93 protein-coding genes, 3 tRNA genes and 1 other RNA gene (1 of these 97 only partly in view) are annotated in these 115,343 nt (G+C 50.6%); 45 read left to right on the top strand and 52 right to left on the bottom strand.

What is annotated here, in order from left to right; genetic code table 11:
• Positions 1 to 125: the 5' portion of a murein transglycosylase A gene (gene mltA / locus D9736_RS08060; RefSeq protein WP_130214565.1), read on the bottom strand. 973 nt of this gene lie to the left of the window's left edge; only the first 125 of its 1,098 coding nucleotides appear in the window; it begins with the start codon at positions 123 to 125; its stop codon lies off the left edge, out of view.
• 208 nt (positions 126 to 333) lie between these two features.
• Between mltA and D9736_RS08055 the strand changes: the two genes are divergently transcribed.
• Together D9736_RS08055 and D9736_RS08050 are read left to right on the top strand one after the other, a co-directional pair.
• Positions 334 to 410 (top strand) — tRNA-Met (locus tag D9736_RS08055).
• Positions 411 to 443: 33 nt separating this feature from the next.
• Positions 444 to 520, top strand: a tRNA-Met gene (locus tag D9736_RS08050).
• Between the two features lie 74 nt (positions 521 to 594).
• Here the strand turns inward: D9736_RS08050 and amiC are convergent.
• Positions 595 to 1,848, bottom strand: coding sequence for an N-acetylmuramoyl-L-alanine amidase AmiC (amiC, locus tag D9736_RS08045; protein WP_044189882.1), 1,254 nt, complete (start codon positions 1,846 to 1,848; stop codon positions 595 to 597).
• A gap of 231 nt (positions 1,849 to 2,079) precedes the next feature.
• Between amiC and argA the strand changes: the two genes are divergently transcribed.
• On the top strand, positions 2,080 to 3,411 hold the full coding sequence (gene argA / locus D9736_RS08040) for an amino-acid N-acetyltransferase (RefSeq protein ID WP_064529846.1): 1,332 nt from the start codon (positions 2,080 to 2,082) through the stop codon (positions 3,409 to 3,411).
• A gap of 391 nt (positions 3,412 to 3,802) precedes the next feature.
• Here the strand turns inward: argA and recD are convergent, their stop codons facing one another.
• The 13 genes from recD to D9736_RS23750 form a co-directional block, all read right to left on the bottom strand.
• Positions 3,803 to 5,629 carry an exodeoxyribonuclease V subunit alpha gene (recD, locus tag D9736_RS08035; protein ID WP_130258087.1) on the bottom strand — a complete coding sequence of 609 codons (1,827 nt, stop codon included), beginning with the start codon at positions 5,627 to 5,629 and terminating at the stop codon, positions 3,803 to 3,805.
• Positions 5,629 to 9,171, bottom strand: coding sequence for an exodeoxyribonuclease V subunit beta (recB, locus tag D9736_RS08030; protein ID WP_130258086.1), 3,543 nt, complete (start codon positions 9,169 to 9,171; stop codon positions 5,629 to 5,631). Before recB ends, recD begins: the two co-directional genes overlap by 1 nt.
• Positions 9,164 to 12,052: a pitrilysin gene (ptrA, locus tag D9736_RS08025; protein WP_130258085.1), complete on the bottom strand. Its 2,889-nt coding sequence runs from the start codon at positions 12,050 to 12,052 to the stop codon at positions 9,164 to 9,166. The genes recB and ptrA overlap by 8 nt, the downstream gene beginning before the upstream one ends.
• Before the next feature lie 175 nt (positions 12,053 to 12,227).
• Complete coding sequence (gene recC / locus D9736_RS08020; RefSeq protein WP_130258084.1) at positions 12,228 to 15,596, bottom strand: exodeoxyribonuclease V subunit gamma; 3,369 nt, start codon at positions 15,594 to 15,596, stop codon at positions 12,228 to 12,230.
• 12 nt (positions 15,597 to 15,608) lie between these two features.
• Entirely contained in the window at positions 15,609 to 15,932 is a 324-nt protein-coding gene (locus tag D9736_RS08015) for a prepilin-type N-terminal cleavage/methylation domain-containing protein (protein WP_130207726.1), read from the bottom strand.
• Positions 15,917 to 16,324, bottom strand: a complete 408-nt coding sequence (locus D9736_RS08010; RefSeq protein ID WP_130258083.1) for a DUF2509 family protein — start codon at positions 16,322 to 16,324, stop codon at positions 15,917 to 15,919. The genes D9736_RS08015 and D9736_RS08010 overlap by 16 nt, the downstream gene beginning before the upstream one ends.
• Complete coding sequence (locus tag D9736_RS08005) at positions 16,321 to 16,884, bottom strand: prepilin peptidase-dependent protein (protein WP_130258082.1); 564 nt, start codon at positions 16,882 to 16,884, stop codon at positions 16,321 to 16,323. Before D9736_RS08005 ends, D9736_RS08010 begins: the two co-directional genes overlap by 4 nt.
• Positions 16,875 to 17,345, bottom strand: a complete 471-nt coding sequence (locus D9736_RS08000) for a prepilin peptidase-dependent protein (RefSeq protein WP_130258081.1) — start codon at positions 17,343 to 17,345, stop codon at positions 16,875 to 16,877. The genes D9736_RS08005 and D9736_RS08000 overlap by 10 nt, the downstream gene beginning before the upstream one ends.
• A gap of 184 nt (positions 17,346 to 17,529) precedes the next feature.
• Positions 17,530 to 18,324: a thymidylate synthase gene (thyA, locus tag D9736_RS07995; protein ID WP_000816232.1), complete on the bottom strand. Its 795-nt coding sequence runs from the start codon at positions 18,322 to 18,324 to the stop codon at positions 17,530 to 17,532.
• 6 nt (positions 18,325 to 18,330) lie between these two features.
• Entirely contained in the window at positions 18,331 to 19,206 is an 876-nt protein-coding gene (gene lgt / locus D9736_RS07990; protein WP_032239304.1) for a prolipoprotein diacylglyceryl transferase, read from the bottom strand.
• 150 nt (positions 19,207 to 19,356) lie between these two features.
• Complete coding sequence (gene ptsP / locus D9736_RS07985; RefSeq protein ID WP_130258080.1) at positions 19,357 to 21,603, bottom strand: phosphoenolpyruvate--protein phosphotransferase; 2,247 nt, start codon at positions 21,601 to 21,603, stop codon at positions 19,357 to 19,359.
• Positions 21,604 to 21,615: 12 nt separating this feature from the next.
• Positions 21,616 to 22,146, bottom strand: a complete 531-nt coding sequence (gene rppH / locus D9736_RS07980; protein WP_130207736.1) for an RNA pyrophosphohydrolase — start codon at positions 22,144 to 22,146, stop codon at positions 21,616 to 21,618.
• A gap of 352 nt (positions 22,147 to 22,498) precedes the next feature.
• A complete protein-coding gene (locus D9736_RS23750; protein WP_276319965.1) occupies positions 22,499 to 22,645 on the bottom strand; it encodes a hypothetical protein in 147 nt (48 codons plus the stop codon).
• Positions 22,646 to 22,830: 185 nt separating this feature from the next.
• Here D9736_RS23750 and mutH point away from each other — a divergent pair, with 185 nt between their 5' ends.
• The 5 genes from mutH (at position 22,831) to D9736_RS07950 (ending at position 27,633) form a co-directional block, all read left to right on the top strand.
• Entirely contained in the window at positions 22,831 to 23,532 is a 702-nt protein-coding gene (mutH, locus tag D9736_RS07970) for a DNA mismatch repair endonuclease MutH (protein WP_130207740.1), read from the top strand.
• Between the two features lie 58 nt (positions 23,533 to 23,590).
• Positions 23,591 to 24,304, top strand: a complete 714-nt coding sequence (locus tag D9736_RS07965) for a TerC family protein (RefSeq protein ID WP_064529833.1) — start codon at positions 23,591 to 23,593, stop codon at positions 24,302 to 24,304.
• Positions 24,305 to 24,445: 141 nt separating this feature from the next.
• On the top strand, positions 24,446 to 24,664 hold the full coding sequence (ygdR, locus tag D9736_RS07960; protein ID WP_000758660.1) for a lipoprotein YgdR: 219 nt from the start codon (positions 24,446 to 24,448) through the stop codon (positions 24,662 to 24,664).
• A 107-nt stretch (positions 24,665 to 24,771) separates the two neighbouring features.
• On the top strand, positions 24,772 to 25,812 hold the full coding sequence (locus D9736_RS07955) for an NADP(H)-dependent aldo-keto reductase (RefSeq protein WP_130217886.1): 1,041 nt from the start codon (positions 24,772 to 24,774) through the stop codon (positions 25,810 to 25,812).
• Positions 25,813 to 25,968: 156 nt separating this feature from the next.
• Complete coding sequence (locus D9736_RS07950) at positions 25,969 to 27,633, top strand: DUF4139 domain-containing protein (RefSeq protein WP_130258079.1); 1,665 nt, start codon at positions 25,969 to 25,971, stop codon at positions 27,631 to 27,633.
• 38 nt (positions 27,634 to 27,671) lie between these two features.
• Here D9736_RS07950 and lplT read toward each other — a convergent pair whose 3' ends face one another.
• Positions 27,672 to 28,865, bottom strand: a complete 1,194-nt coding sequence (gene lplT / locus D9736_RS07945) for a lysophospholipid transporter LplT (protein WP_130221486.1) — start codon at positions 28,863 to 28,865, stop codon at positions 27,672 to 27,674.
• Positions 28,858 to 31,017, bottom strand: a complete 2,160-nt coding sequence (gene aas / locus D9736_RS07940; RefSeq protein ID WP_130258078.1) for a bifunctional acyl-ACP--phospholipid O-acyltransferase/long-chain-fatty-acid--ACP ligase — start codon at positions 31,015 to 31,017, stop codon at positions 28,858 to 28,860. Before aas ends, lplT begins: the two co-directional genes overlap by 8 nt.
• Before the next feature lie 585 nt (positions 31,018 to 31,602).
• Here aas and galR point away from each other — a divergent pair.
• Entirely contained in the window at positions 31,603 to 32,634 is a 1,032-nt protein-coding gene (galR, locus tag D9736_RS07930) for an HTH-type transcriptional regulator GalR (protein WP_130207752.1), read from the top strand.
• A gap of 6 nt (positions 32,635 to 32,640) precedes the next feature.
• On the opposite strand, the gene lysA is transcribed toward galR, so the two are convergent.
• Positions 32,641 to 33,903 (bottom strand): diaminopimelate decarboxylase, encoded by a 1,263-nt coding sequence (gene lysA, locus D9736_RS07925; RefSeq protein WP_130258077.1) that lies wholly within the window; start codon positions 33,901 to 33,903, stop codon positions 32,641 to 32,643.
• 121 nt (positions 33,904 to 34,024) lie between these two features.
• Here lysA and lysR point away from each other — a divergent pair, with 121 nt between their 5' ends.
• The gene (gene lysR / locus D9736_RS07920) at positions 34,025 to 34,942 is read left to right on the top strand and encodes a DNA-binding transcriptional regulator LysR (RefSeq protein ID WP_130221484.1); all 918 of its coding nucleotides are present in this window, start codon (positions 34,025 to 34,027) and stop codon (positions 34,940 to 34,942) included.
• 4 nt (positions 34,943 to 34,946) lie between these two features.
• Here the strand turns inward: lysR and ygeA are convergent, their stop codons facing one another.
• The 5 genes from ygeA to D9736_RS07890 form a co-directional block, all read right to left on the bottom strand.
• A complete protein-coding gene (ygeA, locus tag D9736_RS07915; RefSeq protein ID WP_130258076.1) occupies positions 34,947 to 35,639 on the bottom strand; it encodes an amino acid racemase in 693 nt (230 codons plus the stop codon).
• A 118-nt stretch (positions 35,640 to 35,757) separates the two neighbouring features.
• Complete coding sequence (gene araE / locus D9736_RS07910) at positions 35,758 to 37,176, bottom strand: arabinose-proton symporter AraE (RefSeq protein WP_130207760.1); 1,419 nt, start codon at positions 37,174 to 37,176, stop codon at positions 35,758 to 35,760.
• Between the two features lie 315 nt (positions 37,177 to 37,491).
• Positions 37,492 to 38,253, bottom strand: coding sequence for a 2-dehydro-3-deoxy-D-gluconate 5-dehydrogenase KduD (kduD, locus tag D9736_RS07905; RefSeq protein WP_130258075.1), 762 nt, complete (start codon positions 38,251 to 38,253; stop codon positions 37,492 to 37,494).
• A gap of 28 nt (positions 38,254 to 38,281) precedes the next feature.
• Entirely contained in the window at positions 38,282 to 39,118 is an 837-nt protein-coding gene (gene kduI, locus D9736_RS07900; RefSeq protein WP_130207764.1) for a 5-dehydro-4-deoxy-D-glucuronate isomerase, read from the bottom strand.
• A gap of 278 nt (positions 39,119 to 39,396) precedes the next feature.
• Entirely contained in the window at positions 39,397 to 40,584 is a 1,188-nt protein-coding gene (locus D9736_RS07890; protein ID WP_130207766.1) for an acetyl-CoA C-acetyltransferase, read from the bottom strand.
• A 254-nt stretch (positions 40,585 to 40,838) separates the two neighbouring features.
• Between D9736_RS07890 and D9736_RS07885 the strand changes: the two genes are divergently transcribed.
• From D9736_RS07885 to D9736_RS07865, 5 genes are all read left to right on the top strand, one after another.
• Positions 40,839 to 42,068 carry an amino acid permease gene (locus D9736_RS07885; protein WP_064529821.1) on the top strand — a complete coding sequence of 410 codons (1,230 nt, stop codon included), beginning with the start codon at positions 40,839 to 40,841 and terminating at the stop codon, positions 42,066 to 42,068.
• A gap of 460 nt (positions 42,069 to 42,528) precedes the next feature.
• The gene (locus D9736_RS07880) at positions 42,529 to 43,161 is read left to right on the top strand and encodes a helix-turn-helix transcriptional regulator (protein WP_130207770.1); all 633 of its coding nucleotides are present in this window, start codon (positions 42,529 to 42,531) and stop codon (positions 43,159 to 43,161) included.
• A gap of 342 nt (positions 43,162 to 43,503) precedes the next feature.
• Complete coding sequence (locus tag D9736_RS07875; RefSeq protein WP_130221482.1) at positions 43,504 to 44,319, top strand: transcriptional regulator; 816 nt, start codon at positions 43,504 to 43,506, stop codon at positions 44,317 to 44,319.
• Complete coding sequence (locus D9736_RS07870; protein ID WP_130217902.1) at positions 44,306 to 44,788, top strand: hypothetical protein; 483 nt, start codon at positions 44,306 to 44,308, stop codon at positions 44,786 to 44,788. Before D9736_RS07875 ends, D9736_RS07870 begins: the two co-directional genes overlap by 14 nt.
• 590 nt (positions 44,789 to 45,378) lie before the next feature.
• Complete coding sequence (locus D9736_RS07865) at positions 45,379 to 46,785, top strand: winged helix-turn-helix domain-containing protein (RefSeq protein ID WP_130217904.1); 1,407 nt, start codon at positions 45,379 to 45,381, stop codon at positions 46,783 to 46,785.
• A gap of 163 nt (positions 46,786 to 46,948) precedes the next feature.
• Here the strand turns inward: D9736_RS07865 and D9736_RS07860 are convergent.
• Positions 46,949 to 47,022 (bottom strand) — tRNA-Gly (locus D9736_RS07860).
• Positions 47,023 to 47,100: 78 nt separating this feature from the next.
• Positions 47,101 to 47,859, bottom strand: coding sequence for an amidase activator ActS (gene actS / locus D9736_RS07855; RefSeq protein WP_130217906.1), 759 nt, complete (start codon positions 47,857 to 47,859; stop codon positions 47,101 to 47,103).
• A gap of 367 nt (positions 47,860 to 48,226) precedes the next feature.
• On the opposite strand from actS, the gene xdhA reads away from it, so the two are divergent.
• Genes xdhA through xdhC form a run of 3 tightly spaced genes read left to right on the top strand, consistent with a single transcriptional unit; the run spans position 48,227 to position 51,889 of the window.
• Positions 48,227 to 50,524 carry a xanthine dehydrogenase molybdenum-binding subunit XdhA gene (gene xdhA / locus D9736_RS07850; protein WP_130258074.1) on the top strand — a complete coding sequence of 766 codons (2,298 nt, stop codon included), beginning with the start codon at positions 48,227 to 48,229 and terminating at the stop codon, positions 50,522 to 50,524.
• Between the two features lie 10 nt (positions 50,525 to 50,534).
• Complete coding sequence (xdhB, locus tag D9736_RS07845) at positions 50,535 to 51,413, top strand: xanthine dehydrogenase FAD-binding subunit XdhB (protein WP_130207782.1); 879 nt, start codon at positions 50,535 to 50,537, stop codon at positions 51,411 to 51,413.
• The gene (gene xdhC / locus D9736_RS07840; RefSeq protein WP_130207784.1) at positions 51,410 to 51,889 is read left to right on the top strand and encodes a xanthine dehydrogenase iron sulfur-binding subunit XdhC; all 480 of its coding nucleotides are present in this window, start codon (positions 51,410 to 51,412) and stop codon (positions 51,887 to 51,889) included. The genes xdhB and xdhC overlap by 4 nt, the downstream gene beginning before the upstream one ends.
• A 40-nt stretch (positions 51,890 to 51,929) precedes the next feature.
• Here xdhC and D9736_RS07835 read toward each other — a convergent pair whose 3' ends face one another.
• Positions 51,930 to 53,708 carry a sigma-54-dependent Fis family transcriptional regulator gene (locus D9736_RS07835; RefSeq protein ID WP_130258073.1) on the bottom strand — a complete coding sequence of 593 codons (1,779 nt, stop codon included), beginning with the start codon at positions 53,706 to 53,708 and terminating at the stop codon, positions 51,930 to 51,932.
• Between the two features lie 478 nt (positions 53,709 to 54,186).
• Here D9736_RS07835 and ygeW point away from each other — a divergent pair, with 478 nt between their 5' ends.
• The 5 genes from ygeW to arcC are packed head-to-tail and all read left to right on the top strand — an operon-like array spanning position 54,187 to position 60,317.
• A complete protein-coding gene (ygeW, locus tag D9736_RS07830; RefSeq protein WP_130258137.1) occupies positions 54,187 to 55,374 on the top strand; it encodes a knotted carbamoyltransferase YgeW in 1,188 nt (395 codons plus the stop codon).
• Positions 55,375 to 55,432: 58 nt separating this feature from the next.
• A complete protein-coding gene (dpaL, locus tag D9736_RS07825; RefSeq protein ID WP_130258072.1) occupies positions 55,433 to 56,629 on the top strand; it encodes a diaminopropionate ammonia-lyase in 1,197 nt (398 codons plus the stop codon).
• Between the two features lie 57 nt (positions 56,630 to 56,686).
• Positions 56,687 to 57,898, top strand: a complete 1,212-nt coding sequence (locus tag D9736_RS07820) for a YgeY family selenium metabolism-linked hydrolase (protein WP_130258071.1) — start codon at positions 56,687 to 56,689, stop codon at positions 57,896 to 57,898.
• Between the two features lie 53 nt (positions 57,899 to 57,951).
• Complete coding sequence (hyuA, locus tag D9736_RS07815) at positions 57,952 to 59,337, top strand: D-phenylhydantoinase (protein WP_130258070.1); 1,386 nt, start codon at positions 57,952 to 57,954, stop codon at positions 59,335 to 59,337.
• Positions 59,338 to 59,384: 47 nt separating this feature from the next.
• Positions 59,385 to 60,317, top strand: a complete 933-nt coding sequence (gene arcC / locus D9736_RS07810; RefSeq protein WP_130207792.1) for a carbamate kinase — start codon at positions 59,385 to 59,387, stop codon at positions 60,315 to 60,317.
• Between the two features lie 219 nt (positions 60,318 to 60,536).
• On the opposite strand, the gene yqeB is transcribed toward arcC, so the two are convergent.
• Both yqeB and yqeC read right to left on the bottom strand, forming a co-directional pair.
• Entirely contained in the window at positions 60,537 to 62,162 is a 1,626-nt protein-coding gene (yqeB, locus tag D9736_RS07805; protein ID WP_130258069.1) for a selenium-dependent molybdenum cofactor biosynthesis protein YqeB, read from the bottom strand.
• 47 nt (positions 62,163 to 62,209) lie between these two features.
• Positions 62,210 to 62,980, bottom strand: coding sequence for a selenium cofactor biosynthesis protein YqeC (gene yqeC / locus D9736_RS07800; RefSeq protein ID WP_130258068.1), 771 nt, complete (start codon positions 62,978 to 62,980; stop codon positions 62,210 to 62,212).
• A 92-nt stretch (positions 62,981 to 63,072) separates the two neighbouring features.
• On the opposite strand from yqeC, the gene mocA reads away from it, so the two are divergent.
• The 8 genes from mocA (at position 63,073) to ghxQ (ending at position 76,405) form a co-directional block, all read left to right on the top strand.
• Entirely contained in the window at positions 63,073 to 63,651 is a 579-nt protein-coding gene (gene mocA, locus D9736_RS07795; protein ID WP_130258067.1) for a molybdenum cofactor cytidylyltransferase, read from the top strand.
• 322 nt (positions 63,652 to 63,973) lie between these two features.
• The gene (ygfK, locus tag D9736_RS07790) at positions 63,974 to 67,072 is read left to right on the top strand and encodes a putative selenate reductase subunit YgfK (RefSeq protein ID WP_130258066.1); all 3,099 of its coding nucleotides are present in this window, start codon (positions 63,974 to 63,976) and stop codon (positions 67,070 to 67,072) included.
• Positions 67,073 to 67,074: 2 nt separating this feature from the next.
• The gene (gene ssnA / locus D9736_RS07785; protein WP_130258065.1) at positions 67,075 to 68,403 is read left to right on the top strand and encodes a putative aminohydrolase SsnA; all 1,329 of its coding nucleotides are present in this window, start codon (positions 67,075 to 67,077) and stop codon (positions 68,401 to 68,403) included.
• 50 nt (positions 68,404 to 68,453) lie between these two features.
• Positions 68,454 to 69,233 carry a molybdopterin-dependent oxidoreductase FAD-binding subunit gene (gene ygfM / locus D9736_RS07780; protein WP_130217928.1) on the top strand — a complete coding sequence of 260 codons (780 nt, stop codon included), beginning with the start codon at positions 68,454 to 68,456 and terminating at the stop codon, positions 69,231 to 69,233.
• A complete protein-coding gene (locus D9736_RS07775) occupies positions 69,230 to 72,100 on the top strand; it encodes a molybdopterin-dependent oxidoreductase Mo/Fe-S-binding subunit (RefSeq protein WP_130258064.1) in 2,871 nt (956 codons plus the stop codon). Before ygfM ends, D9736_RS07775 begins: the two co-directional genes overlap by 4 nt.
• Before the next feature lie 166 nt (positions 72,101 to 72,266).
• Positions 72,267 to 73,667: a xanthine/proton symporter XanQ gene (xanQ, locus tag D9736_RS07770; RefSeq protein WP_130217932.1), complete on the top strand. Its 1,401-nt coding sequence runs from the start codon at positions 72,267 to 72,269 to the stop codon at positions 73,665 to 73,667.
• A gap of 17 nt (positions 73,668 to 73,684) precedes the next feature.
• Complete coding sequence (guaD, locus tag D9736_RS07765; RefSeq protein ID WP_130208049.1) at positions 73,685 to 75,001, top strand: guanine deaminase; 1,317 nt, start codon at positions 73,685 to 73,687, stop codon at positions 74,999 to 75,001.
• Positions 75,002 to 75,037: 36 nt separating this feature from the next.
• Positions 75,038 to 76,405 (top strand): guanine/hypoxanthine transporter GhxQ, encoded by a 1,368-nt coding sequence (gene ghxQ / locus D9736_RS07760; RefSeq protein ID WP_130258063.1) that lies wholly within the window; start codon positions 75,038 to 75,040, stop codon positions 76,403 to 76,405.
• 33 nt (positions 76,406 to 76,438) lie between these two features.
• Here ghxQ and D9736_RS07755 read toward each other — a convergent pair whose 3' ends face one another.
• A complete protein-coding gene (locus tag D9736_RS07755) occupies positions 76,439 to 76,927 on the bottom strand; it encodes a 4Fe-4S dicluster domain-containing protein (protein WP_130217936.1) in 489 nt (162 codons plus the stop codon).
• Positions 76,927 to 78,846 (bottom strand): formate-dependent uric acid utilization protein YgfT, encoded by a 1,920-nt coding sequence (gene ygfT / locus D9736_RS07750; protein ID WP_130258062.1) that lies wholly within the window; start codon positions 78,844 to 78,846, stop codon positions 76,927 to 76,929. The genes D9736_RS07755 and ygfT overlap by 1 nt, the downstream gene beginning before the upstream one ends.
• A gap of 436 nt (positions 78,847 to 79,282) precedes the next feature.
• On the opposite strand from ygfT, the gene uacT reads away from it, so the two are divergent.
• Together uacT and D9736_RS07740 are read left to right on the top strand one after the other, a co-directional pair.
• Positions 79,283 to 80,731: a urate/proton symporter UacT gene (uacT, locus tag D9736_RS07745; RefSeq protein ID WP_130258061.1), complete on the top strand. Its 1,449-nt coding sequence runs from the start codon at positions 79,283 to 79,285 to the stop codon at positions 80,729 to 80,731.
• A gap of 1 nt (position 80,732) precedes the next feature.
• The gene (locus D9736_RS07740) at positions 80,733 to 80,858 is read left to right on the top strand and encodes a hypothetical protein (protein ID WP_130258060.1); all 126 of its coding nucleotides are present in this window, start codon (positions 80,733 to 80,735) and stop codon (positions 80,856 to 80,858) included.
• A 14-nt stretch (positions 80,859 to 80,872) separates the two neighbouring features.
• Here D9736_RS07740 and D9736_RS07735 read toward each other — a convergent pair whose 3' ends face one another.
• On the bottom strand, positions 80,873 to 80,926 hold the full coding sequence (locus D9736_RS07735) for a hypothetical protein (protein WP_123057966.1): 54 nt from the start codon (positions 80,924 to 80,926) through the stop codon (positions 80,873 to 80,875).
• Positions 80,927 to 80,980: 54 nt separating this feature from the next.
• On the opposite strand from D9736_RS07735, the gene idi reads away from it, so the two are divergent.
• The gene (gene idi, locus D9736_RS07730; RefSeq protein WP_130217942.1) at positions 80,981 to 81,529 is read left to right on the top strand and encodes an isopentenyl-diphosphate Delta-isomerase; all 549 of its coding nucleotides are present in this window, start codon (positions 80,981 to 80,983) and stop codon (positions 81,527 to 81,529) included.
• A 218-nt stretch (positions 81,530 to 81,747) separates the two neighbouring features.
• Here idi and lysS read toward each other — a convergent pair whose 3' ends face one another.
• The 5 genes from lysS to xerD all read right to left on the bottom strand — a co-directional run bounded on the left by lysS (position 81,748) and on the right by xerD (position 87,834).
• Positions 81,748 to 83,265, bottom strand: a complete 1,518-nt coding sequence (gene lysS / locus D9736_RS07720) for a lysine--tRNA ligase (RefSeq protein WP_000003334.1) — start codon at positions 83,263 to 83,265, stop codon at positions 81,748 to 81,750.
• A 9-nt stretch (positions 83,266 to 83,274) separates the two neighbouring features.
• Positions 83,275 to 84,373 (bottom strand): peptide chain release factor 2 gene (prfB, locus tag D9736_RS07715; protein ID WP_096179399.1). Its coding sequence is split into 2 segments (ribosomal slippage): positions 83,275 to 84,297 and positions 84,299 to 84,373, totalling 1,098 coding nucleotides; the frame shifts between segments, so codons are not numbered across the junction.
• A gap of 90 nt (positions 84,374 to 84,463) precedes the next feature.
• Entirely contained in the window at positions 84,464 to 86,197 is a 1,734-nt protein-coding gene (gene recJ / locus D9736_RS07710) for a single-stranded-DNA-specific exonuclease RecJ (RefSeq protein ID WP_130217944.1), read from the bottom strand.
• 5 nt (positions 86,198 to 86,202) lie between these two features.
• Positions 86,203 to 86,913: a bifunctional protein-disulfide isomerase/oxidoreductase DsbC gene (gene dsbC, locus D9736_RS07705; protein ID WP_130207826.1), complete on the bottom strand. Its 711-nt coding sequence runs from the start codon at positions 86,911 to 86,913 to the stop codon at positions 86,203 to 86,205.
• Between the two features lie 24 nt (positions 86,914 to 86,937).
• Entirely contained in the window at positions 86,938 to 87,834 is an 897-nt protein-coding gene (xerD, locus tag D9736_RS07700; RefSeq protein ID WP_064529792.1) for a site-specific tyrosine recombinase XerD, read from the bottom strand.
• A 111-nt stretch (positions 87,835 to 87,945) separates the two neighbouring features.
• On the opposite strand from xerD, the gene fldB reads away from it, so the two are divergent.
• Positions 87,946 to 88,467, top strand: a complete 522-nt coding sequence (gene fldB / locus D9736_RS07695; RefSeq protein ID WP_130217948.1) for a flavodoxin FldB — start codon at positions 87,946 to 87,948, stop codon at positions 88,465 to 88,467.
• A gap of 39 nt (positions 88,468 to 88,506) precedes the next feature.
• On the opposite strand, the gene D9736_RS07690 is transcribed toward fldB, so the two are convergent.
• Together D9736_RS07690 and sdhE are read right to left on the bottom strand one after the other, a co-directional pair.
• Positions 88,507 to 88,914, bottom strand: a complete 408-nt coding sequence (locus D9736_RS07690) for a protein YgfX (RefSeq protein ID WP_130258059.1) — start codon at positions 88,912 to 88,914, stop codon at positions 88,507 to 88,509.
• Positions 88,895 to 89,161: an FAD assembly factor SdhE gene (gene sdhE, locus D9736_RS07685; RefSeq protein ID WP_000354046.1), complete on the bottom strand. Its 267-nt coding sequence runs from the start codon at positions 89,159 to 89,161 to the stop codon at positions 88,895 to 88,897. Before sdhE ends, D9736_RS07690 begins: the two co-directional genes overlap by 20 nt.
• Before the next feature lie 251 nt (positions 89,162 to 89,412).
• Here sdhE and ygfZ point away from each other — a divergent pair, with 251 nt between their 5' ends.
• Positions 89,413 to 90,393 carry a tRNA-modifying protein YgfZ gene (gene ygfZ, locus D9736_RS07680; protein ID WP_130258058.1) on the top strand — a complete coding sequence of 327 codons (981 nt, stop codon included), beginning with the start codon at positions 89,413 to 89,415 and terminating at the stop codon, positions 90,391 to 90,393.
• A gap of 195 nt (positions 90,394 to 90,588) precedes the next feature.
• On the opposite strand, the gene D9736_RS07675 is transcribed toward ygfZ, so the two are convergent.
• Together D9736_RS07675 and yqfB are read right to left on the bottom strand one after the other, a co-directional pair.
• Positions 90,589 to 91,248, bottom strand: a complete 660-nt coding sequence (locus tag D9736_RS07675) for a hemolysin III family protein (RefSeq protein WP_130217956.1) — start codon at positions 91,246 to 91,248, stop codon at positions 90,589 to 90,591.
• 163 nt (positions 91,249 to 91,411) lie between these two features.
• Complete coding sequence (yqfB, locus tag D9736_RS07670; protein ID WP_130217958.1) at positions 91,412 to 91,723, bottom strand: N(4)-acetylcytidine aminohydrolase; 312 nt, start codon at positions 91,721 to 91,723, stop codon at positions 91,412 to 91,414.
• 44 nt (positions 91,724 to 91,767) lie between these two features.
• Between yqfB and bglA the strand changes: the two genes are divergently transcribed.
• Positions 91,768 to 93,201, top strand: coding sequence for a 6-phospho-beta-glucosidase BglA (bglA, locus tag D9736_RS07665; RefSeq protein ID WP_165383148.1), 1,434 nt, complete (start codon positions 91,768 to 91,770; stop codon positions 93,199 to 93,201).
• Between the two features lie 56 nt (positions 93,202 to 93,257).
• On the opposite strand, the gene D9736_RS07660 is transcribed toward bglA, so the two are convergent.
• The 8 genes from D9736_RS07660 to ygfB all read right to left on the bottom strand — a co-directional run bounded on the left by D9736_RS07660 (position 93,258) and on the right by ygfB (position 103,509).
• Complete coding sequence (locus D9736_RS07660; RefSeq protein WP_130217962.1) at positions 93,258 to 94,001, bottom strand: SDR family oxidoreductase; 744 nt, start codon at positions 93,999 to 94,001, stop codon at positions 93,258 to 93,260.
• A gap of 233 nt (positions 94,002 to 94,234) precedes the next feature.
• On the bottom strand, positions 94,235 to 97,108 hold the full coding sequence (gene gcvP, locus D9736_RS07655) for an aminomethyl-transferring glycine dehydrogenase (RefSeq protein ID WP_130258056.1): 2,874 nt from the start codon (positions 97,106 to 97,108) through the stop codon (positions 94,235 to 94,237).
• A 118-nt stretch (positions 97,109 to 97,226) separates the two neighbouring features.
• Positions 97,227 to 97,616 (bottom strand): glycine cleavage system protein GcvH, encoded by a 390-nt coding sequence (gene gcvH / locus D9736_RS07650; protein ID WP_001295377.1) that lies wholly within the window; start codon positions 97,614 to 97,616, stop codon positions 97,227 to 97,229.
• A gap of 23 nt (positions 97,617 to 97,639) precedes the next feature.
• Positions 97,640 to 98,734 (bottom strand): glycine cleavage system aminomethyltransferase GcvT, encoded by a 1,095-nt coding sequence (gcvT, locus tag D9736_RS07645; RefSeq protein WP_130258055.1) that lies wholly within the window; start codon positions 98,732 to 98,734, stop codon positions 97,640 to 97,642.
• Between the two features lie 445 nt (positions 98,735 to 99,179).
• Positions 99,180 to 100,382: an FAD-dependent 2-octaprenylphenol hydroxylase gene (gene ubiI / locus D9736_RS07635; protein ID WP_097714314.1), complete on the bottom strand. Its 1,203-nt coding sequence runs from the start codon at positions 100,380 to 100,382 to the stop codon at positions 99,180 to 99,182.
• A gap of 22 nt (positions 100,383 to 100,404) precedes the next feature.
• Positions 100,405 to 101,583, bottom strand: coding sequence for a 2-octaprenyl-6-methoxyphenyl hydroxylase (gene ubiH, locus D9736_RS07630; protein ID WP_130258054.1), 1,179 nt, complete (start codon positions 101,581 to 101,583; stop codon positions 100,405 to 100,407).
• The gene (gene pepP, locus D9736_RS07625) at positions 101,580 to 102,905 is read right to left on the bottom strand and encodes a Xaa-Pro aminopeptidase (protein ID WP_130258053.1); all 1,326 of its coding nucleotides are present in this window, start codon (positions 102,903 to 102,905) and stop codon (positions 101,580 to 101,582) included. Before pepP ends, ubiH begins: the two co-directional genes overlap by 4 nt.
• A 25-nt stretch (positions 102,906 to 102,930) precedes the next feature.
• Positions 102,931 to 103,509, bottom strand: a complete 579-nt coding sequence (ygfB, locus tag D9736_RS07620) for a UPF0149 family protein YgfB (RefSeq protein ID WP_001295378.1) — start codon at positions 103,507 to 103,509, stop codon at positions 102,931 to 102,933.
• A gap of 167 nt (positions 103,510 to 103,676) precedes the next feature.
• On the opposite strand from ygfB, the gene zapA reads away from it, so the two are divergent.
• The 3 genes from zapA to D9736_RS07605 all read left to right on the top strand — a co-directional run bounded on the left by zapA (position 103,677) and on the right by D9736_RS07605 (position 104,854).
• Entirely contained in the window at positions 103,677 to 104,006 is a 330-nt protein-coding gene (gene zapA, locus D9736_RS07615; protein WP_001276008.1) for a cell division protein ZapA, read from the top strand.
• Between the two features lie 41 nt (positions 104,007 to 104,047).
• Positions 104,048 to 104,231, top strand: a non-coding RNA gene (gene ssrS / locus D9736_RS07610) — 6S RNA.
• Between the two features lie 20 nt (positions 104,232 to 104,251).
• The gene (locus tag D9736_RS07605; RefSeq protein WP_130258052.1) at positions 104,252 to 104,854 is read left to right on the top strand and encodes a 5-formyltetrahydrofolate cyclo-ligase; all 603 of its coding nucleotides are present in this window, start codon (positions 104,252 to 104,254) and stop codon (positions 104,852 to 104,854) included.
• A gap of 100 nt (positions 104,855 to 104,954) precedes the next feature.
• On the opposite strand, the gene D9736_RS07600 is transcribed toward D9736_RS07605, so the two are convergent.
• From D9736_RS07600 to rpiA, 3 genes are all read right to left on the bottom strand, one after another.
• The gene (locus tag D9736_RS07600) at positions 104,955 to 105,014 is read right to left on the bottom strand and encodes a type I toxin-antitoxin system Ibs family toxin (RefSeq protein ID WP_100635201.1); all 60 of its coding nucleotides are present in this window, start codon (positions 105,012 to 105,014) and stop codon (positions 104,955 to 104,957) included.
• A 239-nt stretch (positions 105,015 to 105,253) separates the two neighbouring features.
• A complete protein-coding gene (gene serA, locus D9736_RS07595; protein ID WP_130258051.1) occupies positions 105,254 to 106,486 on the bottom strand; it encodes a phosphoglycerate dehydrogenase in 1,233 nt (410 codons plus the stop codon).
• Positions 106,487 to 106,740: 254 nt separating this feature from the next.
• On the bottom strand, positions 106,741 to 107,400 hold the full coding sequence (gene rpiA / locus D9736_RS07590; RefSeq protein ID WP_000189743.1) for a ribose-5-phosphate isomerase RpiA: 660 nt from the start codon (positions 107,398 to 107,400) through the stop codon (positions 106,741 to 106,743).
• A gap of 392 nt (positions 107,401 to 107,792) precedes the next feature.
• On the opposite strand from rpiA, the gene argP reads away from it, so the two are divergent.
• From argP to scpC, 5 genes are all read left to right on the top strand, one after another.
• Positions 107,793 to 108,686 (top strand): DNA-binding transcriptional regulator ArgP, encoded by an 894-nt coding sequence (argP, locus tag D9736_RS07585; protein WP_000828349.1) that lies wholly within the window; start codon positions 107,793 to 107,795, stop codon positions 108,684 to 108,686.
• Positions 108,687 to 108,889: 203 nt separating this feature from the next.
• Positions 108,890 to 111,034 (top strand): methylmalonyl-CoA mutase, encoded by a 2,145-nt coding sequence (gene scpA / locus D9736_RS07580; RefSeq protein ID WP_130258050.1) that lies wholly within the window; start codon positions 108,890 to 108,892, stop codon positions 111,032 to 111,034.
• Positions 111,027 to 112,022 carry a methylmalonyl Co-A mutase-associated GTPase MeaB gene (gene meaB / locus D9736_RS07575; RefSeq protein ID WP_130258049.1) on the top strand — a complete coding sequence of 332 codons (996 nt, stop codon included), beginning with the start codon at positions 111,027 to 111,029 and terminating at the stop codon, positions 112,020 to 112,022. Before scpA ends, meaB begins: the two co-directional genes overlap by 8 nt.
• Before the next feature lie 10 nt (positions 112,023 to 112,032).
• Positions 112,033 to 112,818, top strand: a complete 786-nt coding sequence (scpB, locus tag D9736_RS07570) for a methylmalonyl-CoA decarboxylase (RefSeq protein ID WP_130258048.1) — start codon at positions 112,033 to 112,035, stop codon at positions 112,816 to 112,818.
• A 25-nt stretch (positions 112,819 to 112,843) separates the two neighbouring features.
• Positions 112,844 to 114,322: a propionyl-CoA:succinate CoA transferase gene (scpC, locus tag D9736_RS07565; RefSeq protein WP_130217987.1), complete on the top strand. Its 1,479-nt coding sequence runs from the start codon at positions 112,844 to 112,846 to the stop codon at positions 114,320 to 114,322.
• Here scpC and D9736_RS07560 read toward each other — a convergent pair.
• Positions 114,319 to 115,215 carry a LysR family transcriptional regulator gene (locus tag D9736_RS07560; protein WP_130207863.1) on the bottom strand — a complete coding sequence of 299 codons (897 nt, stop codon included), beginning with the start codon at positions 115,213 to 115,215 and terminating at the stop codon, positions 114,319 to 114,321. The two genes, scpC and D9736_RS07560, sit on opposite strands and share 4 nt — an antisense overlap.
• Positions 115,216 to 115,343: the final 128 nt, after the last annotated feature.

Raw genomic sequence — 115,343 nt, 5'->3', positions numbered from 1 at the left:
GAGAAAGGCTGGGTAAATTTCCCGTCTTTATATTGCTGTCCGCGATCGGTTGGTTTGGAGGAGCAGGCGGCCAGTATCGTCACAACCGCGCCCATAAGAAGGTACTTTACCCAACGTCCTTTCATTGTTCTCTTCTTCAGGTTAAAAAATAAGGCGTTAATGAAGATAACAAACCGCCGCCTTTAATGAAATCCGTAGTGTTCCCCGATGCAAATTTCGTACAAAAAATAGACTTCAATGCTTTGTTTTTGTTCAAAATCATGCCAAATCCGTGATCAGAGTAAAAAAAAGGTTGCATGAAAACGCGAGCGGAGTATAGTGCGCATCCACGGACGCGGGGTGGAGCAGCCTGGTAGCTCGTCGGGCTCATAACCCGAAGGTCGTCGGTTCAAATCCGGCCCCCGCAACCAATTAAAATTTGATGAAGTAAAGCAGTACGGTGACGCGGGGTGGAGCAGCCTGGTAGCTCGTCGGGCTCATAACCCGAAGGTCGTCGGTTCAAATCCGGCCCCCGCAACCAATTATTGAACACCCTAACGGGTGTTTTTTTGTTTCTATTCTCCCATAAAAAAAGCGCCATTCAGCGCCTTTTTATCATCCCCTTCTCGCCAGCGTCGCCCCATCGGCAAAATACGCTTTAATTCCCGCAAGAATAGACTCCGCAACTTCCTGCTGGAAAGTCGCCGTTTTCAATTTGCGTTCTTCCTCAACGTTACTGATAAACGCCGTTTCGACCAGAATGGAAGGAATATCTGGCGCTTTCAGCACAGCAAACCCGGCCTGCTCAACCTGATTCTTATGCAGTTTGTTGATTTTCCCCAGCTTATTTAGCACGGCCTTACCAAACTTCAGGCTGTCGGCAATGGTCAACGACTGCACCATATCGAACATGGTGTGGTCGACATAGCGGTCGCCGCTTTTGCTCACGCCACCAATCAAGTCCGAGGCGTTCTGGGTTTGCGCCAGATATTTTGCCGCAGTACTGGTTGCGCCTTTGGTAGAGAGCGCAAACACCGAGGAACCGCTCGGCTGGCGACTGGTAAAGGCGTCGGCATGAATAGAGACAAACAAGTCAGCACGCTGTTTCTGTGCTTTTGCTACGCGCACTTGCAACGGAATGAAGATATCTTCATTACGCGTCATGTAAACCTTCATATTGCCCTCTTTCTCGATCAGAGAGCGCAGACGGCGAGCTATTTGCAATACCACGTCTTTTTCGCGCGTTTTGTATTTCCCCACCGCGCCGGAGTCTTCGCCGCCGTGGCCAGGGTCGAGCATAATGACAATCGGACGATCGCGCCCGGCCTTGCCTGGCTGTGGGCCACTCTGCGCAGGCGGCACCTGCTTTTCGAGGTCGCCTTTGTTGTAATCCTCCAGCAATGCCAGCAATGGGTCTTGCATGTCCTGAGCATTGGCCGGATAAAGGTCCATCACCAGACGTTCTTTAAACCCGGCGACCGGCGCGAGGGCAAACATCTGCGGTTTTACATTTTGCTTTAACTCAAAAACCATCCGCACGGTTTGCGGATCAAATTGGCCGACGCGTGCCGACTTGATGAACGGGTCGTCAGCGCGGATTTGCGCAGCCATCCCCTTGAGCACCGAGTTCAGGTTTACATCTTCGATATCCACCACCACGCGTTCAGGATTACTCAACGCGAACTGCTTATATTTCAGCTGACGATTTGATTCTACCGTCACGCGGGTGTAGCTGGACGCAGGCCAGACGCGCACCGCCACGACCTGGCTGACCGCAGCCAGACTCACCTGGCTTACGCTCAATAGCCACATGGCGCCCGCGCCTTGCAGTAAACGACGACGGCTGATTGCAGTGTTGGATCCTGACATGCCTCTCCCGAGCAAAAGAAATCTAAGCTGTGTAACAAGTAAACGACCAATTTGACCGGAAACTTTAGCGAAAGACGCATAATCTGTCATCTATAAAACGGTAAACATTCTATTTATATTCACGGTATTACTGATAAAAAAGTCGCACTCGCATAAAATTTGCACTTGCACACGGCGAAAAAACAGAATAAAAATACAATAATTTCGAATAATCATGCAAAGAGGTGTGCCGTGGTAAAGGAACGTAAAACCGAGCTGGTCGAGGGATTCCGCCATTCGGTTCCCTATATCAATACCCACCGGGGAAAAACGTTTGTCATCATGCTCGGCGGAGAAGCCATTGAGCATGAAAATTTCTCCAGTATTGTCAATGATATTGGGTTGTTGCACAGCCTCGGCATCCGTCTGGTGGTGGTTTATGGCGCACGTCCGCAGATCGACGCGAATCTGGCAGCGCATCACCACGAGCCGCTATATCACAAGAATACGCGCGTGACCGACGCCAAAACGCTGGAGCTGGTGAAGCAGGCTGCGGGTACGTTACAACTGGATATAACCGCTCGCTTGTCAATGAGCCTCAACAACACGCCGTTGCAGGGCGCGCATATCAACGTCGTCAGCGGCAATTTTATTATTGCCCAGCCGCTGGGCGTGGATGATGGTGTGGATTATTGCCATAGCGGGCGCATCCGGCGGATTGATGAAGAAGCGATTCATCGCCAACTGGACAGCGGTGCGATTGTGCTGATGGGGCCGGTGGCGGTTTCGGTCACTGGCGAGAGCTTTAACCTGACCTCGGAAGAGATTGCCACTCAACTGGCCATCAAACTGAAAGCTGAGAAGATGATTGGTTTTTGCTCTTCACAGGGCGTCACTAATGACGACGGTGATATTGTCTCAGAACTTTTCCCTAACGAAGCGCAAGCGCGGGTAGAAGCCCAGGAAGAGAAAGGCGATTACAACTCCGGTACGGTGCGCTTTTTGCGTGGCGCAGTGAAAGCCTGCCGCAGCGGCGTGCGTCGCTGTCATTTAATCAGTTATCAGGAAGATGGCGCGCTGTTGCAAGAGTTGTTCTCACGCGACGGTATCGGTACGCAGATTGTGATGGAAAGCGCCGAGCAGATTCGTCGCGCAACAATCAACGATATTGGCGGTATTCTGGAGTTGATTCGCCCACTGGAGCAGCAAGGTATTCTGGTGCGTCGTTCTCGCGAGCAACTGGAGATGGAAATCGACAAATTCACCATTATTCAGCGCGATAACACGACTATTGCCTGCGCCGCGCTCTATCCATTCCCGGAAGAGAAGATAGGTGAAATGGCATGCGTGGCTGTACATCCGGATTACCGCAGTTCATCAAGGGGCGAGGTTTTGCTGGAACGCATTGCAGCCCAGGCGAAGCAGAGCGGCTTAAGCAAATTGTTTGTACTGACTACGCGCAGTATTCACTGGTTCCAGGAACGCGGATTTACCCCGGTGGATATTGATTTGCTGCCGGAGAGCAAAAAGCAGTTGTACAACTACCAGCGTAAATCAAAGGTGTTGATGGCGGACTTAGGGTAAGCGATGGAAATCGCCGGATGCGATATGCGCAATGCCCCCAGGCATGACAAGACGCGCATGCGTCGCATCAGGCATCGGCACTCATCGTCGGATGCGGCGTGAACGCCTTATCCGACCGACGGAAAATCAAAGTGTTGATGGCGGATTTAGGGTAAGCGATGGAAATCGCCAGATGCGACATGCGTAACACTCGTAGGCATGATAAGACGCGCATGCGTCGCATCAGGCACCGGCACTCATCGTCGGATGCGGCGTGAACGCCTTATCCGACCTACGGAAAATCAAAGTGTTGATGGCGGAGTTAGGGTAAGCGATGAAAATCGCCGGATGCGATATGCGCAATGCCCCCAGGCATGATAAGACGCGCATGCGTCGCATCAGGCAATCACATTTATCCCCGCGAACTAAACAACGCTGCCAGCCCGCTACGCCGCTCGGTGCGCGTGGCGATTGCCGCACTTAAAATGCGTTCATCGGCATACAATGACAAACGCCTACGCGCACGGGTCACCGCGGTGTAAACCAGCTCTCGTGTTACTACCGGCGTGCGTTGGCTCGGTAAAATCAACGCCGCATGGTCGAACTCCGATCCCTGCGATTTATGTACTGTCATCGCCCACGTGGTTTCGTGCTCCGGCAGGCGACTCGGTTGCACCGACTTGATATTGCCATCCGGCATTGCAAACCAGACGCGCGTCCCCTGCCCGCGATCCAGAGCGACACCGATATCACCATTAAACAACCCAAGCGCACTGTCATTACGGGCAATCATCACCGGCCGGCCTTCGTACCAGCGCGAGTGCGGATGACGATGAATTTTGCGCTTCTGTTGCATAAACTGTTCAATTCGCTCATTCAGTCCAGCCACGCCAAACGGCCCTTCCCGCAGGGCGCACAAAAGCTGGTACTCATTGAACGCCTGAATGATTAAATCCGGCTCGGCACGTGCCTGAAGTAGATCCAGATAGCGTCCGTACCCCGCAAGAGCTTCCTCAAGCATCGCAATATAATCTTCGCCGCTCTGTAAAAGCCGTTTTTCGATATCAGTAAAATCCTGCTGAAAAACGGTTTTCACTGCCGTTTTATCACCACGGTTGATCGCCGCAGCTAACTGGCCAATGCCAGAATCGCTGCCGAAACGGTAACTCTTTTGCAGCAGGCAGAGACTGTCGCGCAAAGATGCCGCTTCTGTGCCAGTTCCTGCCGGAACATGGCTTCCCGTCAGGCGGCTCAACTGCCCGGCACGCTCTGCGGTAAAGCCCGCATTGGCATAAGCGCAGATATCGCCCAGCACAGCTCCAGCCTCAACGGAGGCCAGTTGATCGCGATCGCCGAGGAAGATCACTCGCGCATGATCGGGCAAGGCGTCGATCAGCCGAGACATCATCGGTAGATCGATCATTGACGCTTCATCCACCACCAGCACATCAAGATGCAGCGGGTTACCCGCATGATGGCGTAAGCGCTGGCTACCTGGCTGCGCGCCCAGGAGGCGGTGCAAGGTGCTGGCGTCTTCCGGTATGCGTTTCTTTTGTTCATCGGTCAGCGGTAACTGGCGCAGAGCCTTGCCGAGAGATTCGGTTAAGCGCGCGGCAGCTTTACCCGTTGGTGCAGCCAGACGGATACGACAGCGTTCACCGTCGGCCATCTGAATTAACGCAGCCAACAACTTCGCCACAGTCGTCGTTTTACCTGTGCCGGGGCCGCCGGAAATTACCGAAATGCGCCGCGTCAGTGCCACTGCTGCCGCCACTTTTTGCCAGTTAATTTCATCACCAGGCGGAAAGAGTTTATCCAGCGTTTGCGCCAGCAACGCATCATCCACCTCGATGGCATGATTCACCTCATTGAAGAAGCGCGCCACCGTACGCTCGTTACACCACATGCGATTCAGATAAAGGCGATCGCCACAGAGGATCATCGGCGTTGGTTCATCTCCCCGGCTGACCGCTTGTGAAGCCAGCAAGCATTCTTCCCAATTTTGTAGCTCACCGATTTCACTGACACAGGTCGCCAACAGCGGATGCGACGCCTCGTTATTTTCCAGTCGTGAAAGCGGCAAACAGACGTGTCCCTCTCCGGCATCATGACTTAGCAGTGCCGCCGCGAGGGTGACGGCAGGATGTTCATCTCCCGCCACGGTCAGGGCAAATTGCACATCCAGCGGGCGTAGCTGTTTGTGCTCCACAGCTTCCAGTAATTGCTTTTGCAATTTCATTACGCCTCCTCCAGGGTCATACCGGCAAACAACTCATCCATCAGGTCAATCAACTCGGCGTTGGGTCGGGTCGCGTAGATCCCTTGTTGCGGATGTTCTTTATCAACGCCACGCAGGAACAGATAGATAACGCCGCCAAAGTGACGATCATAGTCGTAATCAGCAATGCGATGGCGCAGATAACGATGCAGCGCCAGGGTATAAAGCTGATATTGCAGATCATAGCGGTGTGCCTGCATCGCCGCTGCCATAGCCTGTTGGGTGTAAGCCGAACTGTCTTCACCCAACCAGTTGGATTTATAGTCGAGCAGGTAATAACGCCCTTCGTGGCGAAACACCAGGTCAATAAAACCTTTTAACATGCCGCGCACCTGCATGAACTCCAGCGGCGGGCAGCCTGCGGATAGCGGGTCAAACTGGCGAATTAGTGCATCAAGCTGGCTGGCGATAAGCGGTTCACTAATCGGCAGGTAAAACTCCATCTCCACCTGTTTATTGCGGGCGGAAAGTTGACTCAGGCTTACGCCGGTTTCATTGAGCGGCGCCTGAAGAATAGCGGTGATCCACTCAGTTAACACAGGTTCCCAGTGCACTTCAAAACCGCCAAGCTCCAGTTTTTCCCGCACCCAGTTAGGGTCAACCGGCTGGGTAAAATCCAGGTCTTCAAACAAACTGTGCAAGAACGTCCCCGGTGACGCACCGCGCGGAAACTGATGTGGTGTTAACGTCGGTTCTTCAACGACGCTGGCAACGCCTGCAGCATCGACATCCAGCCGAGGCATCAAATCCTGGGCGATACCGTGACCACGCTGTTGCAAACCAGAGTAGCTGGTGACGCGCCAGTTATCGCCGGGCAATCGTTGTAACGTCCTCGCATTCAGCTCTGCTGTAGAAACATCATTAACCTGCCAGGATTGGTTATCACCAGTTTGTGCCGTTTGCCAGGCTATATCATCATCGCACAATGCTTCAATACAGGCGCGAAGCCCTGCCGCATCTTGCGGTTCTCCTTTTTGCAGCAAGCGCCCGAGCGCACTTTGATGAACGTCGGTGTCACCTTTTTTATCGCCACGACGGCGCACCAGCGGCGCAACACCGAGACTGCAATGCCAGACCGAACGCGTGAGCGCCACGTAAAGCAAACGCAGATCTTCAGCCAGACGTTCGGCTTCAGCAAGATCTACGCTTTCTGGCGCAGCGTTAAGATCCAGAACTGCTTCAAACGAGCCTCGATCGTGATAGAACGCCTGATCCTGTACACGGAAATTGGTGATAAACGGCAGCCAGACCAGCGGATATTCCAGCCCTTTCGATTTGTGGATCGTAACGATCTGCACCAAATGTTTGTCGCTTTCGAGGCGCATTTGTTGGCTGGAGGCATTACTGTCTGGCTCAAGGATATGTTGCGATAACCAACGCACCAAAGCATGTTCACTTTCCAGCTGCGTTCCCGCTTCTTGTAGCAGTTCGCTGATATGCAAGATGTCAGTAAGACGCCGCTCGCCACCTGCCGTTGCCAGCAAGTTTTCTGCAATGTTACGCGCCGACATCAGCGCCCGCAGCATTGGCATGACGCCGCGTTTGCGCCAGATTTGCCGATAACCATCGAACTCTTCGACTACCGCATCCCACGCATTTTCGTTATTGTTCAGCGTTTCGATATCCAGCGCGTTCAGCCCCATCATTGACGTTGCCAGCGCACTACGCAGGGTGTTCTCACGTTCGGGCGTCATCACCGCCTGCAACAACCAAAGCATTTCCTGCGCTTCCAGAGTTTCAAAAACACTGTCGCGGTTCGAAAGGTAAACGGAAGGGATTTCCAGCAACGTTAAGGCATCGCGCACCTGAGCGGCCTCCTGGCGGCTGCGCACCAGCACACTGATGTCCGAAGCACGCACCGGACGTGCATCATCGCCGTTCATCAGCAACGCTTCCCCACGCTGCCCGGCCTGTAACCAGTCGCGGATTTGCGCGGCACATACCTGCGCCATGGTACTTTGATAATCGCCAACACCGCAGCTTTCGCCTTCCATCAACCACATTTTCATCGCTGGCTGCGTTTCACCTTTAAATACAAAACGCAGTGCCTGATTTTTCCCGGCAGATTTCACAGGAATAAACGGTATTTCGCGAAACATGAAAGCGTCATCAGTCTGGCTGAAAAGCTTGTTTACGCTGTTCACCATTCCTGGTGCGGAACGCCAGTTGGTGTCTAAGGTGTAGTGCGCGTGAACTTCGCTACGCGCCTTCATGTAAGTGAAGATATCCGCACCACGGAACGCATAAATGGCCTGTTTCGGGTCACCAATCAGCAGCAATGCGGTTTCCGGCTGATGGTGCCAGATACGGCGAAAAATCCGGTACTGCTGCGGGTCCGTGTCCTGAAATTCGTCGATCATTGCCACCGGGAATCGCGTACGGATCGCCGCTGCCAACACCTCGCCGCTTTCGCTACGCAGCGCGGAATCGAGCCGACTTAACATATCGTCAAAACCCAGTTCGCCACGGCGACGTTTTTCACGCGCTACCGTTTCGCGGATCTCAGCCAATGCGCGGGGGATCACCAGATCGCGGATCGACAATGGTTCTGCAATCAGTTGTTCGATCGCTTCAAACAGCGGATGTCGAGGGGTTTCCCCCCCGGCTTTCGTGCGATCTTCTAAGAAACGCTGGGAGAATTTTTCCAGCGACTCTGGCAACTGATAACTGTTGGTCTCTTCTTCTGCCCAGGCACTGATTTTGTCTATCCATTTCGCCTGATTGCTACGGTTAAACTTGCGTCGATCAATGCCAGAAGATTCGATCAGCGCATCCAGTTCACCCACTGCGTCGCGCCACTGCTGTTTTACCGTATCAATACGCGCCACAATTTGCGCGTGGCGGGAAGCCAGCGTTTCATCATCGGGCGGCGGTGCTTTGATAACCGGCGCTTCGCCTTGCAAATAACGATTAATATCGCGCAGTAACGCCTGCGGCCCTTTCCAGGTTTCAAAGACGACCTGGGCAATTTCACGCGGTAACGGGTAGCAATGGCGACGCCAGAAATCGGCGCAGGCCTGGTAGCGCAGTAGCGATTCATCTTCAATCAGTTGCTGCTCAAATAACATGCCGGATTCAAAGGCATTCAGGTTGAGCATACGCTGGCAAAAACCGTGAATGGTAAAGACTGCCGCTTCATCCATCTGCCGCTCGGCTAACAGCAACCACTGCGCGGCCTGTGCTTTATCGTCGATCTCTTCCAGCAGGCGTTTGTACAGTGGATTGTCGGTGGTTTCACGCAAACAAGCGATGCGCAGCTCGTGGATATTGCTACGGATACGACCGCGCAATTCTGCCGTGGCAGCCTCGGTAAAGGTCACCACCAGCAGTTCTTCAACGGTCAGCGGGCGGGGAAAGGCGGCAGAACCGCCTAGTCCAAGTAACAGGCGCAAATAGAGCGCCGCAATCGTAAAGGTTTTGCCTGTGCCGGCAGAGGCTTCAATCAGGCGCTCGCCCTGTAAGGGCAAGCGCAAAGGATCTAGAGTCTCGGCGACATCACTCATTCTTTTCACTCATCAGGGGCATTGTTTGCTGCAACGCGCTGACGTTCTCCCACACTTTCCAGCCTTCAGGGTGTACATATTCTGCTTTCCCATTCTGGCTGCCGGAAATCTGCGACAGGATAGCCATGCCTTGCGGCTCGACTACCGCCTGATGGAAGAAATCGGCCAGTTTTTGCGGCGTCAGCAGTTTAATCTGGGCTACGATTTTATCACGCGAATCGAAGCGCATATTGCCGCGATCGAAATCTTTACTTAACTTCGATGCTTCTTCGCCGAGCGTTTGCGGTGCCTGCAGCATCTGAGTAATTACCGCCTGCTGGATTTGCGCAAACTCTTCTGGCTTCATCGCCCGCAATTTTGCCTCTGCGGTTGGGAAAAACGCCTTGTAACGCTCCCACAAGAATGAAGGCTGTTTATCATTGCTTTGCAAAAGGAAGCCCATGCCCCACTGACGCCCCACGCTCATTGGGAATGCAAACACGGCATAGCCCAACTGTTCTTCGGTGCGCAACTGGTTGTAGAACCACGGCTGTACTATCTGCCCCAGCAGAGAACTATACGCTGAGCTGGTGTATTCATCGTAGCCAGTCGGTACAAATAGCGCTGCCAGCGCAGAGTCGGTGCTATTACCGGCTTTTTCAAAGATGACGGATTGTTTTTTATCGACCAGTACATCTTTGTTACGACACCACTCTGAGCCATCAGCGCCCAACTGTTTTTGCACATTGCGCGCCAGCGTTGTTGCCTGGGCTTCGGTCATGTTGCCAATAACCATAAACTCTGGTCGAGCCCCTGATTTTAAGGCGTCGCGATAGGCCAGCACCTCTTTCAAGGTAATGGAAGGCAAAATTTTGCGCCGTTCATCACGCGAGAAGTAAGGCACCTGGGAGAGCATCTGCGCAGGCATAATCGCCTGCTCAAACGCTTTGCCCTTTTCTGCGGAATCCATCATCTGGTTATACCAGGATTTTGCCTGCTCAAGCTGATCTTCCGTAGCGGTATAGCTAAAGTACCCCTCGAGCAATGCCTGGAACAGCTGCGGCAGACGCTGGGTGTAACCATTAGCATTAACCATTAGGCCGTTGTTAGCATTGGTGGAAAAACTAATGCCGCCAACCGACGCCTGGTTGCTTAACTGATCAAGCGACAGCCCTGCGAGATAATCATTGAGCGCAAACATCACCTGATTGCGGGCGCTGTCCATGGCTTTCGGATTACGCAAAATCAGGCTGACATCGGCTTTTGGCTCGCTGGCAAAATAACGGCTCGGCGCATACACCACACGCAGGTTCGATTCATCCACAATCAACTCTGGATGGTCATATTTCTTCTCTGACTTAATCAGCGAGAAATCGTCAGGAATATAGGGGTTAAGCTCCGGTAAGGAGAGCGCAATATTGGCGGCTTTTTGCTGCCAGTCAGCGAAAGTTTGTTCGCTGATTTTATCCACCTGATACGGCGCATCGACAAAATAAGCCGTTTTATTGTGCGGCTCTTTCGGGCTGATATACCAGATACGCGCATTCTGCGGCGTCATCATCGCCAGACGTTCTTTTACCGCTTTAGCATCGTACCGATCGGCAATATTGACTGCATCCAGCGTATGCTCAACAGGAACGCGAATCATGGTATCCGCCAGCCATTCGACGTAATCCATATCACGGGTGATCGACGGATAACGGAAGTCGATATCCAGCACATTCGCCAGTTCATCGAAGTATTGTTTATCGATCCCTTTTTCACGTAACAAATTGAGGTAGCTAAAAATGGCCGCCACAACCTGATCGCGATTCGCCAGACCTTTATCGGTTAAAGAGGCTGAGATCGCTAAAACGCCGCTGTTGCCGTTGACGATAGGATCGGAGTTGGCGCTAATGCCCTCAACTAATCCCTGCTTTTGCAGCCAGTCAGAAAGTGTACCTGGGCTGCGATTACCAATCAGATAGGTAATCAATTCATCCGTTTTACTACGGAACTTCTCTGAGTTGTTATCGATGCGAAACTCAACGCGCAGAACTTTACGCGGCAGCGCCGGGACGTAATGAATGATAATGCCCTTTTGCGCGTCGGTGACTACCGGCACGGTGATTTCCGGTTTTTTGCTCTCTTTGTTCGGCACGCGACCAAAAGTGTCCGCCGCCATTTTTGCCAACTCCGGCAACGGTTTATTACTGTAAATAACCGCCTTCATCAGATTGGCGGAATAGTACTTCTCGTGGAAATCTTTCAGCGCCTGCTGCACCGGATTACCAGGTTTATCGCTTAAAGTTTCGAGGTTACCACCAGAAAACTTTGAACCGGGGTGTGCCGGGTTAATGGTTTCTGCACTGACCTGTGCCATGCGCATCCCGTCACGCGTACGCGCCATGGTTAATTCGGCATTCACCGCATTACGCTCACGTTCGGCATATTTCTTGTCGAGCAAGGGTTCAGCGATAGCATCGGCCAGGCGGTCTACCGCACCAGGCAAGGCGTCGTTCTCAACTTCCAGATAGAAAGCCGTGCGATACGGCGCAGTGCTGGCATTGTGACTGCCGCCGTGCATTTTGAGATATTCGGCCAGGCTATCAGCCTGAGGGTATTTTTTCGACCCCATCAGACTCATGTGTTCAAGGTAATGCGCCAGCCCCTGATAAGCCTCGGGATCTTCCAGCGACCCAACGGGCACCACCAGCGCCGAAAGCGATTTAACCGCCTGCGGATCTGAAACCAGCAATACCACCATACCGTTATCCAGACGCACAGCCTGATACTGGCGGTTATCTTTATCACTTTTACGGATGGTTTCCTGAATCGGCTGCCATCCCGTTTCTGCCTGACTTAAGGGTGCCCAGAAGGCGACAAACAACAATAATGCTTTGAACCAGGTGCTGCGGGGCATTCACGGACCTCATTATCAACTTTATTTTCCAACCAGATTCAACACGTTAACGTAAATCATCTGCCAGAATTTAATCTTGTGCTGAACGAGTCAGCCTATGTCTATATATCCATCAGTCCGTGACTGGTGCGCATCATAAAGTAAGCGAATGAATTGCGCAATTTTTATACAGCACTCATGACTGATTAAAGCGAAACAGCGGTAACAGGAAACGTTGCGACTGTTTAACGATGGCTTCCATTGTCTCTGGCGTTAATTGCCGCCATAGCCGTTGATACCAGATATCATCACCTTCGCCACGCACCATCATGTTGCCTTCGTAAGCCTGAAGGAATTTCGAACGAGCTTTTTGCAACGTGGATTCGTCGTCCAGCATGGCATCGTTTTCTGCGTCATAACAGGTTTTTAACCATGAACCGCCGCTTTCAGGTAATACCAGCAATGGCGCGGACATACCTTCACGATACCCTTCAATCAGCTGTGAGAGGTAATGTAAAGCCTGTTCGGCTGCAAGCGGCGGAAAACGCCACTCGCCGTCTTTGCGTAGAAAAAGGCGACTTTCACCATTACCACCGCTGGCACAGTAGACAAGGTGTTCCAGCCAAAGTTGCATTCCCTGCGCCACACTTAATAAAGAGGGACGCCAGCGCAACAGGCCATCCGACTGGACCTGCGGCAACCAGCCCGTTATTTGCACGCCGTTGCAGGCGAGATCAATTTCCATGCTCTGGCCCGGCTGACGACAGGCAATGACTCTGTCGGCAACCTGCTGCATCTCCTGACACTGCGTTTCCCAGAAAATTTCACCAAAGGCACCATACGGCAAATCACCTGCCGCCCGGAATCGGCGGAACAAGCGTTCGGCATCATCCTGCTCAACCAGTGCATTTAATAACTGCTGGTTGATTTGATAACGACTAAGCCCTTCAAGAATAAAAGGTTCGGTGTCGGGAATTTCGCTGTCTTCGGTACGGAAGTTCACCTGCAAACGCATCTGGAAAAACGCCCGCACCGGATGCGCCCAGAATCGTTGTAGCGTCTCCAGCGGCACAGTTTCCGGCAAGGTAAACGGTAGTGGCTGAACAAATTCAGAATGTGCTTTACCAGCCTGGCTGGCCGCGGGTAGCCACTCGCGCGCATAGCTTTGTAAGTTACCGGGCTGGTAGTTTTGCGGGTCAAACGGCATCCGGGTATGGTGGCAAGTAAGATGCGCTTTTACCCTTGCCTCGCTTTCATCACAGTTAAGCGCTTCATCGCCCGGTAGATAATGGCTTTGCCCGATATAGTCGATCAGTTCCTGCACCAGAACTGACGGGAATCGTTCGCTGTTATCCTGAATAGAGCGGCCGATATAGCTGATATAGAGTTTTTGTTGCGCGGATATTAACGCTTCCAGGAACAGATAGCGGTCGTCATCACGACGGCTACGGTCACCGCGCTTCGGTTTCTGGCTCATCAGGTCAAAGCCCAATGGCGCAAGCTGACGTGGATAAACGCCATCGTTCATTCCCAGCAGGCAAACCACTTTGAATGGGATAGAACGCATCGGCATCAGAGTACAAATGTTAACTGGCCCCGCGAGAAAACGCTGGCTGATACGTTCTTGATCCAGGCGTTGTGCCAGTTCATCACGCAATAGTGACAGCGGCACCGCATCGCCATACTGCGCACCTAAACCTTCAGCGATAATCGCCTGCCATTGTTGCTCAATAAGCGTCATCGCCGCTTCGGTTTCCGCATCCGGCAGGAAGAAGGCATTGAGCATATCGCGGCAAACCGGCAGCCACTCCTCAAGCGGGCGCTCCTGCGCCAGCCCGCGACGCCAGATGTTTAGCTGCATTAGCAGTGACGCCAGGTGTCCTACCAGCTCTGCAATCAGGCCGCTCGATTCATCGTAAGGTAGAACCGATTGCCATTCCCCCTGAGCACTTTCCATCGCGTAGCCTAGTAACATACGCGTCAGGCCAAATCGCCAGGTGTGTTGTCCGGTGGCGGGGAGTTCCAGCTCACGAACGTTATCGTCATCTATGCCCCAACGAATGCCGGATTCGTTGACCCACTGGCGCAAGTAACGCAGCCCTTCTTCGGTGATGTCAAACCGCGCCGCCAGCACCGGCACATCCAGTAATGCCAGCACATCCTCTGACACAAAGCGACTGTCAGGCAGTGATAACAGGCTGATAAACGCTTCCAGCACGGGATGCGACTGCCGCGCCCGACGGTCGGAAATGGCGTAAGGCAGATACCGATCCGCTGGCGCACTGCCAAACACGGCCTGAATAAACGGACTGTAGCTGTCGATGTCGGCCACCATCACGATGATATCGCGCGGAGTTAGTGTCGGATCTTCCTCCAGCATCGCCAGTAAGCGATCGTGCAAGACTTCAACTTCACGCTGCGGGCTATGGCAAACGTGGAAGGTGATACTGCTATCCTGCGGGTCAAGCGGGCGTTTGTTATCGCTACGGGAAAACTCTTCGAGGTTCACGCCCGCAACGGCGAGGTTTTCCAGTTCCAGAATGTCGGACTGTATGTTATGCAGCAGATTGTCTGGCGTGACATCGACAAAGGCGTCCAGCTCCTGACTGTTCTCCAGATCGGAAAGGAGATAGATATAGTCGCGCCCCAACTTGCCCCAGGAGGCCAGTAGCGGGTTGCCGACATCCTGTTCACCGTCGCTGTTAAAGAGCTGTCCGGCATTTTCGCTATCGCGAAATAGCGGCAATTCGCGATCTTCAAAACTGTGTCGACGCTGGCGGGTCAGTAGTTTCGCCAGATAAGCAGGATCTTTAATATCGCCCCAGTAATAACGGCAAGGGTTGGTAAACAGGAGATGGATTTCAATATGTTTACCCAGCGCCTGTAGCGCCTGTAGATAAACTGGCGGTAACGCGGAAATACCGCATATAAAGACGCGCGAAGGTAAGCCGGGTGGGCAGGTCGTCGCAGACTCCAGTGTTTCGATAAAGCGTTGATAGAGATTGGCACGGTGCCAGCGCGGTTGCCCGAGTTCATGGGTATATTCCACCAGCGCCTTCCACAACGGCGCTTGCCAGGCCTGCGCTTCTCCCAGCCCTTCAACCAGATGCCCGGCTTCCCACTGCGCCAGCCAGTCCGGGCGATAGACCAGATATTGGTCAAACAGGTCCGCCGCTTTTGAGGAAAGCTGAAACAGTTTTCGCTTGTCGCTATCGTCAGTCAGGTAATGACGCAATAGTGTAAAATCTTCGCGATCCAGCAGTTGCGGCAGCAGAGTCATCAGTTTCCAGCTCATACTCCGCTTGTTAAAGGCGCTCTCTTTGGGGATCTCTGGTAATACACGGACAAACATATCCCAGATAAAGCTTGCAGGCAGCGGAAAATCAATGTTTGCCGCAATGCCGAATTTCTGCGACAGAGTCATTTGCAGCCACTGCGCCATACCGGTACTTTGCACCAGAATCATTTCTGGCTCGAAAGGATCGTCCAGCCGTTCGCGTTCGACAATAAACTCCATCAACGCTTCCAGTACGTCCAGACGATTGGAATGGTAGACCCTTAACATAGCGGCTCCTGACTACTGACGATTCGGGCAATGCAGGCGGGTCATCTCGCCTTCTCTGCCCCCGGGTGAAAATAGCGTAACGCTGATGCTGACACATCCCGCCTGCGATGTCTGCATTCGGTTGACCTGCCAGTTTGCAGGTGGCGAAATCGCGCGCAGTTGTGCTTGCTGCCAGGCGTGGCGCCAGAGCTGCTGATACTGGTTTCTGCTGGCAAGACTGGTGCTTAATGTTCGCTGGTAACCAGATAACGCAGTGACAATCATCACCATCAGTACCATCGCCAACATCACCTCCGGCAGGCTAAAACCTTGCTGATTCTTCAGGGAAGCTGACATAACGCCTCCTCTTTCAGCGGACAAAAATCACTCCAGCCATGTGGCGAAAATACGATATTCCCATCGATGACTTCCCCCATTCGCCATAATGAAACGCCTTCATAACCGGCTATTAGCAAGATTTCATTATCTGCCAGTAAACGCAGACAAACTCGGGCACCGGTTGCAGCATACTGTGAGCACTGAACTGCGGGCTGCATCTGCCAGGAGTGTATTTTGCCCCATTCCAGCGCCGACTGTACGATAGCCTGTCGGCGTAATGACTGGCTTTCCATAGTCACGCGAGAGGCAAAACTGCGATCCTGCTGGCTCATTCCTTGTAACAGCAAGCTGCCCAAAACCAGCAGCATCAGGACCAGTGCCAGCGATGAAACACCCTTTTCGCGGTTCACAGGTTGAATCCTGTCACGCTATAGCTGGCATCCGCCACGGTTTGTGGATCAGCCTTGCTGGCAGCGTGCATATTTACCGTCAGCACCGGCGGGAAACCGCTGTTATCCTGTCGGGTAACCTGAAAAGTGTCGATAACGACGGCATCTGGGTTGGTCAATTTATCCCAGCCCTTACCTTCACAGGATGTCGTGCCGCGTAGCGTTTCCAGGACATTGTCTTTTAGCCGAAATCCAATCTGGTCGGATTCTTTTCCCGGCTCACGCTCCCAAATGCCGTTACTGTTCGCATCCCACTGCACAATGATACAGTCACCCTGCCCAACAATTTTCAGACCTTCACCAGGGCAGGTTCCATGACAATAACCTGCTCTCTGGAGATGCTTCGCGACTGTAAATACCCGCAGCCAGATTTCATCTTCCAGCGCCAGCTTGCGAGTAGTAATCAAACTTTCACGCTGTAATGCGGGCAGAAATCGCGCAGCTCCCAGCAGCAGTACGCTGCTGATTGCCATAGCAATCAGCACTTCCAGCAGAGAAAAACCTTGCTCTTTTACAGGCATCCTTCTGTTTCTCCTTGCTGACAAAGCCGGAGCCTTCCCCACGGAGAAACCACCAACCACCACTCGCCCGCTGAATTTTTGAAGCGAATATGTCCGGCCCATGCAGTATTGCGTAGGCCAAAGAAAGTGAGCGAAGGTGTCAGGTCGCTCATTTCGACTTCGGGCCAGCGAGGCACAAAGACCAGCGGTGAACTGCCATGACAGGTATTCGCCCCAGCGGCGGCACTCGCAAGACACCATGACGTTCCCTCCCTGATGACACCGATACTGTGGTCGCTGTTATGCCAGTTGGCATCCTCACGTAAATAGAGCAAATAGTCTCGCGCCTGGCTGGCGGTTTGCCATAACCGTTGCGACTGCTGCCAGTACTGCCAGCCATAGAGACCACTTGCACTTAGCATGACCAAAATCAGCATCGCGACCAGCGTTTCAATCAGCGTATAACCACGTTGTTTTTTCATGCCGGCAGTATGCGGCGCGGAGAAAAAAAGACGAGTGCCAGTTTCTATTTCTTCGGCACGTCTTCCGGACTATTTACCCTGTTGCAGGGCGTTGCAAAATTTCGGGAAGGCGTCTCGAAGAATTTAACAGAGGATAAAAAAAACCGACGCACACTGGCGTCGGCTCTGGCAGGATGTTTCGTTATTAGATAGCCACCGGTGCCTTAATGCCCGGATGCGGATCGTAGCCTTCAATCTCAAAGTCTTCGAAACGGTAGTCGAAGATGGATTCGGGTTTACGTTTAATAATCAGCTTCGGCAGCGGACGCGGTTCACGGCTTAATTGCAGATGGGTTTGATCCATATGGTTGCTGTACAGGTGCGTGTCGCCACCGGTCCAGACAAAATCACCCACTTCAAGATCGCACTGCTGCGCCATCATATGCACCAGTAACGCATAGCTGGCGATGTTAAACGGCAGCCCCAGGAAGACGTCACAGGAGCGTTGATAAAGCTGGCAAGAGAGTTTGCCGTCTGCGACATAGAACTGGAAGAAGGCATGGCATGGAGCCAGCGCCATTTTATCCAGTTCCCCCACGTTCCACGCCGAAACAATAATGCGGCGGGAATCCGGGTCGTTTTTCAGCTGGTTCAGCACTGTGGTTATCTGGTCAATATGACGTCCATCCGGCGTTGGCCAGGCGCGCCACTGTTTGCCATATACCGGGCCGAGGTCACCGTTTTCATCAGCCCATTCGTCCCAGATGGTGACATTGTTTTCGTGCAGATAAGCAATGTTGGTGTCGCCCTGCAGGAACCACAGTAGTTCGTGGATGATGGAACGCAGGTGGCAACGTTTGGTTGTCACCAGCGGGAATCCATCCTGCAGGTTAAAACGCATCTGATGACCAAAAATGGAAAGCGTTCCGGTTCCGGTACGGTCGTTTTTCTGTGTGCCTTCGTCGAGCACTTTTTGCATCAGTTCTAAATACTGTTTCATGGTTCCTCAGGAAACGTGTTGCTGTGGGCTGCGACGATATGCCCAGACCATCATGATCACACCCGCGACGATCATCGGGATGGAAAGAATTTGCCCCATGCTGATGTACTGCACCCAGGCACCGGTAAACTGCGCGTCGGGCTGGCGGAAAAACTCAACAATGATGCGAAACGCGCCGTAGCCAATCAGGAACAAGCCAGACACGGCCCCCATCGGGCGCGGTTTACGAATATACAGGTTGAGGATAATAAACAGCACCACACCTTCCAGCAGCAGTTCGTACAACTGTGACGGGTGGCGAGGCAGCACGCCGTAAGTATCAAAAATGGACTGCCACTGCGGATTGTTTTGCAGCAACAGAATATCTTCGGTACGGGAACCCGGGAACAGCATGGCAAACGGGAAGTTCGGGTCAACGCGGCCCCACAATTCACCGTTAATAAAGTTGCCCAGACGCCCGGCGCCAAGACCAAACGGAATAAGCGGTGCGATAAAATCAGAGACCTGGAAGAAGGAACGTTTGGTGCGGCGGGCGAAGATAATCATCACCACAATCACGCCAATCAGGCCGCCGTGGAAGGACATGCCGCCGTCCCAGACACGGAACAGATACAGCGGATCGGCCATAAACTGCGGGAAGTTGTAGAACAGAACATACCCAATACGTCCGCCAAGGAAAACGCCAAGGAAACCCGCATAGAGTAAGTTTTCAACTTCATTTTTGGTCCAGCCGCTCCCCGGACGGTTCGCCCGACGTGTTGCCAGCCACATCGCAAAAATGAAACCTACCAGATACATCAGGCCGTACCAGTGAAGCGCAACGGGTCCTATTGAGAAAATGACCGGATCGAATTCCGGAAAATGCAGATAGCTACTGGTCATCTGTCACCACAAGTTCTTGTTATTTCGCTGAAAGAGAACAGCGATTGAAATGCGCGCCGCAGGTTCCAGGCGCTCCAAAGGTGCGAATAATAGCACAAGGGGACCAGGCTGGTTGCCGGATACCGTTAAAAGATATGTATACGATCCGCGCTATAGCCCCCCGCGAATCAGCCCACCCATGCCGCGACGCTCCATAAATGCCGCAACCTGATGACGAACTTCAGTCGCCAGTTGTGCTTCCAGGCTGCGCCGCGCAAGGTTTTCCGCTTCGGCAAAATCAATGCGCCGCAGCAAATATTTTACGCGCGCGACAGAACGCCCGTTCATAGACAGATGGCGATACCCAAGCCCAATGAGGATTGCTACGCACATAGGATCTCCCGCCATTTCGCCACACAAACGGAGATCTATCCCTTGCGTTTCCGCTTCCCGGGCGATCATTGCCAACGCACGTAACATCGCAGGATGCAGGCTGTCATAAATGTTCGCAACTCGCGTGTTGTTACGATCAACAGCCAGGATGTATTGAGTCAGATCGTTGGTGCCAACAGAGATAAAATCGACCCGGTTTGCCAGATGCGGCAGCATAAACACCATCGATGGCACTTCCAGCATGATACCGATACGCGGTTTGGGGATCGCATAGCCGATCATCTCCTCGACTTCACGTCCGGCACGTTCAATCAGGCGGCGTGCTTCGTCAACTTCATCGAGGCTTGTAACCATCGGCAATAAGATGTTCAGGTTGCCCGTTGCTGCATTAGCACGCAGCATCGCCCGCACCTGGATCAAAAAGATCTCCGGCTGATCGAGCGTAATGCGGATCCCACGCCAACCCAGACATGGATTCTCTTCGCTGATAGGCATGTAAGGCAGTTGCTTATCAGCACCAACATCCAGCGTGCGCAGCGTGACAAGCTTATCATTGAACATTTGCAACATGCCCTGATATTGCGCCACCTGCTCTTCTTCCGACGGGAAACCGCTTTGCAACATGAAAGGAATTTCAGTGCGATAAAGGCCGATGCCATCAATACGGCTGCCCAGTTTTTCTTCATGTTCCGGGCTTAAACCCGCATTGAGCATGACTTTAATGCGCTCACCGCTTTTTAACTGTGCGGGTAAATTGACGTCATCTTCCGCCAGCCGGCTAAGCTCATTTTCTTCGCTAATTAGCCGTTGGTATTCTTGTAGCAGCACCGGTTCCGGGTCGACCAGTAATTCCCCGCGATAACCATCAACAATCAGCGTCCGATGATGCAGCACTGAAGGTTGAATATCCGCCCCCATCACGGTAGGAATACCCAGCGCGCGCACCATAATCGCCGCATGGGAGTTGGCCGCACCATCGCGTACGACGACGCCGACTAAGCGATCCTGGGGCAACTCCGCAAGGGTCGTCGCCGACAATTCATCTGCCACCAGAATGAAACGTTCCGGCCAGGCGTTCGACCCCTGATTTGCATCATCAAGGTGAAACAGCAACCGCTGGCCCAGCGCGCGTAAATCGCCAGCGCGCTCTTTGAGATAGTTATCACTTAGCGCGGCAAACTGTTCAGCAAATTTTTCAATGACCGTTTTCACAGCCCACTCTGCGACCGAGCCTTTATCCACCTCGGCAAACAGTTCGCGACGCAGTCGGGTGTCAGAAAGCAGGTGCGAGTAAAGATCGAAAATGGCCGCAGTTTCTTTCTGCGCCCCGGCAGCAAAGCGTTTGCTGTAACGACGAAATTCGTTAGCTGCCTCTTCCAGCGCTCCGGTCAGGCGCTCACGTTCCAGCGCTGGATCCAGCGTTGATGCCTGATACACCTGTTCCATTAAGGGTAAAGTGGCATCCTGCCAACCTTCGGCAATCGCCACGCCGGGTGCAGCCGGTAATGCGCGGATTCGCGTCTGGCGATATTGTCCGAATAAGGCAGTCAACTGCGACTGGGAAAGAATGGCCGCCATCTGGGTGGCGAGCGTCACCAGAAAGGATTCTTCGCTTTCATCGTACTGGCGTAGCTCTCGTTGCTGCACCACCAGCACGCCAAGCAATTGGCGACGCTGAATAATCGGAACGCCTAAGAAAGCACGGAAACGCTCTTCTTTTACGGAGGGGACATATTTGAAGCTGGGGTGTTTTTGCGCATCCGCAAGGTTTATCGGTTCCGCCAGCCTGCCAACCAGGCCGACGATCCCTTCATCAAACGCGAGCGTTACGGTGCGACCTCGCGGTTTTTTCAGCCCCCGAGTCGCCATCAGGTAGTAACAACGTCGGTCGTGATCGGCCAGGTAGACCGAACAGACTTCGGTATCCATCGCAAGACAGATGTCGGTAACCAGAATATTCAACGCCTCGTTAAGGCGGGGAGCACTGGCTACCTTTTCGACTATTTCGCGCAGGCGAGTGAGCATAATTGGCGTGACTTAACCTCTTTTACGTCGATAAGTAGATGCGTTTTGTGGTTTAGGCGTATTGTCCTGTAGCGCCATCACAACACTCGCAAACTCTTTCATTACCCTGCGGTAGACATCACGTTTAAATGACACCACCTGTCTGACCGGATACCAGTAACTTACCCAACGCCAGCCGTCAAACTCTGGTGTACTGCTGGTTTGCATATTGATTTCCGCATCGCCGCTCACCAGCTGCAAGAGAAACCATTTTTGTTTTTGGCCGATACACACCGGCTTCGTGTCCCAACGCACCAAACGTTTTGGTAATTTGTAGCGCAACCAGTTACGCGTTGAAGCAAGGATTCGAACGTCTTTGCGGCTTAATCCTACTTCTTCAAACAATTCACGGTACATCGCCTGTTCTGCGGATTCTCCGGGGTTAATTCCGCCTTGCGGAAATTGCCAGGAGTGCTGACCAAATCGACGGGCCCACATTACTTGCCCCTGACGATTACAAATCACGATACCTACGTTTGGGCGGTAGCCATCGTCATCAATCACCGGACTACCTCAAAATAAAACTTTATATGCGAATGATTGTTTCATACTCCTGGAAGGCGGTAAACCACTCTCTGCAAGGCATTACACACTAATAACAATTGAATAACTCACAGTTAAGTGCAGAGTTATAAACAGCAGAGGGGGAACATCACCGTTTTTATTCACCTTTTCTGTGGATAGAGTTGTGAAGAACTACGGAATTACTACGGGAAAACCCAGAGCATTCTGAACACCCCTGATTCAGGCATTACAAAATAATAATTACTAATCAATGAACTAGGTGCTTAAATCGCTACCAAACAGGTAAAATCGTGACCTGTATCACACTCGCTGTATACGAGGTGGTGAAAGATCAACCAATGTCGTATTTATCCACAGAATGTGCCAATAAGTTAAGCACCGCATCACTAAAAATTGGAGTTTCGTCGCACGTCAAGGCTGTAAATGGAAACAGTAGTGAGGGTTTTTCACAGTTATCCCAGCTTTCTGTGGATAACATGGTGTAAGATCCTGTTTATTTTCAGTGACCAGATTTGGAAAACCTCCCCATACGTTGCGCAACGTGGTTATCTGAAGCCTAAAAAGCAATATAAATCATGCAATTGAATAACACGCGTGGAAAAAGTTACACTTGGCATATCCGGTATAAAATTGTTGCTCAATTTTTAATCAAGGTATAACACCATGCTCCAGCCTCGCCCATTGCTCTCTCCACCAGAAACTGAAGCGCAGTTATTTGCGCAAGCACAGCAACTTTCCGGTTACACATTGGGTGAGCTGGCGGCACTTGCCGGGCTGGTTGCACCGGAGAATTTAAAGCGCGATAAAGGCTGGATAGGCGTGTTGCTGGAAATTTGGCTTGGCGCAAGCGCAGGCAGTAAACCTGAACAAGATTTTGCGGCCCTGGGCGTAGAGCTAAAAACGATTCCTGTGGATAGCCTTGGCCGTCCTCTGGAAACCACTTTCGTTTGCGTGGCGCCTTTAACCGGCAATAGCGGCGTCACCTGGGAAACCAGCCATGTACGTCACAAGTTAAAACGCGTGCTGTGGATACCTGTAGAAGGCGAGCGCAGTATTCCTTTGGCGCAGCGGCGCGTAGGGTCGCCATTACTGTGGAGTCCAAATGACGAAGAGGAACGGCAGTTACGCGAAGACTGGGAAGAATTAATGGATATGATTGTTCTTGGTCAGGTTGAAAGAATTACCGCTCGTCACGGGGAATATTTACAGATAAGACCTAAAGCGGCGAATGCGAAAGCGCTCACCGAAGCCATTGGCGCCCAGGGTGAACCGATTCTGACACTGCCACGCGGCTTTTATTTAAAGAAGAATTTCACCAGTGCACTATTGGCTCGTCATTTTTTGATCCAGCACCCATCGCTTTGACCTGCCGCATTCCGGGCATATAATTACCGCTTCATTTTTTTTGGCAGGGCTTTGTTTGATGTTATTTGCATGGGTAACCGATCCTAACGCCTGGCTTGCGCTCGGTACGCTGACGCTGCTGGAGATCGTTCTTGGGATCGATAATATTATTTTCCTCTCGCTGGTGGTGGCAAAACTACCTACAGCACAACGTGGCCACGCACGGCGTCTGGGTTTGGCAGCGGCTATGGTCATGCGTCTGGCGCTGCTGGCGTCTATTGCCTGGGTCACGCGTCTGACTAATCCGCTTTTTACAATTTTCAGTCAGGAAATTTCCGCTCGCGATTTAATTTTGTTACTCGGCGGTCTGTTCCTTATCTGGAAAGCCAGCAAGGAAATCCACGAATCCATCGAAGGTGAAGAAGAAGGATTGAAAACTCGCGTTTCATCATTCCTCGGCGCTATCGTGCAGATTATGCTGCTGGATATTATTTTCAGCCTCGACTCGGTGATTACCGCTGTGGGTCTGTCAGATCACTTATTCATAATGATGGCAGCAGTGGTGATTGCCGTAGGCGTGATGATGTTCGCCGCGCGCTCGATTGGTGATTTTGTCGAACGCCACCCTTCGGTAAAAATGCTGGCGCTCTCTTTCCTGATTCTGGTGGGCTTTACCCTGATTCTGGAAAGTTTCGATATCCACGTACCGAAAGGTTACATCTACTTCGCGATGTTCTTCTCTATTGCGGTTGAAAGCCTCAACCTGATTCGCAACAAAAAGAATCCGCTCTGATATTCCGTTCGCTCTCCTGCGGGAGAGCGTTCGGCCAGATCTCTTCCTCACAGTTTAAGATTTTCCTGCTTTCATGATGTATAACGTCAGATTATAAACAGTCTATTATCATTAATGGGCAAAATAGGTGAGGATGACCGGATGAAAAAATGGGCAGTATTAATTTCTGCAGTCGGACTGGCATTTGCCGTTTCCGGCTGTTCCAGTGATTACGTCATGGCGACCAAAGATGGCCGTATGATTTTGACAGATGGAAAACCGGAAATTGATGATGACACCGGGCTGGTGAGTTATCACGATCAGCAAGGTAACGCGATGCAAATAAACCGTGATGATGTTTCGCAAATTATTGAACGTTAAAAAATAAGGTCAGCATCCGGCTGACCTTAAGATTTTTCTCTTTCCCTTTTCCCTTCCCTCTGCCATTTTTATATTCCTTATGTCGTGATTATAAAAAGGAAACGGCTATGCAATATCACCGTATACCCCACAGCTCGCTGGAAGTCAGCACGCTGGGGCTTGGCACGATGACGTTTGGTGAACAGAACAGCGAAGCCGACGCCCACGCACAACTCGACTATGCCGTTGCTCAGGGCATTAACCTTATCGACGTTGCCGAGATGTACCCGGTACCGCCACGCCCCGAAACTCAGGGGTTAACCGAAACCTATGTCGGTAACTGGCTGGCAAAACATGGCAACCGCGAAAAGTTAATTATCGCCTCCAAAGTGAGCGGACCGTCGCGTAATAATGACAAGGGGATCCGCCCGGATCAGGCGCTGGACAGGAAGAATATTCGCGAAGCTCTGCATGACAGCCTCAAGCGTCTGCAGACTGATTATCTCGATCTCTATCAGGTGCATTGGCCACAGCGCCCCACCAACTGTTTCGGCAAGCTCGGTTATAGCTGGACAGATTCTGCGCCTGCAGTTTCGCTGCTGGATACGCTGGACGCACTGGCAGAGTACCAACGCGCGGGGAAAATTCGTTATATCGGTGTGTCGAATGAAACCGCATTTGGCGTAATGCGCTATTTACATCTCGCGGATAAACACGACCTGCCGCGTATTGTCACCATTCAAAACCCCTACAGCTTGTTAAATCGCAGCTTTGAAGTGGGTCTTGCTGAAGTCAGCCAGTATGAAGGCGTCGAGTTACTGGCTTATTCGTGTCTGGGTTTTGGCACGTTGAGCGGGAAATATCTCAACGGCGCAAAACCGGCTGGCGCGCGCAATACACTCTTTAGCCGCTTCACTCGCTACAGCGGTGAGCAAACGCAAAAAGCCGTCGCGGCGTATGTTGATATAGCCAAACGTCATGGTCTGGATCCAGCTCAGATGGCTCTGGCCTTTGTGCGTCGTCAACCGTTTGTTGCCAGCACTCTGCTGGGCGCAACAACGATGGAACAGCTGAAAACTAACGTCGAAAGTTTGCATCTGGAGTTAAGCGAAGACGTGTTGGCAGAAATTGAAGCGGTGCATCAGGTTTATACTTATCCGGCACCGTGATCCTCTCGCCTGGCGTTTTGCGCCAGGCGTCTTTTTTCCCACTTTTCAGAATATATTCACTACTTTTCGCCGCATCTTTCCTGACAAAGCGCAATAGACTCTTTCGGTCAACGCCAGCGCGCGTTTCAATGTCTGTGCCCATTGTTAAGGATAACCATGTTGATTTTCAAACCTCTTCCCCTCGCTATGTTGCTTACTGGGTGTATGTCCTCCGCCTGGGGGACGCAGTTAACCCAACCGCTAACACTTAAAGACGTCACTGTTTATCTGCATGGTGCCAGCCTGCAAGGTGAAGAGACACTCAACTTACCGGCAGGTGAAAGCGAAATCATCTTCACCCATATTGCCAATTCGGTAACCGACGACAGCATCGCTATCTCTATCGATAACGGAGTGACGGTGCTTTCCTCACGTATCGCGCTAATGGAAACACAGCCGAATGCGTTGCCGTCAGAGATTCAGCAACAGTTAAAAGCAGCAAAGGTGGAACAGGCAAAACTAACCGCCGAGAAAAACAATACTGCGGCTCAAATTAAGGTATTAGAGGCAAATAGCACATTAACCAATAAAAGTGCCGCCGAAGTTGGCAAGTATCTGCAAATGGTGAAAGAGAAAAATGGTGAGTTATTACGAGCCGACAATGAGTTGACGCAGAAACTTGCTGATAACCAGCTTGAAATTGAAAAGCTGGAGCAACGCGAGAGTATGAGTAACGGCGATTCAGAGGCTGCCGATGATCCACAGGTTATTATCGCTAAGGTCTATGCCCCCCAAGCCGTCACGGCGAAGGCAGTGGTGCGCTATATGACGCCAAATGCCGCATGGACGCCGCTCTATGATGTTCACGCGAGTGCCATCAACCAACCGCTTCGTCTGGTTTATAAGGCTAATATTCGCCAGTACACCGGGCTTGCATGGAAAAACGTTAATCTCGTGCTCTCGACCAATGAACCTGATACTCATCTCACCTTGCCGCAACTGGAAACACAGTATGTGGATGTGCCGGAGTATGGTGGCGGCTCGCTTTCAGCATCAACTTATAAGCGGGAACCCGTAATGGAACAGCGTTCGCGAGAGTCCTCTGACCAGGATGCCTCAGAATTGCAGAAAGCCCTGGAGACAAAGATGCAAAAAACAAGGGAGCAACGAGCCGGGCGCATGTATGCGGCATCAGCAGCGCCCGTTTCACCGCAACCAGAAAGTTTCACCGCGCAAAATGTTCGCTATGCACTTTCGCTGCCGTGGCAAATCGACAGCGATAATACCGCGCGCACGGTGGTCATTAAGGAAGAGTCGGTCAACGGTAAATATCGCTTCTTTGCTATTCCAAAGATCAGTAATGACGCCTGGCTCCAGGTGCAAATTAAAGAGTGGGAACAGTTAAATTTAATCCCCGGAGAAAGTCAGATCTTCTTTGGCAACAACCGTACCGGCGTGGGTTATTTGCAGCCGCCGGAAGATGGCAAGTCGCTGGATATTCAGCTTAACCGCGATCCTAAGTTGATTATTCAGCGTAAAGCCGCACTCAAAAAAGAGAATGCGTTATCTATCTTTAACGACAGCGCAATACGTAACTTCAGTTACACCCTTAATGTGAAGAACAGCTACGGCGAAGCGGTGGATATTACTCTGCTCGACCAGATCCCAGTCAGTGCTAATAGTGATATTACGGTAGAAAAAATGCAGTACGGGCAGGCGCAGTTTGATGCGAAAACGGGTGAACTGACCTGGACGCTGAAACTGTCAGGCAAAGAGAACGTGAGTCTGCCATTCTCTTACAGCGTGAAGTATCCGAAAGGTATGCACCCTTCGGGAATGTGACCTTCACCAGATGGCTGAATGTGCCATCTGGCAAAAGATTAATGACGGCGTTGCCAAATCCACAGCGCCGTTATTGCCAGCGCAAACAGCGCACCAAAGCCAATGCCTATGGGCACGACTGGGATGCCTACCATTACTGCCAGCGAGTAAATTCCCAACATCAGCAGCATGGCGCTGTTTTCGCCAAGGTTTTGTACGGCAATCGCATTCCCCGCCCCGACGCTTTTTTTGCCTCGCTCCTGTAATAATGCATTGAGCGGTACGACAAAAAAGCCCCCAAGTACGCCAATCAACATCAACAAGGCATAGGCTGGCAGAAGTTCGTGTTGCAGGGAGAAAATCAGCACCACCACGCCAATCAAAATGCCGGCTGGCATGCAGCGTGATACGGTTTCCAGGGTGACCAGTTTTGCTGCCGCCCCCGCACCAACCACGATGCCAATCGCCACCATCGCGTTGAGGTAGGTCGGGGTCGCGTTATCGGTAATGCCCAGCGCCACCGGCACCCACAGCACCAACAGGAAACGCAACGTAACCCCCGCGCCCCAGAATAAACTGGTTCCCACCAGCGAAAATCGTGTTTCACCGTTGTGCCATAATACGGCGCAAGCAGAGATAAAGCTGCGGGCCATGTTGATGAGATTCCACGACTGTCCCGGACGCGCCGCCGCCAGTTTCGGAATGTAGAGATTTGCGGCTACCGCGCCAGCATAAGCCAGCGCACAGGCCGCCAGCGCGGCAAGAACATGCCAGTCCGCCAGCACGCCACCGGCTACGGAACCGAGTAAAATCGCCGCAATGGTGGAGGCTTCCATCAAGCCGTTAGCTTTCACTAACTGATTACCGGTTGTTAACTCGCCAAGAATACCGTATTTCGCCGGAGAATAAGCCGCTGCACCGACGCCCACCAGCGTATAACCGAGAAACGGATTAATGCCAAAACAAATACTGGCAGCACCCAGCAACTTAAGGCCGTTGGCAAACATCATTACCCGGCCTTTCGCAAAGCTATCCGCCACCTGACCGACAAACGGCGCAAAAAGAATGTAAGCGCCCACAAACACCATTTGCAGGATTGGCTGACTCCAGTCCGGGTAGAACTGCGCTTTCAGTAGCGCCAGAGTGGCAAACAGCAACGCGTTATCGCCAAACGCAGAGAGAAACTGCGCGGCAATAACTGCTTTCATTCCCTTCGACCATAGCGAAGTGTTAGTGTGCACTGACTCACTCATCGTGTTTTTCCGCTTCGTCTACCCAACTTTTCAACGTGACAAAGTCAGGCTTGCCGCTGCCCAGTAATGGCATCTGTTTCAGATAGCGAATGTCACGCGGTACGGCAAGTTCCGGTACGCCGTGCTCGCGGGCGTATTGCTGTAGTTTATCGCGCGTCAGTTCGCTGTCTGTAGTGAACAGTACCAGCGCCTCGCCTTTACTGGCGTCGCTCTTAATCGCGGTGGCATGGACTTTATCTGGAGAAACACCAAGTGCCAGTTGTTCCACCATTTCCAGTGAAACCATCTCTCCGGCAATTTTGGCGAAGCGTTTTGCCCGCCCCTGAATCTGCACAAATCCCTGTTCATCAAAACGCACGATATCGCCAGTGTCATACCAGCCGCGCTCCATCTCACCGTGGATGTTCACAGCCGTTGGCACTTCCAGCACGCCTGGTTTCTCTACCCGCAGGTAGCCGTTCATTATGTTCGGCCCTTTTAGTTGCAGGCGACCACCTTCTTCAATACCCGGAACCGCCAGCAGACGTGCATCCATCCCCGGCAAAATGCGCCCGACGGTGCCGGGTTTCGCTGCCATCGGTACGTTGATGGACACGACTGGCGCGCATTCAGTCACGCCGTAGCCTTCAAGAATACGCAGGCCAAATTTATCCTGCCAAAGTCGTTTGGTGCTTTCTTGTAGTTTCTCCGCGCCAGCCACCACATAGCGTAGACGATAGAAGTCATACGGGTTGGCGAAGCGCGCGTAATGACCAAGGAAGGTCGAAGTGCCGAAAAGCACCGTACAACTGCGGTCGTACACCAGTTCAGGCACAATGCGGTAATGCAATGGACTGGGGTAAAGGAAGACTTCTGCGCCCGTCAGCAGGGGCGTAAACAAGCCAACAGTTAAACCAAAGGAGTGAAACAGCGGTAACGCCGACATAAAGCGATCGTTGGTGGTGAAATCGGCAATCGTTTTAATCTGCTCGACGTTCGCCAGAATGCTTTTATGGCTATGGACGACGCCTTTCGGATGGCCTTCAGAACCGGAGGTAAAGAGGATCAGCGCCTCTTCTTCTGGCTGCTGTTTTACCTGTGCCAGACGCGGCATCAACAGATGGGCGAAGATCCACACTTTGTCGGCAGTGGTGACATCCGCTTTTAAATCTTCCAGATACACCCAGCGTACCTGAGTCAGCTGCTCCGGCAGATGCCAGAGTTTGCCTTTGTCGAGGAACTGGCGGGAAGTGAAGATAGTTTTGATTTCAGCCGCCGTAATGGCGCTGGTCAGCCCTTTTACTCCGGCGGTGTAGTTCATCATTGCCGGAATACGGCGACGGGCGATGGCCCCAAAAATCACTGCCGCACTAATGCCCGCATTGGGCAGCATTAAGCCGATTCTTTCCCCTTCAACGCTATATTTTTCGAGGATGCGACCAACAAACAGTGTTTTAGTGAGCAACTTGCGATAGGTATCCGGGGTAAAGTTGACGTCTTCGACACACTTTTTCCTGGCCCCAAAACGGTACATTGCGCTCAGTAGTGATTCGTACAGCGTTTCACGTGGGCGTACCGCCATACGCGCTTCCATCATAATTTGGTGCAGCATTTCCCCCGCGATTTTACGGCGGTCACGGGCGCGCGGCGCATCTGGCATCGGCACCTGCGTGGGAGGCAAAATATGCAGATGAATTTGCGGGAACAAGCGCCGTTTAACCAGACCTTTCAGGCGACTGAAGTGCGTAAGCTCCGCCCCTTCAATTCGCACCGGAATAACCGTCGCGCCTGACTTCGCCGCCACAAAACCGGCGCCATCGTAAATTTTCATCAGCGAACCGGTGGTCGTGATGCGCCCCTCCGGGAAAATCACTACCGGACGGCCTTGTTCCACCAAACGAACCAGATGTTTGATTGCCATCGGCTGTGTCGGATCGAGAGGAACGAAGTCGATAAATGATTTCAACCAACGCATATACCACTGCTGGCTGATGGAGGTGTAAACAGCAAACACCGGGCGAACGGGTAAAAATAGCGCCAGCAGAATGCCATCAATAAAAGAGACGTGATTGGGCGTGATAAGAACGCGCTCGCCCTTCAGCGCCTGGGTGTCACCTGTCACGCGAACGCGGTACAGAGCAAGGCACAAATTTCGAAAAAAGCTAAAAAGCATTTCAACTCCCTTTGCTCATTATTCATTAAATGCGAATGCGGTGAGATTACACGAGATGAAGGGCTCGAGCGACAGTAAAGTCGGTGCGAAAAAAAACCTGCGCATCCGCGCAGGTTGGTGCAAGAGACAGGGTACGAAGAGCGTACCGAATAATCTCACCAATCAATACCTCTGGGATCTTGATTGTGGTCCGCACGACGACGCTTCGCCAGCGAGAAAAAGCAAAGGAATGAAGGGAAATGCAACGAGGTGTGTAAATTGTCGGTTACTGTTACAGATTTGCGACAGGCAAAAAAAACCTGCGCATCTGCGCAGGCTGGTGTAATTCATGTGCTCAACCCGAAGTTGACTTCACCTATCAATACCTCTGGGATCACCACTTTATCAACCTGTAGACAAATGCCACCAGCAGTCAATCGCAACAGCGTTTCGCAAAGTGTAACCAAAGGTTTGCAATCTCTTTTTTTCCTTACGTATTCTCGTTTCGCGCACACTTCCCACGCTGAAATCACAACGCCCCTTGAACCAACGGGCGTTTTCCGTAACACTGGCAGAATGTAAGCGTTTACCCACAAAGGTATTTTCATGGCGACCATTAAGGATGTAGCCCGACTGGCAGGCGTTTCAGTCGCCACCGTTTCCCGCGTCATTAATAACTCTCCAAAAGCCAGCGAAGCTTCTCGTCTGGCTGTGCATAGCGCAATGGAATCTCTGAGTTATCACCCGAACGCTAACGCCCGCGCGTTGGCTCAACAGACCACTGAAACGGTTGGCCTGGTCGTTGGTGATGTTTCCGATCCGTTTTTCGGTGCAATGGTGAAAGCGGTCGAACAGGTGGCTTACCATACCGGTAATTTCTTATTAATTGGCAACGGTTACCACAACGAACAAAAAGAGCGCCAGGCCATTGAGCAGTTGATTCGCCATCGCTGCGCCGCGCTGGTCGTCCATGCCAAAATGATCCCGGATGCCGATTTGTCCTCATTGATGAAGCAAATACCCGGCATGGTGTTAATCAACCGGATCCTTCCGGGTTTTGAGAGTCGTTGTATCGCTCTGGACGATCGCTACGGTGCCTGGCTGGCGACACGCCATTTAATTCAGCAGGGTCATACGCGCATTGGTTATCTCTGCTCTAACCACTCTATTTCTGATGCCGAAGATCGTCTGCGAGGGTATTACGATGCCCTTGCCGAAAGTGGTATTCCGGCTAATGATCGGCTGGTGACTTTCGGCGAACCGGACGAAAGCGGTGGCGAACAGGCGATGACTGAACTGTTGGGAAGAGGCAGAAATTTCACCGCCGTGGCTTGTTATAACGACTCAATGGCGGCAGGCGCGATGGGCGTGCTCAATGACAATGGGATTGATGTACCGGGTGAAATTTCGCTGATTGGTTTTGATGATGTGCTGGTGTCACGTTATGTACGCCCACGGCTGACCACGGTCCGTTACCCAATAGTGACAATGGCGACCCAGGCTGCAGAACTGGCATTGGCGCTGGCGGATAATCGCCCACTGCCAGAAATCACCAACGTCTTTAGTCCTACGCTGGTACGTCGCCATTCAGTTTCAACACCGTCGCTGGATGCAAGTCATAACGCAGCCAGCGACTAGCCGCGATTAAAGCAACTCGAGCGCCAGTAATTCCTCAATGGTCTGGCGACGGCGAATCAACCGCGCCTGACCATTATCAAACAGAACTTCTGGCAACAGTGGGCGACTATTGTAGTTAGATGACATTGACGCACCATATGCGCCGGTATCATGCAGCACCAGATAATCGCCCGCCTTCACTGCCGGTAAGGCACGGGTTTCGACATTCCCCCCTTCCTGCTGGGTAAAGACATCGCCCGATTCACATAATGGCCCTGCGACAACGGTTTCCACCGTTGGCGCATGTTCAAGAGAGCGACCATCAGCCGCCAGCGCGCTAATATGGTGATAACTGCCATACATTGCCGGGCGCATCAGATCGTTAAATCCAGCGTCAACCAGCACAAAGTGGCGACTCCCCATTTGTTTGACGCTCCGCACCTGGGTAATTAACACACCAGACTGCGCTACCAGGAAGCGACCCGGTTCGATTTCCAGTTTCACAGGGTGACCGAGATGGCGGGCGATTTGCTCACGCGCGGCATGCCACAGACCATAATAATGTTCAGTATCAACCGCCTCTTCTCCCTGCTGATACGGAACAGAAAGCCCGCCCCCCGCAGAAATAGCCTGTAAATCCTGACCGAATTCGATGACCTGATGCACCATCGCGCCACACACCTGCTCCAGATGCGCATAATCAACACCAGAACCGATGTGCATGTGAATGCCAACCAATTGCATATGATGACGTTGTATGACTTCCAGCGCGGCCGGAAGATCGGTATACCAGATGCCGTGCTTGCTGTTTTCGCCACCGGTATTGGTTTTTTGGCTGTGTCCGTGACCAAACCCCGGGTTAACGCGCAGCCATACCCGATGTCCTGGCGAAACCTGACCCAGTTGATCGAGCATATCAACAGACCCCGCATTCACCGGAATTTGCAATTCACTGACGCGCTCAAGCGTTGCCTGATCGATAACATCCGCGGTAAAGACGATGTCATCGGGATGCGTTTGCGGATTATATCCCGCCGCCAGCGCACGCTCGATTTCCCCCAATGAGACGGAATCTACTTTCACACCCTGCTCACGCATTAAGCGCAAAATATGAATATTGGAACAGGCTTTCTGCGCGAAGCGCACCACATCAAACTGTTTCAGCGCTGCAATCTGCCGACGGATAATTTGTGCATCGTAAACCCACACAGGGCAGCCAAATTCTGCTGGCAAGCGCAGCAGATTTTCGGCGGTGAGATCGGTATCGGGGCTGAACAGTGAATGTGGCATAACAAACTCCAGATAAGTACTTTTTTATGATTACGCCACATCATAAAAAGAATAAAAAATATCGATTTATGTCGAGTCTATGCAAAAATGATATGGATTACCGGATTGCGAGAGAACGCCAATGGCCGCCGTTAACTTACGTCATATTGAAATTTTTCATGCGGTTATGACCGCCGGCAGCCTGACTGAGGCGGCACAACTGCTGCATACTTCACAGCCAACCGTCAGCCGCGAACTGGCGCGCTTTGAAAAGGTAATCGGATTGAAACTGTTTGAACGCGTACGCGGTCGATTACACCCTACCGTTCAAGGGCTGCGTCTGTTTGAAGAGGTACAGCGCTCCTGGTATGGGCTGGATCGCATCGTCAGCGCCGCCGAAAGTCTGCGCGAGTTTCGTCAGGGAGAACTGTCTATTGCCTGCCTGCCGGTCTTTTCGCAGTCTTTTTTGCCGCCGCTGCTACAACCGTTTCTGGCCCGTTATCCTGAAGTCAGCTTAAACATTATCCCGCAGGAATCACCGCTACTTGAAGAGTGGCTTTCGGCACAACGTCATGATCTCGGACTCACCGAAACGCTGCATACGCCTGCGGGTACGGAACGCACCGAATTACTGTCTTTAGATGAAGTGTGTGTTTTACCGCCGGGTCATCCGCTGGCGGTAAAAAAGGTATTAACACCGGAAGATTTTCAGGGGGAGAACTACATCAGCCTTTCCCGTACAGACAGCTATCGCCAGCTGTTGGATCAGTTGTTTAGTGAGAATCAGGTTAAACGACGCATGATAGTAGAAACCCATAGCGCCGCGTCAGTTTGCGCGATGGTACGGGCGGGAGCGGGAGTTTCGGTAGTTAACCCACTCACCGCTCTGGATTATGCGGCAAGTGGGTTAGTGGTGCGGCGGTTCAGTATTGCGGTTCCCTTCACCGTCAGCCTGATTCGCCCCCTGCACCGCCCGTCATCAGCACTGGTGCAGGCATTCAGCAAGCATTTACAAACCGGTTTACCAAAACTGGTTGCCGCTCTTGAGGCTATTTTGTAGCGAATTACGACAGCATAAAGGCGACTGCATCCTCGGCATGAATAGCCGCAGTATCAAACACAGGCAGAACACTGCGCTCTTCTGGCACCAGTAAACCAATTTCCGTACAGCCAAAAATGACGCCCTGCGCGCCCTGTTCTGCGAGGCGAGCAATCACTTGCGCATAATAAGTGCGTGATGTTTCGCTAAAATGCCCCAGACACAGTTCTTCAAAAATAATCTGATTAATTTTCGCCCTTTCATCCGCTTCAGGGATCAGACAGTCGATGGAAAATTGCTCCGCCAGTCGCCCACGATAAAAATCCTGTTCCATGGTGTAGCGTGTCCCCAACAGCGCCACGCGAGTCATTCCGGCACGGGTAATTGCACGTCCGGTGGCATCCGCAATATGCAAGAAAGGCAGTGAACAACGGGATTCGATAGCATCCGCCACTTTGTGCATCGTATTAGTACATAACACAATGCCTTCAGCCCCCGCCCGCTGTAAGCCAAGTGCCGCTTCAGCCAGAATTTCTCCTGCTTTGTCCCACTCCCCGCGACGTTGACACTCTTCTATTTCATGAAAATCAACGCTATGTAGCAGCACTTGCGCAGAGTGAAGCCCACCAAGTCGCTGTTTAATGCCTTCATTTATCAGACGATAGTAAGGAATAGTGGATTCCCAGCTCATCCCCCCTAGCAGACCAATTGTTTTCATTCCTTTCTCCTGACTTGTGAGTTAATGCAGCAAGGCTGAATAAGGAACTCAACGGCCTGGCGCCCGATCTCTATTAGCGAAAAAAAGGCCGGATGTACAGCACATCCGGCCAGAGACATCAGATGCCAATATTTCTCAACTTCTCGCCTGCCATCAGTTTGCGTTCGATATGTTCCAGCGTGACATTCTTGGTTTCCGGAATGAGCCAGAAGGTAATACCCACAAACGCAATGTTCAGCGCGGTGTAGAGCCAGAACGTACCGGCAGCACCAATGCTGTCGAGCAGAGTCAGGAAGGTCGCGCCGATAATCATGTTCGACACCCAGTTCGTGGTGGTCGAACAGGTAATACCAAAATCGCGGCATTTCAGCGGCTGAATTTCAGAGCACAGGATCCACACCACTGGCGCGGCACTCATCGCATAACCGGCAATACACATCATCGTCATGCCAACAGAGAGCCAGGACAGGCCACTGGAAGCCGTGCCGTTATCAAACTGCATCAGGCAATAGCCCAGCACCAGAGTGCCTAACGCCATCACGCTGAAACCAATTTTCAGTGCCGGTTTACGCCCGGCTTTATCTACCGTAAACACCGCAATAAAAGTAGCAAACATAAAGGTTAGCCCCACGACCAGAGTCGCAATCATCTGCTGTTCAGTCGTCGTAAAGCCCGCCATTTTGAAGATGCGCGGCGCGTAGTACATGATGATGTTCATACCGGTAAATTGTTGCATCGCCTGCAACAACATACCGAGGAATACCGCACGACGGACGTTACGGTTGATTTTAAACAGCGCCCAACCGCCCTGTTTTAACTTCAGGCTTTCACGAATTTCGTTAAGTTCTTCTCGCGCTTTTTCTGATGTATCGCGCAGCATACGCAGCACTTCTTCCGCCTCGATATGACGCCCTTTCTCCGCCAGCCAGCGCGGGCTATTTGGCAGGAAAACGACCAGAATAATCAGCAGGACTGCCGGTAAGGCAAGAACACCTAACATTGCACGCCAGTTACCGCTATAGCTGAATGCCGTGTCGGATAAAAACGCCAGCACGATGCCCAGCGTTACCATCAACTGGTACATACTGATCATCTTGCCACGTACATTTTCACTTGCCATTTCAGATAGGTACAGTGGAGCGGTATAAGAGGCAATCCCCACGGCAATACCAAGCACCACACGAGCGGCGATTAACATTTCTACGCTGGTCGCAAAAGCCGACCCTATCGAACCGAGCACAAACAGGATAGCCCCTGCCATCAAACTGTATTTACGTCCCAGGCGGAACGACAGCCAACCATTGAACAGCGCACCAATTGCCGCGCCGAGCATCATGCTACTGACCACCCATTCCTGCAATCGACTGGTTAGCACAAAGTGATCGGTAATGAACGGCAACGCTCCGGCGATGACCCCGATATCAAGACCGAATAACAATCCTGCGACCGCAGCAGCTACCGAAACAAACATATTCATACGACGCGTATCTCGCAGAGGACGCGGCGTTAAAGCAGATTCCGTATTGATAGTCACCATTTTTTTCCTGCCAGCAGAGAATAAGACATAGTGAAAAAATACGTGAACAACTCATTCTGGTGTCAGGTCGGAATCAGTATAAATATGGATTAAATTGCTACGACATGTGGTTATGTGATGGACATTCCAATTTTCAAATTAAGTAAAATTATTAACATTATTATTAACTAACTAATTTTAAAGTAGATAAAACTCATAAAGTTTATTAATTGATAATTGATATGGATTATTTCATAACCGAGATATGGATTATGATGATCTGCAGGTATAAAAAACCCTGCCATACGGCAGGGTCATAAAAGTGAATTGAATAACTTAACGCGCCAGCCAGCCGCCATCTACAGCGATGGTATAACCATTCACATAGTCTGAAGCACTGGAGGCAAGGAACACTACTGGCCCCATCAGATCGCTCGGCAATCCCCAACGCCCTGCCGGGATGCGGTCAAGAATTTCCGCACTACGCTGTTCATCAGCCCGCAGTTGTTGGGTATTGTTGGTCGCCATATAGCCCGGAGCAATCGCATTAACGTTGATGTTATGTTTTGCCCATTCGTTCGCCATCAGACGGGTCACGCCCATCACGCCGCTTTTTGATGCGGTATACGAAGGTACGCGGATCCCGCCCTGGAATGAGAGCATGGACGCGATATTGATAATCTTGCCGCCGTTGCCCTGTGCAATGAAGTGTTTCGCCGCCGCCTGGGACATGAAGAATACACTTTTGATGTTCAGGTTCATCACATCGTCCCAGTCTTTTTCACTGAAATCGAGTGCATCTTCACGGCGAATCAATCCGGCGTTATTCACCAGGATATCAATATGGCCGAACTCTGCTACCGCACGATCCAGCAGTGCAGGAATGCCATCAATCTGACGTAGATCGGCGGTCAGGCTTAAAAAACGACGCCCCAGCGCCGTGACCTGTTCAATGGTTTCTGTCGGTTCAACGATATTAATGCCGACGATATCACAGCCCGCTTGCGCCAGTCCCAGCGCCATCCCCTGCCCCAGTCCAGTGTCACAGCCAGTGACTACCGCGACTTTACCATCAAGAGAAAATTCTTTTAAAATCATGACAATACCTTATTCATTTTGCCCGCAACTAGCGCAGGTCTTTAACGGCAACGTGGTCCATATCATCGAAGACCTGGTTTTCACCGACCATGCCCCAGATAAAGGTATAAGCTTTGGTCCCTACGCCGGAGTGGATAGACCAACTCGGGGAAATGACGGCCTGCTCGTTATGCATCACAATGTGACGCGTTTCTTGCGGTTGCCCCATCATGTGGAAAACGCAGGCGTCATCATCCATGTTGAAATAGAAGTAAACTTCCATCCGACGCTCGTGGGTGTGGCATGGCATGGTATTCCACAGGTTTCCCGGAGCCAGCTCCGTTAGCCCCATGCTCAACTGGCAGGTTTCCAGCACATCTGGCACAAAATATTTGTTAATTGTGCGACGATTACTGGTGATGTTATCGCCCAGCGTAACCGGAGCGACTTCAGCCGGGGTCACTTTTTTAGTGGGATACGTCGTATGAGCAGGTGCGCAGTTGTAATAAAACTTCGCCGGAGTGGCACTATCAATGCTGGCAAAGACCACTTCTTTTGCACCTTTGCCAACATAGAGAGCGTCGCGGTGACCGATTTCGTAGCATTGACCATCGACGGTAATCGTACCAGCGCCGCCAATATTAATAACGCCCAGCTCGCGACGCTCCAGAAAGTAGCTCACGCCCAGTTGTTTTCCAACTTCCCCGCCAACAGAAACCGTTTTTGCTACCGGCATAATGCCGCCAACAATAATGCGGTCAATGTGGCTGTAAACCATCGTGTACTCATCCGCGACGAATACCTTTTCAACCAAAAATTCATTGCGCAGCCCCTGTGTATCCAGCGTTTTTGCATGCGCACTGTGGATGCTCTGTCTTACGTCCACATCAACCTCCGATAATCATTGAACTGTAAAATTACAACGATTGTGAAACATCGTTTCGTTTTATTCTTTAAAGGATGATATGCCTGCACAGTGCGCTTTTCAATCAAAAATAAAACATTGTTTCATTTTTAGATAAGGGATTGAGAAAAGTGTCGCGTCGATCACGAATAAGTCAGGTGAAGGAAAAACTCAGCGTCTATGGGGTATGTGCGCAGACGTGCCAACCATCATCATGAAATGGCTTGATGGCGGCAGATGTTTAACGAATAGAAAGGAATTTAGATCGGGTCGTCACGTTCAATAGTTAACGCCACGCCCTGACCACCGCCAATACAAAGTGTAGCCAGCCCTTTACGCGCGTTGCGTTTTACCATTTCATGGACCAAAGAAACCAGAATACGGCAACCGGATGCGCCAATCGGGTGACCCAACGCAATTGCGCCACCGTTAACATTGACCCGACGTTCATCCCATTCGAGCATTTTGCCAACGGAAAGCGCCTGCGCGGCAAACGCTTCATTAGCCTCAATAAGATCGACATCAGAAAGCTGCCAGCCCACACGCTCAAGGCAACGGCGAGTCGCATATACCGGAGCAATCCCCATCAGCGCAGGATCAACACCAACACTGGCAAAAGCGCGAATACGTGCCAGCACGGGTAAATTCAATGCTCGCGCTTTGGCTTCGCTCATCATCATTACTGCAGCAGCACCATCATTAATAGATGAAGCATTACCCGCAGTAACAGAACCGTGGCTATCAAATGACGGATTTAAGCTCGCCAGCCCTTCTGCACTGGCATCAGTACGCGGCTGCTCATCGGTATCAACAATCAATAGTTGCCCATTGTTTTGCGTTCTTACCGGGACAATCTCATCGTTGAATCGTCCAGCGTCAATGGCCGCCCGCGCTTTTTGTTGTGAACTAAGCGCATAGGCATCTTGTAATTGACGGCTGATACCATATTCACGCGCCAGATTTTCGGCAGTGACACCAATATGGTAATCATTGAATGCATCCCATAAGCCATCATGCACCAGACTATCAACCAGTTGGCTATCGCCAAGCTGTGCTCCGGTACGGCTATCTGTCAGGACATGTGGTGCGCGACTCATGTTTTCCTGACCACCGGCGATGACAATATCAGCCTCGCCACACTGGATCGCTTGTGTGGCAAGATGCAGTGCTTTTAACCCGGAACCACAAACATCATTAATCGTAATTGCCGAAACACTGTTGGGTAGACCACCTTTAATGGCCGATTGCCGTGCTGGATTCTGCCCAGCCCCTGCGGTCAGAACCTGCCCCAGAATCACTTCATCCACCGCATGTGCAGCAACGCCAGTGCGTTCTAATAACGCTTTCACGACCAGGCTACCAAGTTCTACGGCAGAATGGCCAGCCAACGCCCCACGAAAGCAGCCGATAGGTGTTCGTAACGCACCGACAATCACAACGTCTTTCATCACAACCTCGCACAGATTAACAGCGCAATAGTAAATGATTGTTAATAAAAATTATTTTAAATGTTTAAAAATAGTGATTTTTATCACAAAGGAAATTCACCGGAATGAGGGATGGATACCCAACTGGCACGCAAGGTTTGCATCTGCTAACCCATGAATCCATGAGCTGATATAGCGTTAATCTCCCATGTTTGACCTGGTTTATGGTAAATTGCCCTCCATTTTTCTTAATTTGTAGATGATACGTTCAAATAATGTCTAAAATTTGGTCAAAAGAAGAAACTCTCTGGAGCTTCGCACTTTACGGCACAGCCGTTGGCGCAGGCACGCTCTTTCTCCCTATTCAGCTAGGTTCAGCGGGAGCGGTAGTCCTGTTTATTACAGCACTGGTCGCATGGCCTTTAACATATTGGCCACATAAAGCCCTGTGCCAGTTCATCCTTTCTTCAAAAACATCCGCAGGCGAAGGGATTACTGGCGCAGTAACTCATTACTATGGCAAGAAGATCGGCAATCTGATTACCACTCTTTACTTCATTGCTTTTTTTGTCGTCGTGTTGATATATGCAGTGGCGATCACCAATTCGCTGACAGAACAACTGGCAAAGCATATGGTCATCGACCTGCGCATTCGTATGCTGGTGAGTCTGGGTGTTGTGTTAATTCTGAATCTCATCTTTCTGATGGGGCGCCATGCCACAATTCGGGTAATGGGATTTTTGGTGTTTCCACTAATTGCCTATTTCTTATTTCTTTCTTTCTACCTCGTCGGTAGCTGGCAACCAGCTCTATTAACTACCCAGGTAGAGTTCAATCAGAATACCCTTCACCAGATATGGATATCGATTCCCGTGATGGTTTTCGCCTTTAGCCATACGCCCATTATTTCTACGTTTGCTATTGATAGACGTGAAAAATATGGCGAACACGCTATGGATAAATGCAAAAAAATTATGAAAGTCGCTTATCTCATCATCTGCGTGAGCGTACTTTTCTTCGTCTTTAGCTGCCTGTTATCAATACCACCTTCTTATATTGAAACAGCTAAAGAGGAGGGCGTTACCATTTTATCGGCACTTTCTATGCTGCCAAATGCCCCTGCATGGTTGTCGATTTCCGGAATAATTGTCGCGGTTGTAGCAATGTCTAAATCATTTTTAGGTACCTACTTTGGTGTTATTGAAGGTGCAACGGAATTAGTCAAAACAACGCTACAGCAGGCAGGGGTTAAAAAAAGCCGTGCATTTAACCGCGCGCTATCAATTATGTTAGTATCACTGATTACTTTCATCGTTTGCTGCATAAACCCTAATGCGATTTCGATGATTTATGCGATCAGTGGTCCACTTATTGCCATGATTCTTTTTATCATGCCAACGCTGTCAACATATCTCATCCCGGCACTTAAGCCCTGGCGCTCCATCGGAAATCTAATTACGTTGATCGTCGGTATCCTGTGCGTATCGGTAATGTTCTTTAGCTAATCACTGATGTGAATGGTTCAAAATAACCACTATTTTGAACCATTCCAATTCTTACAGTGCACATCTTGCATTGTTCACCCTCCCCAAACGCTCCATAACTTAAACGAACATTATCAAGCTGTTATCCTAAATAAAAATCTGAACATCTTAATTAAGACTATTTAAGATGCATCACTTAGATTTACAAGATATCTTCTGGTCATTCGAAAACAATTTGCAGTATAGATATTCTTAATACATTAGGCACTTGTCTGATTTGCAATAAGGTCAACATGATTAACTGAGTGAAATCCAATCACATTTAAAGCTTAATGATGCACGCTTAAATATGTCATTAAGAATAATATCAAATACGGATTAAACACAATTTTTCATAAAAAGCTTACTAAATCAGAGTGTATTGACATCATCAATAACCAATGAAATTATGCAATTATCTATGAATAGGGAGGTTATTAACATGAGGCTTTGTAGTCGCTATAAAAGTCTTACATGCAATAGTTGCTCAATGCATTGCCAAATAATGCCAGAAAAATCACCACGTTTGCAGTATTGTGCAAATGCATGTTTTTGTATGTGGCCCGAAGAGAGTTCGTATTTTAATCGTGGCGTGGTTGAAGGTATATTAAGTAAAAACCATAATGCTCGATTAAGTGGATATATTTTTGTAGATTTTTCAGTAAGCTTTTTACGCCTTTTTTTAGAGAGTGACTGGATCGACTATCTTACGAGTACTGAGATGGGAATAGTGTTAGTAAGCGATCGAAATATGCAATCTCTTGCTAATTACTGGAGAAAACACAATTCCGCGATATCAGCCATTATATATAATGATGACGGACTGGATATTGCCAACGAAAAGATCAGGCAACTATTCATTGGTCGTTATTTGTCATTTACCAGAGGCAATACGTTAACTCAAATGGAATTCACCATTATGGGACATATGGTTTCTGGTTATAATCCATATCAGATTGCAGAGGTTCTTGATATGGATATCCGTAGCATCTACGCCTACAAGCAAAGAATTGAAAAAAGGATGGGTGGTAAAATAAACGAATTATTTATCCGTTCACACTCCGTTCAGCACTGAAACGTAACTGTCGATAATAATAAGCATTGTATATACGGGCACTTATAAAGATGCCCGTATTTTATCACATGAACTTTTAATTCAGTTTATTTGAGCGCTTATTTAATTATGTCACCTTACGCGCTACCGCAAAAATGAAAAGATATTGCGAGAAGAAGGCATAAAGACAACGGTTAAGAGTGTTAAATTTGTTAATTCACATGGAGTTTTAAGTTGCATTGATATGCTATAATTATAGTTTGCATGATAAATATAAAATTAATATATATTTATTCCATGAATACTAATATACTTATCAAACTATATAATTTCAATTTACTTAATTTTATGTTTCATTGACGTATGTACTGGATTATTAACGATAATATTGAGTTCTGGCCAGAGCACAGAAAATTAATTTCGGTACATGACGCCGAGCTTAACGCCGTTCTGACAACGCCAGCAAGCAGGTGCTTATCGCTGCTACTTGAAGCCTTTCCTGATGTGGTTGCACAACAGGATTTTTTCTCCAGAGTCTGGGAAGAAGAAGGCATGCGAGTACCGGTCAACACGTTATATCAAAATATATCGATTATCAGACGCGGGTTTCGCACGGTTGGTGAAACCAACCATTCGCTTATTGCAACCGTACCGAGAAAAGGTTTTAAGCTCAGTAATGATGTAAACATAGAAAACCATGTAATAATCCCTTCTGCAGATGCACAAAAGACCATATCTCCCCAATGCTTGAACGTTAAAGATGAGTTTAAAGAGACAAGTGCTCATCCAGATAATTATCTCAGAAATATAGTCAGGCTATCTAAAAATTATTTACCCATGCTAAGTGCATTTTCCGTAGGTTTGCTTACCGCATTTTTTCTCTGGCACAATAGTCAGCCCAAATCATTCTTTAAAGATTACAAAACTGTTGCACAAATAAATGGTTGTCATTTCAATGTTACAGAAGATAGCATTGATGGGTTGAAAGATCTCGATCAATATAAGAACCGTATATTAGGATCTGGAATTGATTGTAAAAAGTACCCCTGGCTATATTTCCCTCTCGATAAATCATCTCCCGGATTGATTGTTATGGCATGCAAAAAAAACCATAGTAATAACACAGTTGCAGACTGTTTAACTCTATCGTATCGCGGAGTTAACCATGATTCGTTATAAAAAAACGCTGTTTATTATTTTATGCTTTCTCAGTGGCTTCATTTTTTTTATTGCCTATCATTATTCCAAAGAACAAATAGTATACAATGAGAAATGCACGGCCAATTGGATTATATTTAATGACCAGGGAAGGGCTAATCTCACTATTGACTTTATGTATAATAAAAATAAAAAGACAGGAACTGTTGCGCTTAGCGGCACCTGGAAACAAAACACGAACACTTATAAATCATTTCGCCGAGATATTGAATATACGTGGATCGAAAATTATGACACTTTGCATCTTACCTCTACCAAAATAAATAAATTTGATATTATCGATCAAATTTCAGATGATAATCTGGCACAACTCCTGCCTGATTTTTATATATTCCCGGGAAAAATGATAAGCTATAATGTTCAAAAACAGAACAATCATGATTTTCTTTTAAGCATTGGCAATAGAGCAATTATGTATTGCGCAAGGTAACAAAACAACTTGATGCTGCATCTGTAATTAAAAGTCAAAACAACAAATGTAACATTTCAGGCATTGGAATATAATCTTTATATATTCTTTTAGCCATCTTCATCTCTGACGGTTCATGCGGCAATCCCCTCCCCCATTCAAATTACATCCGTCATTAAAAAATCCTTCCGCACTCCACTATGACAATAATGGTGCAAAAATAAACGCTGATCCGCACAGAGATGTTTAATATGGCAAATCAACATAATAGTTTTTAATAAATAAAATTACTCTTGCAATAATTCTTTCACACCAGATTGTCAGTCGACGAATAACTATTCCTCACAGCCTATCATTTTATCTTAAATGAACAATTACATTAAATTAAGAAATGTGATAAGCAGAACTTTATCAATGATTTTCAATGGGTTATATACATACATGATTAACAAATCATTAATTAAGAATATTTCAGATTACAATCACATCAAGCTAATATAAATTAACTTAAACAATCATGATGAATTTCGTTAAATAAAATATATGAATATCAGTTATATCTGTTACTCATGCAGGATGCCAAAAACCACAAACTTAATAGAGGTGAGCTAATGGATTTAGAAAATAAGTTCTCATATCATTTCCCTGATGGAATCATACTTACAGAAGATGGCATTCTTACAAAAGGGAATGAGGAATTTTACATCCCGCCGAAAGAACTCGGTGTATTATTTGTATTGCTTGAATCGGCGGGAAATGTTGTATCCAAAGATGCGATCATCGAATCTGTATGGAAAAATGTAATTGTAAGTGACGAATCCCTTACACGATGCATCTATTCATTAAGATGTATTTTTGAAAGAATTGGCTACAACCGTTGCATTGAAACCATATATAGAAAAGGTTATCGATTCAGTGGGCAAGTATTCAAGATAAAAGAAAATCAAGATAATGCTCCAGGCAGCACTATTGCTTTATTTCCATTTACAATATCTCACAGTAGTCAGGATCCATTAGCGCTTAATCAGGAACTTGTACAACTAATCTCAAATAAAAAAACAGATGATCTCTATATATATCCAATGACTGCAACCCAGTATTGCATAGATAATAAATCTCAGACAGCCTTCCTGGCCAGGTTCAAACCCGATTATTTTGTCACAGGAAGAATCAGCAAATATGATGCTTCAAATAGTTTATATATTGAAGTAATCGATGCAAAAAGTTTTTATCTTATTGCCAGTACACATCTTCAGGCAGATGACATACAAAAAATCTCACACTTTATAATTAGCAACTTATATCTGGCAATGAAGAAACCTAAAGTAGAACCAGGTTTTATGTCCCGACACGTACCTTCTGATGAAAATATTTTATCAGCCGAAATGTCTGCCGGGAAAAATGAACTGAATGAATTCACGCCTGAAAGCATTGCCAATGCAATAACTATATTTGAAAGCGTTAAAAATAAATCTAATGCTCAGTCAATAACCAATGAATGCTATTGCCTGTTGGCTGAATGTCATATGTCTATGGCACTTCATGGTCTATACGAACTTAAACATGCAACTCAAAAAGCATTGGCCTTTATAGATAAGGTATCTGATAAAAATATTTTCGATGGGAATATTTTAGGAATTATGGGACTGATAACCGGTCTTTCCGGACAAACGACTGCATCACGCATTTTTTTTGACCATGCACAGACACAAGTATTAGATGTAGCCTCCTTGTATTACTATAAGACACTGGTAAATATATATAACGAAAGAATTGAAGATGCTATCGCTTGTATAGACCAGTCACTGCTACTTGAACCCAAAAGACATAAAGCCGCTATAATAAAAAAATGCATTGATGTATATGTTTCTACAACACACAATGAAAGAAATGCGTTCTCTTATCACGGAACAGAGAAAGAATATCATTTAGTTATTATCAATAACATTCAAAAATTGAAGCAATTGACAAAAGTTAACAGCATTATTGATTTTAATGCTCAATATGAGGTCGCTTGATCTGCAATAAATATCATAAGCAGAATAGTGCTCTATATTTTGAGCTATACACTCTATTTTTATAGGGGATATTGGATTTATCTACATCTGACGTGAACGTATCAACAATAACGGAAGAATTCGATGACTACGGAAAAAACTGAGAAAGAGAAAAGTAAGAAACTGGAGCGGGCGAAGGGAATCGAACCCTCGTATAGAGCTTGGGAAGCTCTCGTTCTACCATTGAACTACGCCCGCTTCGAGATGCGTAAGGCATTATAAACCTTACGCTCTCCTAAGCAAGTGCCTTGCTACTGACTGCTGATTAATTCGCCATCAGCACTTTGGCTTGCTACCCTGTGGCGGCAAGTAGCGCAAAGGATCTATTGCCGTAGCACGGTAGCGAATCTGGAAATGTAGCCGCACGGATTCCGCATCAGTACTTCCCATAGTTGCTATCTTTTGCCCAGCCTTAACACTTTGCCCATTGTTCACCAACATCGTGTCGTTATGGGCATAAGCAGTAATGTAATCTTCACTGTGTTTAATCATTATAAGATTACCGTAACCACGCAGCTGATTACCCACATATACCACTTTCCCGGCACCTGCAGCGTATATTGGCGTCCCGCGTGCCGCCGCAATATCAATCCCTTTATTGCCACCATCTGCCATTGAGTAAGGCATAATAACCTTTCCGCTCGTTGGCCATAACCAGCAACGTTGCCCAACCGGCGGCCATGAAGATTTCGAAACGGCCGAAGACGGTGTCACTGACGCTGTTTTTGTCGTCGATTTGCCGGTGGATTTGCGCGTGCCGTTACTACTTTTTTTCGCCCCACCCAGTTTCAGCTTTTGGCCGATTTCTATGGTATAGGGGGGGGAGATGTCGTTGAGTCGGGCTAGCTCTTTTACGCTGGTTCCCGTGGTGCGCGAAATACGATAAAGCGTATCCCCCCGTTTCACGGTGTAAACGGAGCCGGAATACGTTCCTGTATCTGATGATTTGCTACCCGAGCAGCCAGCCAGAAGCAGCCCTACCGATAACAGCATCACGATACCCAGAGTTTTTTTATTCAGGCGTCCTGCGCTCAAAATCTTTCCTCGCTAAAAAACAAGACGCTATATCATAGCAGCCCCCCGTCAGATCCCCAATCCATTGCGTGGGAACAGGCATGTACGAATCAATAACTGTTAAAGAATCAATTAGCACCGTTGGCAAACATCGGAACCATCCTGATTGACCTCTAATACTCATTTATCACAATGATTTTTATCACGCTCATATTGATAAACTGCACTCACTTTCTTTGCTGATAAAAATGCATCATCCGTAGCGTTTTTTTAACGACATCACACTTCCCCCCTCCCCTCGTGTTTATAGTCGTTTCTGGCGTAATTCTTGCCTGCAAAGACTTAATCATTGCCATAAGAACCAAATGTTCAAATCAAGGGGATTTCTATGGAAGCGCGGGAAGCAACCGCTACAGGTGAATCATGCATGCGCGTCGATGCCATTGCGAAGGTCACCGGGCGGGCACGATATACTGACGATTATGTTATGGCGGGCATGTGTTACGCGAAATATGTACGTAGCCCAATAGCACATGGTTATGCGGTGAGCATTAACGATGAACAAGCCAGAAGTTTACCAGGCGTACTGGCCGTATTTACCTGGGAAGATGTCCCTGATATTTCCTTTGCCACGGCGGGCCATGCCTGGACTCTGGATGAGAATAAACGCGATACTGCCGATCGCACTCTGTTAACACGCCACGTCCGCCATCATGGAGATGCGGTTGCTATTGTCGTTGCCCGTGATGAACTCACAGCGGAAAAAGCAGCGCAACTTGTTCACATCGAATGGCAGGAATTACCCGTCATTACCACGCCAGAAGCGGCACTGGCAGAAGACGCTGCGCCAATCCATAGCGGCGGCAATTTACTGAAACAAAGCACGATGTCGACAGGGAATGTCCAGCAAGCAATCGACGCCGCCGATTATCAGGTGCAGGGGCATTATCAGACGCCGGTCATTCAACATTGTCATATGGAAAGCGTGACCTCATTGGCGTGGATGGAAGACGATTCACGAATTACCATCGTTTCCAGCACCCAAATCCCGCATATTGTCCGCCGCGTTGTCGGTCAGGCGCTGGATATTCCCTGGTCGTGCGTGCGGGTTATCAAGCCCTTTGTCGGCGGTGGTTTTGGTAATAAACAAGATGTACTGGAAGAGCCGATGGCGGCATTTCTGACCAGTAAACTCGGCGGCATTCCGGTTAAAGTTTCCCTAAGCCGCGAAGAATGTTTTCTGGCGACCCGCACTCGCCACGCTTTTACCATTGACGGACAAATGGGCGTCAACCGCGATGGTACGCTAAAAGGCTATAGCCTGGATGTTCTGTCTAACACCGGCGCTTACGCTTCACACGGTCATTCCATCGCTTCTGCGGGCGGCAATAAAGTTGCTTATCTCTACCCGCGCTGTGCCTATTCTTATAGCTCAAAGACTTGCTATACCAATCTGCCCTCAGCGGGTGCGATGCGTGGTTATGGCGCACCGCAGGTGGTTTTTGCTGTTGAATCTATGCTGGATGATGCTGCCGAAGCGCTGGGTATCGACCCTATCGAAATTCGTTTACGCAACGCCGCTCGTGAAGGCGATGCAAATCCGCTCACAGGCAAACGCATTTACAGTGCCGGATTACCAGAGTGCCTGGAAAAAGGGCGGGAAATATTCGAATGGGAAAAGCGCAATGCGGAGTGCCAGAAGCAACAAGGTAATCTGCGCCGCGGCGTTGGCGTCGCCTGTTTTAGCTACACCTCTAACACCTGGCCTGTCGGTGTAGAAATCGCTGGCGCGCGCCTGTTGATGAATCAGGATGGAACCATCAACGTGCAGAGCGGCGCGACGGAAATCGGTCAGGGTGCCGACACGGTGTTCTCGCAAATGGTAGCTGAAACCGTGGGCGTTCCGGTCAGTGATGTACACGTAATTTCGACGCAAGATACCGATATTACGCCATTCGATCCCGGCGCATTTGCCTCACGTCAGAGCTATGTTGCCGCGCCTGCGCTGCGCAGTGCGGCACTGTTATTAAAAGAGAAAATCATCGCTCACGCCGCAGTAATGCTGCATCTGTCGGCGATGAATCTAACCCTGATAAAAGGCCATATCGTACTGGTTGAAAGGCCGAAAGAGGCGTTACTGTCGTTAAAAGACCTGGCAATGGATGCGTTTTATCATCCTGAACGTGGCGGGCAACTTTCTGCCGAAAGCTCGATCAAAACCACCACGAACCCACCTGCGTTTGGCTGTACCTTTGTTGATCTGACAGTCGATATCGCGCTGTGTAAGGTCACCATCAACCGCATCCTCAACGTTCATGATTCGGGCCATATTCTTAATCCGCTGCTGGCTGAAGGTCAGGTACACGGCGGGATGGGGATGGGCATCGGCTGGGCGCTTTTTGAAGAGATGATCATCGACGCGAAAAGTGGCGTGGTGCGTAACCCAAATTTACTGGATTACAAAATGCCGACCATGCCGGATCTGCCACAACTGGAAAGTGCGTTTGTCGAAATTAATGAACCACAATCTGCATACGGACATAAGTCACTGGGTGAGCCGCCAATTATTCCTGTTGCCGCTGCAATTCGTAATGCGGTGAAGATGGCTACCGGTGTCGCAATCAATACGCTGCCGCTGACACCAAAACGGTTATATGAAGAGTTCCATCTGGCAGGATTGATTTGAGGATAACATCATGTTTGATTTTGCTTCTTACCATCGCGCAACGACCGTTGCCGATGCAACCAACCTGCTGGCTCAAAATCCGCAGGCCAAACTGCTCGCCGGTGGCACTGACGTACTGATTCAACTCCACCACCACAATGATCGCTATCGCCATATTGTTGATATCCACAATCTGGCGGAGCTTCGGGGTATTACGCTGGCGGAAGATGGTGCACTACGCATCGGCTCTGCGACGACCTTTACTCAGTTAATAGAAAATCAGTTAACGCAACATCATCTCCCGGCATTATGCGCTGCGGCTTCGTCTATTGCCGGCCCGCAAATCCGTAACGTCGCGACCTACGGCGGAAATATTTGCAACGGCGCCACCAGCGCAGATTCAGCAACACCAACACTGATTTATGACGCGAAGCTGGAAATCCATTCACCGCGTGGGGTTCGTTTCGTCTCGATTAATGGTTTTCATACCGGACCAGGCAAGGTTTCCCTTGAGCATGATGAAATTCTGGTCGCGTTTCATTTTCCTCCGCAGCCAAAAGAACACGCAGGTAGCGCACATTATAAATATGCCATGCGCGATGCGATGGATATTTCAACAATCGGGTGTGCCGCTCACTGTCGATTGAACAACGGCTACTTCAGCGAGTTGCGTCTGGCATTTGGTGTTGCCGCACCAACGCCGATTCGCTGCCAACATGCCGAACAGGCTGCACAAAATGCGCCATTAAACCAGCAAACACTGGAGGCCATCTGCGAATCTGTCCTACAGGATGTCGCACCGCGTTCTTCATGGCGAGCAAGTAAAGAGTTCCGTCTGCATCTCATTCAGACGATGACCAAAAAAGTGATTAGCGAAGCCGTCGCTGCGGCGGGGGGAAAATTGCAATGAATCACAGCGAAAGTATTACTATTGAATGCATCATTAACGATATGCCTTTTCAGCTTCACGCCGCGCCAGGTATGCCGCTTTCGGAACTGCTCCGCGAACAAGGGCTGCTTAGTGTCAAACAAGGATGCTGCGTTGGTGAATGCGGTGCCTGTACGGTGCTGGTTGACGGAACCGCGATAGACAGCTGCTTATACCTGGCCGCATGGGCTGAAGGAAAACAGATCCGCACGCTGGAAGGCGAAGCGAAAGGCGGCAAACTTTCTCATGTACAACAGGCTTATGCGAAATCTGGCGCTGTACAGTGTGGTTTTTGTACGCCGGGGCTGATTATGGCCACTACGGCAATGCTGGCAAAACCTCGAGAGAAACCGTTAACCATTACGGAAATTCGCCGTGGCTTGGCCGGGAATCTGTGTCGCTGTACCGGATATCAAATGATTGTGAATACTGTTCTGGACTGTGAAGAAACGAAGTAAAACGCAATCCGGCCTGAATTCAGGCCGGATTTTTTGATGACTATGCGCTTAACAATTCATATTTCTTAATTTTACGATAAAGCGTGGCGATGCCAATACCAAGCTCATCAGCGACTTGCTTCTTACTGTTATGCCGTGAGAGCGCTTCGCGAATCATCTGCTTTTCCATCTCCTCCAGCGCTGTGCCGCCAGCATCATCAAGAGCCAAATGTGCCTCGCTGGCTTCTGGCATCTCACTTTGCTCCGCCGTACCGTTATTAACCAGATTTGGTGGTAGTAGCGTACTGTCGATGACTTCGCCCGAAGGAACGACGTTGACCAGATACTCCATCAAATTACTTAACTCTCGCAGGTTTCCTGGCCAACGATGCTTACGCAGTAACTCAACAACATCGGGAGCAATACCCGGGTAAACCGATCCCAGACGACGGGTATGGAGATGTAAAAAGTAATGCACCAGCAGTTCAATATCTTCCTGACGCTCACGTAGCGGTGGCAGAGTGATAGGAATAACGTTAAGTCGGTAGAAAAGATCTTCGCGGAATTTACCTTCGGCTATGAACTGAGCCAGATTCTGGTTTGTTGCAGAAATGATGCGGATGTCGACCTGTATTGGGCTACTGGCGCCAATAGGCAGGATCTCACGCGCTTCAATCGCCCGCAGCAGTTTTGCCTGAAGCATTAAAGGCATATCGCCAATTTCATCAAGAAACAGCGTTCCCGTGTTTGCTGCCTGAATCAGCCCTGTTTTACCGTTGGCAGAAGCGCCAGTAAATGCGCCTTTAACATAACCGAACAGCTCACTCTCCAGAAGCTGCTCCGGAATCGCCGCGCAGTTGATAGCGATAAAGGGTTTGTTCCGTCGCCCACTCAACTTATGAATAGCACGGGCCACCACTTCTTTTCCGGTCCCGCTTTCACCAACGACCATGACGCTGGAGGGGCTAGGTGCGATGCGGCTAATCAGCCGTTTTAATTGCCGCATAACACGGCACTCGCCAACCAATTGTTCAATATGCGGTTCATCAGATGCATTTGCCACGGAAAAACTGGTATGGGATTGGTGAAACGCCATTAAAAATAGCTGTCGTCCCTGAATGTTATGCAACTGACCAATTATCAATTCACTTTTATCATCCCACGAGACAATATGTTGCATATGTCCATGAGTAAAATTACTCTCAAATGTTAATGGCCTGAAACGGATAAGTTTCCCAACCATATTATTTTGCACAACGCCAAGTGTTTTTAATGCAGTCTGATTAACGAACTGAACACGATTTTCCTCATCAATAACTAATACACCTTGATCCATATTATCGATCATGGTAGCAAATATTTTACTGATGTTATCTCCCGGCCCCTGATCTTCCAGGAGTTTCGAGACAAAAATAGTCGATATATGGCGAACGTAATCTGAAAATTCGCGTAAATTATCACTGATATGTTCTTGTTGCTCATGAGTAACCGCAATCAAACTTATCACTCCGACACAACGATCCTGCAGAATAACGGGCGTCCCCAGGAACGCCTTCTCACGACAACTCTCTTTACTGTCGCAGCCTTCACAAAGGGGATCGAAGCGAGAATGTGTCACGACCTTTTCGGTTTTCGTTTCGAGGACATAGCGGAGCAAGCGTGAGTTGCCACTCAACTGGCGACCAAGAAATTTCCCGTATGCGCCGGTTCCAGCGACGCGACACAAGTTTTCATCAACGATCTCAACCTCAAGCTGCAAAACGCTGGCTAGCATTCTGGCAAAACGCTGAATTGTTGGTTGAATTTGCATCAAAACTGACTGCGTATTAGCAAGCTCCATAGCTTTACCTTCCAGAATCACTTAAAAGTCGATCATTGAAGACGTTGATGGTTCACAGATCATAACGATATTAACTCAGGCAAAAATCGCTTTGCTAAAAACATAAGATTTTTATCACTTTCTAATGAAATTATGGAAGTGATATCACATTTCTATATCAATATGAGAATTACGGGAGTGAGTTTATCAAACTGACGAGTTTTCACCTGTCCCTTTATCTTATTTCTGATACTTAGCAGCAAATAAATAACTGCGTTAAAAAAGCCAAACGTTTCCGTATATTTTTAACTTCCGTAGTGTGGCGATAATTTGTGATCAATCCCACATATCCCCTGTCAGATTAGCGTTTCGTGACCGCGTAGATAATTCTGGCATGTTTATTGTTAGTCCCTGGTATAGCTGTGAAAACACCAATCACTTTGGCAAGTCACAGTGAAATAAACCACTTTGCCTGTCATTCCACTACCGGGACTTTATGATGAAAACTGTTAATGAGCTGATTAAGGATATCAATTCGCTGACCTCTCACCTGCACGAGAAAGATTTTTTGTTAACGTGGGAACAGACGCCAGATGAACTGAAACAAGTACTGGACGTTGCCGCAGCATTAAAAGCACTGCGTGCTGAAAACATCTATACCAAAGTCTTTAATAGTGGATTAGGTATTTCCGTATTCCGCGACAACTCCACTCGTACCCGCTTCTCTTATGCTTCTGCGCTTAACCTGCTCGGCCTTGCACAGCAGGATCTTGATGAAGGTAAATCACAGATTGCGCACGGCGAAACTGTCCGTGAAACCGCTAATATGATCTCCTTCTGCGCTGACGCTATCGGTATTCGTGACGATATGTATCTGGGCGCGGGTAACGCCTATATGCGTGAAGTTGGCGCTGCCCTCGACGACGGCTATAAGCAAGGCGTACTGCCGCAGCGCCCGGCTTTAGTTAACCTGCAATGTGATATTGACCATCCGACTCAATCAATGGCTGACCTGGCATGGTTACGTGAACACTTTGGTTCACTGGAAAACCTGAAAGGTAAAAAAATCGCCATGACATGGGCATACTCCCCAAGCTATGGCAAACCGCTGTCTGTACCACAAGGCATCATCGGTCTGATGACCCGCTTCGGTATGGATGTCACCCTTGCCCATCCAGAAGGTTATGACCTGATCCCGGATGTCGTTGAAGTCGCTAAAAACAATGCTAAAGCATCCGGCGGCAGCTTCCGTCAGGTAACAAGCATGGAAGAAGCATTCAAAGACGCTGACATCGTTTATCCGAAGTCCTGGGCACCTTACAAAGTGATGGAAGAGCGTACTGAACTGCTGCGCGCTAACGATCACGAAGGACTGAAAGCGCTGGAAAAACAGTGTCTGGCACAGAACGCACAGCACAAAGACTGGCATTGTACTGAAGAGATGATGGAGCTGACCCGCGACGGCGAAGCCCTGTATATGCACTGCCTGCCAGCCGATATCAGCGGCGTATCCTGCAAAGAAGGAGAAGTCACTGAAGGCGTATTCGAAAAATACCGTATCGCGACCTACAAAGAAGCCAGCTGGAAGCCATACATCATCGCCGCGATGATCCTGTCCCGTAAATATTCCAAACCAGGCGCACTGCTCGAACAACTGCTTAAAGAAGCGCAAGAACGCGTGAAATAACCCCCTCGGGCCGATCGACAGGTCGGCTCTCTATTTCCAGAGGCCAAAAGGATAGGATATGTCCGTTTTCTCATTGAAGATTGATATCGCCGATAACAAATTTTTCAACGGCGAAACATCACCGCTCTTTTCGCAAAGCCAGGCAAAACTGGCGCGCCAGTTCCACCAGAAAATTGCTGGCTATCGCCCAACACCGCTTTGTGCGCTGGACGATCTCGCAAACCTTTTTGGTGTGAAGAAAATTCTCGTTAAGGACGAATCAAAACGATTCGGTCTGAACGCCTTCAAAATGCTCGGCGGTGCGTACGCCATCGCTCAATTATTGTGCGAAAAATATCATCTTGATATCGAAACGCTGTCATTCGAGCATCTGAAAAATGCCATCGGCGAAAAAATGACATTTGCTACAACGACCGACGGCAACCACGGGCGCGGTGTTGCCTGGGCAGCACAGCAACTCGGTCAGAACGCGGTAATTTACATGCCGAAAGGTTCCGCTCAAGAACGCGTTGACGCCATTCTGAACCTCGGAGCCGAGTGCATCGTCACTGATATGAACTATGACGATACCGTTCGCCTGACCATGCAACACGCGCAGCAACACGGCTGGGAAGTGGTGCAAGATACCGCCTGGGAAGGTTACACCAAAATTCCAACCTGGATCATGCAGGGCTACGCCACTCTGGCAGATGAAGCCGTCGAGCAAATGCGTGAAATGGGCGTAACACCAACTCACGTTCTGCTGCAAGCCGGTGTCGGCGCTATGGCCGGCGGCGTACTAGGTTATTTGGTGGATGTTTACACCCCGCAAAATCTGCACAGCATCATTGTTGAACCTGACAAAGCGGACTGTATTTATCGCTCCGGCGTCAAAGGTGACATCGTCAACGTTGGCGGCGATATGGCCACGATTATGGCGGGCCTGGCTTGCGGCGAACCTAACCCTCTGGGCTGGGAAATCTTACGTAACTGTGCAACCCAATTTATCTCCTGTCAGGACAGCGTTGCCGCATTAGGTATGCGCGTGCTGGGTAATCCGTACGGCAACGATCCACGCATCATTTCTGGTGAATCTGGCGCTGTCGGTTTGGGCGTTCTCGCGGCTGTTCATTATCACCCGCAACGTCAAAGCCTGATGGAAAAACTGGCTCTGAACAAAGATGCCGTCGTCCTGGTTATCAGCACCGAAGGCGACACCGACGTGAAGCACTACCGCGAAGTTGTCTGGGAAGGCAAACACTCTGTAGCACCTTAATCACCCTATTGGAACAACTCCCCGCCAAATGGGGAGTAAAAAATCTGGAGAAAAATAATGGCTAAGAATATTCCATTCAAACTGATTCTTGAAAAAGCAAAAGATTACCAGGCAGACATGACTCGCTTCCTGCGCGATATGGTTGCTATTCCCAGTGAAAGCTGCGACGAAAAACGTGTAGTACATCGTATTAAAGAAGAGATGGAAAAAGTCGGCTTCGATAAAGTTGAAATCGATCCGATGGGTAACGTTCTCGGCTATATCGGCCACGGTCCGCGTCTGGTTGCAATGGACGCTCACATCGACACCGTAGGCATTGGTAACATCAAAAACTGGGAATTCGACCCGTACGAAGGCATGGAAACCGACGAGCTGATCGGTGGCCGTGGTACTTCCGACCAGGAAGGCGGTATGGCATCAATGGTTTATGCCGGTAAGATCATTAAAGACCTCGGTCTGGAAGATGAATATACCCTGCTGGTCACCGGTACTGTGCAAGAAGAAGACTGCGACGGTCTGTGCTGGCAGTACATTATTGAACAATCCGGCATTCGCCCGGAATTTGTGGTCAGTACCGAACCAACCGACTGCCAGGTATATCGTGGTCAGCGCGGTCGTATGGAAATTCGCATTGATGTTCAGGGCGTTAGCTGCCATGGTTCAGCACCAGAACGCGGTGATAACGCCATTTTCAAAATGGGCCCGATTCTTGGCGAATTACAAGAACTGTCCCAACGTCTGGGCTATGACGAATTCCTCGGCAAAGGTACTCTGACTGTTTCCGAAATTTTCTTCACCTCACCAAGTCGTTGCGCAGTAGCAGACAGCTGTGCCGTTTCCATCGACCGTCGCCTGACCTGGGGCGAAACCTGGGAAGGCGCGCTGGATGAAATCCGCGCCCTGCCTGCGGTACAGAAAGCCAATGCTGTCGTTTCTATGTACAACTACGACCGTCCGTCCTGGACTGGCCTGGTTTACCCAACCGAATGCTACTTCCCGACCTGGAAAGTGGAAGAAGATCATTTCACCGTTAAAACGCTGGTGAATGCCTACGAAGGTCTGTTTGGCAAAGCACCGGTCGTTGATAAGTGGACGTTCTCAACTAACGGCGTATCCATCATGGGCCGTCACGGCATTCCGGTCATCGGCTTTGGACCGGGTAAAGAACCTGAAGCGCACGCGCCAAACGAAAAAACCTGGAAATCTCACCTGGTGACCTGTGCCGCTATGTACGCTGTAATCCCGTTAAGCTGGCTGGCAACAGAATAATTACTCTTCACCTATTTCCCTCCGGTTCGCCGGAGGTTTTTTTGGAGTTTGCTATGCGCGTATTGATCAAAAACGGCACTGTCGTTAACGCAGATGGACAAGCCAAACAGGACTTGCTGATTGAAAGCGGTATTGTCCGCCAGTTAGGCAAAGATATTTCGCCGCAACTCCCCTGTGAAGAAATTGATGCCACTGGCTGTTACGTTTTCCCTGGCGGCGTAGATGTCCATACACATTTCAATATTGATGTCGGCATCGCGCGCAGTTGTGATGATTTTTTTACCGGTACCCGCGCAGCCGCGTGTGGCGGTACAACAACCATTATTGATCATATGGGATTTGGCCCGAATGGCTGCCGATTACGCCATCAACTGGAAGTTTATCGTGGTTATGCCGCCCATAAAGCGGTCATCGACTACAGCTTTCACGGTGTTATCCAGCATATTAATCACGCCATACTCGACGAAATTCCGATGATGGTAGAAGAAGGGCTGAGCAGTTTTAAACTCTATTTAACCTATCAATACAAACTCAACGATGATGAAGTCCTACAGGCATTACGCCGCCTGCATGAATCCGGCGCGCTGACCACTGTACACCCAGAAAATGACGCCGCAATCGCCAGTAAGCGAGCGGAGTTTATCGCCGCCGGGTTAACCGCGCCGCGCTACCACGCCTTGAGCCGACCTCTGGAATGCGAAGCCGAAGCCATCGCCAGAATGATTAACCTGGCACAAATTGCCGGTAACGCCCCGCTCTATATCGTGCACTTGTCTAACGGCTTAGGTCTGGATTATCTGCGCCTTGCTCGCGCGAATCACCAGCCAGTCTGGGTTGAAACCTGCCCGCAATATCTCCTGCTGGACGAACGCAGTTACGATACAGAAGATGGCATGAAGTTCATTCTTAGCCCACCGCTGCGCAACGTTCGCGAGCAGGACAAGCTGTGGTGTGGCATCAGCGATGGTGCGATTGACGTGGTGGCGACCGATCACTGCACCTTCTCGATGGCCCAGCGCCAGCAAATTTCTAAAGGCGATTTCAGCCGCTGCCCAAATGGCTTGCCCGGTGTGGAAAATCGCATGCAGTTGCTGTTCTCCAGTGGCGTAATGACGGGACGTATCACACCGGAGCGTTTTGTTGAATTAACCAGTGCGATGCCCGCAAGGCTGTTTGGCCTGTGGCCACAAAAAGGATTATTAGCACCCGGTTCCGATGGCGACGTGGTGATTATCGACCCACGCCAGAGCCAACAAATTCAGCATCGCCATCTCCACGACAACGCCGACTACTCTCCCTGGGAGGGCTTTACCTGTCAGGGCGCGATTGTCAGAACCTTATCCCGTGGTGAAACGATTTTCTGTGACGGCACCTTTACAGGCAAAGCCGGACGAGGACGTTTCCTGCGACGCAAACCGTTTGTCCCTCCCGTGCTCTAACCACTGCCAGGGATCTATACACAATCAAGAATGATGAGTGAGGAAAAATGAGTAAGAAAATTGTTCTCGCCCTCGGCGGGAATGCGCTGGGCGACGATCTGGCCGGACAAATGAAAGCGGTAAAAATTACGTCTCAGGCAATTGTTGATTTAATTGCCCAGGGACATGAAGTTATCGTCACTCATGGTAATGGACCACAGGTAGGCATGATTAACCAGGCATTCGAAGCCGCTGCAAAAACTGAAGCGCATTCACCGATGCTGCCAATGTCTGTCTGTGTTGCGTTGAGTCAGGGATATATTGGTTACGATCTGCAAAACGCCTTAAGAGAAGAACTGCTTTCTCGTGGCATTAATAAACCCGTTGCAACGCTGGTTACCCAGGTCGAAGTCGACGCTAACGATCCGGCCTTCCTCAACCCAACCAAACCGATCGGTTCGTTCTTTACCGAGCAGGAAGCAGAGCAACTGACAAAACAGGGCTATACCCTGAAAGAAGATGCGGGTCGCGGCTATCGTCGTGTCGTTGCTTCGCCTAAGCCGGTAGATATTGTTGAAAAAGAGACAGTTAAAGCGCTGGTAGATGCAGGACAGGTTGTGATCACCGTTGGCGGTGGCGGTATTCCTGTGATTCGAGAAGGTAACCATCTGCGCGGTGCCAGTGCGGTTATCGATAAAGACTGGGCCAGCGCCCGTTTAGCAGAAATGATCGATGCCGATATGCTGATCATTCTGACTGCGGTAGAAAAAGTGGCGATTAACTTCGGTAAAGAGAATGAGCAGTGGCTCGATCGCCTGTCATTGGCCGATGCAGAACGCTTTATCGAAGAAGGGCATTTTGCAAAAGGTTCTATGCTGCCGAAAGTGGAAGCCGCCGCATCATTTGCCCGCTCTCGCGCAGGTCGCGAAGCACTGATTACCGTGTTGAGCAAAGCGAAAGAAGGGATTGAAGGAAAAACCGGAACGGTGATTTCTCAGTAATTTATTGGCCGGGTGGCGATGCCATTCGGCCAAAGATTGTTAACAAAGAGCGCGTTATTGATGCCGGATGCGGCGTCAACGCCTTACCAAGTCTACAAAACATCTAATATTCAATGGATTGAAAAGCACTTGTAGGCCTGATAAGCGCAGCGCATCAGGCAATTTAGCGTTTATCATCAGTCTCAAGGCCGGGCGGTAATACCATCCGGCCATTTTCATTTAAGCTACTTCCAGCACTTCTTTCGTCGCTTTAACGCCCTGATGCATCAACATCATTAACGCCTCAAGTACGCCACCACCAATCGCTCGGGCTTTGTCAGAAACGCTGGTGAAATCAGCCGTTTCACCACGAGGATCGATATCACCGATTTTAAAGCCACCGACCACCGCCAGCCCGTCATTAAGTAAACCACGCACCATTCCCGTCAGCGGCGCTTTTATTTCATGCTCGCCAATCCAGGCAATAACATCGCCCTCTTGCACCAGATCGCCTAACTTCACGTTGGAACGCATGATACCTGCCGCCGGAGCGCGAATAACTCGCCGGGTGGTATGCCCCATAATATTGCCAGGAACGCCAGTGTTCTCCTGTGCGCAACCTGAGTAAATAACCTGTCCCAACCAATGCCCACGATTTGTTTCAATCACTGCATGGCAATCTTTTCCTGCGGTAAAACCCGGCCCAAGCGCAATTGTCACCGGAGCCATATCCATACGCGTACCTAAATTCTGTTTCGCCAGAATAGCGTCCACCACACAAAGTGGTTTCAGCTCATCAAGCAGTAAACAGTCGGGGTCTACCATCACGGGAATAAACCCGCGTTCAGTCAGTTTCATCGCCTCTGCAGAGCTGGTTGCCAGTCGGGCGGTGACGCCTTCAACCGCCATTTCGTCATCGAACACGGCCTGGGCAAACGCCACGGTACAGCGAATCACCGTCGGTTTTTCCACTTCCAGCATGATCACTTTAAAACCAGCATGATACAGACGCAGCGCCACACCACTGGCGATATCCCCCGCGCCGCGAATCACCACCAGCTGGTGTCCGGAAGGATGAGAAGGTTTCATCATCAGCCCACCCGGCGCGTGATTTTTCACCTGTAATATTTCTGCCAGAACGCTGATAGCGATCTCCTGCGGCGTTTCCGCACCTATGTTGTAACCAACGGGCGCATGTAAACGAGCAATATGTTCTTCAGCCACGCCTTTCTCACGCAATTGACGCAAGAAAAGCTGAACCTTGCGGCGACTAGCCAGTAAACCCAGCCATGCAATGGGCTGTTCAATGAGTTTATCGAGGGCTTCACGATCCTGATTATTCGTGGCAATCAGGACAAAATTATCAGGGCGAATCTCCAGTGCTTCCACTGCCGCGCCAAACGACTCAGCATGAACAAGCGCAGTTGATGGCGGGAAAAGTTCAGGATTCAGGCTTTCGCGATAAATATCGGCAACAGCAATATCAAAACCCAGCAGTGCTGCGCTTTGGGCTATCGCCCGGTTAACATGCCCCGCGCCGATCAACACCAGCCGGGGTCGCATACCATGTACGCTGATAAACACTGACATTGCGCCTCCGCAATCTGACCCGACGGCATCCGCGCCGTTACGCGCCATGCGTCCATGGAATAATCGCGGCTTACGTTCCTGCAATGCCTGAAGCGACTCTTCAATCACCTTCCGCTCAACCATTCCGCCACCAATTGTACCGACGATAGAACCATCGGCGCGCACTAACATTTGTGCAGAATGGCGGGGAGTAGAGCCTCGGCTATCTACAATTTGCGCTATTGCAAAAGGACAATTTTGCTCTTCGAGTTTTGCAGCCTCTGTGAAAATATTCATACCAACCTCAATGGATATCCTTTCAGTAACCCGGAAAGCCCGGGCCGCTAATTCACAAATCTGCGCGCGATTGCAGGATGTTCTTGTATATCGCCCAGCCAGATTGCCTCTACGTCATGTTGTTGCAGCGGCTGAAGTAGCTCGCTTTGCGCAATCGCATTCTCACATTGAGAAAAACGGTTAATGAACCAGATTCGCCGACAGCCTTGCGGTACGTTTTTAAACGCGCCCTGCGGGTGACGAACCAGCGCAATGAGATCGCTCAGTTGCAAGGTCGTCCCTGACGTCAGCCCAGTAATATCGGCAAACTGCGACCAGCGATGGACATTTTCCGCACCAACTTTCGCGCCCAAAACATGCCCGCCCATCACAGCAATCACGCAGCAACTGCTTTTCGGTATGCAAGGTTCGTGCTCATCCGGCGCTTTTAACGGCATTCCACGTGAGCCATCTGCCTCAATGAGAATTACGTCACACTCTGGTCGTTGCACCAGTGCATCGATCGCTTCTGGCGTAAATCCCTGCACTTTTCCCTTGTTCGCTTTCCAGCGGTGAAAACAAAATGAAATGGGGGATGTAAGAGACGCATGAGGAAGCATGGCGGGATCACGGCAGAAAACCACGGGCCAGTGTGAATCTGGCATAAACATATGTGTAGTCGTAGTGATCAACACGCGCCTACCGATGGACTGAAATAACTGCGCCAGCCAAAAAAGCAGACTGGTTTTCCCCCCGGCGCCAACAACAGAAATCACAGTGGGGTGTTTCTGCGCGCCTAAATCAATGAATAACGCCGATAGGTCAATTATACTTTTCACGAGTCTTCATGGACCTCTCTGGGGTAAGTACGCATTAATCAGGGAGTAACACATTTTCAGGCGTTATTAGCCCATATAATAATGGAACCACTATGTCAGCCATCGACTGTATTATTACCGCGGCCGGATTATCATCAAGAATGGGGCAATGGAAAATGATGTTACCCTGGCAACAGGGAACAATTCTTGACGCGAGTATCAAAAATGCGTTGCAGTTTTGTAGCCGAATTATTTTAGTCACTGGTTATCGCGGTAATGAACTGCATAATCGCTACGCAAGCCATAGCAACATTACTATTATCTACAATCCAGATTATGCGCAGGGGTTACTGACTTCGGTAAAGGCCGCAGCGCCAGCGGTACAAACAGAACATTGTTTTCTCACTCATGGTGATATGCCAACCATCAATAGAGATATTTTCCTAAAAATCTGGAGTTTACGAAACAACGGAGCCATACTCCCGCTCCATAATGGTACACCTGGCCATCCGATTTTAGTGTCAAAATCCTGCCTGATGCAGGCGGTCAAACAACCCAATGTTACCCATATGCGCCAGGCATTACTCATGGGCGAACATTATTTCGTCGAAATGGAAAATGAAGAAATAATTTTAGATATTGATACTCCAAATGACTTTATTAATGCGCAAAAAAAGCATACTAAAATTTAGAAAAGCCAGTTAAACGATTGCGTTCAAATATTAAATCCACTCAGTACGTCTTTATCATAATGATACAGAATCACTGATTTTGAGAAATGAGAAAAAGTGATAAAACTCCTGACAACAATAATACCCAGGAGTGATTTTAATTCTCATTTGACACCTGTGAGATCATTCACAAAAGTCCCTTAAGTTTCGAGGCGCTTCACATTTTTTTATATTTCCTGGCGAACATGGCAAGAGTGGTGTGATTGTTGCTCTATCCCCCTAAACCACCGGATTTCTCAATACCGGTCACTCAATGATATCTGTGTAAGCTAAGGAGAGGGTTATGGGGGATATTATGCGTCCCATTCCGTTTGAGGAACTTTTGACGCGCATATTTGATGAATACCAACAACAACGCTCAATCTTTGGTATTCCCGAGCAACAGTTTTACTCACCCGCAAAAGGTAAATCTGTCGGTGTTTTCGGTGAAACCTGTGCGACACCAGTCGGCCCCGCCGCAGGTCCGCACACGCAACTCGCACAAAACATCGTCACTTCCTGGCTGACTGGCGGACGCTTCATCGAACTTAAAACAGTACAAATCCTCGATCGTCTGGAGCTGGAAAAGCCCTGTATCGACGCCGAAGACGAGTGTTTTAACACCGAATGGTCCACCGAATTTACCCTGCTTAAAGCGTGGGATGAATACCTCAAAGCCTGGTTCGCCCTGCATCTTCTCGAAGCTATGTTCCAGCCGTCCGAGTCCGGTAAATCATTCATCTTTAATATGAGCGTCGGTTACAACCTCGAAGGCATTAAACAACCACCCATGCAGCAGTTCATCGATAATATGATGGACGCGTCTGCACATCCGAAGTTTGCACAATACCGCGATACGCTTCATAAACTACTCCAGGATGACGCATTTTTAGCCCGCCACGGTTTGCAGGAAAAACGTGAAAGCTTGCTGGCCTTATCGGCACGTATCCCCACCAGCATGGTACAAGGCGTTACCCTCTCCACGATGCACGGCTGCCCTCCACATGAAATCGAAGCCATTTGCCGTTACATGCTGGAAGAAAAAGAGCTCAATACCTTCGTGAAACTCAACCCGACTTTATTGGGTTACGCGCGAGTGCGCGAGATTCTCGATAGCTGTGGTTTCGATTACATTGGCTTAAAAGAAGAGTCATTTGATCACGATCTCAAGCTAACCCAGGCGCTGGAAATGCTGGAACGCCTGATGGCGCTGGCGAAAGAAAAATCGCTCGGCTTTGGCGTCAAACTGACTAACACCCTCGGCACCATCAACAATAAAGGCGCACTGCCTGGCGAAGAGATGTATATGTCCGGGCGTGCGCTGTTCCCGCTCTCCATCAATGTCGCTGCAGTTCTTTCCCGCGCCTTTGACGGCAAACTGCCTATCTCTTATTCCGGTGGCGCCAGCCAGTTAACTATCCGCGATATTTTCGATACGGGTATTCGCCCGATAACCATGGCAACTGACCTGCTGAAACCTGGTGGCTATCTGCGCTTAAGCGCTTGCATGCGCGAACTGGAAGGGTCAGACGCCTGGGAGCTTAACCGTGTTGACGTCGAACGGTTGAACAGGCTGGCAGCAGATGCGCTAACTATGGAATACACCCAGAAACACTGGAAGCCAGAAGAGCGTATTGAAGTGGCAGAAGACCTGCCACTGACCGACTGCTACGTTGCCCCCTGTGTTACTGCTTGTGCCATCAAACAGGATATTCCGGAATATATTCGCCTGCTGGGCGAACATCGCTATGCCGACGCGCTGGAACTTATCTACCAACGCAACGCCCTGCCCGCGATTACCGGCCATATTTGCGATCACCAGTGCCAGTACAACTGTACTCGTCTGGATTACGACAGTGCGTTGAATATCCGCGAACTGAAAAAAGTCGCCCTGGAAAAAGGCTGGGATGAATATAAGCAACGCTGGCACAAACCAGCCGGTTCTGGTTCTCGTCATCCGGTTGCTGTAATTGGCGCCGGTCCGGCGGGTCTGGCTGCAGGTTACTTCCTTGCCAGAGCAGGCCATCCGGTCACGCTGTTTGAACGCGAAGCTAACGCGGGCGGCGTGGTGAAAAATATTATTCCTCAGTTCCGTATCCCGGCTGAGTTAATTCAGCACGATATCGATTTTGTTGCCGATCACGGCGTGAAATTTGAGTACGGTTGCTCGCCGGACCTGACCGTCGAACAATTAAAAAATCAGGGCTTCCACTACGTTCTGATTGCCACAGGTACTGATAAAAATAGCGGTGTGAAACTGGCGGGCGACAACCAGAATGTCTGGAAATCTCTCCCCTTCCTGCGCGAGTACAACAAGGGTACTGCGCTCAAGCTTGGCAAACATGTGGTGGTTGTCGGGGCGGGTAACACCGCAATGGACTGCGCCCGTGCGGCATTACGCGTGCCTGGCGTTGAAAAAGCAACCGTCGTTTACCGTCGTTCACTGCAAGAGATGCCAGCATGGCGCGAAGAGTATGAAGAAGCACTGCACGATGGCGTGGAGTTCCGTTTCCTGAACAATCCTGAACGTTTCGATGCTGATGGCACCTTAACGTTGCGCGTCATGTCACTTGGCGAACCTGATGAGAAAGGTCGCCGCCGCCCGGTAGAAACCAACGAAACGGTAACACTGCACGTAGACAGTTTGATTACCGCCATTGGCGAACAACAGGATACTGAAGCCCTGAATACGATGGGCGTGCCGCTGGACAACAACGGCTGGCCAGACGTCGACCATAACGGTGAAACCCGCCTGACTAATGTCTTTATGATCGGCGACGTACAGCGCGGACCTTCCTCCATTGTCGCGGCTGTCGGCACAGCTCGTCGGGCATCGGATGCCATTCTTAGCCGGGAAAATATCCGTTCACACCAAAGCGATAAATACTGGAACAACGTCAACCCGACGGAAATCTACCAACGTAAAGGCGATATCTCTGTCACCCTGGTGAACAGCGATGATCGTGACGCGTTTGTCGCTCAGGAAGCCGCACGTTGTCTTGAATGTAACTACGTTTGCAGCAAGTGTGTGGATGTCTGCCCGAACCGCGCCAACGTGTCAATTGCGGTCCCTGGATTCCAGAACCGTTTCCAGACACTGCACCTGGACGCCTACTGCAACGAATGCGGCAACTGCGCCCAGTTCTGTCCGTGGAACGGTAAACCGTACAAAGACAAAATCACCGTCTTTAGTCTGTCGCAAGACTTTGATAACAGCAGCAACCCAGGCTTCCTGGTGGAAGATTGCCGAGTACGCGTGCGTCTGAATAACCAAAGCTGGGTGTTAAACATCGACAGCGAAGGCCAGTTCAACAACGTACCGCCAGAGCTGAACGATATGTGCCGCATCATTAGCCATGTCCACCAGCATCATCATTATCTGCTGGGCCGCGTGGAGGTGTAATCATGTTGATTCTGAAGAATGTCACCGCAGTACAGCTACACCCGGCGAAAGTGCAGGAAGGCGTCGATATCGCCATCGAAAATGATGTGATTATCGCTATCGGCAACGCCCTGACACACCGCTACCCTGAAGCCAGCTACAAAGAGATGCATGGTCGGATTGTAATGCCGGGGATTGTCTGCTCGCACAACCATTTTTACTCGGGGCTTTCCCGCGGAATTATGGCAAACATCGCCCCCTGCCCGGACTTCATCTCGACGCTGAAAAACCTGTGGTGGCGGCTCGATCGCGCCCTTGATGAAGAATCTCTCTACTACAGCGGACTGATTTGTTCACTGGAAGCAATCAAGAGCGGATGTACATCGGTTATCGATCACCATGCTTCTCCGGCGTATATCGGCGGGTCGCTCTCAACGCTGCGCAACGTATTTTTAAAAGTTGGCCTGCGCGCGATGACCTGTTTTGAAACCACTGACCGTAACAACGGCATTAAAGAGTTACAGGAAGGGGTAGAAGAAAATATCCGCTTCGCCCGTCAGATTGATGATGCGAAGAAAGCGGAAACCGAGCCGTATCTGGTAGAAGCGCATATCGGCGCTCACGCTCCGTTTACCGTGCCAGATGCTGGGCTGGAAATGCTGCGCGAAGCAGTGAAAGCTACCGGGCGAGGTTTACACATTCACGCCGCTGAAGACCTTTACGACGTTTCTCACAGTCACCACTGGTACGGCAAAGACCTGCTGGTACGGTTGGCAGAATACGATCTCATCGACAGCAAAACGCTGGTTGCTCACGGACTTTATTTGTCGAAAGAAGATATTGCTCTGCTCAATCAGCGCGATGCGTTCCTGGTGCATAACGCCCGTTCAAACATGAACAACCATGTCGGCTACAACCATCACCTTAGCGACATCCGCAATCTGGCGTTGGGAACCGACGGCATTGGTTCAGACATGTTTGAAGAGATGAAATTTGCCTTCTTTAAACATCGCGATGCGGGTGGTCCGCTATGGCCTGACAGTTTTGCCAAAGCCCTGACTAACGGCAACGAACTGATAAGCCGCAACTTTGGCGCGAAATTTGGCCTCCTGGAAGCCGGTTATAAAGCAGATTTAACCATTTGCGATTACAACTCGCCGACGCCGCTGCTGGCAGAAAATATTGCCGGACATATCGCCTTTGGTATGGGGTCAGGCAGCGTTCACAGCGTGATGGTCAACGGCGTGATGGTCTATGAAGATCGTCAGTTTAACTTCGATTGCGATTCCATTTATGCGCAAGCCAGAAAAGCCGCTGCCAGTATGTGGCGTCGTATGGATGCATTGGCATAAATGACAAAAACCCTCTTCCTTCCGGGAAGAGGGTTAAATAAGGAAAGAAGATGATTGAACAATTTTTCAGGCCCGACTCTGTCGAACAGGCGCTGGAACTGAAGCGCCGCTACCAGGATGAAGCCGTCTGGTTTGCCGGCGGCAGCAAACTCAACGCCACGCCAACCCGCACCGATAAAAAGATTGCCATTTCCTTACAGGATCTGGAACTGGACTGGGTTGACTGGGATAACGGCGCACTGCGTATTGGTGCAATGTCTCGCTTACAGCCACTGCGTGATGCGCGCTTTATTCCTGCGGCACTGCGCGAAGCACTCGGTTTTGTTTACTCTCGCCATGTTCGTAATCAGTCGACTATTGGTGGCGAAATCGCCGCCCCGCAGGAAGAATCGGTGTTGCTTCCCGTTCTGCTGGCTCTGGATGCTGAACTGGTTTTTGGCAATGGTGAAACACTGTCCATCGAAGAGTACCTGGCCTGCCCATGCGATCGCCTGCTAACCGAAATCATCATTAAAGATCCGTACCGCACCTGTGCGACTCGCAAAATTAGCCGTTCCCAGGCTGGATTAACGGTAGTGACGGCAGCCGTAGCGTTAACCGACCACGACGGTATGCGAATTGCGCTGGATGGCGTCACCAGTAAAGCACTGCGTCTGCACGATGTCGAAAAACAAAATCTGGAAGGCTATGCACTTGAACAGGCTGTCGCCAACGCCATTTTCCCGCAGGAAGATTTGCGGGGCAGCGTAGCCTATAAACGCTATATCACGGGAGTTCTGGTAGCCGACCTGTATGCCGACTGCCAACAGGCTGGGGAGGAAGCCGTATGAATATCCACTTTACTTTAAATGGCGCGCCCCAGGAGCTAAAGGCCAATCCTGGTGAGAACGTGCAAAAGCTGTTGTTTGGCATGGGTATGCACTCTGTGCGCAACAGTGATGATGGCTTCGGTTTTGCCGGTTCTGACGCGATTCTTTTTAACGGTAATATCCTTAACGCCTCCCTGTTGATAGCAGCACAGTTAGAAAACGCAGACATTCTCACCACTGAATCCTTAGGCAAATGGAATGAATTAAGTCTGGTTCAACAGGCAATGGTTGATGTTGGCGTGGTGCAGTCCGGTTATAACGATCCGGCTGCGGCTCTGATTATCACCGATCTTCTCGATCGCATCGCCACACCAACCCGTGAAGAGATCGACGACGCGCTTTCTGGCCTGTTCAGCCGCGATGCTGGCTGGCAGCAATACTACCAGGTCATTGAACTGGCGGTTGCACGTAAAAATAACCCACAGGCTACGATTGATATCGCCCCGACTTTCCGCGATGACCTTGAAGTTATTGGTAAACATTACCCGAAAACCGACGCTGCCAAAATGGTGCAGGCGAAACCCTGCTATGTTGAAGACCGCGTAACCGCTGACGCCTGCGTCATAAAAATGTTACGTAGCCCACACGCTCACGCACTGATTACCCATCTGGATGTCAGTAAAGCCGAGGCTTTACCGGGCGTTGTTCACGTTATTACTCACCTGAATTGCCCGGATATCTACTACACACCTGGTGGTCAGAGCGCACCGGAACCGTCACCGCTTGACCGCCGTATGTTCGGCAAGAAAATGCGTCACGTCGGCGATCGCGTGGCTGCGGTCGTCGCTGAAAGTGAAGAAATTGCGCTCGAAGCACTGAAGCTCATCGACGTTGAATATGAGGTGCTTAAGCCAGTAATGTCGATTGACGAGGCAATGGCGGAAGATGCGCCTGTCGTACACGATGAACCGGTGGTGTATGTTGCTGGTGCGCCAGATACTCTGGAAGACGATAACAGCCATGCAGCCCAGCGCGGCGAGCATATGATCATCAACTTCCCTATCGGTTCTCGCCCTCGCAAAAATATCGCCGCCAGTATTCATGGTCATATTGGTGATATGGACAAAGGCTTTGCCGACGCCGATGTGATCATTGAACGAACCTATAATTCAACTCAGGCACAACAGTGCCCGACTGAAACACACATCTGCTTTACCCGCATGGACGGCGATCGTCTGGTTATCCACGCGTCCACTCAAGTACCGTGGCACCTGCGTCGCCAGGTTGCGCGTCTCGTGGGCATGAAACAGCATAAAGTTCATGTCATTAAAGAACGCGTAGGCGGCGGTTTTGGGTCTAAACAGGACATCCTGCTGGAAGAAGTGTGCGCCTGGGCAACCTGCGTGACCGGGCGTCCGGTACTGTTCCGCTACACCCGTGAAGAAGAGTTTATTGCTAACACCTCTCGTCACGTCGCGAAAGTTACCGTAAAACTGGGGGCCAAAAAAGATGGTCGCCTGACGGCAGTGAAGATGGATTTCCGCGCCAACACAGGTCCTTACGGCAACCACTCACTCACCGTACCGTGTAACGGACCGGCGCTGTCGCTGCCGTTATATCCGTGCGATAACGTCGATTTCCAGGTCACCACCTACTACAGCAACATCTGCCCAAATGGTGCTTATCAGGGTTATGGCGCACCGAAAGGTAACTTCGCTATCACTATGGCATTAGCAGAACTGGCTGAACAGTTGCAGATCGACCAGCTGGAAATTATCGAACGTAACCGGGTACACGAAGGGCAAGAGCTGAAGATTCTCGGCGCAATTGGCGAAGGTAAAGCGCCGACCTCCGTTCCTTCTGCTGCCAGCTGCGCACTGGAAGAGATCCTGCGTCAGGGGCGTGAGATGATCCAATGGTCTTCACCTAAAGCGCAGGAAGGTGACTGGTGCGTGGGTCGTGGCGTCGCCATTATTATGCAGAAATCAGGTATCCCTGATATCGATCAGGCTAACTGCATGATCAAACTGGAATCAGACGGTACATTTATCGTCCATTCTGGTGGTGCCGACATCGGTACGGGTCTGGATACTGTAGTCACTAAACTGGCGGCCGAAGTGCTGCATTGTCCACCGCAGGACGTGTATGTTATCTCCGGTGATACCGATCATGCGTTGTTTGATAAAGGCGCGTATGCCTCGTCCGGCACTTGCTTCTCAGGCAACGCCGCACGTATGGCAGCGGAAAATTTACGCGACAAAATCCTTTTCCACGGCGCGCAAATGTTGGGTGAGCCACTGGAAGATGTTCAACTGGCAACGCCGGGTGTCGTTCGCGGCAAGAAAGGCGAAGTCAGTTTCGGGGATATTGCCCATAAAGGCGAAACCGGTACTGGCTTTGGTTCACTGGTGGGAACAGCCAGTTACATCACGCCTGATTTCGCCTTCCCGTATGGGGCAAACTTCGCTGAAGTGGCCGTCAATACACGTACCGGTGAAATCCGCCTGGATAAATTCTACGCCTTGCTGGACTGCGGTACACCGGTCAATCCAGAGTTAGCGTTGGGACAAATCTACGGTGCCACCCTGCGTGCTATCGGCCACAGCATGAGCGAAGAAATCATTTATGACGCCGAAGGTCACCCGTTAACGCGTGATTTACGCAGTTACGGCGCACCGAAAATTGGTGACATTCCGCGTGATTTCCGTGCCGTGCTGGTACCGAGCGACGATAAAGTTGGTCCATTCGGGGCGAAATCGATATCGGAGATCGGCGTGAACGGTGCAGCACCGGCAATTGCTACCGCCATTCACGATGCTTGCGGCATTTGGTTACGCGAATGGCATTTCACACCGGAGAAAATACTCACCGCACTGAAAAAAATATAAATAATAAATGGCCGCTTCGGCGGCCAGTTTCCCTTGTATTAAAGATAACTAATTAGTAACTGCGAAAATGAGATAAGCCGTTCTCAAGGCGTCCTGCGCCCCAAATTCGTGGGAATTTATTTTACTGATTCAGATGATCAAATTTACTTTATAAAGGAGTGAAGGGATGTCTGATATAAACCATGCAGGCTCTGACCTTATATTTGAACTGGAGGATCGCCCTCCTTTTCATCAGGCTATCGTTGGTGCCATTACTCATCTATTGGCAATTTTCGTCCCAATGGTAACACCCGCGCTAATTGTGGGGGCGGCCTTACAACTTTCCGCAGAAACCACTGCCTACCTGGTTTCTATGGCGATGATCGCTTCTGGTATTGGTACCTGGTTGCAGGTAAATCGCTATGGAATTATAGGTTCAGGTTTACTCTCTATTCAGTCAGTCAATTTTTCATTTGTGACAGTCATGATTGCGCTGGGTAGCAGCATGAAAAGCGACGGTTTTCATGAAGAGTTAATCATGTCGTCACTCCTCGGCGTCTCCTTCGTTGGTGCCTTTCTGGTGGTCGGAGCCTCTTTTATTCTTCCTTATTTACGCAGAGTAATTACTCCCACTGTCAGTGGTATTGTTGTACTGATGATCGGCTTAAGCCTGATTAAAGTTGGCATTATTGATTTTGGCGGTGGTTTTGCCGCCAAGAGCAGTGGCACGTTCGGCAACTACGAGCACCTTGGCGTTGGTTTACTGGTGCTGATTGTGGTTATTGGCTTTAACTGTTGTCGCAGTCCGCTACTACGTATGGGCGGAATCGCCATTGGTTTGTGCGTGGGTTATGCGGTTTCATTATGCCTTGGCATGGTGGACTTCAGCAGTTTACGCAATCTCCCCCTCATTACTATTCCCCACCCTTTCAAATACGGATTTAATTTCAACCTCCATCAGTTCCTGGTGGTCGGCACCATTTATCTGCTTAGTGTACTGGAAGCAGTAGGGGATATCACCGCCACAGCAATGGTTTCCCGCCGCCCTATCCAGGGAGAAGAATATCAGTCACGCCTGAAAGGCGGCGTGCTGGCAGATGGTCTGGTTTCGGTTATCGCCTCCGCCGTCGGTTCACTACCATTAACCACGTTTGCACAAAATAACGGTGTTATTCAGATGACCGGTGTCGCCTCTCGTTATGTCGGGCGAACCATCGCGGTAATGCTGGTTATCCTCGGATTATTTCCGGTGATCGGTGGCTTCTTCACCACTATACCCTCGGCAGTTCTGGGTGGTGCAATGACGTTGATGTTTTCCATGATTGCCATTGCGGGTATCCGCATCATTATTACCAACGGATTAAAGCGCCGTGAAACACTTATTGTCGCCACTTCTTTAGGTTTAGGACTTGGTGTTTCTTATGACCCCGAAATTTTTAAAATATTACCCGCCTCAATATATGTATTAGTTGAAAATCCTATTTGTGCCGGAGGCCTAACTGCGATTTTATTAAATATTATCCTCCCTGGTGGCTACCGACAGGAAAACGTTCTGCCGGGTATTACCTCAGTGGAAGAAATGGATTAACAGTAAAGGAGTCAATGATGTCAGGGGAACACACGTTAAAAGCAGTACGAGGCAGTTTTATTGATGTCATCCGTACGGTCGATAATCCAGAAGAGATCGCTTCTGCGCTGCGATTTATTGAGGATGGTTTATTACTCATTAAACAGGGGAAAGTGGAATGGTTTGGTGAATGGGAACAGGGCAAGCATCAAATCCCGGACACCATTCGCGTCCGTGATTATCGCGGCAAACTGATTGTACCGGGCTTTGTCGATACGCATATCCATTATCCGCAGAGTGAAATGGTCGGTGCCTATGGCGAGCAGTTACTGGAATGGCTGAATAAACACACCTTCCCTACTGAGCGCCGTTATGAGGATTTAGAGTACGCCCGCGAAATGTCGGCGTTCTTCATCAAGCAGCTTTTACGTAACGGAACCACCACAGCGCTGGTGTTTGGTACCGTCCATCCGCAATCCGTTGATGCGCTTTTTGAAGCCGCCAGTCATATCAATATGCGCATGATTGCCGGTAAGGTGATGATGGACCGCAACGCACCGGATTATCTGCTCGATACTGCCGAAAGCAGCTATCACCAAAGCAAAGAACTGATCGAACGCTGGCACAAAAATGGTCGTCTGTTATATGCCATTACGCCACGCTTCGCACCAACATCTTCACCTGAACAGATGGCGATGGCACAACGCCTGAAAGAAGAGTATCCAGACACGTGGGTACATACCCATCTCTGTGAAAACAAAGATGAAATTGCCTGGGTGAAATCACTCTATCCTGAACATGATGGTTATCTGGATGTTTACCATCAGTACGGGCTGACAGGGAAAAACTGCGTCTTTGCTCACTGCGTCCATCTCGAAGAAAAAGAGTGGGATCGTCTCAGCGAAACCAAATCCAGCATCGCTTTCTGCCCAACTTCAAACCTCTACCTGGGCAGTGGTCTATTCAACCTACAAAAAGCCTGGAAGAAAAAAGTCAAAGTGGGCATGGGAACTGACATTGGTGCCGGAACCACCTTCAACATGCTGCAAACGTTGAATGAAGCCTACAAAGTATTGCAGTTACAGGGATACCGCCTCTCCGCGTATGAAGCGTTTTACCTTGCCACCCTTGGTGGCGCGAAATCTCTGGGCCTTGATGACCTTATCGGCAACTTTTTACCCGGCAAAGAGGCTGATTTTGTGGTGATGGAACCCACGGCCACACCACTACAGCAGCTGCGCTATGACAACTCTGTTTCTTTAGTCGACAAATTGTTCGTGATGATGACGTTGGGCGATGACCGTTCGATCTACCGCACCTACGTTGATGGTCGTCTGGTGTACGAACGCAACTAATAATAAAACCTTAAACATCCTCGTGAGGACATCATTATGTCTGGAGACATCCTACAAACACCGGACGCACCAAAGCCACAGGGCGCGCTGGATAGCTATTTTAAGATTACCGCTCGTGGCAGTACCGTTCGCCAGGAAGTTCTGGCAGGCTTAACCACATTTCTGGCGATGGTTTACTCCGTTATTGTCGTACCGGGAATGCTGGGTAAAGCAGGCTTTCCTCCCGCCGCGGTGTTTGTCGCCACCTGTCTGGTTGCGGGCTTCGGTTCCTTGCTGATGGGATTGTGGGCCAATTTGCCAATGGCGATCGGCTGCGCCATCTCCTTGACGGCATTTACCGCATTCAGTCTGGTTCTCGGACAACAAATTAGCGTTCCTGTCGCACTGGGCGCGGTCTTCCTGATGGGCCTCATCTTCACCGCCATCTCCGTAACCGGTATACGAACCTGGATCTTACGCAATTTACCAATGGGTATCGCCCACGGAACAGGCATCGGTATCGGCCTGTTCCTGCTGCTGATTGCAGCTAACGGCGTTGGTATGGTTATCAAAAACCCGATTGAAGGTTTACCGGTAGCGCTCGGGGCATTTACCTCTTTCCCTGTGATGATGAGCTTGCTGGGATTAGCGGTAATTTTTGGTCTGGAGAAGTGCCGCGTACCTGGAGGGATCTTACTGGTAATTATCGCCATCTCGATAATCGGCTTAATCTTTGATCCCGCGGTGAAATACCACGGTCTGGTGGCGATGCCGAGCCTGACTGGAGAAGATGGTAAGTCGCTAATTTTCAGCCTCGACATTATGGGTGCACTCCAACCAACAGTTCTCCCGAGTGTACTGGCACTGGTGATGACCGCCGTATTTGATGCCACCGGCACCATCCGCGCAGTAGCCGGTCAGGCGAATCTCCTGGATAAAGACAACCAGATAATCAACGGTGGTAAAGCCCTGACCAGCGATTCCGTCAGCTCGATATTTTCTGGGCTGGTGGGTGCTGCGCCTGCGGCGGTCTATATCGAATCTGCTGCAGGAACCGCAGCGGGTGGCAAAACAGGTCTGACAGCGACTATTGTTGGCTTACTGTTCCTGTTGATTCTGTTTTTATCACCGTTATCGTTTCTGATCCCCGGTTATGCCACAGCTCCCGCACTGATGTACGTGGGCCTGCTGATGCTAAGTAACGTCTCAAAACTGGACTTCAATGACTTTATTGATGCGATGGCGGGCCTGGTTTGCGCTGTCTTTATCGTCCTGACCTGTAATATCGTCACCGGCATTATGCTGGGCTTTGTAACTCTCGTAGTGGGTCGTGTTTTTGCTCGCGAATGGAACAAACTCAATATTGGTACTGTCATCATAACTGTCGCCCTGGTCGCGTTTTACGCGGGTGGTTGGGCTATCTAGAAGAACCTCCGCGCCATACAGCGCGGAGTTTTGTCAGAGTGGATTATTGCCGCTGGCAGCAATACGCTGCTGGCGGACTCGCCTGAGTTCTCCTTCGGTTAACAACTGCAACGCCTGCGTCGGGCAAGATGCAACGCAAGCCGGCCCCTCTTCCCGCTGTTCGCAAAGGTCACATTTCACGATTTCTGGCCGAACATTTCCCGGCCACATTTGAATTGTGATCATCCCAAACGGACACGCGCTGACGCAACTCTGGCAGCCGATACAACGGGCAGAATTTGCCTGCACCACCTGCTCACCCATCGTCAGCGCCTGCACGGGGCAGGCCCCAACGCAAGGCGCGTTTTCGCACTGGTGACACATCACCGGAGCACTAATTCGATCCAAACGCTGCACCTTTAAGCGAGGCAAAAAGAAGCTGGCATTTAAAGTCTGCTCTGACGGATGGGCTACAACACAGGCTACTTCACAAGTGCGGCAGCCAATACAGTCAGCCGGATTAACGATAATTAACGATTTCATCACGATGCCTTCGTATCAAACATAGTTAACATATCGCGCGCCGCCTGCCGTCCTACCGCCATTGCAGTGACAACAAGATCCGCACCATGAACCGCATCCCCCCCGGCAAAGACCTTTTTCAGATGCGTCTGAGTAGCGAAATATCCCGCGTCACCGGTTTTAATCCGTCCCCATTTATCGAGTTTTATTCCACTCCCCTGTAACCACGGCATTGCATGTGCCTGAAAACCAAACGCCATAATCAGAACATCGGCGGGCAGTTCAAACTCAGAGCCCGCCACCGGACGTGGACGACGGCGCCCATCTGGTCCCGGCTCGCCCATTGCGGTACGAATCAGGCCCACCGCAGTTAAACGCCCATCATCGTCACAAGCAATATATTGCGGCTGAACATTGAACTGAAACTCAACGCCTTCCTCGCGCGCGTTGACTACCTCTTTACGCGAACCGGGCATACTGACTTCATCACGGCGATACGCGCAGGTCACGCTGGCAGCATTGAGGCGGATGGAAGTGCGCAAACAATCCATTGTCGTATCGCCGCCACCTAAAACCACGACGCGTTTACCTTCAACATCCGTCAGCGGATACTCTTCAGACTCCGGCAGTCCCATAAGCTGGCGGGTATGGGCAGTCAGGAACGGTAGCGCCTGAATGACGCCCGGCGCATCTTCATGCGGCAGATCTGCACGCATCATGCCGTAAGTCCCCACGCCGAGGAAAACAGCATCATATTCCGCCGTTAATTCGTTGAAAGAGATATCGCGGCCAATTTCACAATTGAGATGAAAGTCGATTCCCATTGCGGTGAATATCTCCCGCCGCTGGCTTAATACCATTTTATCGAGCTTGAACGGAGGAATGCCAAATGTCAGCATACCGCCAATTTCTGGATGGCGATCAAAGACATCAACATGAACACCCGCCCTCGCCAGAATGTCGGCACATCCCAGTCCCGCGGGTCCTGCGCCAATCACCGCCACTTTTTCTATGCGGGGAACAACCTGGCTGACATCAGGACGCCAGCCCATCGCCAGCGCAGTATCAGTAATATAGCGTTCCAGATTACCGATAGAGACTGCGCCAGAGTGATCTTTTAAAGTACATGCGCCTTCACAAAGCCGGTCCTGCGGACATACCCTACCGCAAATTTCCGGTAATGAACTGGTCTGGTGGCAGAGTTCTGCCGCTTCAATAATCTTCCCTTCCTGCACCAGGCGGACGTAATCAGGGATAGCGTTATGCAGCGGGCAATGCCAGTTACAGTTGGCTTTTTCGGCGCAATAGACACAACGGTCGCTTTCATACGCCGCTTGTTTTTGATCAAGGCCGCAATAAATTTCGCCAAAGTGGGTCTTCCGCTCGCTTGCTGTAACTTTATCCGCCCCTTTGCGTGGAGTGACAGGGAGCAATGCCTCGCGACGCGATGATTGTGGTTTTTCCGATGCTTTTCCCTCCGCCGTTCTGCGCTGTCGCAGCGTTTTCATCTGCTGCAAGCCGTTCTCATCCATCAGCCGCAACGCCTGGGTTGGGCAGACTTCAATACAGGCTTGCACGCCGGAATTGCGCTGGTTACAAAGGTCACATTTCTGCGCAATAGCATCGACCATCTCAATTACCCCAAAGGGGCAAGCGATTGCGCATCTTTTACAACCAATGCATTTTTGTTCATCCAGTTGCACGCTATCGGGCTGAAAAGTCAGGGCATTTACCGGGCAAGCCGTAACGCAGGGGGCATTGTTGCAATGATGGCAAGCCACTGGATTTGCAGCCAGACCTTTCCCAACAACGTGGATACGGGGTCGAAAATCACCATGACTCTGCGGCCAGTTTTCTTGATTATGAGCCACCGCACAGGCAATTTCACAGGCATGACAGCCTATACATTCCGCAGCATCAGCAGCAATAAACTTGTTCATTTGCATCCCTTTCATTTGATGAGTTATGTCTTCTCAAATGTCGCAATGCAATAAACGGGCGTATATGAGGAAACGAGTCAGTTTTAATTATAATTTTGTGAGAGATATCAAATTATCGCCCCTCAATCTGTGCCGTTTTCAAGATTTAAACATCGCCGTTCAAAAAAATGCCATTCGGATAAAAAGTATTAAATACGAGAGTGCGACATGCCAGAATGATTAATGAAATATCAATATGAGAAAATTAAAGATAATTTCATTGTCTATTTTTATTCTCATTTTCTCGGTTTAATCCCGATTATGTGATTGCCCCCGCATTTCCATCTTGTAACGTCCCCTCCTTGTGAAAACTGGCATCCCACGAGCATGTCATTAAAGAGTTTTAGTGAACGTAAACGGTTGCTTTTTACTCTGGCGAGCGAAAGGAGAAAGACTGATGAGCGCCATAGATTCTCAAATTCCCTCATCTTCAGGGCAAGACCGCCCAACGGATGAGGTGGACCGCATATTATCACCAGGAAAGCTGATCATACTCGGTCTGCAACACGTCCTTGTTATGTACGCGGGCGCAGTCGCCGTCCCACTGATGATTGGTGACAGACTCGGACTCTCGAAAGAAGCTATCGCAATGCTGATTAGCTCCGATCTCTTTTGCTGCGGTATCGTCACATTATTGCAATGTATCGGCATTGGTCGCTTTATGGGGATTCGCCTGCCGGTGATTATGTCGGTGACTTTTGCGGCTGTAACGCCAATGATTGCCATTGGGATGAACCCGGATATCGGCCTGCTGGGGATTTTTGGTGCCACTATCGCCGCGGGTTTTATCACCACATTATTAGCGCCACTTATCGGTCGCTTGATGCCTTTATTTCCGCCACTGGTTACCGGTGTGGTTATTACTTCTATCGGGCTTAGCATCATTCAGGTGGGTATTGACTGGGCCGCCGGAGGTAAAGGGAATCCGCAATATGGTAATCCCGTTTATTTAGGTATCTCCTTTGCCGTCTTAATTTTTATCTTGCTCATTACTCGCTATGCGAAAGGATTTATGTCCAACGTCGCCGTATTACTGGGGATTGTATTTGGCTTTTTACTTTCGTGGATGATGAATGAAGTCAATTTATCCGGGCTACATGATGCTTCATGGTTTGCGATTGTTACGCCGATGTCGTTTGGTATGCCGATTTTCGATCCCGTTTCCATTCTGACCATGACCGCAGTGTTAATCATCGTATTTATTGAGTCGATGGGGATGTTCCTGGCATTGGGGGAAATTGTCGGTAGAAAACTTTCTTCGCAAGACATTATTCGCGGGCTACGCGTAGATGGCATAGGGACAATGATTGGCGGCACGTTTAACAGCTTCCCGCATACTTCCTTTTCGCAAAACGTTGGCCTGGTCAGCGTGACGCGCGTTCACAGTCGCTGGGTGTGTATCTCTTCCGGGATTATATTAATCATGTTCGGGATGGTGCCCAAAATGGCGGTGCTGGTGGCTTCCATTCCGCAATTTGTACTAGGCGGTGCAGGATTAGTAATGTTCGGTATGGTGCTGGCGACGGGGATCCGCATTCTGTCGCGCTGTAACTACACCACCAACCGCTACAACCTGTATATCGTGGCTATTAGCCTTGGCGTGGGTATGACCCCGACGCTTTCTCATGATTTCTTTTCTAAGTTACCGGCCGTACTGCAACCGTTGCTGCATAGCGGCATTATGCTCGCAACCCTTAGCGCCGTTGTGCTGAACGTCTTTTTCAATGGTTATCAGCATCATGCCGATCTGGTGAAGGAATCTGTCTCTGATAAAGATTTAAAAGTCAGAACAGTGCGTATGTGGCTTTTGATGCGCAAGCTAAAGAAAAATGAGCATGGTGAATGATATGAACCTATTAATACGCACTATATTCAGTCTGTTATTACTCTTAATGATCTCCATTCCTGTCATTTCTGACTGCGTGGCAATGGCTATTGAAAGTCGCTTCAAATATATGATGCTGATTTTTTAAATGACCTTTCTCTGTCAGCATCCGCTCAAAACGGGCGGATGCCGATAAACACTCACTTGGTTAATCATTTGACTCTTCAGTTATCTATAATGACGAGTGATTAGAATTACATGTGAGAAATTATGCAAACGGAACACGTCATTTTACTGAATGCACAGGGAGTCCCCTCGGGTACGCTGGAAAAATATGCCGCACACACGGCAGACACCCCCTTACATCTCGCGTTCTCCTGCTGGCTATTTAATGCTAAGGGACAACTGCTGGTTACCCGCCGCGCACTAAGCAAAAAAGCGTGGCCAGGCGTGTGGACTAACTCGGTGTGCGGTCATCCGCAACTGGGCGAAAGCAATGAAGAGGCGGTAATCCGCCGTTGCCGCTATGAACTGGGCGTGGAAATAACGTCACCCGAATCGGTTTATCCAGACTTCCACTATCGCGCCACTGACCCGAATGGCATTGTCGAAAATGAAATGTGTCCAGTCTTTGCCGCACGAATTACCAGCGCGTTACAGCCCAACGGTGATGAAGTGATGGATTATCAATGGTGTGATTTATCAGATGTTTTACGCGCTATTGATGCTACGCCGTGGGCATTTAGTCCGTGGATGGTGATGCAGGCGGCAAATCACGAAGCCAGAAAACGATTATCTGTATTTACCCAGATTAAATAAAAAACTCCGACGGTTGCCGAGGTAACAGATTGCTGACAATGTGCTCGCTGTTTTATGCCTGATGCAGCGTGAACGCCTTATCTGGCCTACAAAATCGTGAAAATGCAATATATTGCAGAGGCGATGTAGGCCTGATAAGCGTAGCGCATCAGGCAATTTTGCATTTGCCAAAAGTCATAACCCCGACATTTGCCGGGGTTGTGAGCATAACGTAATGCTTATTTTACCGGACGCATCGCCGGGAACAGAATAACGTCGCGGATGGTATGGCTGTTGGTGAACAGCATAACCATACGGTCGATACCAATACCCAGACCTGCTGTCGGCGGCAAACCATGTTCCAGTGCGGTGACGTAATCTTCGTCGTAGAACATTGCTTCGTCGTCGCCTGCATCTTTCGCGGCAACCTGATCCAGGAAGCGCTGCGCCTGATCTTCTGCATCGTTCAGCTCGCTAAAGCCGTTACCGATTTCACGACCACCGATAAAGAACTCAAAGCGGTCAGTGATTTCCGGGTTAACGTCGTTACGACGCGCCAGCGGAGAAACTTCTGCCGGATATTCAGTAATGAAGGTCGGCTGAATCAGATGTGCTTCTGCCACTTCTTCGAAGATCTCGGTAACGATACGGCCCAGACCCCAGCTCTTCTCAACATGGATGCCGATAGATTCAGCAATCGCTTTTGCAGAGTCGAAGTTGTCCAGATCCGCCATGTCGGTTTCCGGGCGATATTTCTTGATCGCTTCACGCATGGTCAGTTTTTCGAACGGTTTACCGAAGTCCAGCGTCACGTCGCCGTAGGTCACTTCCGTCTTACCGAGAATATCCTGTGCCAGAGTACGGAACAGCGATTCGGTCAGCTCGATCAGATCTTTGTAATCCGCGTAAGCCATGTAGAGTTCCATCATGGTGAACTCTGGGTTATGACGTACGGAAATACCTTCGTTACGGAAGTTACGGTTGATTTCGAATACACGCTCGAAGCCACCGACCACCAGACGCTTGAGGTACAGTTCCGGCGCGATACGCAGGTACATGTCGAGATCCAGCGCGTTATGGTGGGTGATGAACGGACGCGCAGCGGCACCGCCAGGGATCACCTGCATCATCGGCGTTTCAACTTCCATAAAGCCGCGGTTCACCATGAACTGGCGAATACCGGACAGAATTTGCGAACGCACTTTAAAGGTGTTACGGGATTCATCGTTAGAGATGAGATCCAAATAACGCTGACGATAGCGCGCTTCCTGATCCTGCAAGCCGTGGAATTTATCCGGCAGCGGACGCAGTGCTTTGGTCAGCAGACGCAGCTCGGTACAGTGGATAGACAGTTCGCCGGTTTTGGTTTTGAACAGCTTACCTTTCGCGCCGAGGATGTCGCCGAGGTCCCATTTTTTGAACTGCTCGTTGTAAACGCCTTCCGGCAGATCGTCACGGGCAACGTACAGCTGAATGCGACCGCCAACGTCCTGCAGGGTAACGAAAGACGCTTTACCCATAATACGGCGGGTCATCATGCGGCCAGCAACGGCAACTTCGATGTTCAGCGCTTCCAGTTCTTCGTTCTCTTTACCGTCGAATTCTGCGTGCAATTGGTCAGAGGTATGATCGCGACGGAAATCGTTCGGGAAGGCAATCCCCTGCTCGCGCAGGTTCGCCAGCTTCTCACGACGCGTTTTCAGTTCATTGTTAAGATCGACTACCGCGTCAGCGCCCTGTGCGTTTTGTTCAGACATGTTGGTTCCTCATAACCCTGCTTTCAAACTTGCTTCGATAAATTGATCCAGACTGCCGTCCAGCACGGCCTGCGTGTTGCGGGTTTCTACCCCAGTGCGCAGATCTTTAATGCGGGAGTCATCAAGGACATAAGAACGAATCTGGCTGCCCCAGCCGATGTCGGACTTGGTGTCTTCCATCGCCTGTTTCTCGGCATTCTTCTTCTGCATCTCCAGTTCATAAAGCTTCGCTTTCATCTGCTTCATGGCCTGGTCTTTGTTCTTGTGCTGGGAACGGTCGTTCTGGCACTGGGTCACGATCCCGGTCGGGATGTGAGTAATACGCACCGCAGATTCGGTACGGTTAACGTGCTGGCCACCCGCGCCGGACGCGCGATAAACGTCAATGCGCAGATCCGCCGGGTTGATTTCGATATCAATATCATCATCAACTTCCGGGTAAACAAACGCGGAGCTGAACGACGTGTGGCGACGACCGCCGGAGTCAAACGGGCTCTTACGCACCAGGCGGTGAACGCCGGTTTCTGTACGCAGCCAGCCGTAAGCGTAATCGCCGGAGATTTTGATAGTCACGGATTTAATACCCGCCACTTCACCTTCCGACTCTTCGATGATTTCAGTTTTGAAACCGCGCGATTCCGCCCAGCGCAGATACATACGCTCAAGCATGCTCGCCCAGTCTTGCGCTTCCGTACCGCCAGACCCCGCCTGAATATCGAGGTAGCAGTCGGCGCTGTCATATTCGCCAGAGAACATACGGCGGAACTCAAGCTGCGCCAGTTTTTCTTCCAGGGCGTCGAGTTCAGCAACGGCTTCGTTAAAGGTTTCTTCGTCGTCAGCTTCTACAGCCAGTTCCAGCAGACCAGAAACATCTTCCAGCCCCTGTTTCATTTGGTCGAGGGTGTCGACAACGGCTTCGAGGGAGGAACGCTCTTTACCCAGCGCCTGTGCGCGTTCGGGTTCGTTCCAGACATCCGGCTGTTCCAGCTCGGCGTTTACTTCTTCCAGACGCTCTTTCTTGGCGTCATAGTCAAAGATACCCCCTAAGAACGTCGGAGCGTTCCGTGAGGTCCTGAATGCGATTATTTACCGGATTAATTTCAAACATGGTCTGATTTCTTTTATTGAGCTAGTCAAAATGCGGTGATAAGAGCGGGATTGTACCGAATCCACGCTCTTTTTTATAGAGAAGATGACGCTAAATTGGCCAGATATTGTCGATGATAATTTGCAGGCTGCGGTTGCCGCGAAACTCGTTAATATCGAGCTTGTAAGCCAGTTGCACTTCGCGCACGCCGTTATCCGGCCAGAGGGCGGTATCGACATTAAAAGCAATACCATCCAGCAGTGGACCGCCGCCGACCGGTTCGACCATCACCTTCAAATGACGCTCGCCTACCAACCGCTGTTGCAGCAGGCGGAAATGGCCATCAAACAGTGGTTCCGGGAACATCTGCCCCCACGGGCCAGCATCACGTAGCAGCTGCGCCACTTCCATGGTCATCTCTTCAGCGCTTAACGGGCCGTCGGAGACGACTTCACCCTGTAATAATGCGGGGTCCAGCCACTCAGTAACCAGTTCGCCAAACCGTTGTTGAAAGAGTTCGAATTTATCCTCTTCCAGCGACAGGCCTGCCGCCATCGCATGGCCGCCAAACTTGAGCATCATGCCCGGATAGAGCGTGTCTAAGCGCTCCAGCGCATCGCGCATATGCAGCCCCTGAATGGAGCGTCCAGAACCTTTCAGCGTACCATCACCCGCAGGCGCAAAGGCGATAACCGGACGGTGAAAACGCTCTTTGATGCGCGAAGCCAGAATACCGACAACGCCCTGATGCCATTCAGGATGATACATTGCCAGCCCGCCGGGCAGCGTGTCGCGACTTCGCTCCAGTTTCTCGCACAGAGTCAGCGCCTCAACCTGCATTCCCTGTTCAATCTCTTTGCGCGTCTGGTTTAGCGCATCGAGTTCATTTGCCAGCACACGTGCTTCGCCGATGTTATCGCACAGCAACAGCGCCACACCGACGGACATATCATCCAGTCGCCCGGCAGCATTGAGACGTGGCCCCAGCGCAAAACCTAAATCGCTGGCGGCGAGTTTTTGCGGATCGCGGTTTGCCACTTCCAGCAGCGCTTTAATCCCTGGGCGGCACTTCCCGGCGCGGATTCGGCTCATGCCCTGCCAGGTCAGGATACGGTTATTCGCATCCAGCGGCACCACGTCCGCCACCGTCCCGAGCGCCACCAGATCCAGCAATTCCGCCAGATTAGGGATTGCAATGCCACGGTCATCAAACCAGCCCTGATCGCGCAAAAAGGTGCGCAGCGCCAGCATCAGATAAAATGCGACGCCTACGCCTGCCAGTGACTTCGATGGAAAGCCGCAGTCACGCAAGTTAGGGTTAATAATGGCTTCCGCCGCGGGTAACGTATCGCCCGGCAAATGGTGATCGGTAACAATAACCGGAATGCCCAGCGTGCGAGCGTGTTCAACGCCCGCGTGAGAGGAAATGCCGTTATCCACCGTCACAATCAACTGCGCGCCACGGGCATGCGCTTGCTCAACCACTTCCGGACTTAAGCCATAACCGTCTTCAAAACGGTTCGGCACCAGGAAGTCGATGTTGGCGCAGCCAAGCGAACGCATCGCCAGCACGCTAAGGGCGGTACTGGTGGCGCCATCGGCGTCGAAATCTCCGACCACAATTATCCGCGTTCCTTCGCGAAAAGCGTTGTAAAGGATCTCAACGGCCTTTTCGACGCCGCTCAGTTGCTGCCAGGGCAGCATCCCTTTAACACCGCGTTCCAGTTCCTGCGCGCTACGCACGCCCCGGCTGGCGTATAAACGACGCAGCAAGGGCGGCAGATCAGCAGGCAGGTCTGCCGTTTCATCGATTTCACGGCGACGAAGTTTTATCTGTTGTTTCACGCGAATTATTTACCGCTGGTCATTTTCTGGTGTTCGTCGAGGAATTCTTTCATGTCTTTCGGCGGCTGGTAGCCCGGCACCAGAGTACCGTTGCTCAGCACAATTGCCGGAGTACCACTGACGCCAAGCTGGACGCCAAGCGCGTAATGGTTGGCAATATCCACGTCGCAACTGGCTGGCGCGACGCTTTTACCCGCCATCACATCATCAAACGCTTTGTTTTTATCTTTCGCACACCAGATGGCTTTCATTTGTTGCTCAGCCTGGCTCTCCAACCCCTGGCGCGGGAAAGCGAGATAACGCACGGTGATCCCCAGCGCGTTGTAGTCTGCCATCTGCTCATGCAGCTTGTGGCAGTAGCCACAAGTAATATCGGTGAACACGGTGATGACGTGTTTTTCCTGCGGCGCTTTATAAACAATCATATCTTTTTCAAGCGCGTTCAGTTGCTTTAACAGCATCTTATTGGTGACATTGACCGGAGCCGTGCCACTAACGTCATACATTGGCCCCTGAATGATATGTTTACCATCATCGGTGATGTACAGCACACCGCTGTTAGTCAGAACTGTCTTCATACCAGCCACGGGCGCGGGCTGAATATCGCTGCTTTTGATGCCCATTTTGGCTAACGTTTGTTGAATTGCCGCGTCATCCGCCTGAACAAAGCCTGAAAACGCCGCCAACAAAGTAAACAACATAAAACCTTTCTTCATAAATCTTCCCGTTCTTTTCAGACATCACGCCCGTGGGTGATGCTGTTGATGAAGTTGCCGCAGACGCTCGGTAGCGACATGCGTATAAATTTGCGTGGTGGAGAGATCGCTATGGCCCAACAACATCTGCACCACGCGTAGGTCCGCACCATGATTTAACAAATGAGTGGCAAAGGCATGACGCAACACATGCGGTGACAGCTTTTCGCTATCGATACCCGCCAGCACGGCATAATGTTTAATGCGGTGCCAAAAGGTCTGGCGCGTCATCTGCTGAGCGCGCTGGCTGGGAAACAGCACGTCAATCGACACACCGTTCAATAGCCATGGTCGCCCGTGTTCCAGATAGTTTTCCAGCCAGTAGACCGCCTCTTCACCTAACGGCACAAGACGCTCTTTGTTGCCTTTACCAATGACCCGTACCACGCCCTGGCGCAGACTAATGTCGCTCATTGTCAGCCCAACCAGTTCCGAGACACGCAGCCCGGTAGCATACAGCACTTCGAGCATGGCTTTATCGCGAAGCTCCAGAGGCTGATCGACTAAAGGTGCCTGTAATAATCTTTCAACCTGCGCTTCGCTTAAATCTTTCGGCAAACGCTGGGGCAATTTCGGCGAAGCCAGATGCGCACTGGGATCGTCTTCACGAAATTTTTCGCGATAAAGATACTGGAACAATCGGCGCACTGCACTCAGCAAACGCGCTGAACTGGTGGCTTTATACCCGCCCTCCAGCCGTTCTGCCAGTAATGCCTGCAAATCGTCACTTTGTGCCGTTGCCAGCGTCAGCCCACGATGATGCAACCACTCCACCATCATTGACAGATCGCGACGGTATGCGTTCAACGTATTTTCGGCGAGATTTTTTTCCAGCCACAGGGCATCCAGAAACTGCTCGATGCGTGCCAGATCTTGTTTCACTTGCGCCCCTTATCGTTACTCGTTTGATCCATTATGCCTTATTGTGCCGTGACTAAAGCGATTCTGATACACTAGCCGCAAAAGCCACAGCAGAATCGAGAAGCTTACGTTATGAATATGGGTCTTTTTTACGGTTCCAGCACCTGTTACACCGAAATGGCGGCGGAAAAAATCCGCGATATTATCGGCCCAGAACTGGTGACCTTACATAACCTCAAGGACGACTCCCCGAAATTAATGGAGCAGTACGATGTGCTCATTCTGGGTATCCCGACCTGGGATTTTGGCGAAATCCAGGAAGACTGGGAAGCCGTCTGGGATCAGCTCGACGACCTGAATCTCGACGGTAAAATTGTTGCGTTATATGGGCTTGGCGATCAGCTGGGATACGGCGAGTGGTTCCTTGATGCGCTCGGCATGCTGCATGACAAACTCTCGACCAAAGGCGTGAAGTTCGTCGGCTACTGGCCAACGGAAGGATATGAATTTACCAGCCCGAAACCGGTGATTGCTGACGGACAGCTGTTCGTGGGTCTGGCGCTGGATGAAACTAACCAGTATGACCTTAGCGACGAGCGTATTCAGAGCTGGTGTGAGCAAATCCTTAACGAAATGGCAGAGTATTACGCCTGATGTGACTGACGGCTTTGCGCATTAGCGTTGCCATCATGTTTACCTTTGCGTCTCTTGTTGCAACAAAATTCGCCGTAAATCCCGCCATTCGGCTTCGTCCATGCTGTCAGCTGCCAGCCATAAATGCTGCCGTTTACCGCTGTCAGAACGTAAACGCAGCATCATGCCGCTTTTAACCATCCACGGCGCTTTGACGATGCTCCACTCCTGCCCTTGCCAACGCAAACGCCCGTCCATCAACAGGCGAATCTCCCCCTGACGAGCATTAATACGCCGCTGGCTGCGAACGCAATCAAACACCACCAGCGAAAGCAACACCATCCATAACGGGGTGTAACTGAGCGGCCAGGGCATGAGTAAAATAACAGCGGCAACCAGCCCATGAATCAGCAAGGAAAGCCACTGTGCGCGCCAGGAGACGCGTAAATCAGATTGCCACAGGACCACGTTCCCGGTTCCGTGTCTGGATGAGTCGGACCATCATTTCCAGTTCTGCATCGGCCGGTTTACCGTGATTCATCAGCCAGTTGAACAGGTCCGGATCGTCACATTCCAGCAGACGAATAAAGATGCGTTTTTCGTCATCACTTAAGCTGTCGTACTCATGTTCGAAAAACGGCATGATTGAAATATCGAGTTCGCGCATACCACGGCGGCATGCCCAATGAATGCGGGCTTTGTTGTTAATGTCCATCTTCTTCCTGTCTCACGAAAATCCAGTACCAGGTTATTGTAACGTGTTTTTCGACTTCTTTTGCGGGAATATCGGTAAACACAATCGCGATCGCGAAATTAATCCGCAACAATTCAATGGCTTCATTTTTTTGGATGTCGCCTCGCAAAGCATATCAGAAGGCACAGATCGCGTAGTGAAAGCACTTGCATTGCCTCATAGCTCTTTTACCATTAGTCATTAATACGCCGTTTGTTACACAGGACTCCATTATGGCTTTTACACCTTTTCCTCCCCGTCAGCCTACGGCTTCTGCCCGTTTACCACTGACGCTGATGACGCTTGATGACTGGGCGCTTGCCACCATTACTGGCGCGGACAGCGAAAAATATATGCAGGGTCAGGTGACAGCAGACGTCAGCCAGATGACAGAAGACCAGCATTTGCTCGCCGCGCATTGCGACGCCAAAGGTAAAATGTGGAGCAATTTGCGTCTGTTCCGCGATGGCGACGGCTTTGCATGGATTGAACGCCGCAGCGTGCGTGATTCGCAGCTGACTGAACTGAAAAAATATGCGGTGTTTTCTAAAGTGACCATCGTGCCGGACGATGAACGCGTGCTGCTCGGTGTTGCCGGTTTTCAGGCACGCGCCGCGCTGGAAAATCTCTTCAGAGAAATGCCTTCGAAGGAAAAACAAGTAGTCAGAGAAGGTGCGACCACACTGCTATGGTTTGAACATCCGGCAGAACGTTTTCTGATCGTAACCGATGAAGCTACTGCCAATATGCTGACCGATAAACTGCGCGGTGAAGCGGAACTGAACAATAGCCAACAGTGGCTGGCATTAAACATTGAAGCGGGTTTCCCGGTTATTGACGCTGCTAACAGCGGGCAGTTTATCCCGCAGGCAACTAACCTTCAGGCGCTGGGCGGTATCAGCTTTAAGAAAGGCTGCTATACCGGGCAAGAGATGGTGGCACGAGCTAAGTTCCGCGGAGCCAACAAACGCGCGCTCTGGTTGCTGGCGGGTAGCGCCAGCCGTTTGCCGGCAGCTGGTGAAGACTTAGAGCTGAAAATGGGCGAAAACTGGCGTCGTACCGGTACAGTGCTGGCTGCGGTAAAACTGGAAGATGGTCAGGTAGTGGTTCAGGTCGTCATGAATAACGATATGGAACCGGACAGCATCTTCCGCGTGCGTGACGATGCGAATACACTGCATATCGAGCCGCTGCCGTATTCGCTGGAAGAGTAAATCGCTGTATCGCTTCGGGCATCTATTGCCTGATGCGACGCTGGCGCGTCTTATCAGGCCTTCAACTTGGTGCCTTTTTCACAAGTGGGAAGCGGCCCGTAGGCTGGATAAGGCGTTCACGCCGCATCCGGCAGTTGCGCTCCAATGCCTGAAGCGACACTTGTGTGTCTTTTCAGGCCGACAAAGGCACAGTCATTACGGCTGTCCAATATACAAATAGATCGCCAGGAAATGGCACACACTGCCGCCGAGCACAAAGCCGTGCCAGATGGCGTGGTTATAGGGGATGCGTTTGCAGACGTAGAAAATCACCCCAAGCGAGTAAACCACTCCGCCTACCGCCAGTAAGGTAACGCTGCCCGCCGCGAGCTTAACTGCCATTTCATAAATTACCACCAGCGACAGCCAGCCCATCGCCAGATATGTCACCAGAGATAAAATTTTGAATCGGTGCGCGATGGTCAGTTTGAACAGAATCCCCAGCAAAGCCAGGCTCCAGATAACAATCATCAACCCACGCGCTAACGGAGAATCCAGCCCCACCAGCAAAAACGGCGTGTAGGTTCCGGCAATCAACAGGTAAATTGCGCAATGGTCAAATTTCTTCAGCCACATTTTTGCCCGTTGATGGGGAATTGCGTGATAGAGCGTCGAAGCGAGGAACAGCAGGATCATACTGCCGCCATAAAGGCTGTAACTGGTTATCGCCGTGGCGCTGGCATTAAGATCCACCGCCTGAACCAGTAGCAACACCAGCCCAACGATACCAAACACCAACCCAATGCCGTGACTGATGCTGTTGGCAATTTCCTCTGCCAGCGAATATCCCTGCTTAATGAGAGGCTTCTGAACCATAACTTACTCCGGAGAAACGTACACGCACGTGAACACTTCTCCAGCGTAACTGAGAATAGTTCCAGTGAACACCTGTTAGCTAAAATAAATTCTGATTTGAGAGTAATCTCCGAAAAATCATGAAATTAAATGTCAAATTTCAACTAACAGGCGTGAGTTCAACTTAAAGGCATTTAAATTCAATTACATAAAACTGTGTCTGACCGGGATAGATATCGGTAATGACCGTTTTCAGTTCAGCCAGAGTCATATTTTCCTGTTGTGCATGTTTTTCTGTGAGAGTATCCAGCGTTACGGTTGAAGTTGCGATAACTTCAATGGTGCAAAAATAGCCGTTATCTTCAAAGCGCCCGACGCGAAGCACATCGCCCGTTTTAAAGTGCGATTCAGACTCGTCGCGGATGGTGATGGTTTTACGCCCAGCCAGAATGTCATCCTGGAAACGTTGAAAAAAAGTGATGTCGTTTGGCTGCATGGTACTATTTCCTGTAAGTATTGACTCATTTGGAGCCTATGATAGTGAAAAAACTCACCTTACCGAAAGATTTCTTATGGGGCGGCGCAGTAGCCGCTCATCAGGTCGAAGGCGGCTGGAACAAAGGCGGCAAAGGGCCGAGTATTTGTGACGTACTGACTGGTGGCGCACACGGCGTGCCGCGCGAAATCACCAAAGAAGTCTTGCCGGGCAAATACTATCCGAACCATGAAGCCGTTGATTTTTATGGTCACTACAAGGAAGACATCAAACTATTTGCCGAAATGGGCTTCAAATGTTTTCGGACTTCCATCGCCTGGACACGCATTTTTCCAAAAGGCGATGAAGCTCAGCCAAACGAAGAAGGGCTGAAGTTCTACGATGATATGTTCGATGAACTGCTGAAATACAACATCGAACCGGTGATCACCCTCTCCCACTTTGAAATGCCGCTGCATCTGGTGCAGCAATACGGTAGCTGGACCAACCGTAAAGTGGTTGATTTCTTTGTCCGTTTCGCGGAAGTGGTATTTGAACGCTATAAGCATAAAGTCAAATACTGGATGACCTTCAACGAAATTAACAACCAGCGTAACTGGCGTGCGCCGCTGTTCGGTTACTGCTGCTCCGGCGTGGTTTATACCGAGCATGAAAACCCGGAAGAGACGATGTATCAGGTGCTGCATCACCAGTTTGTCGCCAGCGCCCTGGCGGTGAAAGCCGCGCGTCGCATTAACCCGGAGATGAAAGTCGGCTGTATGCTGGCGATGGTGCCGCTCTATCCTTACTCCTGTAACCCGGACGATGTGATGTTTGCCCAGGAGTCGATGCGCGAACGCTACGTCTTTACCGATGTGCAGCTGCGTGGCTATTACCCGTCCTATGTGTTGAACGAGTGGGAGCGTCGCGGATTTAACATCAAGATGGAAGATGGCGATCTGGATGTGCTGCGCGAAGGCACCTGCGATTATCTTGGCTTCAGTTATTACATGACCAACGCGGTGAAGGCCGAAGGCGGCACCGGCGATGCGATCTCTGGTTTTGAAGGCAGTGTACCGAACCCATTTGTTAAAGCGTCGGACTGGGGATGGCAGATTGATCCGGTGGGTCTGCGCTATGCACTATGCGAATTGTATGAGCGTTATCAGAAGCCGCTGTTTATTGTCGAAAACGGTTTTGGCGCTTACGACAAAGTGGAAGAAGACGGCAGCATCAACGACGACTACCGCATTGATTACCTGCGCGCCCATATCGAAGAGATGAAAAAAGCGGTGACTTACGATGGCGTAGATCTGATGGGCTACACCCCGTGGGGCTGCATCGACTGTGTGTCGTTCACCACCGGACAGTACAGCAAACGCTACGGCTTTATCTATGTGAATAAACATGACGACGGTACTGGCGATATGTCGCGTTCACGTAAGAAGAGCTTTAACTGGTACAAAGAGGTAATTGCCAGCAACGGCGAGAAGCTTTAAGTCGATGAAGTACCGGATGCAATACTCGTTGCATCCGGTCAGATAACTTTCCTGTTTTATTTTCCACCCGCCAAATCGATAAAACTTCCCGTGACATAAGAGGCTTTATCACTTAACAGCCAGACGATGGCCTGCGCGACCTCCTCCGCCTGTCCACCGCGTTGCATGGGGATGTTCGACTTGACGCGATCTACGCGTCCGGGTTCACCGCCGCTGGCGTGCATTTCGGTATAAATAAACCCTGGCCGCACGCCGTTAACGCGGATCCCCTGCGCGGCAACTTCCAGCGATAGTCCGGTGGTTAACGTATCAATCGCCCCTTTCGATGCCGCGTAATCAACATATTCCCCCGGCGAACCCAACCGTGAGGCTACCGAAGAGACATTGACGATAGCGCCGCCACTGCCACCATTTTTAAACGCCATGCGTTTTACCGCCTCGCGGCAGCAGAGAAAATATCCCGTTACGTTGGTAGAAAGTACCCGGTTGATTCGCTCTGCGGTAAGGTTTTCTACGGTGCACTGGGTAAACAAGATCCCGGCGTTATTGACCAGCGCGGCTAGCGGTTCATCGTGCTGATCGATTGCTGTAAACATCGCGACGACCTGGTTTTCGTCGCTGATATCCGCCTGGAGTGCAAATGCCTTGCCACCGGCTTGCGTGATTAAGTTCACCACTTCCTGCGCCGCGTGGAGGTTTTGTTGATAATTAACCGCCACCGTATACCCTTCTTGCGCCAACAGTAATGCAGTTGCCCGCCCGATGCCGCGACTGCCACCGGTCACAAGTGCTGTAGCCATTTGTTTTTCCCAAAAAATAAAGGCGCCAAAGCGCCTTTCAAATTATTGATGACAAAGTACTTTTATTATGCCGGATGCGGCGTGAACGCCTTATCCTGCCTACAAGATCGTGCAAATTCAATACATTGCACAGACTATGTAGGCCTGATAAACGAAGTGCATCAGGCAATGTTGAGTTTGACATCAGTGTCAAAGGCGCCGAAGCGCCTTTAGAAGATAGTCGAATCAGTGAATTACTGGTATTCGCTAATCGGTACGCAGGAGCAGAACAGGTTACGGTCGCCGTAAACATCATCCAGACGTTTCACCGTCGGCCAGTATTTGTCTGCCACGCCTGCCGGGAATACTGCAACTTCACGGCTGTACGGATGCGCCCACTCGGCGACCAGTTCGCTCTGAATGTGCGGCGCGTTCACCAGCGGGTTATCTTCCAGCGGCCAGACACCGGCTTTCACCTGGTCGATTTCCGCGCGGATAGCCAGCATCGCGTCGATAAAGCGATCCAGTTCCACTTTGCTTTCAGATTCAGTCGGTTCAACCATCAGCGTCCCCGCCACCGGGAACGACATGGTCGGCGCGTGGAAACCGTAGTCGATCAGGCGCTTGGCAATATCCAGCTCGCTGATGCCGGTTTCGTCTTTCAACGGACGAATATCGAGAATACATTCGTGCGCCACGCGACCGTCGCGACCGGTATACAGCACCGGGAAGGCATCCTGCAGGCGGCTGGCAATATAGTTGGCGTTAAGAATTGCCACCTGGCTTGCTTTTTTCAGCCCTTCTGCGCCCATCATGCGGATGTACATCCAGCTGATTGGCAGGATAGAGGCGCTACCGAACGGTGCCGCAGAAACCGCGCCCTGACGGGTTAACATGCCTTCGATTTGCACCACGCTATGACCCGGTACAAACGGTGCCAGATGCGCTTTCACGCCGATCGGTCCCATACCAGGGCCGCCACCGCCGTGCGGAATGCAGAAGGTTTTATGCAGGTTAAGGTGCGAAACGTCCGCGCCAATAAAGCCCGGCGAGGTGATGCCAACCTGGGCGTTCATGTTCGCGCCATCAAGGTAAACCTGACCGCCGAACTGATGCACGACTTCACACACTTCACGGATCGTTTCTTCATACACGCCGTGGGTGGAAGGATAGGTCACCATGATACAGGAGAGGTTATCGCCCGCCTGTTCCGCTTTCGCGCGCAGATCAGTCAGATCGATGTTGCCGTTTTTATCACACGCCACAACCACCACCTGCATTCCTGCCATATGTGCAGAAGCGGGGTTAGTTCCGTGCGCAGAAGCCGGGATCAGGCAGATATCGCGATGCCCTTCGTTGCGGCTTTCATGATAATGACGAATCGCCAGCAGGCCCGCGTATTCGCCCTGTGCGCCAGAGTTCGGCTGCATACAGACGGCGTCGTAACCGGTCAGTTTCACCAGCCAGTCAGCCAGCTGCGCAATCATCTGCTGATAACCTTCGGCCTGTTCCGGCGGGCAGAACGGGTGCAGTTCTGCAAATTCCGGCCAGGTGATTGGGATCATCTCGGCGGCGGCGTTCAGTTTCATGGTGCAGGAACCCAGCGGGATCATCGCCTGATTCAGCGCCAGATCTTTACGCTCCAGCGAGTGCATATAGCGCATCATTTCGGTTTCGCTGTGGTAGCGATTAAACACCGGATGGGTGAGGATTTCGTCGTCGCGCAGCATCGCAGGCTGAATAGAGCGGCTGTCGTGAGCCACGTCTTTGTCCAGCGTGTCGATCTCCAGCCCGTGGTTATCGCCCAGCAGCACGCTGAAAAGCTGCATTACGTTTTCGCGCGTGGTTGTTTCATCAAGGGTGATCCCCACCGCGTTCAGAATATCGCTACGCAGGTTGATTTCAGCCGCTTCGGCACGCGCCAGGACGCCCGCTTTGTCGGCCACTTCCACACACAAAGTGTCGAAATAGTGCGCATGGCGCAGCTTCAGACCTTTTTGTTGCAGGCCCGCCGCCAGGATATCGGTCAGACGGTGAATGCGGTTAGCGATACGTTTCAGGCCAACCGGACCGTGATAAACGGCATACAGGCTGGCGATGTTTGCCAGCAGCACCTGGGAAGTACAAATGTTGGAGTTCGCTTTCTCACGACGAATATGTTGCTCGCGAGTCTGCATCGCCATGCGCAGCGCGGTATTGCCAGCTGCATCTTTCGATACACCGATAATACGGCCTGGCATTGAGCGTTTGTATTCGTCTTTCGCCGCAAAGAATGCCGCGTGTGGGCCACCGTAACCCATCGGTACGCCAAAGCGTTGCGCCGAACCAAAAACAATATCCGCGCCCTGTTTACCCGGCGCAGTTAACAGCACCAGCGCCATAATATCAGCGGCAACGCTGACCACAATTTTGCGTGATTTCAGTTCGCTGATAAGCGCAGTGTAGTCGTGAATTTCACCGGTAGTGCCAACCTGCTGTAACAGCACGCCGAAGACGTCCTGATGGTCGAGCACTTTTTGCGCATCATCGACAATCACTTCAAAACCAAAGGTTTCGGCACGAGTACGGACCACATCCAGCGTTTGCGGATGCACATCGGAAGCCACGAAGAAGCGGTTGGCATTTTTCAGTTTGCTGACGCGTTTCGCCATCGCCATTGCTTCGGCGGCAGCGGTGGCTTCGTCAAGAAGAGAAGCAGAGGCCATATCCAGCCCGGTTAAATCCAGCGTTACCTGCTGGAAATTGAGCAGTGCCTCAAGGCGGCCCTGCGAGACTTCAGGTTGATACGGAGTATACGCGGTATACCAGCCCGGATTTTCCAGCATGTTACGCAGGATAACCGGCGGTAACTGCACGGCGGTGTAACCCATGCCGATGTAAGACGTGAAGCGTTTATTGCGACTGGCAATAGCCTTGAGTTCCGCCAGCGCGGCGTATTCGGTCGCCGGTGCGCCAACCTGCGGCGGGGTCGCAAGCTGAATATCTTTCGGTACAATCTGGCCGGTCAGCGCGTTTAACGATTGTGCGCCAACGGCATTCAGCATTTCTTGCTGTTGCGCGGCGTCCGGTCCGATATGGCGTTCAATAAAAGCGCCGCTATTTTCAAGCTGGCTTAACGTCTGTGTCATGAGCGATGGTTCCTGAAACGTGCAGTGAATTGTGAACCTCTCTCCTTGCGAAGAGAGTGAGGGTGAGGCGTAAATTTCCCTCACCCTGATCCTCTCCCGCAGAAGAGGATTAAAGCCGTTACTCGTCTTCTAACAGTGCTTCGTATGCGGTCGCATCCAGCAGTGATTCCAGTTCGCTTTCATCGCTGGCTTTGATTTTAAAGATCCAGCCGCCTGCATACGGTTCGCTGTTCACCAGTTCCGGGGAATCGCTCAGTGCGTCGTTTACCGCCACGATTTCACCGCTTACTGGCGCATAAATGTCTGACGCCGCTTTTACTGATTCGGCAACCGCGCAGTCATCGCCCGCGCTAACCGTTGCGCCGACTTCCGGCAGGTCAACAAACACCATATCGCCTAACAGCTCCTGCGCGTGCTCGGTGATGCCAACGGTGTAAGTGCCGTCGGCTTCTTTACGCAGCCATTCGTGTTCTTTGCTGTATTTCAGTTCTGCTGGTACGTTGCTCATCAATCAATCTCCAAAAAAGTAAATCACGCGACGGCTTTGCCGTTACGCACAAAAACAGGTTTCGTCACTTTAACCGGCATTTCACGGTTGCGAATTTGCACAATCGCTGTTTCACCAATACCTTCCGGCACGCGTGCCAGCGCAATGCTGTAACCCAGCGTCGGGGAGAAAGTACCGCTGGTGATAATGCCTTCATGCTGGTTGCCCTGCGCATCGGTAAAACGTACCGGCAGTTCATTACGCAGCACGCCTTTTTCGGTCATCACCAGACCAACCAGTTTTTCTGTGCCATGTTCACGCTGCGCTTCCAGAGCTTCACGACCGATAAAGTCACGATCTGCCGGTTCCCAGGCGATAGTCCAGCCCATGTTGGCGGCTAAAGGAGAAATGGTTTCGTCCATCTCCTGACCATAAAGATTCATGCCCGCTTCCAGACGCAGCGTGTCACGCGCGCCCAGGCCGCATGGCTTAACGCCCGCTTCCACCAGCGCGCGCCAGAAATCGGCCGCTTTTTCATTGGGCAGCGCAATTTCATAACCCGCTTCACCGGTATAACCGGTGGTGGCAATAAACAGATCGCCCGCCTGCACGCCAAAGAACGGTTTCATCCCTTCCACTGCCTGACGCTGGGCATCATTAAACAGTGTGGCAGCTTTTGCCTGCGCATTCGGCCCTTGTACGGCAATCATGGAAAGGTCATCACGAACGGTAATTTCGATGCCGAAAGGTTCAGCGTGTTGGGTAATCCAGGAGAGGTCTTTTTCGCGGGTGGCGGAGTTAACAACGAGGCGGAAGAAATCTTCAGTGAAGTAGTAGACGATGAGGTCATCTATCACACCGCCAGAGGCATTCAACATCCCCGAGTAAAGGGCTTTGCCGCTTTTGGTGAGCTTCGCCACATCGTTCGCCAGCAGATAACGCAGAAACTCCCGGGTGCGGCTGCCGCGGAGATCGACGATGGTCATATGCGACACATCAAACATTCCGGCATCGGTACGTACCCCATGATGTTCGTCGATTTGCGAACCGTAATGCAGCGGCATCATCCAGCCGTGGAAATCCACCATGCGAGCGCCGCAAAGCGTGTGTTGTTCGTACAAAGGAGTCTGTTGTGCCATCTTGTCCTCATTGAATAAGCGGGGCTGACAACTTTTCGTGGTGAAATTGTCACCACGAAACCCAGCACTGGAGCCACTCCCGGTCCCCAACGCAATCGTTCTCTTTTCCCTGAACTTACCACCGAAACAGACGGTTAACCATAAGGAAAAATTGATCATCACATTAGCTTATGGTTAAAAACCGCAAAAATGACAACAGGACAAAAAACCAAATAACACGATACCAACAAACAAACATAACGAATTAATAAAACCGTTTTGAATAAAACGATATTAAGAACTAAAAAATTGTCAAAAATCACTAAAACAAAAATTAACGACATTAGAAAATATAATGCGAAATTGCGGGTGAAATTAGTTTATTTCAAATGAGGAAAACCTCCCGGCGAAAAAACCGGGAGATGAAAGTGTGATGGGTATCAAATAAACAACAGAGGAGAAATTTTTAACGCAGCCATTCAGGCAAATCGTTTAATCCCATTGCCTGGCGGATAAGTTGTGGTTTAACGCCAGGAAGCGTGTCGGCCAGTTTCAGACCAATATCACGCAGCAGTTTTTTCGCCGGATTGGTACCGGAAAACAGATCGCGAAAGCCCTGCATACCTGCCAGCATCAGCGCCGCGCTGTGCTTGCGACTACGCTCATAGCGGCGCAGGTAAATGTACTGCCCGATATCTTTACCCTGACGATGCAACCGTTTCAGTTCAGCAATCAGCTCTGCAGCATCCATAAAGCCGAGATTTACCCCCTGCCCCGCCAGCGGGTGGATGGTATGCGCGGCGTCGCCCACCAGCGCCAGACGGTGCGCGGCAAACTGGCGCGCATAACGCCCCGTCAGTGGGAACACCTGACGCGCGCTCTCAACCTTGCATAAGCCCAGGCGATTATCAAAAGCGATATTTAACGCGCGATTAAATTCGTCTTCCCCTGCCTGCTGCATCCGCTGCGCTTCCTCTGGCGACAGTGACCAGACAATCGAGCAAAGATGCGGATCGCTAAGCGGTAAAAAGGCCAGAATGCCTTCGCCATGGAAAACCTGCCGCGCCACCGCATCATGCGGTTCTTCCGTGCGAATGGTCGCCACCAGCGCGTGATGCTGATAATCCCAGAAAGTCAGCGGAATATCGGCCTTGTTGCGCAACCAGGAATTAGCGCCGTCCGCACCAATTACCAGACGCGCCGTTAACATGCTGCCATCTTTCAGCGTCAGGAAGGTTTCGTTTTCCCCCCAGGCGACCTGCTGTAATTCTGCGGGGGCCAGCAGGGTGATATCTGACGACTGCTGTGCTTTGTTCCACAGCGCGTAATGAATCACTGAGTTTTCAACGATATGCCCAAGATGGCTATAGCCCATGCTTTGATCGTCAAACGAGATGTGACCAAAACTGTCTTTATCCCACACTTCCATACCGTGATAACAGCTGGCTCGGCGAGAGAGAATGTCCTGCCAGACGCCAAGACGGGTGAGTAATTTTTCGCTGGCGGCATTGATAGCCGAAACGCGCAGTTGTGGTGGTGCATCTGCCGCCAGAGGTTCCGGTACGCGCTGCTCCAGTACGGCAACGCGTAAGCCGCTCCCCTGTAAGCCGCAGGCAACCGCCAGCCCCACCATGCCGCCGCCAACAATGGCTACATCAACACTTTGCATTGTTTATTCCTTAAAACCGCCTTCAACGCGCCACCCAACCGAGGGTGCGCTGCGCCAGCACATCGCGTGCCGGGGTGAATAATTCCATCGTCATCAGTCCGATGTTGCGCCCGACAACCAGCGGCGCCCAACGGTTGGCAAAAAGATGTACCAGACTGTCCGTGACGCCGATGGTTGCTTCGCGATCGCTCTGTCGACGCTGCTGATAACGGCATAATACGCCGTAATCACCAATGTCTTCTGCGCGCTCCTGCGCCTGGGTCAGGGTTTCCGCAAGGCTCATCACATCACGCATACCGAGGTTAAATCCTTGCCCGGCAATCGGGTGCAGGGTTTGCGCCGCATTGCCCACCAGCACGGTGCGATGGGTAATCGGTCTGGCGGCGCGGGTTAACGCCAGCGGATAAGCACTGCGTTTACCGGCGTGGGTAATTTGCCCCAGTCGCCAGCCAAAGGCAGACTGGAGTTCATGGCAAAACTTCTCGTCGCTCCACGCCAACACTTCTTCGCGCCGTTCCAGTGGATGACACCAGACCAGCGAACAGCGTCCTTCAGACATCGGCAACATCGCCAGTGGACCATGTTGCGTAAAGCGTTCAAAAGCGCGGCCTTCGTGCGCAACGGAAGTCGCAACGTTCGCAATCACAGCCAGTTGTTCGTAGGGCTCCTGCTGCCAGTCAACGCCGCACACAGTGGCTAACGCTGAATGGGTGCCATCAGCGGCTATCAGCACGCGGCCCGTCAGCGTCTCGCCACTCTCCAGCGTCACTTCAACGTTAGCTGGGGTACGAACAACATTAGCAATGCGATCCGGGCAATGCAGCGTTACGCCAGGTGCTTTGCGCAACAGCGCAAACAGCCGCTGCCCGACATTATGCAATTCGACAACCTGCCCCAGCGCCGCCAGTTGGTAATCTTCTGCGGCGAGGGTGACGAATCCGGCATGACCGCGATCGCTGACATGCACGGTGGTGATGGCGGTTGCGCAATCAGCCAGAGATTGCCAGACGCCAATGCGCGCCAGTTGCTGGCAGGTACCCGCCGCCAGCGCAATCGCTCGCCCATCAAAGCCCGGATGAGCATGTGACTCTGGCGCGGTCGCTTCAATCAAATGTACCGGCAGCGCCCCGTGACTTAACCGGGAAATAGCCAGCGCCAGCGTCGCGCCCGCCATGCCGCCACCGACGATGATTACGCTCATTGCTTTCTCGCAGCTGCCATCAACGCTTCAATTTCTTCCGGCTTTTTCACCACGCTGGCGGTGAGGTTTTCGTTGCCGTTTTCGGTAATCACAATGTCGTCTTCAATACGAATGCCGATCCCACGATATTGTTCTGGTACATCCGCATCCGGCGCAATATACAGACCAGGCTCTACGGTCAGCACCATACCCGGTTCAAGAATGCGCGAGCGCTCCTGGCCATAAACGCCCACATCATGGACATCCAGTCCTAACCAGTGGCTAAGGCCATGCATAAAGAAAGGACGATGTGCGTTCTGAGCGATCAGTTCATCGACTTCACCTTTGAGGATGCCGAGTTTTACCAGGCCGCTAACCATGATACGCACAACTTCCCCGGTGACTTCCTGAATGGAGGTTCCCGGACGATACAGACGCAAGCTGGTTTCGAGAGATTCCAGCACAATGTCGTAGATTTCGCGCTGGGCCTGGGTGAATTTGCCGTTGACCGGGAAGGTACGGGTGATATCGCCCGCGTAACCTTTATATTCACAACCAGCATCAATCAACACCAGGTCGCCGTCGCGCAGTTCACACTCGTTTTCGGTGTAATGCAGAATGCAGCCGTTTTCACCGCTGCCGACAATGGTGTTATAGGAAGGATAGCGCGCACCGTGGCGGTTGAATTCGTGGTGAATTTCGCCTTCCAGATGGTACTCGAACATCCCCGGACGGCATTTTTCCATCGCCCGGGTATGCGCCAGGGCGGTGATTTCACCCGCGCGGCGAAGTACGGCAATCTCTTCCGGCGATTTGAACAGGCGCATTTCATGAACAATGGGACGCCAGTCGATCATCGTTGCTGGCGCGGTGAGATTTTGCCGCGAGCCTTTACGCAGTTTTTCCAGCGCACTATTCACGATTTCATCAGCATATGCATATTCGCCCTGGGCGTGGTAAACCACATCCAGACCATTAAGTAGTTGATAAAGTTGCTGATTGATTTCGCTGAACGCCAGAGCGCGATCAACGCCCAGTTTCTCTGGCGCGGCATCCTGACCTAAACGACGGCCAAACCAGATCTCCGCTGTCAGGTCACGCACGCGGTTAAACAAAACGCTGTGGTTATGAGTGTCATCGCTTTTAATCAACACCAGCACCGCTTCCGGTTCATTAAAGCCGGTGAAGTACCAGAAGTCGCTGTTCTGACGATAGGGGTATTCGCTGTCGGCGCTACGGGTCACTTCTGGTGCCGCAAAAATCAGCGCGGCGCTGCCGGGTTGCATTTGCTCCACCAGGGCCTGACGGCGGCGCTGAAATTCCTGCTGAGATATCTCACTCATAACACTCTCCTTACGTTTTTTGTTTTTAGTGTAGAGTTGGTTTTTGTACTTCTGGTGCGGTCGGTTGCGGATGAGTAAAGGTGTCGTGGCATAACAGCGCGGCAACACGGACGTACTCGATGATCTCTTCAAGCGACATTTCCAGCTCTTCTTGATCTTCGTCTTCGTCGTAGCCCAGTTGCGCGATGTTACGCAGATCGTCAATGGCTTCGCCAGTTTCACCGGTCACTTTATCCAGCTTCGGCTGAGTGACGCCAAGACCGAGCAGGAAGTGATTTACCCAGCCTGCCAACGCATCAGCGCGATCGAAAACGCTAACGTCATCGCCATCAGGCAGATAAAGCTGAAAAAGGAAGCCGTCATCTTGCAAGGCATCACTGGTGGCAGAGTGCATTTTGCGCAATGCCTGGGCAAGTTCATGCCCGAAAGCCATACCTTCGTTCGTCAGGTCGTGAAGCAGCGGCAGCCAGGAGCTGTCATCATTACCGCCACATATCATCCCACTGATTAAACCATGCATCTCAGCAGGGGTCAGACCTGTCCCTTGTTGGTTCAGATACTGGTTCATTTCATTGTAACCAGGCATTTCGTTCTGTATTGACATAAGCATTCGGCATCAAAGGGAGGAAGATTCATGATATGCTATCACTTTGGACCCTGGTGGACCAGAAAAGGGCTTGTCTCATTGCACCAGGGTAGCTATAGTTTCGCCCCTTCGCAGACCAAAGGTCTGAAGGCGAAGGCAGCGCAGTCAATCAGCAGGAAGGTGGCATGTCTGCACAACCCGTCGATATCCAAATTTTTGGCCGTTCACTGCGTGTGAACTGCCCGCCTGACCAAAGGGATGCGTTGAATCAGGCTGCGGACGATCTGAACCAACGGTTGCAAGATCTGAAAGAACGCACTAGAGTCACAAATACTGAACAGTTGGTTTTCATTGCCGCATTGAATATCAGCTACGAGTTAGCGCAAGAAAAAGCGAAGACTCGTGACTACGCGGCAAGTATGGAACAGCGTATTCGGATGCTGCAACAGACCATAGAACAAGCGTTACTTGAACAAGGTCGCATCACCGAAAAAACGAACCAAAACTTTGAATGACACTTTCCGGTTTACTGTGGTAGAGTAACCGTGAAGACAAAATTTCTCTGAGATGTTCGCAAGCGGGCCAGTCCCCTGAGCCGATATTTCATACCACAAGAATGTGGCGCTCCGTGGTTGGTGAGCATGCTCGGTCCGTCCGAGAAGCCTTAAAACTGCGACGACACATTCACCTTGAACCAAGGGTTCAAGGGTTACAGCCTGCGGCGGCATCTCGGAGATTCCCTTCTTATCTGGCACCAGCCATGACGCAACTACCAGAACTCCCACTGACATTATCCCGACAAGAAATCCGTAAAATGATTCGGCAGCGTCGTCGTGCGTTAACGCCGGAGCAACAACGTGAAATGGGCCAGCTGGCTGCCATGCGGATGATGAGTTATCCCCCTGTTGTGATGGCGCATACGGTCGCTGTATTTCTCTCTTTTGATGGCGAACTCGACACCCAGCCGCTCATAGAGCAACTCTGGCGCGCAGGTAAGCGCGTGTATCTTCCAGTATTACATCCCTTTAGTGCCGGTAATTTACTGTTCCTGAATTACCATCCTAAGAGTGAACTGGTGATGAACAGGTTGAAGATCCACGAGCCAAAACTGGACGTGCGTGACGTGCTACCCCTTTCCCGATTAGACGTCCTGATAACGCCGCTGGTCGCCTTTGATGAGTTCGGTCAACGCCTCGGAATGGGCGGTGGATTTTATGATCGGACATTGCAAAACTGGCAGCACTACAACATGCAGCCAGTAGGTTATGCCCATGATTGCCAGTTGGTGGAAAAACTCCCCGTAGAAGAATGGGACGTCCCGCTGCCTGCGGTGGTTACGCCATCGAAAATCTGGGAGTGGTGAGGGCGACACACCTGCATCGCCCTGATTGACATCGTTGATTCTTTGACCTAATTTAGTGAGTAAGGGTAAGGGAGGATTGCTCCTCCCCTGAGACTGACTGTTAATAAGCTGGCAAACTTATCAGTAACAGTACAATCAGTATGATGACAAGTCGCATCATAACCCTTCTCCTTTAAGCCCTCGCTTCGGTGAGGGCTTTACCGTTACAGCCCTGTGCTGCCCCGTCATCGTAAATCCTCTTTGAATAAACACAACGCATTGATCTGGCTTTAATTTATTTCTTCGAGCAGGCTCGCAAAGGCGATTACACAGCGATGCAAATGCCGTAATTAGCGCGGTAAAAGGGATAAAAAAACGGGCAAGTCAGTGACCTGCCCGTTGATTGTCAGAGAAGGAAAATTAGTACAGCAGACGGGCGCGAACAGTACCCGGAATAGCTTTCATGGCCTGTAACGCTTTTTCAGCAACGTCTTCGTCAGCTTCAATATCAATAACGACGTAACCCATCTGGGCAGAAGTTTGCAGATATTGCGCGGCAATGTTGACGCCCTGCTCGGCAAATATTTTGTTCAGCGCAGTCAGCACGCCCGGGCGGTTTTCGTGAATGTGCATCAGACGGCGTCCACCATGCAGCGGCAGCGAGACTTCCGGGAAGTTCACCGCAGAGAGTGTGGAGCCATTGTCAGAGTACTTGATTAATTTGCCCGCAACTTCCAGGCCGATATTCTCCTGCGCTTCCTGAGTCGAACCGCCAATGTGTGGCGTCAGAAGGACGTTGTCGAATTCGCACAGCGGAGAGGTAAACGGATCGCTGTTAGTCGCCGGTTCCGTCGGGAACACGTCGATTGCGGCCCCTGCCAGATGTTTGCTCGCCAGCGCGTCACACAGCGCCGGAATATCGACCACCGTTCCGCGCGAAGCGTTAATCAGTAGCGAGCCGGGCTTCATCAGCGCGATCTCTTTCGCGCCCATCATATTTTTAGTAGACGCATTCTCTGGCACATGCAGACTCACTACATCGCTCATATTCAGCAGGTCGGAAAGATGTTGCACCTGAGTGGCGTTGCCCAACGGCAGTTTGTTTTCAATATCATAGAAGTAAACATACATCCCCAGCGATTCCGCCAGAATGCCCAGTTGTGTACCAATATGACCATAACCAATAATGCCCAGCTTTTTGCCGCGCGCTTCAAAAGAGCCTGCGGCCAGCTTGTTCCATACGCCACGGTGCGCTTTGGCGTTGGCTTCCGGCACTCCGCGTAATAGCAGCAGAAGTTCGCCAATCACCAGCTCAGCAACGGAACGCGTATTTGAAAACGGGGCATTAAATACCGGGATCCCGCGTTTTGCCGCAGCATTCAAATCAACCTGGTTGGTCCCAATGCAGAAACAGCCAATAGCGACCAGTTTTTCAGCAGCGTTGATCACGTCTTCGGTCAGATGGGTACGGGATCGCAAGCCGATGAAGTGGGCATCGCGGATGGATTCTTTTAATTGTTCATCATCCAGCGCGCCTTTGTGAAATTCGATGTTGGTGTAACCTGCCGCGCGAAGGCTTTCGAGCGCCTTTTGATGCACACCTTCTACCAGCAGAAACTTAATCTTGTCTTTCTCCAGCGATACCTTTGCCATTTACCCAATCCTGTCTTTGAAATGTTGTGTGCGGATTTGCGTCCGCCTTTCAACATATCAAAAAATAATATTGCGGCAATATGAACGTTTGCGTCGCGATGTTGAGGAAATATCACGCAAAGGTATTTCTTGGATGAATATGCTGGTTTAGAGGATTTATTTAGAGCAATCGACAATAGCCTGGTAAAAACGTGACACATGTCACCAAATTTAATGAAGAGAATTTTTTTAACGGGGGAGGTTCCCCCGTCAGATCATTTCACAATGGTTTTGACACCGTCAGGTGTGCCGATCAGCGCAACGTCCGCGCCACGGTTAGCAAACAAGCCAACGGTCACCACGCCAGGAATCGCATTTATAGCGTTTTCCATCGCGATCGGGTCAAGGATTTCCATGCCGTGGACGTCGAGGATCACGTTGCCATTATCGGTCACCACGCCCTGACGGTATTCCGGACGACCGCCCAGTTTCACCAGCTGGCGCGCCACTGCACTACGTGCCATCGGGATAACTTCTACTGGCAGCGGGAATTTGCCCAGAATATCAACCTGCTTGGAAGCATCTGCAATACAGATAAATTTTTCCGCAACCGAAGCAATGATTTTTTCACGAGTCAGCGCCGCGCCGCCGCCTTTGATCATTTGCATGTGGCCGTTGATTTCATCTGCGCCATCAACGTAGATGCCAAGGCTGTCGACTTCATTGAGATCAAAAACGTGAATGCCGAGGCTTTTCAGTTTTTCAGTGGAAGCATCTGAACTGGAAACGGCCCCTTCAATCTGGCCTTTCATTGTACCGAGCGCGTCAATAAAGTGTGCGGCGGTGGAACCTGTACCTACACCAACAATGGTGCCGGGCTGAACATACTGAAGTGCCGCCCATCCTACTGCTTTTTTCAATTCATCCTGCGTCATGATCGTTTCGCCTGTGGTATGAAATTTCACACGCATTATATACAAAAAAAGCGATTCAGACCCCGTTGGCAAGCCGCGTGGTTAACTCATCCATAAAATAACGGGCAATGTTGCTCTTCAGGAAAAAGATAGACAAGGGGCCTGATATTCAGCTCCACTGCATAAACCGTTGCACCAACTCTCCGTTCTCCCGCGCAGACGCAATGGGATTATTGGCCGATAAACCAACCTTTACAACACACGGCCTGGGTACTTCACAAAGGCTTAGAAAGCACGGTATTGCCAACCAAAATGTCCACTATGACCGCTTTTGTATGCGTTAAATACTCTGTAACCAAAGCAAAATTATGTCATAGTTCGGCATGAGAATATTTGAGGAGCAGGTTAGAGAAATGAAACGCCCGGACTACAGGACATTACAGGCACTGGATGCGGTGATACGTGAACGAGGATTTGAGCGCGCGGCACAAAAGTTGTGCATTACGCAATCAGCCGTCTCACAGCGCATTAAGCAACTGGAAAATATGTTCGGGCAGCCGCTGTTGGTGCGAACAGTTCCCCCGCGCCCGACAGAACAAGGACAAAAATTACTGGCACTGCTTCGCCAGGTCGAGCTGCTGGAAGAAGAGTGGCTTGGCGATGAACAAACCGGTTCCACCCCACTACTGCTCTCGCTGGCAGTCAACGCCGACAGTCTGGCAACCTGGTTGCTTCCGGCACTGGCTCCTGTACTGGCTGATTCGCCTATTCGCCTGAACTTACAGGTGGAAGATGAAACTCGCACCCAGGAGCGTCTGCGTCGAGGTGAAGTGGTCGGCGCGGTGAGTATTCAGCATCAGGCGCTGCCCAGTTGCCTGGTCGATAAACTTGGCGCGCTCGACTATCTGTTCGTCAGCTCCAAACCGTTTGCCGAGAAATACTTCCCCAACGGAGTAAGCCGTTCTGCGCTGCTCAAAGCACCAGTAGTCGCGTTTGACCATCTTGACGATATGCACCAGGCATTTTTGCAGCAAAACTTCGATCTGCCGCCAGGTAGCGTACCGTGCCATATCGTTAACTCGTCCGAAGCCTTCGTGCAGCTCGCTCGCCAGGGTACAACCTGCTGTATGATCCCACACCTGCAAATTGAAAAAGAATTGGCCAGCGGAGAGTTGATTGATCTGACGCCCGGGCTGTTCCAACGGCGAATGCTTTACTGGCATCGCTTTGCCCCAGAAAGCCGCATGATGCGTAAAGTCACTGATGCTTTGCTCGACTATGGTCACAAAGTGCTTCGTCAGGATTAATCAATCAGTTAACGCCTGATAGCACATATCAGGCGTTTTTCTTTTTTTCTTTTTTATTCTTTGAATAACGTCACAAAACAGACAAATCTCACACGGCAAAAAACGACGCCCCATTCCATTTTTTTTGCTGGCGACAAACCCGTATAAAAAGCTCACCGTAAGCGCAAACACCCTCATTTTTATTGCGTTTTATGGAGCAAATAATGTCAAACGTGCAAGAGTGGCAACAGCTTGCCAACAAGGAGTTGAGCCGTCGGGAGAAAACCGTCGACTCACTGGTTCAGCAAACGGCGGAAGGGATCGCCATCAAGCCACTGTATACCGAAGCCGATCTCGACAATCTGGAAGTGACCGGTACCCTTCCTGGCTTGCCGCCTTACGTTCGTGGTCCCCGCGCCACCATGTATACCGCCCAACCGTGGACCATCCGTCAGTATGCCGGTTTCTCGACAGCCAAAGAGTCCAACGCTTTTTATCGCCGTAACCTGGCTGCTGGGCAAAAAGGTCTTTCCGTGGCGTTTGACCTTGCCACCCACCGTGGCTACGACTCCGATAACCCGCGTGTGGCGGGCGATGTTGGCAAAGCGGGCGTCGCTATCGACACCGTAGAAGATATGAAAGTGCTCTTCGACCAAATCCCGCTGGATAAAATGTCGGTTTCGATGACCATGAACGGCGCAGTCCTGCCAGTGATGGCCTTTTATATCGTGGCGGCAGAAGAGCAAGGCGTTCCCCCCGATAAACTGACGGGTACAATTCAGAACGATATCCTCAAAGAGTACCTCTGCCGCAATACCTATATTTACCCACCGAAACCTTCTATGCGCATTATCGCTGACATTATCGCCTGGTGTTCAGGCAATATGCCGCGCTTCAATACCATTAGTATCAGCGGCTACCACATGGGCGAAGCCGGTGCGAACTGTGTGCAACAGGTGGCGTTTACTCTCGCCGATGGGATTGAGTACATCAAAGCAGCTCTCTCTGCTGGCTTAAAAATTGATGACTTCGCCCCGCGCCTGTCGTTCTTCTTTGGTATCGGCATGGACCTGTTTATGAACGTCGCCATGCTGCGCGCCGCACGCTATCTCTGGAGCGAAGCAGTAAGCGGGTTTGGTGCTAAAGATCCGAAATCGCTGGCGCTACGCACCCACTGTCAAACCTCCGGCTGGAGTCTCACCGAACAGGATCCGTATAACAACGTTATCCGCACCACCATTGAAGCGTTGGCAGCTACCCTTGGCGGAACCCAGTCGCTGCATACAAATGCCTTTGATGAAGCGCTTGGTTTGCCGACCGATTTTTCGGCTCGTATTGCCCGTAACACCCAGATCATTATTCAGGAAGAGTCTGAACTCTGTCGCACCGTCGATCCGCTGGCCGGTTCTTATTACGTTGAGTCACTAACCGATCAGATCGTGAAACAGGCCAGAGCCATCATTGATCAGATCGACGAAGCCGGAGGCATGGCGAAGGCGATCGAAGCAGGTCTGCCAAAAAGGATGATCGAAGAAGCGTCTGCTCGTGAACAGTCGTTGATCGACCAGGGCAAACGCGTGATCGTCGGCGTCAACAAGTACAAACTGGATCACGAAGATGAAACTGATGTCCTTGAAATCGACAACGTGATGGTGCGTAACGAGCAAATTGCTTCGCTGGAACGCATTCGCGCCACCCGTGATGATGCCGCCGTAACCGCCGCGTTGAACGTTCTGACTCACGCTGCGCAGCATAACGAAAACCTGCTGGCTGCCGCTGTTAATGCGGCTCGCGTTCGCGCGACGCTGGGTGAAATATCCGATGCGCTGGAAGCCGCTTTTGACCGTTATCTGGTACCGAGCCAGTGTGTTACCGGCGTCATTGCGCAAAGCTATCATCAGTCGGAAAAATCAGCCTTCGAGTTTGATGCCATTGTTGCGCAAACGGAGCTGTTCCTTGCCGACAATGGTCGTCGCCCGCGCATTCTGATCGCCAAAATGGGACAAGATGGACACGATCGCGGAGCGAAAGTCATTGCCAGCGCCTATTCCGATCTTGGTTTCGACGTTGATTTGAGTCCCATGTTCTCCACGCCGGAAGAGATCGCCCGCCTGGCAGTGGAAAACGACGTTCATGTGGTGGGCGCATCCTCGCTTGCAGCAGGACATAAAACGCTGATCCCGGAACTGGTTGAAGCCCTGAAAAAATGGGGGCGCGAAGATATTTGCGTGGTCGCCGGTGGCGTTATTCCGCCGCAAGATTATGCCTTCCTGCAAGAGCGTGGCGTGGCGGCGATTTACGGTCCTGGTACTCCCATGCTCGACAGCGTGCGTGATGTGCTGAACCGGATTAGCCAACATCATGATTAACGAAGCCACGCTGGCAGACAGCATTCGACGCCTACGTCTGGGTGAGCGAGCCACGCTCGCCCAGGCCATGACGCTGGTTGAGAGCCGTCACCCTCGCCATCAGGCACTCAGCACTCAACTGCTTGATGCCATCATGCCGTTTTGTGGTAACGCCCTGCGACTGGGCGTTACCGGCACGCCAGGAGCAGGAAAAAGTACCTTTCTTGAAGCCTTTGGCATGTTACTGATTCGCCAGGGGCTTAAGGTCGCAGTGATTGCCGTCGATCCCAGCAGCCCAGTGACAGGTGGCAGCATCCTTGGGGATAAGACTCGTATGACCGAACTGGCGCGTGCCGATGCAGCGTTTATTCGCCCGGTTCCGTCATCTGGTCACCTTGGCGGCGCCAGCCAGCGGGCGCGGGAGTTAATGCTGTTATGTGAAGCGGCGGGTTATGACGTGGTGATCGTTGAAACCGTCGGCGTCGGGCAGTCAGAAACGGAAGTCGCCCGCATGGTGGACTGCTTTATCTCGCTACAGATTGCCGGTGGCGGCGATGATCTCCAGGGCATTAAAAAGGGTTTGATGGAGATGGCAGATCTGATTGTCATCAACAAAGATGATGGTGATAACCACACGAATGTCGCCATTACCCGCCATATGTACGAAAGCGCTCTGCATATTCTGCGCCGCAAATATGACGAATGGCAGCCACAGGTCCTCACCTGTAGTGCACTAGAAAAATGCGGTATCGATGAGATATGGCGCGCAATTATCGATTTCAAAACCGCACTGACTACCAGCGGTCGTTTACAACAGGTGCGGCAACAACAATCGGTGGAATGGCTGCGTAAACAGACCGAAGAAGAGGTGCTGCACCACCTGTTCACTAATAAAGTTTTCGATCGCTATTACAGCCAAACGCTATTAGCGGTCAAAAATAATATGCTCTCGCCGCGCACAGGTTTGCGGCAGCTCAGTGATTTTATCCAGACTCAATATTTTAATTAAGGGAATTTTTATGTCTTATCAGTATGTTAATGTAGCCATCATCAACAAAGTGGCGGTCATTGAGTTTAACTATGCCCGCAAACTCAATGCGTTAAGTAAAGTCTTTATTGATGACCTGATTCAGGCATTAAATGATCTCAATCGTCCAGAAATCCGCTGCATCATTCTGCGCGCCCCAAGTGGTTCCAAAGTCTTTTCCGCAGGTCACGACATTCATGAGTTACCGTCAGGAGGTCGCGATCCGCTCTCTTACGATGATCCGCTACGTCAAATTACCCGCGTGATCCAAAAATGCCCCAAACCAGTAATTTCGATGGTCGAAGGTAGCGTCTGGGGTGGCGCATTTGAAATGATCATGAGTTCTGATCTGATCATCGCCGCCAGTACCTCTACCTTCTCAATGACGCCAGTCAACCTGGGCGTACCGTATAACCTGGTGGGGATCCACAACCTGACTCGCGACGCGGGCTTCCACATTGTCAAAGAGCTGATTTTTACCGCTTCGCCAATCACCGCCCAACGCGCGCTGGCTGTTGGCATTCTTAACCACGTTGTTGAGGCCGATGAACTGGAAGATTTCACCTTACAAATGGCTCACCACATTTCCGAAAAAGCACCGTTAGCCATTGCAGTAATCAAGGAAGAGCTGCGCGTGTTGGGTGAAGCGCACACTATGAATTCAGATGAATTTGAGCGTATTCAAGGGATGCGCCGGGCGGTTTATGACAGCGAAGATTATCAGGAAGGTATGAACGCCTTCCTGGAAAAACGTAAACCTAATTTCGTCGGTCATTAATGATCCACGAACTAAGGAGCAAAGGATGAATATTACCCGGACAAGGATGACCGCCGATGAAGCGGCGGAAATTATCCAGCACAACGATATGGTGGCATTCAGTGGTTTTACCCCTGCGGGTTCGCCCAAGGCTCTTCCTGTTGCCATTGCCCGTCGCGCCAATGAACAACATGAGGCGAAAAAACCGTATCAAATTCGCCTGCTGACCGGAGCGTCGATTAGCGCCGCCGCCGATGACATACTCTCTGAAGCTGACGCCGTTTCATGGCGCGCACCATACCAGACATCATCGGGATTGCGTAAAAAGATCAATCAGGGATCGGTTAGTTTTGTTGATCTGCATTTGAGCGAAGTTGCGCAAATGGTCAACTACGGCTTTTTCGGCGACATCGATGTTGCGGTAATTGAAGCCTCAGCCCTCGCTCCGGATGGGCGCGTCTGGTTAACCAGTGGGATCGGTAATGCCCCGACTTGGTTGCTGCGCGCAAAGAAAGTGATCATTGAACTCAATCATTATCACGATCCGCGCGTCGCCGAACTGGCGGATATTGTGACTCCTGGCGCACCACCGCGGCGCAATAGCGTGTCGATCTTCCATGCGATGGATCGCGTCGGTACCCGCTATGTACAAATCGATCCGAAAAAAATTGTCGCCGTCGTGGAAACCAACTTACCTGATGCAGGCAACTCGCTGGATAAACAAAATCCTATGTGCCAGCAAATCGCCGACAATGTGGTCACCTTCTTGTTGCGTGAAATGGCGCAGGGGCGTATTCCACGGGAATTTCTGCCACTGCAAAGCGGGGTAGGCAACATCAATAATGCGGTAATGGCGCGTCTGGGGGAAAACCCGGAAATTCCTCCGTTTATGATGTATTCGGAAGTGTTACAGGAGTCTGTGGTTCATCTTCTGGAAACCGGCAAAATTACCGGGGCCAGCGCCTCCAGTCTGACAATTTCTGCCGATTCACTGCGCAAGATTTACGCCAATATGGATTACTTCGCCAGTCGCATTGTGTTACGTCCGCAAGAGATTTCCAATAACCCAGAAATTATCCGCCGCCTTGGTGTTATCGCTCTGAATGTCGGCCTCGAGTTTGATATTTACGGACACGCCAACTCCACGCACGTAGTCGGCGTTAATTTAATGAATGGTATCGGCGGTAGCGGTGATTTTGAACGCAACGCGTATCTGTCGATCTTTATGGCACCGTCGATTGCTAAAGAAGGCAAGATCTCAACCGTCGTGCCTATGTGCAGCCATGTTGATCACAGCGAACACAGCGTGAAAGTGATCATCACAGAACAAGGGATCGCCGACTTACGTGGCCTCTCTCCACTTCAGCGCGCGCGCACTATCATCGATAACTGCGCACATCCGATGTACCGTGACTATCTGCATCGCTATCTGGAGAATGCACCCGGCGGGCATATTCACCACGATCTTAGCCATGTTTTCGATCTGCATCGTAATTTGATCGAAACGGGCTCAATGCTGGGTTAATCGCTCGTACCGTCACGATCTTCAGCAATTTGCTGTAGCAGCGTGGCGGTATAGCGATGATTTTTCAGTGAATAAAGGTATTCCTGCATATACATTGGCGTATGCGGTGCATCAAAATATTTCAACGTAGCTGGGTTCACCAGCCGCCATGCAAAATGTGGGATCACCGTAAGAAAATGTCCGTGCTCAACGGCGCTGATTTTGGCCATAAAACTGTATGGGCGATAAATAATTGTTGGATTGATCCCACAAGGGCGCATGTTCGCATCTATCATCGCTTCATAATTAGCACGGTTTTGAAAGCGCATCTGTAACCAGGGCAACTCCTGTAATAACTCCTGCTCCTGACGCTCTTCATAACGGCGAGAAACGAGAAACCCCAGTCGCAGCGGCGGCAGTTCACTCATTGTTAGATTATCCAACCCGTGTACACGAGCGGAAACATGCTGCGGAGAGATAATAAAATCAAGCTGACGATAGAAGAGATTGTCGATAACCTCATTTTCGCTGAATTCAACCGGCTGGGCCGTCACGCCTTCGTACTTATCACCCAGGCTAATTAACTGATCAAAAATAATCGTCGGATAGGTATTATCGATACCAATCACAATTTCACGAGAACGACGTCCAGAATTATGAATTTCATTATCGATAGCAGAAAGCCGTTGGTAAACCGGGAAAAGCTTTTGATAAAGCTCCTGCCCGGCTTTATTAAGGCTGATGTTATTATCTTTACGGGTAAATAATGTATAACCAATTTGCTCCTCTAGCGCGGCAATACTTTTGCCGAACGGCGAAGCAGTCATATGTAACTTTTCTGCCGCTCGGGCAATATTATTGGTTTGCGCTAATAAAATAAAATTGCGCATCTTTTTCGAAATAAAAATATCCATCGCCGCTTCCTCCAAACATCCCTGTCCGCTTAACCGTTTCAGTAAGTTAATCCTTAATGAAATCGCAAGCAAAGATAGGTGCTTGCGTCATGGTTTTACAGAAAATTACAGAAAAAAGAGGCGATATC

This window comes from Escherichia sp. E10V10, from assembly GCF_004211985.1.
Classification (GTDB): domain Bacteria; phylum Pseudomonadota; class Gammaproteobacteria; order Enterobacterales; family Enterobacteriaceae; genus Escherichia.
This window is presented reverse-complemented; position numbering and strand designations above follow the sequence as displayed.

Excerpts from the sequence above, each read along its gene's own strand:
- amiC (WP_044189882.1), bottom strand. The coding sequence starts at position 1,848 with ATGTCAGGATCCAACACTGCAATCAGCCGTCGTCGTTTACTGCAAGGC.
- recD (WP_130258087.1), bottom strand. The coding sequence starts at position 5,629 with ATGAAATTGCAAAAGCAATTACTGGAAGCTGTGGAGCACAAACAGCTA.
- recB (WP_130258086.1), bottom strand. The coding sequence starts at position 9,171 with ATGAGTGATGTCGCCGAGACTCTAGATCCTTTGCGCTTGCCCTTACAG.
- ptrA (WP_130258085.1), bottom strand. The coding sequence starts at position 12,052 with ATGCCCCGCAGCACCTGGTTCAAAGCATTATTGTTGTTTGTCGCCTTC.
- recC (WP_130258084.1), bottom strand. The coding sequence starts at position 15,596 with ATGTTAAGGGTCTACCATTCCAATCGTCTGGACGTACTGGAAGCGTTG.
- D9736_RS08015 (WP_130207726.1), bottom strand. The coding sequence starts at position 15,932 with ATGTCAGCTTCCCTGAAGAATCAGCAAGGTTTTAGCCTGCCGGAGGTG.
- D9736_RS08005 (WP_130258082.1), bottom strand. The coding sequence starts at position 16,884 with ATGCCTGTAAAAGAGCAAGGTTTTTCTCTGCTGGAAGTGCTGATTGCT.
- D9736_RS08000 (WP_130258081.1), bottom strand. The coding sequence starts at position 17,345 with ATGAAAAAACAACGTGGTTATACGCTGATTGAAACGCTGGTCGCGATG.
- thyA (WP_000816232.1), bottom strand. The coding sequence starts at position 18,324 with ATGAAACAGTATTTAGAACTGATGCAAAAAGTGCTCGACGAAGGCACA.
- lgt (WP_032239304.1), bottom strand. The coding sequence starts at position 19,206 with ATGACCAGTAGCTATCTGCATTTTCCGGAATTCGATCCGGTCATTTTC.
- ptsP (WP_130258080.1), bottom strand. The coding sequence starts at position 21,603 with ATGCTCACTCGCCTGCGCGAAATAGTCGAAAAGGTAGCCAGTGCTCCC.
- D9736_RS23750 (WP_276319965.1), bottom strand. The coding sequence starts at position 22,645 with ATGTTATCCACAGAAAGCTGGGATAACTGTGAAAAACCCTCACTACTG.
- mutH (WP_130207740.1), top strand. The coding sequence starts at position 22,831 with ATGCTCCAGCCTCGCCCATTGCTCTCTCCACCAGAAACTGAAGCGCAG.
- D9736_RS07965 (WP_064529833.1), top strand. The coding sequence starts at position 23,591 with ATGTTATTTGCATGGGTAACCGATCCTAACGCCTGGCTTGCGCTCGGT.
- ygdR (WP_000758660.1), top strand. The coding sequence starts at position 24,446 with ATGAAAAAATGGGCAGTATTAATTTCTGCAGTCGGACTGGCATTTGCC.
- D9736_RS07955 (WP_130217886.1), top strand. The coding sequence starts at position 24,772 with ATGCAATATCACCGTATACCCCACAGCTCGCTGGAAGTCAGCACGCTG.
- D9736_RS07950 (WP_130258079.1), top strand. The coding sequence starts at position 25,969 with ATGTTGATTTTCAAACCTCTTCCCCTCGCTATGTTGCTTACTGGGTGT.
- lplT (WP_130221486.1), bottom strand. The coding sequence starts at position 28,865 with ATGAGTGAGTCAGTGCACACTAACACTTCGCTATGGTCGAAGGGAATG.
- aas (WP_130258078.1), bottom strand. The coding sequence starts at position 31,017 with ATGCTTTTTAGCTTTTTTCGAAATTTGTGCCTTGCTCTGTACCGCGTT.
- galR (WP_130207752.1), top strand. The coding sequence starts at position 31,603 with ATGGCGACCATTAAGGATGTAGCCCGACTGGCAGGCGTTTCAGTCGCC.
- lysA (WP_130258077.1), bottom strand. The coding sequence starts at position 33,903 with ATGCCACATTCACTGTTCAGCCCCGATACCGATCTCACCGCCGAAAAT.
- lysR (WP_130221484.1), top strand. The coding sequence starts at position 34,025 with ATGGCCGCCGTTAACTTACGTCATATTGAAATTTTTCATGCGGTTATG.
- ygeA (WP_130258076.1), bottom strand. The coding sequence starts at position 35,639 with ATGAAAACAATTGGTCTGCTAGGGGGGATGAGCTGGGAATCCACTATT.
- araE (WP_130207760.1), bottom strand. The coding sequence starts at position 37,176 with ATGGTGACTATCAATACGGAATCTGCTTTAACGCCGCGTCCTCTGCGA.
- kduD (WP_130258075.1), bottom strand. The coding sequence starts at position 38,253 with ATGATTTTAAAAGAATTTTCTCTTGATGGTAAAGTCGCGGTAGTCACT.
- D9736_RS07890 (WP_130207766.1), bottom strand. The coding sequence starts at position 40,584 with ATGAAAGACGTTGTGATTGTCGGTGCGTTACGAACACCTATCGGCTGC.
- D9736_RS07885 (WP_064529821.1), top strand. The coding sequence starts at position 40,839 with ATGTCTAAAATTTGGTCAAAAGAAGAAACTCTCTGGAGCTTCGCACTT.
- D9736_RS07880 (WP_130207770.1), top strand. The coding sequence starts at position 42,529 with ATGAGGCTTTGTAGTCGCTATAAAAGTCTTACATGCAATAGTTGCTCA.
- D9736_RS07875 (WP_130221482.1), top strand. The coding sequence starts at position 43,504 with ATGTACTGGATTATTAACGATAATATTGAGTTCTGGCCAGAGCACAGA.
- D9736_RS07870 (WP_130217902.1), top strand. The coding sequence starts at position 44,306 with ATGATTCGTTATAAAAAAACGCTGTTTATTATTTTATGCTTTCTCAGT.
- D9736_RS07865 (WP_130217904.1), top strand. The coding sequence starts at position 45,379 with ATGGATTTAGAAAATAAGTTCTCATATCATTTCCCTGATGGAATCATA.
- xdhA (WP_130258074.1), top strand. The coding sequence starts at position 48,227 with ATGGAAGCGCGGGAAGCAACCGCTACAGGTGAATCATGCATGCGCGTC.
- xdhB (WP_130207782.1), top strand. The coding sequence starts at position 50,535 with ATGTTTGATTTTGCTTCTTACCATCGCGCAACGACCGTTGCCGATGCA.
- xdhC (WP_130207784.1), top strand. The coding sequence starts at position 51,410 with ATGAATCACAGCGAAAGTATTACTATTGAATGCATCATTAACGATATG.
- D9736_RS07835 (WP_130258073.1), bottom strand. The coding sequence starts at position 53,708 with ATGGAGCTTGCTAATACGCAGTCAGTTTTGATGCAAATTCAACCAACA.
- ygeW (WP_130258137.1), top strand. The coding sequence starts at position 54,187 with ATGAAAACTGTTAATGAGCTGATTAAGGATATCAATTCGCTGACCTCT.
- dpaL (WP_130258072.1), top strand. The coding sequence starts at position 55,433 with ATGTCCGTTTTCTCATTGAAGATTGATATCGCCGATAACAAATTTTTC.
- D9736_RS07820 (WP_130258071.1), top strand. The coding sequence starts at position 56,687 with ATGGCTAAGAATATTCCATTCAAACTGATTCTTGAAAAAGCAAAAGAT.
- hyuA (WP_130258070.1), top strand. The coding sequence starts at position 57,952 with ATGCGCGTATTGATCAAAAACGGCACTGTCGTTAACGCAGATGGACAA.
- arcC (WP_130207792.1), top strand. The coding sequence starts at position 59,385 with ATGAGTAAGAAAATTGTTCTCGCCCTCGGCGGGAATGCGCTGGGCGAC.
- yqeB (WP_130258069.1), bottom strand. The coding sequence starts at position 62,162 with ATGAATATTTTCACAGAGGCTGCAAAACTCGAAGAGCAAAATTGTCCT.
- mocA (WP_130258067.1), top strand. The coding sequence starts at position 63,073 with ATGTCAGCCATCGACTGTATTATTACCGCGGCCGGATTATCATCAAGA.
- ygfK (WP_130258066.1), top strand. The coding sequence starts at position 63,974 with ATGGGGGATATTATGCGTCCCATTCCGTTTGAGGAACTTTTGACGCGC.
- ssnA (WP_130258065.1), top strand. The coding sequence starts at position 67,075 with ATGTTGATTCTGAAGAATGTCACCGCAGTACAGCTACACCCGGCGAAA.
- ygfM (WP_130217928.1), top strand. The coding sequence starts at position 68,454 with ATGATTGAACAATTTTTCAGGCCCGACTCTGTCGAACAGGCGCTGGAA.
- D9736_RS07775 (WP_130258064.1), top strand. The coding sequence starts at position 69,230 with ATGAATATCCACTTTACTTTAAATGGCGCGCCCCAGGAGCTAAAGGCC.
- xanQ (WP_130217932.1), top strand. The coding sequence starts at position 72,267 with ATGTCTGATATAAACCATGCAGGCTCTGACCTTATATTTGAACTGGAG.
- guaD (WP_130208049.1), top strand. The coding sequence starts at position 73,685 with ATGTCAGGGGAACACACGTTAAAAGCAGTACGAGGCAGTTTTATTGAT.
- ghxQ (WP_130258063.1), top strand. The coding sequence starts at position 75,038 with ATGTCTGGAGACATCCTACAAACACCGGACGCACCAAAGCCACAGGGC.
- D9736_RS07755 (WP_130217936.1), bottom strand. The coding sequence starts at position 76,927 with ATGAAATCGTTAATTATCGTTAATCCGGCTGACTGTATTGGCTGCCGC.
- ygfT (WP_130258062.1), bottom strand. The coding sequence starts at position 78,846 with ATGAACAAGTTTATTGCTGCTGATGCTGCGGAATGTATAGGCTGTCAT.
- uacT (WP_130258061.1), top strand. The coding sequence starts at position 79,283 with ATGAGCGCCATAGATTCTCAAATTCCCTCATCTTCAGGGCAAGACCGC.
- D9736_RS07740 (WP_130258060.1), top strand. The coding sequence starts at position 80,733 with ATGAACCTATTAATACGCACTATATTCAGTCTGTTATTACTCTTAATG.
- idi (WP_130217942.1), top strand. The coding sequence starts at position 80,981 with ATGCAAACGGAACACGTCATTTTACTGAATGCACAGGGAGTCCCCTCG.
- lysS (WP_000003334.1), bottom strand. The coding sequence starts at position 83,265 with ATGTCTGAACAAAACGCACAGGGCGCTGACGCGGTAGTCGATCTTAAC.
- dsbC (WP_130207826.1), bottom strand. The coding sequence starts at position 86,913 with ATGAAGAAAGGTTTTATGTTGTTTACTTTGTTGGCGGCGTTTTCAGGC.
- fldB (WP_130217948.1), top strand. The coding sequence starts at position 87,946 with ATGAATATGGGTCTTTTTTACGGTTCCAGCACCTGTTACACCGAAATG.
- sdhE (WP_000354046.1), bottom strand. The coding sequence starts at position 89,161 with ATGGACATTAACAACAAAGCCCGCATTCATTGGGCATGCCGCCGTGGT.
- ygfZ (WP_130258058.1), top strand. The coding sequence starts at position 89,413 with ATGGCTTTTACACCTTTTCCTCCCCGTCAGCCTACGGCTTCTGCCCGT.
- D9736_RS07675 (WP_130217956.1), bottom strand. The coding sequence starts at position 91,248 with ATGGTTCAGAAGCCTCTCATTAAGCAGGGATATTCGCTGGCAGAGGAA.
- yqfB (WP_130217958.1), bottom strand. The coding sequence starts at position 91,723 with ATGCAGCCAAACGACATCACTTTTTTTCAACGTTTCCAGGATGACATT.
- D9736_RS07660 (WP_130217962.1), bottom strand. The coding sequence starts at position 94,001 with ATGGCTACAGCACTTGTGACCGGTGGCAGTCGCGGCATCGGGCGGGCA.
- gcvP (WP_130258056.1), bottom strand. The coding sequence starts at position 97,108 with ATGACACAGACGTTAAGCCAGCTTGAAAATAGCGGCGCTTTTATTGAA.
- gcvH (WP_001295377.1), bottom strand. The coding sequence starts at position 97,616 with ATGAGCAACGTACCAGCAGAACTGAAATACAGCAAAGAACACGAATGG.
- gcvT (WP_130258055.1), bottom strand. The coding sequence starts at position 98,734 with ATGGCACAACAGACTCCTTTGTACGAACAACACACGCTTTGCGGCGCT.
- ubiI (WP_097714314.1), bottom strand. The coding sequence starts at position 100,382 with ATGCAAAGTGTTGATGTAGCCATTGTTGGCGGCGGCATGGTGGGGCTG.
- ubiH (WP_130258054.1), bottom strand. The coding sequence starts at position 101,583 with ATGAGCGTAATCATCGTCGGTGGCGGCATGGCGGGCGCGACGCTGGCG.
- pepP (WP_130258053.1), bottom strand. The coding sequence starts at position 102,905 with ATGAGTGAGATATCTCAGCAGGAATTTCAGCGCCGCCGTCAGGCCCTG.
- ygfB (WP_001295378.1), bottom strand. The coding sequence starts at position 103,509 with ATGTCAATACAGAACGAAATGCCTGGTTACAATGAAATGAACCAGTAT.
- zapA (WP_001276008.1), top strand. The coding sequence starts at position 103,677 with ATGTCTGCACAACCCGTCGATATCCAAATTTTTGGCCGTTCACTGCGT.
- D9736_RS07605 (WP_130258052.1), top strand. The coding sequence starts at position 104,252 with ATGACGCAACTACCAGAACTCCCACTGACATTATCCCGACAAGAAATC.
- serA (WP_130258051.1), bottom strand. The coding sequence starts at position 106,486 with ATGGCAAAGGTATCGCTGGAGAAAGACAAGATTAAGTTTCTGCTGGTA.
- rpiA (WP_000189743.1), bottom strand. The coding sequence starts at position 107,400 with ATGACGCAGGATGAATTGAAAAAAGCAGTAGGATGGGCGGCACTTCAG.
- argP (WP_000828349.1), top strand. The coding sequence starts at position 107,793 with ATGAAACGCCCGGACTACAGGACATTACAGGCACTGGATGCGGTGATA.
- scpA (WP_130258050.1), top strand. The coding sequence starts at position 108,890 with ATGTCAAACGTGCAAGAGTGGCAACAGCTTGCCAACAAGGAGTTGAGC.
- meaB (WP_130258049.1), top strand. The coding sequence starts at position 111,027 with ATGATTAACGAAGCCACGCTGGCAGACAGCATTCGACGCCTACGTCTG.
- scpB (WP_130258048.1), top strand. The coding sequence starts at position 112,033 with ATGTCTTATCAGTATGTTAATGTAGCCATCATCAACAAAGTGGCGGTC.
- scpC (WP_130217987.1), top strand. The coding sequence starts at position 112,844 with ATGAATATTACCCGGACAAGGATGACCGCCGATGAAGCGGCGGAAATT.
- D9736_RS07560 (WP_130207863.1), bottom strand. The coding sequence starts at position 115,215 with ATGGATATTTTTATTTCGAAAAAGATGCGCAATTTTATTTTATTAGCG.